This window comes from Photobacterium damselae, from assembly GCF_003026815.1.
Classification (GTDB): domain Bacteria; phylum Pseudomonadota; class Gammaproteobacteria; order Enterobacterales; family Vibrionaceae; genus Photobacterium; species Photobacterium damselae.
Window position 1 is genome coordinate 115,344 of sequence record NZ_PYOG01000002.1, and the last position, 115,343, is coordinate 230,686.

98 protein-coding genes and 1 riboswitch (2 of these 99 cut by a window edge) are annotated in these 115,343 nt (G+C 39.7%); of the genes, 61 read left to right on the forward strand and 37 right to left on the reverse strand.

The genetic code is table 11. The features are described 5' to 3' along the window. The 4 genes from CTN07_RS03440 to pabB all read right to left on the reverse strand — a co-directional run. Positions 1-1,188, reverse strand: the 5' portion of a protein-coding gene (locus CTN07_RS03440) for an L-serine ammonia-lyase (RefSeq protein WP_036763616.1). Its footprint begins 174 nt before the window's first position; the window shows 1,188 of its 1,362 coding nt (coding positions 1-1,188); the start codon lies at positions 1,186-1,188; its stop codon lies off the left edge, out of view. A gap of 236 nt (positions 1,189-1,424) precedes the next feature. After that, a complete protein-coding gene (locus CTN07_RS03445; protein WP_005298788.1) occupies positions 1,425-2,678 on the reverse strand; it encodes an aromatic amino acid transport family protein in 1,254 nt (417 codons plus the stop codon). A 190-nt stretch (positions 2,679-2,868) separates the two neighbouring features. Beyond that, positions 2,869-3,468 carry a CoA pyrophosphatase gene (locus CTN07_RS03450; RefSeq protein ID WP_005298789.1) on the reverse strand — a complete coding sequence of 200 codons (600 nt, stop codon included), beginning with the start codon at positions 3,466-3,468 and terminating at the stop codon, positions 2,869-2,871. 64 nt (positions 3,469-3,532) lie between these two features. Beyond that, entirely contained in the window at positions 3,533-4,942 is a 1,410-nt protein-coding gene (gene pabB, locus CTN07_RS03455; protein ID WP_005298790.1) for an aminodeoxychorismate synthase component I, read from the reverse strand. A gap of 162 nt (positions 4,943-5,104) precedes the next feature. Between pabB and CTN07_RS03460 the strand changes: the two genes are divergently transcribed. The 4 genes from CTN07_RS03460 to CTN07_RS03475 all read left to right on the forward strand — a co-directional run bounded on the left by CTN07_RS03460 (position 5,105) and on the right by CTN07_RS03475 (position 12,205). Next, complete coding sequence (locus CTN07_RS03460) at positions 5,105-6,622, forward strand: fumarate hydratase (protein ID WP_036763619.1); 1,518 nt, start codon at positions 5,105-5,107, stop codon at positions 6,620-6,622. A gap of 384 nt (positions 6,623-7,006) precedes the next feature. Beyond that, on the forward strand, positions 7,007-8,044 hold the full coding sequence (locus tag CTN07_RS03465) for an efflux RND transporter periplasmic adaptor subunit (RefSeq protein ID WP_036763622.1): 1,038 nt from the start codon (positions 7,007-7,009) through the stop codon (positions 8,042-8,044). A gap of 1 nt (position 8,045) precedes the next feature. After that, positions 8,046-9,140: an efflux RND transporter periplasmic adaptor subunit gene (locus CTN07_RS03470; RefSeq protein WP_005298796.1), complete on the forward strand. Its 1,095-nt coding sequence runs from the start codon at positions 8,046-8,048 to the stop codon at positions 9,138-9,140. Further along, positions 9,140-12,205, forward strand: a complete 3,066-nt coding sequence (locus CTN07_RS03475) for an efflux RND transporter permease subunit (protein WP_005298798.1) — start codon at positions 9,140-9,142, stop codon at positions 12,203-12,205. Before CTN07_RS03470 ends, CTN07_RS03475 begins: the two co-directional genes overlap by 1 nt. Before the next feature lie 140 nt (positions 12,206-12,345). Here CTN07_RS03475 and pyrC read toward each other — a convergent pair whose 3' ends face one another. Together pyrC and CTN07_RS03485 are read right to left on the reverse strand one after the other, a co-directional pair. Then, positions 12,346-13,374: a dihydroorotase gene (pyrC, locus tag CTN07_RS03480; protein WP_005298800.1), complete on the reverse strand. Its 1,029-nt coding sequence runs from the start codon at positions 13,372-13,374 to the stop codon at positions 12,346-12,348. Positions 13,375-13,508: 134 nt separating this feature from the next. Beyond that, entirely contained in the window at positions 13,509-15,512 is a 2,004-nt protein-coding gene (locus CTN07_RS03485) for a methyl-accepting chemotaxis protein (RefSeq protein WP_005298801.1), read from the reverse strand. Between the two features lie 233 nt (positions 15,513-15,745). Here CTN07_RS03485 and hinT point away from each other — a divergent pair, with 233 nt between their 5' ends. From hinT to CTN07_RS03515, 6 genes are all read left to right on the forward strand, one after another. Continuing rightward, on the forward strand, positions 15,746-16,096 hold the full coding sequence (gene hinT / locus CTN07_RS03490; RefSeq protein ID WP_005298803.1) for a purine nucleoside phosphoramidase: 351 nt from the start codon (positions 15,746-15,748) through the stop codon (positions 16,094-16,096). Between the two features lie 122 nt (positions 16,097-16,218). Beyond that, positions 16,219-16,602 carry a YcfL family putative periplasmic lipoprotein gene (locus CTN07_RS03495; protein WP_157132359.1) on the forward strand — a complete coding sequence of 128 codons (384 nt, stop codon included), beginning with the start codon at positions 16,219-16,221 and terminating at the stop codon, positions 16,600-16,602. Positions 16,603-16,680: 78 nt separating this feature from the next. Continuing rightward, on the forward strand, positions 16,681-17,340 hold the full coding sequence (gene lpoB / locus CTN07_RS03500; RefSeq protein WP_005298805.1) for a penicillin-binding protein activator LpoB: 660 nt from the start codon (positions 16,681-16,683) through the stop codon (positions 17,338-17,340). A 40-nt stretch (positions 17,341-17,380) separates the two neighbouring features. Continuing rightward, entirely contained in the window at positions 17,381-18,232 is an 852-nt protein-coding gene (locus tag CTN07_RS03505) for a phosphotransferase (RefSeq protein WP_005298807.1), read from the forward strand. A 132-nt stretch (positions 18,233-18,364) separates the two neighbouring features. Next, the gene (ycfP, locus tag CTN07_RS03510; protein WP_036763628.1) at positions 18,365-18,904 is read left to right on the forward strand and encodes an alpha/beta hydrolase YcfP; all 540 of its coding nucleotides are present in this window, start codon (positions 18,365-18,367) and stop codon (positions 18,902-18,904) included. Positions 18,905-19,102: 198 nt separating this feature from the next. Beyond that, the gene (locus CTN07_RS03515; protein ID WP_005298809.1) at positions 19,103-20,392 is read left to right on the forward strand and encodes an NAD(P)/FAD-dependent oxidoreductase; all 1,290 of its coding nucleotides are present in this window, start codon (positions 19,103-19,105) and stop codon (positions 20,390-20,392) included. 58 nt (positions 20,393-20,450) lie between these two features. Here the strand turns inward: CTN07_RS03515 and CTN07_RS03520 are convergent, their stop codons facing one another. Beyond that, the gene (locus tag CTN07_RS03520; RefSeq protein WP_005298812.1) at positions 20,451-21,110 is read right to left on the reverse strand and encodes a helix-turn-helix transcriptional regulator; all 660 of its coding nucleotides are present in this window, start codon (positions 21,108-21,110) and stop codon (positions 20,451-20,453) included. A gap of 285 nt (positions 21,111-21,395) precedes the next feature. On the opposite strand from CTN07_RS03520, the gene CTN07_RS03525 reads away from it, so the two are divergent. The 6 genes from CTN07_RS03525 (at position 21,396) to CTN07_RS03550 (ending at position 27,283) form a co-directional block, all read left to right on the forward strand. Then, on the forward strand, positions 21,396-21,755 hold the full coding sequence (locus CTN07_RS03525; protein WP_146154876.1) for a hypothetical protein: 360 nt from the start codon (positions 21,396-21,398) through the stop codon (positions 21,753-21,755). Between the two features lie 153 nt (positions 21,756-21,908). Further along, positions 21,909-22,403 (forward strand): hypothetical protein, encoded by a 495-nt coding sequence (locus tag CTN07_RS03530; protein ID WP_036763632.1) that lies wholly within the window; start codon positions 21,909-21,911, stop codon positions 22,401-22,403. 59 nt (positions 22,404-22,462) lie between these two features. Next, on the forward strand, positions 22,463-23,188 hold the full coding sequence (locus CTN07_RS03535) for a fimbrial biogenesis chaperone (protein ID WP_005298815.1): 726 nt from the start codon (positions 22,463-22,465) through the stop codon (positions 23,186-23,188). A gap of 27 nt (positions 23,189-23,215) precedes the next feature. After that, positions 23,216-23,878 carry a fimbria/pilus periplasmic chaperone gene (locus tag CTN07_RS03540; protein WP_005298817.1) on the forward strand — a complete coding sequence of 221 codons (663 nt, stop codon included), beginning with the start codon at positions 23,216-23,218 and terminating at the stop codon, positions 23,876-23,878. Between the two features lie 2 nt (positions 23,879-23,880). Then, positions 23,881-26,379 carry a fimbria/pilus outer membrane usher protein gene (locus tag CTN07_RS03545; RefSeq protein WP_005298819.1) on the forward strand — a complete coding sequence of 833 codons (2,499 nt, stop codon included), beginning with the start codon at positions 23,881-23,883 and terminating at the stop codon, positions 26,377-26,379. A gap of 13 nt (positions 26,380-26,392) precedes the next feature. After that, complete coding sequence (locus CTN07_RS03550) at positions 26,393-27,283, forward strand: hypothetical protein (protein WP_005298821.1); 891 nt, start codon at positions 26,393-26,395, stop codon at positions 27,281-27,283. Here CTN07_RS03550 and CTN07_RS03555 read toward each other — a convergent pair. The 5 genes from CTN07_RS03555 to CTN07_RS03575 all read right to left on the reverse strand — a co-directional run bounded on the left by CTN07_RS03555 (position 27,280) and on the right by CTN07_RS03575 (position 33,193). Then, positions 27,280-27,780 (reverse strand): hypothetical protein, encoded by a 501-nt coding sequence (locus CTN07_RS03555; RefSeq protein WP_036763634.1) that lies wholly within the window; start codon positions 27,778-27,780, stop codon positions 27,280-27,282. The two genes, CTN07_RS03550 and CTN07_RS03555, sit on opposite strands and share 4 nt — an antisense overlap. A gap of 176 nt (positions 27,781-27,956) precedes the next feature. Then, positions 27,957-28,430, reverse strand: a complete 474-nt coding sequence (gene bamJ, locus CTN07_RS03560; protein WP_036763637.1) for a BamJ family beta-barrel-assembly machinery protein — start codon at positions 28,428-28,430, stop codon at positions 27,957-27,959. Positions 28,431-28,486: 56 nt separating this feature from the next. Next, positions 28,487-29,038: a GNAT family N-acetyltransferase gene (locus tag CTN07_RS03565; RefSeq protein WP_005298825.1), complete on the reverse strand. Its 552-nt coding sequence runs from the start codon at positions 29,036-29,038 to the stop codon at positions 28,487-28,489. A 115-nt stretch (positions 29,039-29,153) separates the two neighbouring features. After that, the gene (mfd, locus tag CTN07_RS03570) at positions 29,154-32,612 is read right to left on the reverse strand and encodes a transcription-repair coupling factor (RefSeq protein WP_036764939.1); all 3,459 of its coding nucleotides are present in this window, start codon (positions 32,610-32,612) and stop codon (positions 29,154-29,156) included. Continuing rightward, the gene (locus CTN07_RS03575) at positions 32,612-33,193 is read right to left on the reverse strand and encodes a hypothetical protein (RefSeq protein ID WP_005298829.1); all 582 of its coding nucleotides are present in this window, start codon (positions 33,191-33,193) and stop codon (positions 32,612-32,614) included. Before CTN07_RS03575 ends, mfd begins: the two co-directional genes overlap by 1 nt. Positions 33,194-33,392: 199 nt before the next feature. Between CTN07_RS03575 and lolC the strand changes: the two genes are divergently transcribed. The 4 genes from lolC to CTN07_RS03595 all read left to right on the forward strand — a co-directional run bounded on the left by lolC (position 33,393) and on the right by CTN07_RS03595 (position 37,629). After that, positions 33,393-34,601, forward strand: a complete 1,209-nt coding sequence (gene lolC / locus CTN07_RS03580; protein ID WP_005298830.1) for a lipoprotein-releasing ABC transporter permease subunit LolC — start codon at positions 33,393-33,395, stop codon at positions 34,599-34,601. Next, positions 34,594-35,283, forward strand: coding sequence for a lipoprotein-releasing ABC transporter ATP-binding protein LolD (gene lolD / locus CTN07_RS03585; RefSeq protein WP_005298831.1), 690 nt, complete (start codon positions 34,594-34,596; stop codon positions 35,281-35,283). Before lolC ends, lolD begins: the two co-directional genes overlap by 8 nt. Further along, on the forward strand, positions 35,283-36,527 hold the full coding sequence (gene lolE, locus CTN07_RS03590; RefSeq protein ID WP_005298832.1) for a lipoprotein-releasing ABC transporter permease subunit LolE: 1,245 nt from the start codon (positions 35,283-35,285) through the stop codon (positions 36,525-36,527). The genes lolD and lolE overlap by 1 nt, the downstream gene beginning before the upstream one ends. 550 nt (positions 36,528-37,077) lie before the next feature. Then, positions 37,078-37,629 (forward strand): outer membrane beta-barrel protein, encoded by a 552-nt coding sequence (locus CTN07_RS03595; RefSeq protein ID WP_005298833.1) that lies wholly within the window; start codon positions 37,078-37,080, stop codon positions 37,627-37,629. A gap of 313 nt (positions 37,630-37,942) precedes the next feature. Here the strand turns inward: CTN07_RS03595 and CTN07_RS03600 are convergent, their stop codons facing one another. The 3 genes from CTN07_RS03600 to CTN07_RS03610 all read right to left on the reverse strand — a co-directional run bounded on the left by CTN07_RS03600 (position 37,943) and on the right by CTN07_RS03610 (position 39,930). Beyond that, a complete protein-coding gene (locus tag CTN07_RS03600; protein ID WP_005298834.1) occupies positions 37,943-38,638 on the reverse strand; it encodes a DedA family protein in 696 nt (231 codons plus the stop codon). A 45-nt stretch (positions 38,639-38,683) separates the two neighbouring features. After that, positions 38,684-38,929, reverse strand: coding sequence for a hypothetical protein (locus CTN07_RS03605; RefSeq protein WP_036763641.1), 246 nt, complete (start codon positions 38,927-38,929; stop codon positions 38,684-38,686). 440 nt (positions 38,930-39,369) lie between these two features. Then, positions 39,370-39,930: an HdeD family acid-resistance protein gene (locus CTN07_RS03610; RefSeq protein ID WP_036764941.1), complete on the reverse strand. Its 561-nt coding sequence runs from the start codon at positions 39,928-39,930 to the stop codon at positions 39,370-39,372. Positions 39,931-40,182: 252 nt separating this feature from the next. On the opposite strand from CTN07_RS03610, the gene gspS2 reads away from it, so the two are divergent. Beyond that, a complete protein-coding gene (gene gspS2 / locus CTN07_RS03615; protein ID WP_068947385.1) occupies positions 40,183-40,527 on the forward strand; it encodes a type II secretion system pilot lipoprotein GspS-beta in 345 nt (114 codons plus the stop codon). A gap of 179 nt (positions 40,528-40,706) precedes the next feature. Here the strand turns inward: gspS2 and CTN07_RS03620 are convergent, their stop codons facing one another. Beyond that, the gene (locus tag CTN07_RS03620; protein ID WP_005298837.1) at positions 40,707-41,255 is read right to left on the reverse strand and encodes a DUF2062 domain-containing protein; all 549 of its coding nucleotides are present in this window, start codon (positions 41,253-41,255) and stop codon (positions 40,707-40,709) included. A 31-nt stretch (positions 41,256-41,286) separates the two neighbouring features. Between CTN07_RS03620 and CTN07_RS03625 the strand changes: the two genes are divergently transcribed. The 5 genes from CTN07_RS03625 to kdsB all read left to right on the forward strand — a co-directional run bounded on the left by CTN07_RS03625 (position 41,287) and on the right by kdsB (position 47,442). Further along, positions 41,287-43,599, forward strand: a complete 2,313-nt coding sequence (locus CTN07_RS03625; protein WP_036763645.1) for a DNA internalization-related competence protein ComEC/Rec2 — start codon at positions 41,287-41,289, stop codon at positions 43,597-43,599. 143 nt (positions 43,600-43,742) lie between these two features. Further along, on the forward strand, positions 43,743-45,500 hold the full coding sequence (msbA, locus tag CTN07_RS03630; RefSeq protein WP_036763648.1) for a lipid A ABC transporter ATP-binding protein/permease MsbA: 1,758 nt from the start codon (positions 43,743-43,745) through the stop codon (positions 45,498-45,500). Then, positions 45,500-46,534, forward strand: a complete 1,035-nt coding sequence (gene lpxK, locus CTN07_RS03635) for a tetraacyldisaccharide 4'-kinase (RefSeq protein ID WP_005298844.1) — start codon at positions 45,500-45,502, stop codon at positions 46,532-46,534. The genes msbA and lpxK overlap by 1 nt, the downstream gene beginning before the upstream one ends. Then, positions 46,515-46,694 carry a Trm112 family protein gene (locus tag CTN07_RS03640; RefSeq protein WP_005298846.1) on the forward strand — a complete coding sequence of 60 codons (180 nt, stop codon included), beginning with the start codon at positions 46,515-46,517 and terminating at the stop codon, positions 46,692-46,694. Before lpxK ends, CTN07_RS03640 begins: the two co-directional genes overlap by 20 nt. Before the next feature lies 1 nt (position 46,695). Further along, a complete protein-coding gene (gene kdsB, locus CTN07_RS03645) occupies positions 46,696-47,442 on the forward strand; it encodes a 3-deoxy-manno-octulosonate cytidylyltransferase (protein ID WP_005298848.1) in 747 nt (248 codons plus the stop codon). Positions 47,443-47,542: 100 nt separating this feature from the next. Here the strand turns inward: kdsB and hpf are convergent, their stop codons facing one another. From hpf to elyC, 3 genes are all read right to left on the reverse strand, one after another. Beyond that, on the reverse strand, positions 47,543-47,908 hold the full coding sequence (hpf, locus tag CTN07_RS03650) for a ribosome hibernation-promoting factor, HPF/YfiA family (RefSeq protein WP_036763653.1): 366 nt from the start codon (positions 47,906-47,908) through the stop codon (positions 47,543-47,545). 337 nt (positions 47,909-48,245) lie between these two features. Continuing rightward, complete coding sequence (locus tag CTN07_RS03655) at positions 48,246-49,640, reverse strand: L-cystine transporter (RefSeq protein WP_005298851.1); 1,395 nt, start codon at positions 49,638-49,640, stop codon at positions 48,246-48,248. A 329-nt stretch (positions 49,641-49,969) separates the two neighbouring features. After that, complete coding sequence (gene elyC, locus CTN07_RS03660) at positions 49,970-50,806, reverse strand: envelope biogenesis factor ElyC (RefSeq protein WP_005298852.1); 837 nt, start codon at positions 50,804-50,806, stop codon at positions 49,970-49,972. 122 nt (positions 50,807-50,928) lie between these two features. Here elyC and cmoM point away from each other — a divergent pair, with 122 nt between their 5' ends. From cmoM to mukB, 4 genes are read left to right on the forward strand one after another with little or no spacing between them, the layout of a single operon-like run. Beyond that, complete coding sequence (cmoM, locus tag CTN07_RS03665) at positions 50,929-51,726, forward strand: tRNA uridine 5-oxyacetic acid(34) methyltransferase CmoM (RefSeq protein WP_005298854.1); 798 nt, start codon at positions 50,929-50,931, stop codon at positions 51,724-51,726. Between the two features lie 18 nt (positions 51,727-51,744). Then, positions 51,745-53,067, forward strand: a complete 1,323-nt coding sequence (gene mukF, locus CTN07_RS03670) for a chromosome partition protein MukF (protein WP_005298855.1) — start codon at positions 51,745-51,747, stop codon at positions 53,065-53,067. Further along, positions 53,048-53,797 carry a chromosome partition protein MukE gene (mukE, locus tag CTN07_RS03675; RefSeq protein WP_005298858.1) on the forward strand — a complete coding sequence of 250 codons (750 nt, stop codon included), beginning with the start codon at positions 53,048-53,050 and terminating at the stop codon, positions 53,795-53,797. The genes mukF and mukE overlap by 20 nt, the downstream gene beginning before the upstream one ends. Continuing rightward, positions 53,797-58,257, forward strand: a complete 4,461-nt coding sequence (gene mukB / locus CTN07_RS03680; RefSeq protein WP_036763656.1) for a chromosome partition protein MukB — start codon at positions 53,797-53,799, stop codon at positions 58,255-58,257. The genes mukE and mukB overlap by 1 nt, the downstream gene beginning before the upstream one ends. Positions 58,258-58,411: 154 nt before the next feature. Here the strand turns inward: mukB and CTN07_RS03685 are convergent, their stop codons facing one another. Further along, positions 58,412-59,344, reverse strand: coding sequence for a VirK/YbjX family protein (locus CTN07_RS03685; protein ID WP_005298862.1), 933 nt, complete (start codon positions 59,342-59,344; stop codon positions 58,412-58,414). A gap of 492 nt (positions 59,345-59,836) precedes the next feature. On the opposite strand from CTN07_RS03685, the gene CTN07_RS03690 reads away from it, so the two are divergent. From CTN07_RS03690 to CTN07_RS03700, 3 genes are all read left to right on the forward strand, one after another. Beyond that, positions 59,837-60,280, forward strand: coding sequence for a thermonuclease family protein (locus CTN07_RS03690; RefSeq protein ID WP_036763659.1), 444 nt, complete (start codon positions 59,837-59,839; stop codon positions 60,278-60,280). A gap of 276 nt (positions 60,281-60,556) precedes the next feature. Continuing rightward, complete coding sequence (locus CTN07_RS03695) at positions 60,557-61,105, forward strand: KwaA family protein (protein WP_005298864.1); 549 nt, start codon at positions 60,557-60,559, stop codon at positions 61,103-61,105. Positions 61,106-61,107: 2 nt separating this feature from the next. Further along, positions 61,108-61,932 carry a hypothetical protein gene (locus CTN07_RS03700; RefSeq protein ID WP_005298866.1) on the forward strand — a complete coding sequence of 275 codons (825 nt, stop codon included), beginning with the start codon at positions 61,108-61,110 and terminating at the stop codon, positions 61,930-61,932. Positions 61,933-61,966: 34 nt separating this feature from the next. Here the strand turns inward: CTN07_RS03700 and CTN07_RS03705 are convergent, their stop codons facing one another. Then, positions 61,967-62,185: a hypothetical protein gene (locus tag CTN07_RS03705; protein WP_050787752.1), complete on the reverse strand. Its 219-nt coding sequence runs from the start codon at positions 62,183-62,185 to the stop codon at positions 61,967-61,969. Between the two features lie 741 nt (positions 62,186-62,926). On the opposite strand from CTN07_RS03705, the gene CTN07_RS03710 reads away from it, so the two are divergent. From CTN07_RS03710 to CTN07_RS03725, 4 genes are all read left to right on the forward strand, one after another. Then, entirely contained in the window at positions 62,927-63,391 is a 465-nt protein-coding gene (locus CTN07_RS03710) for a GIY-YIG nuclease family protein (RefSeq protein WP_036763662.1), read from the forward strand. A gap of 50 nt (positions 63,392-63,441) precedes the next feature. After that, positions 63,442-64,461 carry a hypothetical protein gene (locus CTN07_RS03715; RefSeq protein ID WP_005298868.1) on the forward strand — a complete coding sequence of 340 codons (1,020 nt, stop codon included), beginning with the start codon at positions 63,442-63,444 and terminating at the stop codon, positions 64,459-64,461. A 182-nt stretch (positions 64,462-64,643) separates the two neighbouring features. Beyond that, the gene (locus tag CTN07_RS03720) at positions 64,644-65,501 is read left to right on the forward strand and encodes a hypothetical protein (protein ID WP_036763665.1); all 858 of its coding nucleotides are present in this window, start codon (positions 64,644-64,646) and stop codon (positions 65,499-65,501) included. A gap of 56 nt (positions 65,502-65,557) precedes the next feature. Further along, positions 65,558-65,848 carry a hypothetical protein gene (locus CTN07_RS03725; protein WP_036763667.1) on the forward strand — a complete coding sequence of 97 codons (291 nt, stop codon included), beginning with the start codon at positions 65,558-65,560 and terminating at the stop codon, positions 65,846-65,848. A 469-nt stretch (positions 65,849-66,317) separates the two neighbouring features. On the opposite strand, the gene CTN07_RS03730 is transcribed toward CTN07_RS03725, so the two are convergent. Beyond that, positions 66,318-66,569, reverse strand: a complete 252-nt coding sequence (locus tag CTN07_RS03730; RefSeq protein ID WP_005298872.1) for a hypothetical protein — start codon at positions 66,567-66,569, stop codon at positions 66,318-66,320. Between the two features lie 300 nt (positions 66,570-66,869). On the opposite strand from CTN07_RS03730, the gene pheS reads away from it, so the two are divergent. From pheS to rlmC, 7 genes are all read left to right on the forward strand, one after another. Beyond that, entirely contained in the window at positions 66,870-67,853 is a 984-nt protein-coding gene (pheS, locus tag CTN07_RS03735; protein WP_005298874.1) for a phenylalanine--tRNA ligase subunit alpha, read from the forward strand. Between the two features lie 19 nt (positions 67,854-67,872). Further along, positions 67,873-70,260 carry a phenylalanine--tRNA ligase subunit beta gene (gene pheT / locus CTN07_RS03740; RefSeq protein WP_005298876.1) on the forward strand — a complete coding sequence of 796 codons (2,388 nt, stop codon included), beginning with the start codon at positions 67,873-67,875 and terminating at the stop codon, positions 70,258-70,260. A gap of 522 nt (positions 70,261-70,782) precedes the next feature. Next, the gene (ihfA, locus tag CTN07_RS03745) at positions 70,783-71,079 is read left to right on the forward strand and encodes an integration host factor subunit alpha (RefSeq protein WP_036763671.1); all 297 of its coding nucleotides are present in this window, start codon (positions 70,783-70,785) and stop codon (positions 71,077-71,079) included. 262 nt (positions 71,080-71,341) lie between these two features. Then, positions 71,342-72,373 (forward strand): succinylglutamate desuccinylase, encoded by a 1,032-nt coding sequence (locus CTN07_RS03750; protein WP_005298880.1) that lies wholly within the window; start codon positions 71,342-71,344, stop codon positions 72,371-72,373. A gap of 83 nt (positions 72,374-72,456) precedes the next feature. Beyond that, complete coding sequence (gene btuC, locus CTN07_RS03755) at positions 72,457-73,452, forward strand: vitamin B12 ABC transporter permease BtuC (RefSeq protein ID WP_005298881.1); 996 nt, start codon at positions 72,457-72,459, stop codon at positions 73,450-73,452. Next, positions 73,452-74,213 (forward strand): vitamin B12 ABC transporter ATP-binding protein BtuD, encoded by a 762-nt coding sequence (btuD, locus tag CTN07_RS03760; RefSeq protein ID WP_036764943.1) that lies wholly within the window; start codon positions 73,452-73,454, stop codon positions 74,211-74,213. The genes btuC and btuD overlap by 1 nt, the downstream gene beginning before the upstream one ends. Before the next feature lie 98 nt (positions 74,214-74,311). After that, positions 74,312-75,451 (forward strand): 23S rRNA (uracil(747)-C(5))-methyltransferase RlmC, encoded by a 1,140-nt coding sequence (gene rlmC / locus CTN07_RS03765; protein WP_005298883.1) that lies wholly within the window; start codon positions 74,312-74,314, stop codon positions 75,449-75,451. Positions 75,452-75,504: 53 nt separating this feature from the next. On the opposite strand, the gene CTN07_RS03770 is transcribed toward rlmC, so the two are convergent. The 7 genes from CTN07_RS03770 to CTN07_RS03805 form a co-directional block, all read right to left on the reverse strand. Beyond that, positions 75,505-76,548, reverse strand: coding sequence for an FUSC family protein (locus CTN07_RS03770; RefSeq protein WP_005298884.1), 1,044 nt, complete (start codon positions 76,546-76,548; stop codon positions 75,505-75,507). A 172-nt stretch (positions 76,549-76,720) separates the two neighbouring features. Next, on the reverse strand, positions 76,721-78,379 hold the full coding sequence (locus CTN07_RS03775; RefSeq protein ID WP_005298885.1) for a putative transporter: 1,659 nt from the start codon (positions 78,377-78,379) through the stop codon (positions 76,721-76,723). A gap of 464 nt (positions 78,380-78,843) precedes the next feature. Beyond that, a complete protein-coding gene (locus CTN07_RS03780) occupies positions 78,844-79,530 on the reverse strand; it encodes a TSCPD domain-containing protein (protein WP_005298886.1) in 687 nt (228 codons plus the stop codon). Between the two features lie 28 nt (positions 79,531-79,558). Next, on the reverse strand, positions 79,559-81,709 hold the full coding sequence (locus CTN07_RS03785; protein WP_005298887.1) for an adenosylcobalamin-dependent ribonucleoside-diphosphate reductase: 2,151 nt from the start codon (positions 81,707-81,709) through the stop codon (positions 79,559-79,561). A gap of 437 nt (positions 81,710-82,146) precedes the next feature. Continuing rightward, on the reverse strand, positions 82,147-83,157 hold the full coding sequence (locus CTN07_RS03790) for a porin (protein WP_005298890.1): 1,011 nt from the start codon (positions 83,155-83,157) through the stop codon (positions 82,147-82,149). 313 nt (positions 83,158-83,470) lie between these two features. Next, positions 83,471-84,496, reverse strand: coding sequence for a porin (locus CTN07_RS03800; RefSeq protein WP_005298891.1), 1,026 nt, complete (start codon positions 84,494-84,496; stop codon positions 83,471-83,473). A 327-nt stretch (positions 84,497-84,823) separates the two neighbouring features. Beyond that, positions 84,824-85,450, reverse strand: coding sequence for a thiol:disulfide interchange protein DsbA/DsbL (locus tag CTN07_RS03805; protein WP_005298893.1), 627 nt, complete (start codon positions 85,448-85,450; stop codon positions 84,824-84,826). A 253-nt stretch (positions 85,451-85,703) separates the two neighbouring features. Between CTN07_RS03805 and yegD the strand changes: the two genes are divergently transcribed. Beyond that, positions 85,704-87,056, forward strand: coding sequence for a molecular chaperone (yegD, locus tag CTN07_RS03810; RefSeq protein ID WP_005298895.1), 1,353 nt, complete (start codon positions 85,704-85,706; stop codon positions 87,054-87,056). Positions 87,057-87,160: 104 nt separating this feature from the next. Here yegD and CTN07_RS03815 read toward each other — a convergent pair whose 3' ends face one another. After that, positions 87,161-87,469 (reverse strand): high-potential iron-sulfur protein, encoded by a 309-nt coding sequence (locus CTN07_RS03815; protein ID WP_036763678.1) that lies wholly within the window; start codon positions 87,467-87,469, stop codon positions 87,161-87,163. A gap of 272 nt (positions 87,470-87,741) precedes the next feature. Between CTN07_RS03815 and CTN07_RS03820 the strand changes: the two genes are divergently transcribed. Both CTN07_RS03820 and CTN07_RS03825 read left to right on the forward strand, forming a co-directional pair. After that, positions 87,742-88,377, forward strand: coding sequence for an HAD family hydrolase (locus tag CTN07_RS03820; RefSeq protein ID WP_005298897.1), 636 nt, complete (start codon positions 87,742-87,744; stop codon positions 88,375-88,377). A gap of 148 nt (positions 88,378-88,525) precedes the next feature. Continuing rightward, positions 88,526-88,936: a nuclear transport factor 2 family protein gene (locus tag CTN07_RS03825; RefSeq protein ID WP_036764946.1), complete on the forward strand. Its 411-nt coding sequence runs from the start codon at positions 88,526-88,528 to the stop codon at positions 88,934-88,936. 75 nt (positions 88,937-89,011) lie between these two features. Here the strand turns inward: CTN07_RS03825 and CTN07_RS03830 are convergent, their stop codons facing one another. Further along, positions 89,012-90,418 carry an alanine/glycine:cation symporter family protein gene (locus tag CTN07_RS03830; protein WP_005298899.1) on the reverse strand — a complete coding sequence of 469 codons (1,407 nt, stop codon included), beginning with the start codon at positions 90,416-90,418 and terminating at the stop codon, positions 89,012-89,014. An 80-nt stretch (positions 90,419-90,498) separates the two neighbouring features. Beyond that, a riboswitch (glycine riboswitch) is annotated at positions 90,499-90,602 on the reverse strand. A gap of 321 nt (positions 90,603-90,923) precedes the next feature. Beyond that, the gene (locus CTN07_RS03835; protein WP_005298901.1) at positions 90,924-92,234 is read right to left on the reverse strand and encodes a glycoside hydrolase family 18 protein; all 1,311 of its coding nucleotides are present in this window, start codon (positions 92,232-92,234) and stop codon (positions 90,924-90,926) included. A gap of 452 nt (positions 92,235-92,686) precedes the next feature. Here CTN07_RS03835 and CTN07_RS03840 point away from each other — a divergent pair, with 452 nt between their 5' ends. Further along, entirely contained in the window at positions 92,687-93,391 is a 705-nt protein-coding gene (locus CTN07_RS03840) for a response regulator transcription factor (RefSeq protein WP_005298903.1), read from the forward strand. Here CTN07_RS03840 and CTN07_RS03845 read toward each other — a convergent pair. Both CTN07_RS03845 and CTN07_RS03850 read right to left on the reverse strand, forming a co-directional pair. Continuing rightward, on the reverse strand, positions 93,383-96,478 hold the full coding sequence (locus tag CTN07_RS03845) for an efflux RND transporter permease subunit (protein ID WP_005298905.1): 3,096 nt from the start codon (positions 96,476-96,478) through the stop codon (positions 93,383-93,385). The genes CTN07_RS03840 and CTN07_RS03845 overlap by 9 nt on opposite strands. Continuing rightward, positions 96,471-97,562 (reverse strand): efflux RND transporter periplasmic adaptor subunit, encoded by a 1,092-nt coding sequence (locus tag CTN07_RS03850; RefSeq protein ID WP_005298907.1) that lies wholly within the window; start codon positions 97,560-97,562, stop codon positions 96,471-96,473. The genes CTN07_RS03845 and CTN07_RS03850 overlap by 8 nt, the downstream gene beginning before the upstream one ends. 164 nt (positions 97,563-97,726) lie before the next feature. Between CTN07_RS03850 and CTN07_RS03855 the strand changes: the two genes are divergently transcribed. The 4 genes from CTN07_RS03855 to CTN07_RS03870 all read left to right on the forward strand — a co-directional run bounded on the left by CTN07_RS03855 (position 97,727) and on the right by CTN07_RS03870 (position 104,306). Then, positions 97,727-98,356 carry a TetR/AcrR family transcriptional regulator gene (locus CTN07_RS03855; protein WP_005298909.1) on the forward strand — a complete coding sequence of 210 codons (630 nt, stop codon included), beginning with the start codon at positions 97,727-97,729 and terminating at the stop codon, positions 98,354-98,356. Positions 98,357-98,488: 132 nt separating this feature from the next. Continuing rightward, on the forward strand, positions 98,489-98,887 hold the full coding sequence (locus CTN07_RS03860) for a membrane protein (RefSeq protein WP_036763680.1): 399 nt from the start codon (positions 98,489-98,491) through the stop codon (positions 98,885-98,887). A gap of 200 nt (positions 98,888-99,087) precedes the next feature. Beyond that, on the forward strand, positions 99,088-99,549 hold the full coding sequence (locus CTN07_RS03865) for a hypothetical protein (RefSeq protein WP_198137215.1): 462 nt from the start codon (positions 99,088-99,090) through the stop codon (positions 99,547-99,549). 227 nt (positions 99,550-99,776) lie between these two features. Next, positions 99,777-104,306 (forward strand): SslE/AcfD family lipoprotein zinc metalloprotease, encoded by a 4,530-nt coding sequence (locus CTN07_RS03870; protein WP_005298912.1) that lies wholly within the window; start codon positions 99,777-99,779, stop codon positions 104,304-104,306. Positions 104,307-104,389: 83 nt separating this feature from the next. On the opposite strand, the gene tsgA is transcribed toward CTN07_RS03870, so the two are convergent. Beyond that, on the reverse strand, positions 104,390-105,577 hold the full coding sequence (tsgA, locus tag CTN07_RS03875) for an MFS transporter TsgA (protein WP_005298914.1): 1,188 nt from the start codon (positions 105,575-105,577) through the stop codon (positions 104,390-104,392). Positions 105,578-105,989: 412 nt separating this feature from the next. Here tsgA and cobA point away from each other — a divergent pair, with 412 nt between their 5' ends. The 7 genes from cobA to dcuC all read left to right on the forward strand — a co-directional run bounded on the left by cobA (position 105,990) and on the right by dcuC (position 112,787). Beyond that, positions 105,990-106,817 (forward strand): uroporphyrinogen-III C-methyltransferase, encoded by an 828-nt coding sequence (gene cobA, locus CTN07_RS03880; protein ID WP_005298915.1) that lies wholly within the window; start codon positions 105,990-105,992, stop codon positions 106,815-106,817. Then, positions 106,817-107,863 (forward strand): anaerobic sulfite reductase subunit AsrA, encoded by a 1,047-nt coding sequence (gene asrA / locus CTN07_RS03885; RefSeq protein WP_005298918.1) that lies wholly within the window; start codon positions 106,817-106,819, stop codon positions 107,861-107,863. The genes cobA and asrA overlap by 1 nt, the downstream gene beginning before the upstream one ends. An 8-nt stretch (positions 107,864-107,871) precedes the next feature. Next, entirely contained in the window at positions 107,872-108,705 is an 834-nt protein-coding gene (asrB, locus tag CTN07_RS03890; RefSeq protein WP_005298920.1) for an anaerobic sulfite reductase subunit AsrB, read from the forward strand. A gap of 10 nt (positions 108,706-108,715) precedes the next feature. After that, positions 108,716-109,726: a sulfite reductase subunit C gene (gene asrC, locus CTN07_RS03895; RefSeq protein ID WP_005298921.1), complete on the forward strand. Its 1,011-nt coding sequence runs from the start codon at positions 108,716-108,718 to the stop codon at positions 109,724-109,726. Between the two features lie 104 nt (positions 109,727-109,830). Further along, positions 109,831-110,298: a hypothetical protein gene (locus CTN07_RS03900; RefSeq protein ID WP_036763683.1), complete on the forward strand. Its 468-nt coding sequence runs from the start codon at positions 109,831-109,833 to the stop codon at positions 110,296-110,298. A 197-nt stretch (positions 110,299-110,495) separates the two neighbouring features. Next, complete coding sequence (locus tag CTN07_RS03905; RefSeq protein WP_005298926.1) at positions 110,496-111,125, forward strand: SH3 domain-containing protein; 630 nt, start codon at positions 110,496-110,498, stop codon at positions 111,123-111,125. A 306-nt stretch (positions 111,126-111,431) separates the two neighbouring features. Further along, the gene (dcuC, locus tag CTN07_RS03910; RefSeq protein ID WP_005298928.1) at positions 111,432-112,787 is read left to right on the forward strand and encodes a C4-dicarboxylate transporter DcuC; all 1,356 of its coding nucleotides are present in this window, start codon (positions 111,432-111,434) and stop codon (positions 112,785-112,787) included. A 149-nt stretch (positions 112,788-112,936) separates the two neighbouring features. Here the strand turns inward: dcuC and CTN07_RS03915 are convergent, their stop codons facing one another. Then, positions 112,937-113,302, reverse strand: coding sequence for a hypothetical protein (locus CTN07_RS03915; protein WP_005298931.1), 366 nt, complete (start codon positions 113,300-113,302; stop codon positions 112,937-112,939). Positions 113,303-113,406: 104 nt separating this feature from the next. Next, the gene (locus CTN07_RS03920) at positions 113,407-113,799 is read right to left on the reverse strand and encodes a COG3650 family protein (protein ID WP_036763685.1); all 393 of its coding nucleotides are present in this window, start codon (positions 113,797-113,799) and stop codon (positions 113,407-113,409) included. 224 nt (positions 113,800-114,023) lie between these two features. Between CTN07_RS03920 and CTN07_RS03925 the strand changes: the two genes are divergently transcribed. Then, a complete protein-coding gene (locus CTN07_RS03925) occupies positions 114,024-114,308 on the forward strand; it encodes a hypothetical protein (protein ID WP_036763687.1) in 285 nt (94 codons plus the stop codon). A gap of 186 nt (positions 114,309-114,494) precedes the next feature. Then, positions 114,495-115,343, forward strand: partial view of a MurR/RpiR family transcriptional regulator gene (locus CTN07_RS03930; RefSeq protein ID WP_005298932.1) — the 5' portion only. It continues 9 nt past the right edge of the window; the window shows 849 of its 858 coding nt (coding positions 1-849); the start codon lies at positions 114,495-114,497; the stop codon falls past the right edge of the window.

Sequence of the window (115,343 nt, forward strand, 5' to 3'; positions counted from 1 at the left end):
ATTACGTTCGATACATGGAACCTGTACCTGACCTGCAACAGGATCACAAGTTAGACCTAGGTTGTGCTCCATTGCAATTTCAGCAGCCATACATACTTGCTCAGGGCTTCCACCCATAAGCTCAGCAAGGCCGGCAGCGGCCATAGAACAAGCTACACCAACTTCACCCTGACAACCTACTTCGGCACCAGAGATAGAAGCATTACGCTTGTATAGGCCACCAACTGCACCAGAAGCTGCGAAGTAACGAGTGTATTCTTTAGGGCCTACTGATTGGATAAACTTATCGTAGTAAGCCAGTACCGCAGGAATGATGCCACATGCGCCGTTTGTTGGTGCAGTAACAACACGACCACCCGCTGCGTTTTCTTCGTTAACAGCAAATGCAAACATATTAACCCAGTCAACAACTGTCATTGGGTCATTGCTTAGTTTTTCTGTTGTGATTAGTTGCTGGCGAAGAGCGGCTGCACGGCGAGGTACACGTAGAGGACCAGGAAGAATACCTTCTTCAGTCATACCACGTTCCATACATTCACGCATAGTACGCCAGATGTTAGCGAAGTAAGTGCTGATTTCATCTTCAGCATTCATTGCGCGCTCGTTAGCCATCACAAGAGAGCTGATAGATAAACCGCTTTCTTTACATTGAGCTAATAGTTCTTCAGCAGTGGTGTACATGTAAGGTACTTGAACAGTTGATGACTGCTCTTTACCAAAGTTTTCTTCATCTACAATAAAACCACCACCGATAGAGTAGTATGTTTTAGTGTAAGCTTCTTCTTCACCAATCCAAGCACGAATCGTCATGCCATTTTCGTGAAGAGGAAGGTTAGTTGTGTGGAAGTTCATACCACCATCACGAGGGAATTCAACCGTATGACAATGCATACCTACAGGAAGACGCTCTGTTTCTTCAACGCGAGCAATAAAGCCAGGGATGCTATCGATGTCAACGTGTTCTGGGCTGTTACCAGCAAGACCCATAATAATTGCGATATCAGTATGGTGGCCTTTACCTGTTAGAGATAGAGAGCCATATACATCTACAGTAATCTTAGTGATGTCACGTAATTTACCCATCGCACGAAGATCGTCGATGAATTCTTTACCAGCTTTCATTGGGCCTACAGTGTGCGAACTGGAAGGACCCACACCAATTTTATAGATATCAAAAACACTGATCATGTTGATTACCTCAGTCGGGGGAAGCGATCTTGCCTCCGGCCAAGACTGTTTAGTTTTTCTCAATCTCGCCCCTTCCTTGGCGAGTAGTAAAAAGCAAAGAGCAGTAGATGATTTTTAGTTCATCCCTGCTCTTAAATTATCGTCTATTGTACGTGATTTGTCTTATAAGACTATGCGTTACTACACATTTCTGCTGATAAGTTTCTCACGTTCAGCATTATATTTTTATGCTGATTTTATAGTGCACCGTAGATTACAGAAGTAATTGACGCAATACCACAAAGAGCTGTGAAAATACGTGCAGCTGATGATGTTTTGTACTTCGCCATTGCTGGAACCTTGTACATTGCAAATACTGGCATCAAGAATAGGATTGCAGCAATCATTGGTGCACCCATTGTTTCAATCATACCTAGGATACTTGGGTTGATGATTGCAACGATCCAAGTTGTTACCACGATGAACACTAGAGAGATTTTCTCAATCTTGCTGATAGACATATCAGAGCGAGATTTAACAAGACCAACTAGACCTTCGTGAGCACCTAGGAAGTGACCAAAGTAGCTTGAAGTAATTGCAGCGAATGCAACTAGAGGACCCAGTAGAGAGATGTATGGAGATTCGTGAACGTTTGCTAGGTAAGAAAGAACAGAGATGTTTTCTGCTTTTGCTGTTGCTAGCTGCTCTGGAGTCATAGAAAGTACTACAGAGAATACGAAGAACATTACAAAGCCCATTAGCATCATTGCTGCGCCACCAGTGATCATGTCAGTTTTCTTCACTGCATCTTCACCGTATACACGACGCTGCTCTTTAGAGAACTGGCTGATAATTGGGCTGTGGTTAAATGAGAACACGATGATTGGAATAGCAAGCCAAACAACAGCAGGCATTGCAGACCAGTCTGGTGCAACAGACATCATTGAAGTGTTCCAATCAGGAATTAGGTAGATAGAAAGAATCAGTAGAACAGCAACTAGAGGGTAAACCATTGCAGAAGTTGCTTTTAGCATTAGCTCTTTACCAAATACTACACCTGCGGTCATTGCTGAAATAAGAAGACCAGATAGTAGCCAACGTGGCATTGAATCCATGCCTAGCTGGTGAACCATGAAAGAGTCTACTGTGTTTGTGATACCAACACCGTAAATCAGTACGATAGGGTAGATTGCAAAGAAGTATGCGAAGGTGATGATGTTAGCACCTGTTTTACCGAAATGTTCTTCAACAGTATCGGTGATATCTGCTTCAGGATTTTTTGCAGAAAGAACGAAACGTGCAAGACCTTTGTGTGCAAACCAAGTCATTGGCAGTGCAAGTAGCGCAAGAGCAACAAGTGGCCAGAAACCGCCAGCACCTGCTTTAATTGGAAGAAACAGAACACCAGCACCAACGGCAGTACCGAAAAGAGAAAGTGCCCAAGTAAAATCTTTGTAAGTCCATCTAGCTTTTGCAGTACCAGTTGCTGCGGTGGTAGAAGTGGTTTGCATAATGTATATATCCAAAAGTTTTGTACGGAACGGAATAGGAACGGTGCGCATTTTCTCTTTTTGTGGCACGAAAACATTGATAAAGATCTCGTTCTGTAACTGACTTGTTTTGCAATACAAATAAAAGCGATCTCGATCACACTTAATTAGTGTCTGGTATTAAAAAAACTAATTATCTTGATAATAAAATCTAATCCCAAATCTGATCTGATAATAATTTAATCATTTGTGCTGTTGCTCCCCAAATTGAATAGTGGCTGAATGGGATTGCATAAATTGTATGATATTCGCCTTTAATGAGTGATTTTTGACTTTTAATATTCACTGGATTGAGTAAAAACTTGATAGGAACCTCAAAAATTTCGGCGACCTCATTAGGATCAATTTTGACTTGATAGTTTTCCATTACTGTTGAAAAAAAGGGGGTTACTCGGTAACCACTTACTGTTTCTAATGCTGGTAAGCGACCTAAAATTTGTCCTTTTGTGCAATCAATCCCCGTTTCTTCTTTTGTCTCTCTTAAGGCTGTTGTCATCAGATCGCCGTCTTCAGGCTCAAATCGTCCACCAGGAAAGGCAATTTGACCGGGATGATGTTTTAGGTGGTGGGCTCGCTGAGTAAGAATGACTTGCCAACCTTGGGGGCGTTTCACTAAAGGAATAAGAACAGCGGCTTGTTTGAATTGGTAATTCGGTGGGAGATGTTGAGATATTCGTGCTCGATGAGAAGCATTATAATCTTGTATAAGTGGGGTTAGAACCAGTTTATTGAGTAGATGGTTTTCATTCATTGTACTGTCCTAAAAAACTAAGCATCACAGTGTACTAACCGTTACTGTGATGCTAGAAATCGAATCATGGTTGACGAGGAAGTGTTGGTAATATCTTACCTAATTTATCTAAAGTTTCTTGATATTCACTGTCTGCTTGGCTATCAAGTACTAAACCACCACCAGCCCAAGCATAAATAGTATTATTTTCAGCAACTAATGTTCGGATAGTAATACTTGTATCCATATTCCCACAGCGACTGATATAACCAATACTGCCACAATAGACGCTACGGCGGTGAGGTTCTAGCTCTTCAATAATCTCCATTGCTCGGACCTTTGGCGCGCCAGTAATTGAGCCTCCAGGAAAACAGGCTCGCAGAAGATCGGTTGCCTGATATTGATCATCCAAAGTACCTGTCACTGTGCTTACAAGGTGATGAACCGCGGGAAAACTCTCTACGGCAAAGAGATGAGGCACTTCTACTGACCCTGGTTTGGCGACTCGGCCAATATCATTACGAAGCAGATCGACAATCATGACATTTTCAGCCTGATCTTTTGTCGATTGCTGTAACTCAACAGCCAGCGCTTTATCTTGCACAACATCGTGATGACGAGGTCGAGTACCTTTAATCGGCTTAGTTTCTATTGCTTTTTGCTTTAACTGAAGAAAACGCTCTGGTGATACAGAAATAATGGCACCTGACTCTGTACGAATAAAACTGGAGAAAGGGGCACCGTTTTTTTGCTCTAAATGACAATAAGCTTGCCACTCATCACCTTGATATTGTGCTGAGAAACGTTGTGCTAAGTTAATTTGATAACAATCTCCCGATAAGATGTATTCGCGGACTTTGTTAAATTTGTTGCAATAAACCTCTTTGGTCATGTTGGATGACCAGTCAGTTGTTAACATAAAATCATCAGAATGTTGTGGCTTGTTTTTATTGTGCTGCAATTGCGCTTGATCTCTTTGCTGTTCTAGCCACTCAAATCGTTGACTATCTCGAGGGGAAATCAAGAAGGCTTTTTGTTCTTTGTGATCGGCAATTAATGCCCAATCATAGATACCAACAGCCATATCCGGTTGATGGATATCATGCTGAGCAATGGACGGAATAGACTCAACCTGTCGACCCAAGTCATAACTGAAATAACCGACGGCACCACCAACAAATGGAATATCTGGAATTCCTTTAATATCAGGGGTTAGTTGCTGTTTTAGTTGCTCTAAAACTGTAAAAGGATCGTCAGTGGTGACTTTTTCGTCGCCATTTGAAAACTTAATACAAGTTGTGTCATTTTGTGTCTGTAAAGTGGCTAAAGGATCTGCAACTAAAATATCAAAACGATTATCTGGATGATCGTCTGCTGCAGAGCGTAATATCATGGCCCACGGTTGACCCGCTAGAGGCTCGAACCAGGACTGTGTTACATTTTTGTGATAATCAATTGCTTGAACCACTAATTGAGGATGAGATTTACAAATCATTTTCTTTTTTGTGACAGGGGTTTGATTAGGAAATAGCGCAAAATTTGTTGTAAGAGTATCATAGCCCGAGTTCGACGCCCAAGGACGAGATTAAAAACACAATACCCTACAATGGAAGAAAGTCGGGGCGCCATGGAATGATAATAATCAAAAGAGGCAATTATGACCGTCATCTGCAAAGAGGATGTAATTAGCAGTGTCGCTGATGCATTACAATACATCTCTTACTACCATCCACTTGATTTTGTGCAAGCTTTAGAAAAAGCGTACCACAGAGAACAGAGCCAAGCAGCGAAAGATGCTATTGCCCAGATTTTGATTAACTCTCGTATGTCGGCAGAGGGACATCGACCTATTTGCCAAGATACCGGCATTGTAACTTGCTTTGTTAAAATTGGTATGAATGTTCAGTGGGACAGTGATTTGACCGTGCAAGAGATGATTGATGAAGGGGTACGTCAAGCTTATACCAATCCATTAAATCCTCTTCGTGCTTCTGTCGTTGCTGATCCCGCGGGCAGCCGTAAAAATACTCGAGATAATGCTCCTGCTGTAGTGCATATCGATATGGTTGCTGGTGATAAAGTTGATATTCAAATTGCAGCCAAAGGCGGCGGTTCTGAAAATAAAACCAAAATGGTCATGCTAAATCCATCAGATGATATTGCTGATTGGGTTGAAAAAACGGTTCCTCTAATGGGAGCTGGTTGGTGTCCTCCTGGCATGATCGGTATTGGCGTTGGCGGCACAGCAGAAAAAGCCGCAGTATTGGCTAAAGAATCGTTAATGGAAGCCATTGATATTCATGAGCTAAAAGAACGCGGAGCCCAAAATGCAGAAGAAGAACTCCGTTTAGATATCTATGAGCGTGTCAATCGCTTAGGTATTGGCGCTCAGGGCCTTGGTGGTTTAACCACAGTTCTTGATGTGAAAATTAAATCTGCTCCAACACATGCAGCATCAAAACCTGTCTGTATGATCCCTAACTGTGCAGCCACTCGACATGTACATTTCACATTAGATGGAACAGGTCCTGCAGAATTAACGCCACCTAAGTTAGAAGATTGGCCTGAAGTTACTTGGGAAGTTGGAGACTCAGTTCGTCGTGTTAACCTTGACTCTGTAACTAAAGAAGATGTTTTGCAGTGGAAATCGGGCGAGACTATTCTTCTTTCTGGTAAGATTCTAACCGGCCGAGATGCGGCTCATAAACGTATCCAGGATATGCTTGCGAAAGGGGAAGGCTTACCTGATGGTGTCGACTTTAATGGGCGTTTTATCTACTACGTTGGTCCAGTTGATGCTGTAGGTGATGAAGTTGTCGGTCCTGCAGGTCCAACAACATCAACTCGTATGGATAAATTCACGGATATGATGTTAGGTGAAACGGGTCTTATGGGTATGATCGGTAAAGCCGAACGTGGTCCAGCGGCTATCGAATCAATTAAACAACATAAAGCCGTCTATTTAATGGCTGTAGGTGGTGCGGCTTATTTGGTTGCAAAAGCCATTAAGAAAGCTCGTGTTGTTGCATTTGAAGAGCTGGGTATGGAAGCTATCTACGAGTTTGAAGTCGAAGATATGCCAGTCACTGTTGCTGTAGACTCAGAAGGTGTCAATGCACACCAAACCGGTCCTGATACATGGCGGATCAAAATTGCAGAAATGCAAAACTCATAATGAAAATTGATTTATAGTAAATAAAAGGAGCTTATATGCTCCTTTTTTGTTTATAAACATAAGGTTATATGGATATAAAATTCTGTTTTTATGAGTTTTGAGTTTTTTGTTGATAAAAAATCATGAAACTTTCCCTTCATAACAACCTATTTTCTGATTAGCACTGAATAACTTTCATCTGCTATCGCTTTCCCATTTTGTGATTGATAACCTCCGGTTTTATTTGTGTTGTCTTATATTTATGTGATTTGTTTGTTTTTTGTGATCAATAATGGTGTATATTGTTGATTGTGTGGGTTTTAAATGGATTATGTTTGTCATTTATCTGTTTTCGATACTACAACTAAACAAGGAAAGACAAATCATAGGGATTGGAGAGTGTTTATGGGGCATCGAATGTCGGTCACCTTACTGTCATGTATGGTGTTAGCCGGATGTGGTGAAAAGGCAAAGGAAATTCCCGAGCCAGAATCGCGCCCAGTCAAGTTATTATCAGTATCTATCGGGGACAATCAAAGTTTTCGAACATTTCCGGCTACTGTGGCTGCGGGAGATAAAGCGGTATTAGCGTTTCGTGTTCCGGGACAGTTACAACATGTTTTTGCTCATCCTGGTGATGTCGTAAAACGTGGACAGAAGTTAGCTCAGTTAAATGTTGATGAGTTATCACTGCAAGTCCGCCAGGCGAAAGCCAACTATCAACTTAAAAAAGTTCAATTTGATCGAAATGCCCAGCTTCGTAAAACCAACGTGGTTTCAGAGCTGGATTTTGATGCTTCTAAATCGGCCTTAAAACAAGCAAAGGCAACGTTAGATAAAGCCAAAGCTAATTTAGCCTATGCAACGTTGAAAGCGCCTTACAATGGCAATGTCTCTTTATCATTGGTTGAAAATTATGAATATGTGGGGGCAAAGCAACCTGTTATGCATATTCAAAGTGCAGGCCTTATCAATGTGACTTTTCAGCTCCCAGATCATCTGCTAACCCGCTTTCAGTCGACTACTGATGACATTACGCCAGCAGTGACGTTTGATACCATTAAAGACCAAACCTATCAGGCCAAATTTAAAGAAATTGATACAGAGTCAGATCCCAAAACATCCAGTTATAAAGTGACGTTATATATGGATCGCCCTGAAGGGAAAAATATTTTGCCGGGAATGTCAGGACAGGTTCGCCTGGCCATTCCAAAAGGTGAATCTGGCTCTGTACCTAAACGAGCTCTTATGACTGAGGGCGATGAGGTTTATGTCTGGCATATTGATGAACAAGGTTTGGCTCATAAAGTTAAAGTTCAACTGGATGAGCAGCAACACATTATATCTGGTTTAAATGATGGTGACCAAATTGCAACATCGGGTGTGAAAGAGTTGCAAGAGGGGCAAAAAGTACGCCCATGGATTAAAGAGCGAGGTTTATAAAATGAAAAAATATACCGCTATCGCTTGTGGGATTTTACTTGCATTAGGCTTGCAAGGATGTGAAAAAACCAGTGTTGAAGAGCGTTCGCAAATTCGACCTGTCTCTATTGCAACAGTTAGTTTAACAGAGCAAGCACCACAACTTACCTTTCCTGCTGTTGCTGCCGCTGCTGATAAATCCAGCTTGTCGTTCCGTATTTCTGGCGAGGTCGCTCGTATACTGGTTCGCCCTAGTGATTTCGTAAAAAAAGGGCAGTTACTTGCCACGCTTGAGCCAACAGATTTCAAGATTGAGGTTGATGATAAGCAGGCGAAATATAATGTGATTAATAGCCAATATCAACGTTCAGCCAAGCTGGTGGCAAAGGGCTATTTAGCGCAGTCGCAATTTGATGAATTAAAAGCGCAACGTAGTATTGCTAAAGCAAATTTAGATATTGCCAAGCTAAATCTCTCTTTTACGCAGTTAAGAGCACCTTTTGATGGGGTTATTTCCCGTGTGCCCGTTGAACAGTTTGAGAGTGTGCAGATCGGGCAGCAGGTAATGAATATTCATAGTACCAAAATGGTTGATATCGATCTGCAAGCACCCGATATGATTTATTCACAAAACAGCGCGTTAGAAATTAATAATTCAAAACCTGATGCGCGAGTAATTTTGCCGGATGGATCAGAATATAAAGCCAGCTTAAAAGAATTTACTACTGAACCTGATCCTGGATCAGGCGCCTTTCTGGTGACATTAACTATGCCGATGCCAAAAGATAAATTCATTCTTGATGGTATGGCTGTTGAAGTGAAAGCTGACGCGCAAAAACTTAATGTGTACCGCCAAGGTGAACCCGTTGTTCCTCTATCTGCTGTGTTTAATGAAGATGGGGATAGTTTAGATATGGCGCAAAAATACGTTTGGGTTGTATCAAATGAAAACACGGTAGAAAAGCGAGTCGTCGTAACAGATAAGGTAGTGCCTCAGGGGGTTCGGTTGGTATCTGGTGTTAAACCTAACGAAAAAATTGTTGTCGCTGGTGGGAACCGTTTGCGAGATGGCGATAAGGTTCGGATTGTGAATAACGAAAATAAGGAGGCTGAATAATGAAGCAAGATATTGCCGCTTATTTTATTCGCAATAAAGTGGTGAGCTGGATGGTTGCGCTGATCTTCTTGATTGGCGGTACCATGTCTTTCTTTGGCTTAGGGCGCTTGGAAGATCCTGCTTTTACCATTAAAGATGCGATGATTGTGACCTCTTATGCCGGTGCAACACCGATGCAAGTCGAAGAAGAGGTCACATATCCCATAGAGAAAGCGATTCAGCAGCTCAGTTATGTTGATGAAGTTAATTCGATTTCCAGTCGTGGACTATCTCAGATAACGGTGACCATGAAAAATAATTATGGTCCTGATGATTTACCCCAAATATGGGATGAACTTCGTCGTAAAGTTAATGATTTAAAACCCACTTTGCCACCCGGTGTGAGTGAACCAAAAGTTATTGATGATTTTGGTGATGTTTACGGTATTTTGCTGGCCATTACTGGTGATGGTTACACTTATAAAGAGCTCAGTGATTACGTTGATTATCTACGACGAGAGGTTGAACTTGTCGATGGCGTTGGAAAAGTATCGGTAACCGGTACTCAGCAAGAGCAGGTCTTTATTGAGATCTCGATGCGTCGCTTAAGTAATTTAGGTATTTCACCGCAGACGATTTACAACACATTAGCTACCCAGAACTTGGTATCGAGTGCAGGGGCTGTTCGTATCGGGGATGAGTATATTCGAGTTCATCCAACCGGTGAGTTTAAGGATGTAAACGAACTTGGCAATTTGATCATCACTGAAAAAGGCGCCGAAGGGTTGATTTATCTGCGAGATGTAGCAGAGATCAAACGTGGGTTTAAAGAAATTCCTGATAACTTAATCAGCTTTAACGGTAAGCAAGCTCTTAATGTGGGGATCTCCTTTGTTTCTGGTGTTAACGTTGTCGAAGTTGGGAAAAAGGTTGAGCAACGTCTTGCCGAGTTAAAAGAGCAACAGCCTGTAGGTATTGATATTGATACCGTATATAGCCAGCCAACGGAAGTTGATAAGTCGGTTAGTGGGTTTGTACTTAGCTTAGGTGAATCGGTTGCCATTGTTATTATTGTGCTGCTGTTCTTTATGGGGTTACGTTCAGGGCTTTTAATCGGTTTAATTTTGCTGTTAACCGTATTAGGCACCTTTGTCTTCATGAAGTGGCTTGCAATCGATTTACAACGAATTTCTCTTGGCGCCTTAGTTATCGCACTCGGTATGCTGGTGGATAATGCCATTGTGGTGGTAGAAGGTATTTTGATCGGGATGCAAAAAGGCCGGACTCGAATGCAGGCTGCCTCTGACATTGTTACCCAAACCAAATGGCCTCTACTTGGTGCAACCATGATTGCGGTTATGGCTTTTGCTCCAATTGGTTTATCGCAAGACTCAACAGGTGAGTATTGTCGAACACTCTTTACTGTGCTCCTGATCTCCTTAATGTTGAGTTGGTTTACTGCGATCTCATTAACGCCGTTTTTTGCTGATCTTTTCTTTAAGAATGTAAAGCAAGATCCTAATGCTGAAGAAGTTGATCCTTATGCTGGTAAGATCTTTGTCTGGTATCGAGCATTCCTAGAGTTTTGTATGCGCCGCGCTTGGTTAACGGTGATTACTCTCGTACTAATGCTAGGTGCAAGCTTATATGGCTTTACACTATTGAAGCAGTCGTTTTTCCCGGCCTCAACCACACCGATGTTTATGGTCGATATCTGGTTACCAGAAGGTACAGATATTCGTGCAACTAACCAGACATTGGAACAGCTTGAAAAAGTGGTTGAGAAAGAGCAAGGGGTTGAGTATGTAAGTTCTAGCGCGGGTAAAGGCTCGCAACGTTTCATGCTGACCTATACCCCAGAAAAGAGCTATGCCGCTTATGGTGAATTAATCGTTCGGGTGAAAAGTTTTGATGATGTGATTCCTGTAATGCGTAAATTTAGTGCCGTACTGGATAAAGACCACCCTAAACTCGAATATAAACTTAAGCAGGTAATGCTTGGTCCATCATCTGGGTCAAAAATTGAAGCTCGTCTTGTCGGTCCCGATCCAACGGTATTACGAGGGTTAGGTAAGCAAGTTGTTGATATCATGAATGCTGATCCTGGGGCATTTAATATTCGACATGATTGGCGTGAACGCACCAAAGTTATTGAGCCAATCTTTAATGAGAGCCAAGCTCGTCGTTACGGTATCACAAAGCAAGACGTGGACGATCTGTTCCAAATGGCTTTCTCTGGTATGGCGGTAGGTTTATATCGTGATGGTACTAATTTGATGCCGATTGTGGCTCGTTTGCCAGAAGAAGAGCGTGTTGATGTTAGTACGATTGAAGGGATTAAAATTTGGAGTCCGGCAATTCAAGGATTTATTCCTCTTCAGCAGGTGATCCTTGGTGTTAATGTTCGTTGGGAAGATCCTTTAGTTGTTCGTAAAGATCGTAAGCGCGTATTAACTGTTATGGCAGATCCTGATCCATTAGGTGATGAAACGGCGGCCTCTGTGCAAGCTCGTATGCAGTCCAAAATTGAATCAATTGAGTTTCCTGCCGGTTATGCACTGGAATGGGGGGGAGAATATGAGTCTTCGGCAGATGCTAAAGCGTCACTGTTCCAAACAATGCCGATGGGTTACCTCTGTATGTTCCTTATTACCATTTTACTGTTTAACAAGGTAAAAGAAGCGTTAATTGTCTGGGCAACGGTACCTCTTGCAGTGATAGGGGTGACATTAGGTCTTCTGTTACTTAATACGCCGTTTGGTTTTATGGCGCTACTTGGTTTCTTAAGTCTATCCGGTATGTTGGTGAAAAATGGTATTGTACTGCTAGACCAAATTGAACTTGAAATCTCAAGCGGTAAGGAGAAATACCAGGCCATTGTTGATGCAGCGGTAAGTCGTGTTCGTCCAGTTTGTATGGCGGCCATTACCACTATCTTAGGTATGATCCCATTGCTACCTGATGTGTTCTTTAAACCTATGGCAGTAACCATCATGTTTGGTTTAGGCTTTGCAACCATACTGACATTAGTGGTTGTTCCTGTGTTATATCGCATGTTCCATCATGTTCGATTACCGAGCGAGTAAACCGCTTAATCATGGTTTAAGTTCTAGCTAAAACAGAGTGAAATGTTATTGAAAAAAGCGCCTTGATAGTAATACCAAGGCGCTTTTATTATTTAATCTGTTGTGGCTTATCTAACTAATCTGGATAGATTAAGTGGTGATTAAAGCACTTTCCAACTCATCATTTCACCAGCTCGGATTGGCACAACCACATCGTTACCAAAAGACATCTCTTCTGGCACAGGCCAACCCTCTTTGGTTAATGTAATGGTGTCACTGTTACGTGGTAAACCATAAAAGTCTGCGCCATTAAAACTTGCAAAGGCTTCTAGCTTATCAAGGGCATTTGCTTGCTCAAATACTTCAGCATACAACTCAATTGCAGCATGAGCGGTGTAAGAACCTGCACAGCCACAAGCCGCTTCTTTGCGTCCTTTAGCATGTGGTGCTGTATCTGTACCTAAGAAGAACTTAGGATTTCCACTGGTTGCTGCGGCGATAAGTGCTTCTTGGTGACTATTACGTTTTAAGATTGGCAAGCAGTAGAAATGAGGACGAATACCACCCACAAGCATGTGATTACGGTTAAATAGGAGATGGTGAGCGGTAATGGTCGCACCAACATTACTGCCCGCATTTAACACAAATTCAACGGCTTCTTTGGTTGTAATATGTTCGAGCACAATTTTTAGTGTAGGGAATGCATCAACAATAGGGCCTAATACTGTCTCTAAAAATGTTTTCTCTCGATCAAAAATATCAATGTGATTATGAGTGACCTCACCATGGATGAGTAGAGGCATTCCGACTTCTTGCATCGCTTCAATCGCGGGGCGCACTTTATCAATAGAAGTGACACCTGAATCCGAGTTGGTTGTGGCACCAGCAGGATATAATTTTGCTGCGTAAATATGACCAGACTCTTTTGCTTTGTAGATCTCATCGGCAGTTGTATTGTCGGTAAGATAAATGGTCATTAAAGGAGAGAAGGTTGGCGTTGGGTGATTTGCCAAAATGCGGTCACGGTAGGAAAGGGCAGATTCGGTATCGATAACAGGAGGAATGAGGTTTGGCATTACAATCGCTCGGCCCATATATCGACTGATATCTCGGACTGTATCTGGAAGTACATCACCATCACGTAAATGTACATGCCAATCATCTGGACGGGTAATTGTTATCGTAGTCATGTCTGTTTCCCTTCAAAAAATTTGCCCGATTCTAAGAGTTCAAATATCGATTGTAAAGACGAAACAAGCAGCAAAGAGTGCATTTGTTGAATATTAACGCAATCGTTTGCTGCTCAATGGTTTTTACTGGGCGTTTAGAGGGTAAAGCGAGTCACCAGTTGTTGCTGGGTTTGGGCTAAGCTCTCTAATTGATGGCTTGATAACGAAATATCTGTCATTGCTTGGCTGTTTGAGTCGGCAATTAAGCTAATATCTTCTAAGTTTCGCGCAATATCACTGGTAGTGCAGCGTTGCTCTTCAGCGGCTTGAGCAATTTGGCTACTCATTTGGCTAATTTCAATAACTAATGCTTGAATCTCTTCCATAGCACTATTGGCATCAGAAGCTTGCTCAATATTATTGTTCATCTCAGATACACAAGCTTGCATCATAGTGGTTGCCTGATTTGAGCTTTGTTGTAGAGAGTGAATCATAGTTTCTATTTCAGTGGTTGATTCAGTTGTTCGCTTGGCTAGAACTCTGACTTCATCTGCTACAACCGCAAATCCTCGACCTTGTTCTCCTGCTTGTGCGGCTTCAATGGCAGCATTCAGTGCTAATAAGTTGGTTTGATCGGCAATATTACGAATAACATCTAAAATAGAGCCAATATTATTGCTCATTGATTTTAGTTGTTGTACGGCTTGCACCGATTCATCTAAGCGAGCAGAGAGTTCATGGGCGCTATGAATATTCTGACTCATCACATCGCGTCCAGTTATTGAAGCGTTTTCAACATCATGTACTTTTTGCTGGGTATGTTGGGCACTCATTGTCACTTCAGCAACGGACTGCTCCATTTCCGTCATAGCGGTTGCAACAGATGCTGTTTGCTGACGCTGTTCATTGAGTTTTTGTTGGGCTTGCTCAGTTAAATGATGATTTTGTATCGATACGTTCGTTAAGCTATCTGATGCTTCATTGATTTTACCTAAAATATCTTGAAGATTATTCGCAACCGTATTTACAAACTGACTTAATTGATTGAATTCATGATATTTACTGTTGGGAATTCGTTGTGTCATATTGCCATCAGCTAGGGCTTGTAGGGTATTAAGTGTTGCTCTTAGTGGTTGACGAACACTGTGGGCTAAACGCCAGCCAATAAAGATCGCAAACAGTATAACAACAGTTCCTAACAGTAATGCACGGTAAAGGCCTTGCTGATAAACCGTATCTGCATTAGAGATAGATTGGTTCATTAAATGCGAGGCTTTTTGATCAAACTGCAGAAGCAATGCCATGGCTTGATCAATTTGTTGAGCCAAAGTAGCAATATTAGTGTAGAGACGATCTTTGGCCGTAATGTATTCAAAATGCTGATCTAAAACTCCTCCAGACCGGCCAATATCTTGGATATATTGTTCAACGTCTTTATCAAAGATAGGTTTCAGATCAGGAAGCTGAGTTGTAATACCTCGATAGGCAAAACCAAGGTGGTTGACACTTTTTCGATTGGCTTTCACGGCTTGATCAATTGCAGCAATATTTTCACTGGCAAGAGCATCAGAGGTAACGGTTTCTGTCTCGGACAGCTTCTCAAAATAATTTTTTGCCAGCATTTTTACCGAGAAATTTTGCTGTTTCGCTACTTCATCTTTGATTCCACTATTTAACTTAGCATGTAGACGCTGAAAACGACGAGTTGATTGCTGGCGCTCGGTCTGTGCCAATAATTGAGTTCGATAGTTGTTCATTGCTATTTCAGCCTCTTGGAAATAGCTCTGTTGTAATTGGAATAGTTGTTCCATGTTGGACGCTAAATCTGGGTGGCGAATAATGATATCGGCTAACTGCTGTTGAGCATGTAAATAATCTTGTTCTGCTTGCTTAAAATTATGTTGGTATTGGGACATAGCAGAGATATCTTGGCTTGTCAGAAAATCCTTAAAGACTTTATCTGCTGCCAATAAAGATACACTGGTGTGGTTGGAGGCTGATACCAAAGGTAAAGCATTTGCCGCAAGTGTATTTAGCTGACTGTGTATTTTATTGCTGCCACTAAGCAGTAAGATCACGGTGAATATCAATAAGGCCACCATCACCGCGAAACTGAAATACATACGATGAATAACGGATGGAAGGCGATGCGTTTTCATAATTTCCCTGTATTTATAAAACCATGGTTATATATCGGGGAAATGTCTAATGTCTTAATCAGAACTTACGCTGATTAGAGGAGTAAAGAGGAAAAGTTAGAGCCATACGACAAAAAATAGTCTAAAGATTAACTAAATAGGTGATAAAAGAGTTTAAAACACCGTTCTTTATTGCTCTATAATCTTGAGTAGCGCATACTTTTTAAAAATCCAATTATGATATGGAGTGTGTCATGGTAGAAGAAACTATTTTTAGTAAGATTATCCGTCGCGAAATCCCAGCTGATATTGTTTATCAAGATGAACTAGTAACAGCATTTCGTGATATTAACCCTCGTGCGCCAAGTCACGTATTGATCATTCCAAATAAACTGATCCCAACGGTTAATCAGGTTCAAGTTGAAGATGAAATTATGATGGGCCGTATGTTTACGGTTGCGCGTAAAATCGCTGAGCAAGAAGGTATTGCTGAAGATGGTTATCGCCTGATTGTGAATTGTAATCCTCATGGTGGTCAGGAAGTGTATCATATTCATATGCACTTACTTGGTGGTCGTCCATTAGGTCCAATGTTGTTAGGCTAAGCTAAAGCTTAATACGCTAATAAAAACTGGTTAATGCTTTTTTGACCAGTTTTGCTATACCCAAGTGCCTTTAATCTGCACAGCGTATGGGTATATGGATGTTATTTGATGTGAGGTTAAAGGTGAGAGCGACTCTCTTATTGCTTTGTTCTTTATTTTTATCAGCATGTTCTGGTTCTCAAACTGGGTTGTCGTTGGCATCTAGTGATAATCATTTGGTAATTAGCGATCCATTTTTAGCCAGTAGTTTGTCTGTAGATGGACAGAAACAAGACATCTCTAACGGCGTTATGCATATTGTTGTGCCAGTTAAGAACTTAACTAACATGACGCTGAAATTAGAATATCAATTTTATTGGTATAATCAGCAAGGGTTAGAACTGAATGACAGTTTAGCTTGGCAAGCTTTGACTGTTAATGCGGGTAAAGTAGCAACGATTTCAGGTACTGCGCCATCAGCCGATGCTATTCAATATCGAATTGGCATTCGTCAGTTAAACCCATAAATCTTCTTTATGATTCAAAGGCTTGTGGTTTTATATCAAGCTAATGCGTTTTAAATGATAACAATTAAAGGTAGCTCAATGAAAAAACATCTTGTCGCAGCTGTAGGTATGTCTGCATTGCTATTGGGTGGCTGTGCTCAGCAAGTTGATTATGGCAATATTTCTGATGTTTGGAATAAGCCTGAAACGAATGTACCTGCGAAGCCTCAACCTAAGCCTGATACTACAACGCCAGTAAATCCTCAGCCTAAGCCTCAACCACCACAGCAGAAAACAGATTTAAATGAGGTGGCAGAAAACCTGACTGAAAATATGTTGGCATCTGCGGCGGTTAAAAAAATCACTTCGGGCGCAGAGCCTGTGCTTTTTGTTAGTTCGATGCAGAATAAAACAACGAGTCATGTAAACAGTAAGCAATTGTTAAATACCGTAAAAGAGACGGTAGACGATTCAGGTAAATTTGCTTCTGTTGATAGCTCTCGTGTTAAAGAAGTGCGCCAGCAACTGAACTTTAGCAGTGATGATCAACTTGTAAACCAAAGTACAGCAATTCAGTTTGGTAACATGGTCGGTGCTCAATATATGCTGTATGGAAATGTGTCAAATACCAACAAACAAGTAGATGGACAATCAATGCCATTTTACCGAATGACAATGCGTTTGATGGATTTAAAGTCAGGCCTGATTGAATGGTCTGATAAGGCTGATGCACCAAATACAAACCCACAAGGCTGGTAAACTCAAGTGGTAAAAATAGGGGTAATGAGGTTCTATTATTGTGGCAAATAAGCAGTTTATTAATGGTTTTGATGCTGACATTATCCCTAATTTTCAGATTACATCGGCAATACCGTTATCTGGTGGTTTAACTAACCGTTGTTGGAAGCTGACCGGATATTATCAAGGTCGATTACTCACTGCTGTTTGGCGCCCCGTCTCAGCAATCAGCCAAGCTTTTTTAGTCGATCGTCAGCAGGAGTTTTTGACTCTTCAGCAGCTAAGCGCATCTCTTGCTCCATTACCTATTTACTGTAATAACCAAGGTCTACTCGTAGAATGGTTAGAAGGAAAAGAAGCGGGTAAAGAGACCTCAGATAGTGAGATCCTTGAACTGCTGGTTCAGATTCATCAGCAACCTCTCCCGCAAACAACACTTGATCTTAAGCAGCGTTGTCAATATTACTGGGATCAGATCCCTGTAGAACTTCATTCTCACCGTTTATTACAACTGCATTCTTGGTTTGCCCATTCCGTAATCCCAGAGTCTAAACAATTGGCATGTTGTCATTGTGATTTAGGACGTTATAACTTAATTAGAAAGGGGTCACGACTAAAGGTTATCGATTGGGAGTATGCCGCAGCAGGGGATGCTTTATTAGATTTAGCCTTAACGATTTTGGCCAATGATATGTCGATTGAAAGGGCTGTTACTCAATATTGCCAGCTCACAAAAAGTGAGTTCAACGTTATTTTAACTCAGGTGAACACATATCTGCCTTGGGGAATGTGGCTAGCCATTTTGTGGTATTACATTGGATATGAACAGTGGCAAGACAGTGAGTACCTTAATGCTGCGTTAGCATTACAACAAGAACTCATTCAGAGGTTAAGATTGGCTGACGATACTTAAGTTTGAGTAAGATTAAAGTCATGTTGCTTTTATTTTGCCAACAGCGTCATAGTTTTGTATGTAACTCTTTCAATGTGGTTAAAACCTGATAGATTAAAATCTTAGGATGATACTAAAGCGAAAGGGGAAACAATGATTATTTATTTACACGGCTTTGATTCAACAAGTCCTGGTAATCATGAAAAGGTCTTACAACTGCAGTTTATCGACCCTGATGTACGCTTTGTTAGTTATAGTACGTTACATCCCAAGCATGATATGCAGCATCTTCTTAAAGAAGTACATAAACTCATCGAACAGTCGGATGATGAAAATCCTCTAATTTGTGGGGTGGGGCTGGGCGCTTTTTGGTCTGAACGTATTGGCTTTTTGTGCGGCATCAAGCAGGTAATGTTCAACCCAAACCTTAACCCTCAAGAGAATATGGAAGGAAGAATAGATAGGCCAGAGGAATATGCTGATATTGCGACAAAATGTGTTACAGATTTTCGTAAAAAAAATTCAGGTAAATGTATTTGTATACTTTCAACTAACGACGAAGTATTAGATAATCAGCAAACAAAAGATGCCCTAGACGATTACTATGAAATAGTCTGGGATGAGACACAAAGTCATAAATTTAAAAAGATCTCACAGCATCTACAAACAATAAAAGCGTTTAAACAAGCATAATCCATCATTACCTCCTACATCCCCAGACGGATCACCGATCCGTCTGTCTAATGTCCCTACACCGTTTACAGTACTCGATTGAACAGGCATTTGCTGCTTATCTTTACCAGATGGTTGTTCAATAAGGTATATAGCCAAGTATAAGTCAGTCAAAGCATAAAAATTAAACCAAATTAAGATACAAAATAAGAGGAAGATATGACACGAATTATCGTTGTTGGTGGTGGCGCTGGTGGTTTAGAGCTTGCGACCAAGTTAGGTCGAACTTTAGGCCGTAAGCGTCGTGCCCAGATCACACTTGTAGATAGAAAAGCAAGCCATCTATGGAAACCTCTTTTGCACGAAGTTGCTACTGGTTCTATGGACGCAGGAGTTGATGCAATCAGCTACCGTGCACACGCTAAAAATCACTCTTTTGATTTCCAAATGGGTAGCTTACAGGCTGTTGATCGCGAAGCTAAGAAGATCACATTAGCTGCGCTGTATAACAAGCAAAATGAACTGCTAATGCCTGAACGTGAACTCGAATACGATATTTTGGTGCTAGCAATTGGTTCGATTTCGAACGATTTTAATACTCCTGGTGTACGAGAAAACTGTATTTTCCTCGATAGTCCAGAGCAGGCGCATCGTTTCCGTACACAAATGAATAACCAGTTTTTAAAGCTGCACGCAAACAAAGATCAGCAAACAGTGGATATTGCGATTGTTGGTGCTGGTGCAACGGGTGTTGAATTATCTGCTGAGCTTCATAACGCAGTAAAAGAGCTGCAGAATTATGGTTTTGGTGATTTAGATAGCTCCCGTCTAAATGTGAATTTGGTGGAAGCGGGTGAGCGAATTCTTCCTGCTCTTCCTCCTCGAATTTCACAGGCAGCACACAGTGAGTTGACTAAATTAGGAGTACATGTTCGTACTGCGACTATGGTGAATAAAGCCGATGAGACGGGTTTAACAACCAAAGATGGTGAACATATTCCTGCGCAAATTATGGTGTGGGCTGCTGGTATTAAAGTGCCTGACTTTATGAAAGATATCGCAGGGCTAGAAACCAACCGAATCAACCAACTTGTGGTAAAACCAACGCTACAAACAACGCGTGATGACGATATTTTTGTTATTGGTGATCTTGCATCTTGCCAACAAGAAGACGGCTCATTTGTTCCTCCTCGTGCTCAAGCGGCACACCAAATGGCAAGTCGTTGTTTCTCTAATATTGTTGCTAAGTTAAATGATCGCACGCTTAAGCCTTATGTTTACAAAGATCATGGTTCTCTTGTTTCACTTAGTCGTTTCTCTACGGTCGGTAGTTTGATGGGGAATTTAACTAAGGGCTCAATGATGGTAGAAGGACGCATTGCTCGTGTCGTTTATATCTCGCTGTATCGAATGCATCAAATGGCGCTTCATGGGGTATTTAAAACAGGTCTTATGATGCTAGTCAGTCGAATTAACCGCGTATTACGTCCAAATCTAAAATTACACTAAGTCCTTTAAAGCCTTAAGATTTTAAGCCACGCAGAGTCATGTTTGCGTGGCTTTTTTGCTATAACATACTTTCAGGTCGAAGCTGCTTAACTTTAAAAATAGCCTCTTTTCGACATTTGACATCTATTTTTTTATACAGGTTATATATATGAGACTTAACGGTTGTTTCTGCAACAAATAATGTTTCAGCAATCTCTATATTGGTTTTTCCTTCTGTTAACAAGCCTAGAATTTGCTTTTCTCGCCGCGTCAATAAAGGCTGAGTTGGTAATAACCGTGTATCATTGCTCGGTTTATGATTTCGATAGTAATCAAGCATTTGCTCTAGAGTCTGTCTTGGGAGCCATAATCCATGCTCTATCACAACAGCGATACTTTTTATCAAATGTTCTATCGGCGAATCCTTTGACAGTATTCCTTTGACTTTAGGCCAAGATAGTAGAGTGTCTGTTGTAATATCTGTATCAATATTGAAAATTAGGATGGGTGTTTCAGAGTCTTTGGATTCCAGTAATTTATTAATATTTTCGTTTATTGAAATTGCATGATGATCAATGATAATAAGATCGTAAGATGACGTTTTAAAATCATAATTAAAATTGGATATATTCCTAAATGAAATATTATTGAGTCTATTGTTGTTAATTTGATTAATGATTAACTCGGTATTCATAGTTTTTAAGCCAATCAATAATAGATTAAATTTTTTTTGACTCATAGATTATCCTTATATGATTTTATCCAAACGAAAATATTATAGTGATAAAAGATAAATTGAGTATAGATTAAATCTAATACTTTTCTAAATTTATAGATAATAAATACTACTTGTATTCATACTTTTTTATTTTAGTAAGGGACTAGATTAATAGCATCTGAATGATATTGGCTTATTGTGATGCGATATTTCTGGCTATTTCTATTTTTTTTATCAACGGTTTCTAGTGCGTCTCCAACTAAATTAACATTAGATTTAGTTGGCGTCATACCTGAAGTATGCACAATGAAATTTCAAGATAATCAGACAGTTGAACTCTCATCTGGAAAACCTCGATTGATTAATTTTGAAGTAAACTGTAATAGTCCTTTGAGTATGTCTGTTCAGTCTGACTTTGGTGGAATTAGACACAAAGAATATCATAATGAAGTGGTTCCCTATCAGTTAGGAATTGATATGGCTGGAGTGAATTATTTAAATATGACAAGTCATAAAATACAAAACAAGGTTCATATAGAATTTGGTGGTGATATTAATTTAAAGCAGCAAGGTAGCGTTAATATTGCTTTATTAAGACCTATGGTATGGGCTGGAAATTATGAAGATACTTTATTTATAGATGTGTATCCAAATAGTTTTAAATGAAATTAGTGTCTATTTTTAAATACAATTTTAGAAATAGGTTCTTTAAAGATTAAAGAGCTTACGTGTCATGGGAATAGTTGTGACATAAATGAGATCGGCCTGCTGTAACAGGCCGGAAAAAACCGAAACACATGGAATGAAACGGAGTTTACAATGAAAAAGTTTAGCTTAAGTGTAATTGCAATGACAACTTTATTTTCTGCTGGTATGGCACAAGCGGGTGATGTGAAACTAAATGGTCATGTTGCACCTGTTTGTGAAATAAGCGGATTAACCAGCGCTATAGTCGATTTTGGTGATGTATCAACAGCTCAAAAAACAGGTTCAGTATCTGGTCTAACATTCAAATGTAATGATTATGATGGAGCTACTGTGACCATGATCAGCGCAGAAGGTGGTTTAGAATCTGATGATGCTGAAGATGTTGCCTTATCATATGACGCCGTTCTTACTATTGGTAATAATGTGAATACGTTTAATGCTCCAGGTGGCTTTAATACCAATAATTACACTGAAACATACTCTCTATCAGGCTCAGCGACTTTAGCTGCTGGAATTGCTGGTCAAATTGAACTGACGACAACTGCTGCGGCACCATGGTCTGGTGGTTATTCCGACACATTAACTGTAGCAATTACCGCACAATAATCATCGAAAAGGTGCAGTAGCAGAATATTTGTATACTGCACCGATTTTAAGGGATAAGTATGGATAGGATATCAAAGATAATTAACATTGCTTTTATGATACTTATTAGTATGAGCCAACATGCTTATGCTTTTAAAGTACAGCCTATGGTTAGTGAGTTAGCTCCTATTGGAAGTGACTCGCAGCTGGTGATGAGGGTAGATAATGTTGATAAAAAGCCGCTTACAATAGAAGTCATTCCTTTTGAGCTGAAGATTGATTCTCAAGGGCAAGAAACCTTAGTCCCTGCTGATGACGAGTTTTTAGCTGTTCCAGTGACTGCGGTTATTCAACCGGGACGTTCACAATCTGTTATGGTGAAATATGTTGGTGATCCTAGTATTGTCCAATCAAAAGCTTATCGTATTTCGTTCCGTCAAGTGCCAATTCAACTCTCTGAACAAGAGAAAGGACAGCTAGGTCTATCTGTTCATATTAATACTTTAGTGAATGTGGCTCCTAAGAATAGTCAAAGTAAGTTAGCCGTTTCAGATATACAGTCTCAAGGCCAATTATGGCAAATGAAACTGACAAATAGTGGTAATAAATATGCTCGATTAAGTGAGACGACTTGGAAGGTTATCGATTCAAAAGGAAAACAACACAATCTTAATAAACAAAGTGTCGCGAAATTATCGGATAGTAATATCGTTCTACCAAAGTCAAATTTGATTATAACCATACCTAAGAAAAATGAATTTCAAAATAAGCCCAAAGCTATAGAGATTAAAACTGTGGCACAATAAATATTGATGAAAATAAGGATGCATATAATGAAAATGTTTTTATTATTTTTTGCTCTTTTTTCATCTTATGTGCTTGGTCTAGAAATATCTCCAATGGTCCAAGAGTGGAATCTATCAGAATCTCAGAGAAATAAGATGATTTCTCTCTATAATGACTCTAATCAACGAGTAGCGATTGAGGTGATTCCTTCCAATATTAACCAAGATAAGAATGATATTAATCATAAACTACAAGTATTTCCCCCTGCTTTTCTTATTGAGCCAGGTAAAAGGCAGAATGTGATGCTAGTTTGGAGTGATAATACGGTTTTAAAATCATCTCTGAGTTATTTTGTCTCATTTATACAGCACCCAACAGCTAAAGATAGTGATGCTGGGATTCAGATTCGAATCCGATACAATGCTGTTGTTCATATTACATCAAATAATTTGCTTGATTCGGTAAATGTCGTGAGTGTAGAAAATACAACGACAGGATTAAAGGCAGAAATTATTAATAGTGGTAATAAATACACAAGACTAGAAGACTATCAGATATCGTTAATTGATCTGCAAGGTAAGGCATTTACTGTTACTTCTAGCCAGATATCACCAAACTCATTATTTTTGTACCCACAACAAAAAAAATCACTTTTTATTGATACATCAGGAAGAAAAGTACGCTCAATAGAACTTATCAAGGACGATTAGTTATGCGAATACTGATTAGTATATATATTCTCCTTTGCCTGTTAGTTCTTCCTGCTGGGGCCGCAAAATTTAACCCTACATCACAACCGCTGGAGTTACAGACACTATTAACCATGAATGGTCATGCATTAGGTTCGGTATTAATTACTATCGATACCGATGATTCTATCTCGTTGGACAGTAAACAGACCCTTGAATTGTTATCACAATCTCTCAGTGGCGATATTATCAATCAGCTAAAGGGTGAGAGTAAGCAAGGTAGATTGACTCCTGATGACTTTAAACGTAAGGGCGTTGAGCTGGTATTTAATCCTGAATTGTTTGAAATGCAGTTAACGATGCAAAAAGCTCAGCAAAAAGAGCATGCATTATCAGCAATCATGAAGCAACCAAATAGAAAATATCAAGCGGATGCGAAATTAAGTGGTTATCTGAATTCAAGAGCTGCTTTGGTACATGATGAATATAAAAATCAGCAGGCATCCGATTCAAATATTACTCAGTATTATCAATTTGAAACGGGCGTTCGCTGGAAGAAGAACTTTTTAACTTCAGAGTTTACTTTAGATGACGAAGATGGCGGCAATTGGCAATTTAAGCGTATAGGTACTCGATTAAGTCGAGATTTTGCTGATTCTGCGACAAGAATTACTCTTGGCGATTTTTATCAGACTAGCGTGGGGTTCCAAGATAGCACGGATATTATCGGGTTATCGATTAGCCGTGATTATTCAGATATTCCAACTCGAAACGTTCGTCCAACAGCCAGTCAGCGTTTTACTTTACAAAGAACCTCTAATGTAGATGTGAAAGTCGATGGTATTATTGTGAATCGACTTACCTTAGCCCCTGGTTCTTATAATTTGCAAGATATTCCGCTGGCTGCTGGTAATAATAATGTTGAGCTTGTTATTAGTGATAATTATGGCAATAGTGAGACGTTGAACTTCAATATCGCGACTGGGCGTGATTTATTAAAAGAAGGGGAATTTGAATACAGCTTAGGCTTTGGTGTACCAGGTAACTTATCAAATCAAGGTATGGAATATGAAAATCAACACCGGGTTATCAGTGGATTTTATGAATATGGCTTAAACCCTTGGTTAACTTTAGGAGTCAATGGGCAATGGTTAATCTCCCGAGACTCAAATAAAAAAACAGATATTCAACAATTAGGTCAACGAACATTAGTTGCAACGTCAATTGGTACATTTGAAACGAATGTCGCATACAGTGATCATGACTATTATCATAGTGGTTGGGCCGCGAGTATTGGCTTTGATGCTGAGTTTCCAGCGAGGGATCAATTTAATCCTTCATTGAGTATTAAATATGAGTATTTTTCTCCTAATTTTGTAGGAATCAATGACGTCACATCTGATGCTGAAACATATGAGTCAAATGGCTCGTTGGATTTTTCGGCGCTACAATCGGATCAACATGCCGTTACTCTGTACTTTGATAGTAATATTACCTCGACCTTAAGAGGATCATTATCTGGGGTCTATAGCTATTCTTATGATAATGATTATCGCTGGTCTATCAGTTCTGGATTATCAGCACCATTATTTTCAACAGCCGCTACATGGAATGTGACGGCTACTTATCAATATGAAAAGCGAACTGATGATGATCTGTCACTTCAGGCCATTGTCAGTTGGCCGCTAGGATATACAGGCCGCTGGATATCGAATTACAACAGCTATAATCAGCAAGCACAAAGTGAGTTGTCGTATCAGAAGAACTTGGGAAATACGGGAGGGATCTCAACATTTATTGGTGTCGAAAATAGCAAAGATACAGATGCTGCTATTGATGCTGGATTCTATTATACCGGTAATCGATTTGAGTTTAATGCCGATCATACAACCCGCTATGTTGACTTATCTGATACCGATCGAAGTCATGTTTCACGAGTTGAATTAGCCACAAGTGTTGCGTTTGCTGATGGCCAATGGGCGGTTGGTAGGCCGGTTAATGAAAGCTTTGCCATTATAAAGTCACATGCCAACCTCAAAGAACACTATATTGAAATCCAGCCTAATGATGATACAGCAAGGGTCAATAGTGATAATTTAGGCGCTATGTTGATACCCGATCTTGTCGCGTACAGTGAGCAGCAGATTAATTATGATGTTGAAGATCTCCCTCCGGGATACTCTTTAGGTGAAGGATCTTTTGCTTTGTATCCTGAAAATGGCTCTGGTTATGCGCTTACCATAGGTAGTGATGATGTTATTACGGTAATGGGGGCTTTTGAGAATCCCAATAAACAGCCTTTAAGTCTTGCTGTTGGTTCGGCAACTTTACGTAATAATACCCAGTATGTTCCCATTGAATTTTTCACAAATCGCAATGGTAAGTTTGCTATCTCTGGGTTACGAGAAGGACATTACAGTATTCGTTTTGCTAAACATAATTTGTATTACGATTTACACATCAAAGAAAATAGCCCGTTGCTAATAAACCTTGGCACGATCAGTTTAAATAAACAAAATTAAGTGGGGAGGGACTATGAACCTCTGTCTTAGAAATACTCTTATTATAATACTATGTTTATTTTCATCATTTACGATAGCTGACTGTAATGCCCAGCTTAGAGCGATAACGTATTCTAGTGGTGGGGATCAGTATCAAGTTTTCGGTCAACACGTTAATGGGCTAACGCAACAATATTCATTAATTATTGAGGGTGGCGATCAGCGTTCATGCCCTCTGTTTTTGGTTATTGAACCTGCTGTATTTCCATGGGCTTTAATAAATCATGACAATAAACGGTTAGAATTTGATTTAGAGTTCAAACACAATCAAGTTCGTCAAGATAGTTCAAAAGTCATTGTAGATTTCTCGGGTGAAAATGAACGGATATCAACTCAGTTTTCTATCCGCTATCCAGCCGATCAAGTCGTCGCCTCTGGACAATATCAAGGGAGGCTAAAGTTTACCTTAACGGCAAATCCACATGAATTAAACCAGTACTATGATAAAGAAGAGTTAACACTGCAAGTTGCCGTGGTAAATACAATGAAGCTGAGTTTATACGGTATAGCGGGGCAATATTATCGTTGGGACTTAGGAGACTTAACACAATCTGGTATTCGTACGAATGCGCCTAATTTGTACATTCAATCAACCGAGGACTTTTATGTAGAAGTTTCTTCGCTAAACAAAGGTAATCTCCGGCATCATTCGGGGCAAAGTAAATGGGATATACCGTATCAGTTATTAATTAACTCTAAGGTAATGAATTTACATCAGGTATCGAGTAAGCAGGGCTATCGGTTGCAACCAGATGGTATAAAAATACCAATTGAAGTGGAAGTTCCATCAGTTACCCAACAACGAGCAGGGGAATACCGCGATAGCGTGGAAATTATGATAACACCAACATTGGGCAGTTATTAATCACTGACTAAACGACATTCTTGTTCTGTTGGGTGAGTGCGTATGAAGCGAGCTTGGTCAATATTGGCCTTGATACCACAATAAAACTCACGGCAAGCACCTCCAATATCACTAAGTGAAATATCATCTTGAGTGACATTAATTTCTAATTCGCAATTAGGTGCTTCTTCTCTTACTTCTGGGGTTGGAAGGTAGCGAATGGTATCGCCAACCCAAATGCCAGAGCCTTCCATTGCGCAAACGTGGGAATTAGTAGCAAATAATACTAATGAAAACTGAACAGTATGATTGGGGCCTTGAGTTAGGCTTAGGCAGTCAGATGCTTGCTCAGTTGACCATTGCTTAGTGTCTGATTGATAAGTTTGGATTTCATGGGCAGCATAATAATGGCGATATAAGTTTGGATCTTGCTCTAAGGAAGAAGATGCTTGAATTTGAGTTGTTGTTAATAACCCAACAGAGAAAAGAATAAGGGATTGGTGAGATAAGCACTTCATAATAGTCCTTTAAAATGGCTGCATACCTAAGTCTTATTTATAGAATTTCGCACATTAAAGTGACTTAGGCATATATCTCAATTGTATTGATTAGATTGCTGTTTACTTAAAAATTAGCTGCTTAATTCTAAAAGTTGTGAACTCATACAAAAAAGCAGCTGGTCGAGTTGGGTTAATTAGTTAATTTTAAACAACTCTACGTCAAAAATTAGCGTTGAACCTGGTTTGATAATACCAGCGCTGTTATTACCATAGGCTAAATTTGCAGGGATGAATAAACGTACTTTTTCGCCTTCAACCATATATTGCAAACCTTCAGTCCATCCTTTAATCACTCGGTTTAACGGGAATGAAATTTTCTCGCCACGGTCAACAGAGCTATCAAATACTGTCCCATCGATCAAAGTACCATGGTAATGCACAGTAACAGTGTCCGTTGGCTTCGGATGCACAGTGCCAGTACCTGGTTGTAGCACTAAATATTGCAAACCTGACTCTGTTGTAATTACGCCAGGTTTTGTTTTGTTTTCCGCTAAGAATGCTTCACCTTGTTTAATATTCTCCGCTGCCAGTTGTTTATTGGTGTATGAACGATACAGAAAAAATGCAACCAGAACGGCAAGTAGAATTGCAAGAACCATTTTAGACACTGAGGTTTCCTTACTAAAAGACACACAAATTAATAGGGCGTTATGTTACCACACTCTTATTCAACATCTTGTGGAATGATAGAGTAGACATAACCTGGATTTGGAATATCGTTAACTAACACACGATTTCGCGAGATCGCTTCAAATTGAGCACCACACGCCAGTGCGGTCTGTTGGCTTGGGATATTGTCCATATGAGTGACAATCTCAAGACGAGTAAGAGATAAATCTTCAAAACCAAAATGGATGATCGCTTGGCATGCTTCTTTAGCAATTCCTTGATGATGATAGCTAGAATGGATCCAATAGCCTAAGTTGGCGGAATTAAATAATGGCTGTAAACAGGTGAGTGCCACAGCCCCTAAGAGTTCGTCGCTGCGTTTATCAAATACGGCAAATTCATAGCCAGTATTGGTTTGCCAAGCAACAGAACTATTCGCAATCCACTCTTTGGCATCATCTTGGGTGAAATTGTAGTCACACCACTCTAACCAGGGTGATAGCTCGGCCATGGAATCATAAAGCGCTTGTAGAAAAGGAAACAGATCAACATCTTTAAATGGTCGGAGATAGAGACGTTCGGTTTCAAGGGTAAAATGTTGAGTCATCTTGTTGTCCACTAATGAGGCAAGATAGAAATTAAGAGTCTGCATTAAAATAAAGTATAACGAAGGAAGAACAGCATGAAAGCCACCGAAGTTGTTCGATGGCCTTTACGATTGACTAGGCAGCTTGAGATAGTTGATCGACAAGATCATTAACAAACTTGATACGTTTTTGACGATCACTGTCGGTTAAGAAGATCTTAAGCTTTGTTGGTCCTTCCATTCGATAATATTGTGGCTGGGTTTGCAGTAAGTTAACCAAAATTGCAGGGTTAATATTGGCATCTTGGCTAAATTCGAAGTACCCACCTTTTTCGCCCGCTTCAATTTTGCGAATCCCAATTTTAGCGGCTTTCAACTTAATTTGATTTAATGCTAATAAGTTTTTGGTCGCTTCTGGTAATAGACCAAAGCGGTCGATCAGCTCAACTCGAATTTCATCAAGTTCGGTTTGATCTTTGGCGCTGGCAATACGTTTGTACATGGACAAGCGCGTATTGATGTCGGGCATAAAATCATCAGGTAGAAGAGCAGGCATTCTCAACTCAACTTCTGTTTGCTCTTTAAGCAGATCATCAAGAGAAGGCTCTTTACCTTCTTTTAATGCATCAACGGCTTGCTCTAGCATTTCCATAAACAGCGTAAAGCCAACGGATTGAATTTGTCCGCTTTGTTCATCGCCTAATAATTCACCGGCACCACGAATTTCTAGATCATGAGTTGCCAAAGTAAACCCTGCACCTAAATCTTCAAGTGAGGCAATGGCTTCTAAACGTTTCACGGCATCTTTAGTCATACGCTTAGGATGAGGTGTGAGTAAGTAAGCATAAGCCTGATGGTGAGAGCGACCAACACGGCCTCGTAACTGGTGTAATTGAGCCAAACCTAAGTTATCAGCACGATCCATAATAATGGTGTTAGCGGTTGGAACATCAATCCCTGTTTCAATGATGGTTGTACAAACTAACACGTTAAATCGTTGGTGATAAAAATCACTCATAATGCGCTCAAGTTCTCGTTCGCGCATTTGGCCGTGAGCAAAAGTGATTCGAGCTTCAGGTACTAGCTTACTGATATCTTCTACGGTTTTTTCAATGGTATCGACTTCGTTATGTAGGAAGTAAACCTGACCACCACGATTAATTTCACGTAAAATTGCTTCACGAACGATGGCATCATCTTTCTCTCGAACAAAGGTCTTGATAGCTAATCGGCGAGCAGGCGGGGTGGCAATAATAGAAAGATCGCGCATCCCACTCATAGCCATATTAAGAGTTCGAGGAATTGGTGTAGCAGTCAGTGTTAGAATATCAACGTTTGCTCGAATAGCTTTGATCTTCTCTTTTTGACGGACACCAAAGCGGTGCTCTTCATCTACAATTAACAGACCCAAATCATGATATTTAACGGTGCTATTAAGCAGTTTATGAGTACCGATTAAGATATCAATCTTGCCTTCTTCAACATCGGCTAAAATCTGTTTTTGTTCTTTCGCTGTTTTAAAGCGAGATAACACTTCAACTCGAATTGGCGTATTAGCAAAGCGGTCTCGGAAGTTTTCGAAGTGCTGCTGGGCCAACAGTGTTGTTGGTACGAGGACTGTAACTTGTTTGTTGTTATCAACAGCAACAAATGCAGCTCGCATCGCGACTTCGGTTTTACCAAAGCCAACATCACCACAAACTAAACGATCCATGACCTTTGTTTGACACATATCAGACAACACCATATTAATTGCCAGTGCTTGGTCATGGGTTTCTTCAAATGGGAATCCTGTACAGAAATCGGCATAGGCTTCACGATCGAGCTTAAATTTAAAGCCAGGTTTAAGTTCACGCTTGGCATAGACATCCAACAATTCTGCTGCAACATCTCGTACTTTTTCTGCAGCCTTCTTACGCGCTTTGGCCCATGCTTCACCGCCTAATTTGTGTATTGGCGCTGTTTCTTCGGCACCGCCAGAATAGCGACTGATTAAATGAAGAGAGGCAACGGGCACATATAGTTTGGCACTGTTTTGGTATTCCAACGTTACGTATTCGGTTGTAATACCGCCAGCTTCTAACGTTTGCAAGCCTTTATAACGACCGATACCGTGCTCAATATGAACAACGGGTTGGTCAATTTGCAATTCTGCTAAGTTACGAATGATGGTATCTGCGTTAACGGTTGTTCGCTTTTCTTCTCGACGACGACGCTGAGTAACACGCTCACCAAGAAGATCACTTTCACAGATAAAGGCAACATGAGGGTCGCTCAGTAAAAAGCCATTTTCAGCAGCACCAATAACCATGGTGTAATTTGATGGGCTTTCAACTGCTTCTGTTAAGTTGGCACAGACCATTGGTCGTAATTTGATTCGAGCCAGAAGATCGAGTAATGCTTCTCGACGACCTTCAGAGGCAACAGAAAAAATGACTTTACCTGTAAACTGTTCAGTAAAGCGGCGCAGTTCTGCTAATGGCTCTTTTAGCTGATGATTAATCGTTAACTCTGGCAGTTTAGTCAGGGCTGGATTGAAGCGATCCGCTTTATCAATATCGACACTCTCTTGCTGAACGCGCACTCTTGGCAACTGTTTAAAGCCAATGTGCATCTCATCTTTGGTTAACCAGAGCTCTTTAGGCTCAAGAAGAGGGCGGAGTGGATCGACTCGGCGTTGATCGTAGCGATAATCAGCATCAGCTAAGAATTGATCAACGGCAGGCTCAAGCTCACCTAATGTCACAAGCAATGTTTGTTGGGGTAAATAATCAAACAAGCTTTCGGTATGATCAAAAAATAGAGGTTGCCAGTATTCGATACCCGCAGGCCATGTTTTTTTACTGACTTGTTGATAAATCGACTCAGGTTCTCGGCGCGCCTCAAAACGTTCACGCCAACGTACACGGAAGCTTTCTACCGCCAGATCATCGGTTGGAAATTCATGAGCTGGCAGTAAATTAATATGCTCAATTTCACCCGTAGAACGTTGATTTTCAGGATCGAACTCACGAATGGAATCTACTTCATCATCAAAAAAATCAATGCGATAAGGGTGATTACTACCCATTGGATATAGATCGAGTAGAGAGCCTCGACTAGCGTATTCACCATGCTCAATAACTTGATCCACATGACGATACCCGGATGCCTCTAACTGTAGGCGTAATTTCTCTAAAGAGAGGCGATCACCTTTTTTGACGATGAGAGCATGCTGGTGGAGGTATTCTCGCGGCGTTAATCGTTGCAGCAGCGTACTAATGGGTACGAGCAGTACTCCAGACTCTTGTGTTGGTAGTTGATATAGTCGAGCTAAGCGATCCGAGATGATATCTTGATGAGGGGAAAAGTTGTCATAAGGCAGCGTTTCCCAATCAGGAAAAATAGTGACATCAGTATGGGTAAACTGGCTAATCTCTGGTTGTAGTCTGACTGCTGTTTGGCTATCTGGCACCACAGCAAGTATGGGACCGTTATGGTTAGCCGCTAATTCAGCAATCGATAATGCAAGTGCAGCACCAGATAGGTTGCCAACATAGCTACTTTCTCCCGCTTTTTTCGGAAGAGGAATTGAGAGTATTGTATTTTGTTTCATCATTCTTTTATCGTATTTGAGCGTTGTTGAGCACGTTGACGTAGTAGTTTTTGCTGTTGATGTAACGCAGCTCGAATCAGTAAATCTTTATCTTCTTCTTGGAGGCGAACATAGCGTAATTCAACCTCAAATTGATTATTTGCTAAAAGTTCGCAGCGGCTGACTTGGGCATAACTGTAGATAGCTGCTGGTGGGTAGTCTAAGAAGAGTGTGGTTTGAACATATTGGTTTACTGCAAGCGGTTGGGTTGCAATATAGTTTAATTTGCTTGCACCAAATGACGTTGTATAAAAACGGTGTTTGGCATCATCTTGTTGCGATAAAACGTAAGAGAGCAGTAGGTTAATTTTGCTGTTTTGCGCGAATAGGTATTGGACAATCGCGGCATTTTCATCTTGTGAAATACCTTTTAGTAACCGTTCTGCTTGCTCTTCTTGTTCTGAGCACTCACTGGCAACACGAAACAGTGGAGGAATTTCCTTCACAAAGGTTTGATGGTCGGGCAAGGTTACCCCGTCCTCAAGAGGGTATACATTAATTTTTAAATCATAATGTACGGAAAAATACTCATCCTGATTCATTTTATGCCTTTAAACTAATAACTCAGATTCAAGTCTAATTAAGGATTATTGCCTAGGCTTATGCAAGCCGCAAGTCTAGAACCCAAGTTGGCAGTAATTAGTTCCTGTTTTTACATTAGTTTTACCTCTTTGCATGGTATTCCATAACTCGAACAGGTATTCTAGAGCTATTCATTTAAGGGAGTGATTTCACTAGGTTATGTTTCATCCAGTCTCTTTTTTTATAGGGTTACGCTATTTAAGAGGTCGCTCAGGCGATCGCTTTAGTCGTTTCGTCTCCTATATGTCTACTGCCGGTATTACTATTGGTGTTATGGCTCTTGTTACTGTTTTATCAGTGATGAATGGTTTTGAAGATCAACTGAAAAGCCGTATTTTAGGGGTATTACCACAGGCTGTAATTACCGATGCGAGTGGTCGTATGCTTGAGAGTGATAGCGCTCCAGCCGTACTGACTCAAATGGATCACGTAACTAAGGTTGTTCCAATTACCCGAGGTGAGGTCGTCATTCAGAGTGCTCAGTCGATTTCGGCGGGAACCATGTTGGGGATTGATCCTAATAAATATGAAGTTATCGCCGATCATATGGTTCTTGGCGCTCTCGATAAATTAACACCTAATAGTTTTAATGTTGTTATTGGTCAAGCGTTAGCTGTTCAATTAGGGGTTCGAGTAGGCGATCAAATCCGATTAATGGTTACGAGTGTCAGTCAATATACTCCTTTAGGTCGAATTCCAAGCCAACGTAAATTTACCGTGGTGGGGATTTACGATACGGGCTCAAACGTTGATGAAGAGCTGGTGTACACCAATATTCAGGATGCAGGTCGTTTATTGCACTTTAAATCGGATCAAATGAGTGGTTGGCGTCTGTATCTTGATGATCCTTTTGTTGTAACTGAATTAGAACAGCAACCTTTACCTAACCATTGGCAATGGACCGATTGGCGAGCTCAACGTGGCGAGTTATTCCAAGCCGTTAAAATGGAAAAGAATATGATGGGATTAATGCTGGGTCTTATCATCGGAGTTGCTGCATTTAATATTATCTCTGCACTGATTATGGTGGTGATGGAGAAACAGTCTGAGGTTGCGATTTTAAAAACCCAAGGTATGACTAACCATCAGATCCTAGCCATTTTCATGGTTCAGGGGTCGAGTAGTGGGGTAATTGGTGCTGTGTTTGGCGGCATTCTAGGTACATTATTCTCTGTTAATTTAAATACGGTGATGTCGATAATTGGCGTTCGTCTTTCAGCCATTGGTGGCTCTTTACCTGTTGTTATTGAGCCTGTTCAGATCATCATTGTTATAATTGGCGCTATTTTATTAAGTTTACTTGCAACGGTATTCCCATCATACCGAGCTGCATCTGTTCGTCCTGCTGAGGCACTACGTTATGAATAATTCATTATTACATTGTCATCACCTGCGTAAGGTGTATCAAGAGGCTCAGCTTGAGACTGAAGTATTAAAAGAAGTTGAATTTTCAATTGAAGACAGTGAGTTAGTCGCTATTGTTGGCTCTTCAGGTTCAGGCAAAAGTACCCTGTTGCATATTTTAGGGGCATTGGATGAGCCAACTGATGGTGAGGTCTTCTTTAAAGGGACTCGGTTAGATACATTAAGTGCGAATAAACAAGCTAAATTACGTAATAAACAGATTGGCTTTGTGTATCAATTTCATCACTTATTATCCGATTTTACTGCAACAGAAAATGTGGCAATGCCATTGTTGATTGGTGGGGTGAGCGTTGCAGAGGCCCGTCAGCGTGCTCATGACATGTTAGAATTAGTGGGCCTTAAACACCGTTTAGAACATCGTCCATCGGAACTCAGTGGTGGTGAACGTCAACGTGTTGCTATTGCAAGAGCATTGGTGAATAAACCGGCTATTGTTTTGGCCGATGAGCCAACGGGTAACTTAGATCATAAAACTGCAGTCGAGATTTATGATTTGATGCGTAAACTCAATCAAGAGTCGGGAACAGCTTTCTTGGTCGTGACGCATGACAAAGAGTTGGCAAGCAAACTTGACCGTTGTATGCATATGAAAGATGGTGTGTTAACACAAGTTGAGGCTGTGTAATGTTTCGACCTTTATCTCTCTATATAGGTAGCCGATTTAGCCGAGCGAAGAAACGAAATCGGATGGTATCGTTTATTTCAATGTCATCAACCATTGGTATTGCGGTTGGTGTTGCCGTCATTATTCTTGGCTTATCTGCGATGAATGGTTTTGAACGAGAGTTACAAAATCGAGTTCTTGCGGTCATTCCTCATGGTGAATTAGAAGCAGTTAAGCCACCATTGCAAGATTGGCAACCTATTATTAAACGCGTTGAACAGAGCCCGTTAGTGACAGGTGCTGCACCTTATGTGCAGTTCACTGCTTTGTTAGAAAAAGGGGCAAAACTTAAGGCGGTTGGAATACGAGGTGTTGATCCAAAAGATGAAACTAAGGTTAGTGCTTTACCTAAGTTTGTTCTTGATAATGCTTGGTCGAATTTTAAAGCCGGTCATAAAGAGATCATCATTGGTCAAGGTATTGCTAATAAACTGAAGGTGAAACGAGGCGATTGGCTAACGGCCATGATTCCAAGCGCGGATCCTGATGCAAAACTTAAAGCTCCCCATCGTATTCGTCTCCAAGTTGCGGGAATTTTAGCGCTCGGTGGCCAAATAGATCACACCTTGGCGATTGTACCGTTACAAGATGCTCAGCAGTATTTGGATATGGGAGATGGCGTATCGGGTATCTCTTTGAATGTGACCGATGTTTTAAATGCACAGCACATTGTAAAAGAGGTAGGGTATACGCTGCCTGTTTATGTCTATTTGAAAAGCTGGACTCAGAAATTTGGTTATCTATACCGAGATATTCAGATGGTTCGCACTATTATGTACCTAGTGATGGTGCTGGTAATTGGTGTGGCCTGTTTTAATATTGTATCGACTTTGATGATGGCTGTTAAAGATCGTTCTGCTGATATTGCGATTTTACGTACCATGGGGGCGCAAGATCGTCTCATTAAATCGATTTTTGTTTGGCATGGACTAATGTCGGGTGTAGTGGGTAGCTTAATTGGGGCGGTTGTCGGGTCACTTTTGGCGATAAACTTAACGGCTATTGTCAAAGTCATTGAAAAACTAGTTGGTCATCGTTTTCTTTCTGGTGATATCTACTTTGTTGACTTCTTGCCGACGCAGCTATCTATCCATGATGTCATTTTGGTTTCGATAACGGCTATTTTGCTTAGTTTAGTTGCAACGTGGTATCCAGCAAGACGAGCCAGTCGATTACATCCTGCTCAAGTACTGAGTGCTAAATAGCACCAGTTGAAAAACGGATGTTATAGAACTTATTAAAGCTCTCATTAGGTGGGAGCTTTTTTATTATTTATTTTTTGATAAACGTATTAGATTTAACCAAACAAGTAGATCCTTTCAATAAAAAGTGTCTTTTTTACATAAAATATCTGCGAGATTTGTGAAAATTAGCTGCTGCTTTAAACAGTTATTTTATTTACCAACCATAATAAAAAATAAAGTAATTTCAGAAGTTACATATTGCAAATACTATGCTGTTTTATTCAGCGCATATCGTGTTGTAAATTAATTAATGTCACGTAAATGTCAGAAATTTCTTAAATTCATCATTTAGATGCCTTTTTTGAAAATAAATTATGAATATTGTTCATTTGAACAAAAACTGAACAGGAAAGGGTTCACAACTGCGAAAAGTCGTGCTAATTTACGCTTCGAATTTCAGACAAGTGAACTAAAAGACAAATAGATTATGAACTATAGATTGTCTTGTGCTATTCATAATGGGTAGCTTATTGGCTTGTCTCTACTTATATAATGGAATTTAGGAATTACAATGAAAAAGAATGCACTAAGCCTTCTAGTGGCTCTAGCAGTTATTGCTCCAGTTGCAGCTCAAGCAGCAGTTCAACTACCAGCAGGTACTCAGGAACTAGGTATCCAGGGTAACGCTAAACTAGGTAGCGGTTGGGATCTAAACCTAAACGGTTCTTACGGTACTTTCGTTAAAGATAACTGGGAAGTGGGTGGTACTGCTTCTGTACGTGCACAAGATGCAAATGATGCAATCAGTGGTAAACTAGGTGTATTCACAGAGTACAACTTCGTTAACTCTACTAACTGGGTTCCTTACGTTGGTGCAGCAACTGAGCTTGCTGGTTTAAGCTACGACAACAATAATGGTGCATCTGGTGATCTAGGTGAGAGTGGTGATTCTTGGGCTCTTAACATCAAACTAGCGGCTGGTGTTAAATACTTCATCAACCCTAACGTTGCTCTAACAGCTGAAGCGAACTACAACATCGCAACTGACGATATCGACTTCTCTGGCGACAAAGCTAAAGATAGCCTAACTAACATCGTATTCGGTACTCGTTTCTACTTCTAATTTGAAGTTATTCGAATCCTATATTAAACCCGTCGCAAGGCGGGTTTTTTTTGTATCAGAAACCAATGCGAGGAGAGCTATTTTTCTGGTTCAATAAATAGAGGGTAATTAAGGATAAGATGGCGGTTTGATGGTTGAGATGGGCTAAAATAGATACTTCAAAATACCTCAAGTCTTTAGGTTCGAATTCAACTTTGAAGAGCTCATCTTTCTAACTAAAATTTGCCTTTAGACTCGGTTCTGTTAGTTCTATTAAAAGAAAAAGGCTACCGAAGCAGCCTTAACATAATATATACAACCTGTACGATATTACTTACTTAATAGATTGTTCTACTTGAGTTTGATTCATTTCTGCATTACGTTTTTTTCGGCGTAATAACCAACCTGCTAATACACTGCAAACGGCAACCGCTAAAGTAATCAAAGGGGCAACCATCAAAATAATCGTAACAACATGAGCTACTTTTTCTGGTAAGAATTTCAATGAATAACCAAAACCAGTCAGTAGACCAACCCACGCGGTTGCACTTACCCATGTGAATCGATAAAAATGCGTTTTGCTCTTGACTCGCAGACCCATCATAAGTGGTAGTAATGGACGTACAACAGGGATAAAACGAGCTACAAATAACGCTACTAAACCATGTCGCATCAATAAGCTATCAACAGTTTGCATCCGGTGTGGTGGAACCATCTTAACCCAACGCTGAACTTTAGGTAGATGATCTAACCAACGTCCTTGTAGGTAAGCTAGCCAGCTACCAGTTGCAGACGCTGCTACTAGTAAAATGAATATTACTTTATAGTCAATAATACCCATCGCACCTAATGTGCCAGAAAGTATAACAATGCTGTCACATGGAAGAGGAGCTGCCGGTAAAAATGCACTTTCAAGCCAAATGACGAATGTAACGCAGAAGTAGATCATTAAGATACTTTCTGGATTTTTTAGCGCAACAAAATCTTGATGCCACAGTGCTGTGAATATGGATAGAAATGAATCTAGCATCAAAGTTTCCTTAAAATTAGAGTTATAAATTTAAAAACAACAAGCTTATGAAACGAATGGCTCTCTACGGCTGTGGCCAAATCGAAATTGTAAATTACTGATTCGCCAGCCATTAAGCACAAATGGAGGGTTGATATGGCTAATTACGCGTTGTTGAGCAAGTTTGGCGACAAAAATCTTATGCTCAAAGTAATTTCGAACCAAATCAAAAGAGGAAACTCTATCTGGATTGTCGGTTGATGGCTCTATATCTGGTTTTGATTCATTACGAACAAACCGAGAATTTGGCACATATTGTACTTTATCATCATTGTGAATGTTTGAATTCAGACTTACTTCATAGCGGTACAAACCTATATTTTTAGGCTGACTAAGCTCGACCGTAACTGAAGACAGTAACAGCGAACAAGTAATGAAGAGAAATGAAGTAAATCTACACAATTTAACGACTCAATATGAGTAATCTACCGACTCCGAACATTTTATTGCTAATAGATTTGATATGCAAAGGCTATATCAGCAAAAATAACGAAGATAGCCTATTAAGTATAAAAACCTTAGATTTCAGGCTGGATAGAGAAAAAATCATTGAATCTGAAATTGATTATGCTCTTTATGTATTAGGGTTGTCATAAGGTAATGTTAGGTAGGGCGATAGCTGAGGTTATGGCGAAGTAAGGAAGCAAGGGAGCATTAGAAGCTCCCTTTGATATTTAAAGATATTTAAATAACTACTGGATTTTATTTGCTTGTTTTTTCAGTTGTGAGCCTAGGAAAATAAAGCTAAAGCCTTCAAATAGTAATGAAACACCAATAAAGATACCTAGTAGAGAAAGAGAGAACTGAGGATCATCAAGCAAGGTAAAGAAATAAATACCAATAGCAGTTGAAATAATACCGCTAAGAACAATCCACTTACCACCTGGTAGGGCACGGTTTGTTAAACCAAATACTACACGAGTACCACCGTTGAAGATCATGGTCACAACCATCAACATTGTGATAGTAACCAATCCTGCTAATGGCTTGAATAAGATAAATAGACCACCAACGATATAAAGGACTGCAGCTAGAACGTACCAAAGTTTAACGTTCCACTGTTTAATACTGAAGGTATGGTAAGCCTGAACTAGACCACTAAATAAGAAGGTTGCACCGATGATTGTGGTAATTGTTACACCAGCAACAACGGGTAAACTGATCGCACATAAACCCGCGATACTAATTAGAATGCCAACAATAAAGAACCATTTCCATCCTTTAGAGAGCATTGAGTGCATTGGACTTTCCATATAAACCTCTAATTTATTAAGCTGTTTTGTATTATAGATGATGACATTAACGGTAAAGTTTTTTGTCTTGGTTAACAATAATAATACAGCGTTAAATTTGAAATGTAAGGTTTGTATACCAGATAAATACAGATTTGCGGACATAGCGTGCTAGGTCATATTTTTATCGTACTGCATAACTTTATGATTTCAAATTGGTTCATAAAAGGTACACTGATTTTAATGATATTGATAAACAGGTTGGAAGGTGGAATGAAAAAGTCCTTGGTATTTATGAGTCTGGTTGCTCTCGCTCTAACTGGTTGTAGCTCGGAGCCATCAATAAATCTCAATAACTTGGCACAACAGAGGGCTGAGCTTATTCGCCAAGAATTACCTTACTTAGCGCAGCAGGGAATGGTTATTAAAGATGTTTATGCAAAAGGCCCTCGCGTAGTCATGACGTTTGCAGATATGAGGTTGGAGAGAGAAAGAAATGAATTTGTGAACTCATTTTGCCAAGTTCCCGGTATTGCAAAACTGTTAGATGTTGGGCTGCAATATGAGTTCAAAAACTTAGATGGAACATCTCGTATTCTAACGGAAGACGACTGCTAAGTGAGATTCAATTCAAATGAGTAGAGAAAGGCTTTGAAAGATGGTGAACAGTAATTTGTTGTAATTCACAACTTAGCTCGTCTTTTATTCATTGTTAACCCATCTATCTTAACCTCGCACTATCTCTTGCGAGGTTTTTTTATGCGTGTTTGTGTAGTGGTACATTGATAGGTTCAAGTTTATTTTGGGATGTAAGTACTCTTCTTAGTCAGTGTTGATAAACGAAATTTACGTTTATTCCAGCTTCTAACAACCGAATAGCGCCATAGCCCTCGAATACCAAAATAACCGAGCAGTGCGCATGTTACGCTGCAGATGAAACACCCCAGTAGAAATGGAGGTCCGATTTGACTCATTTGGTGGAGCAAAAACTCCCAAGACAATTCAAAATGAAAAGGCAAATGGGGGGTATTCATCACCCAAGCCCCAATTTTATAGGCTCCATAAAACAAAACAGGCATAGTGATTGGGTTACTGACCCAAACCAAAGCAACGGAAAGAGGCAAATTTACACCAAACAAAATAGCCAATCCTGCCGCCATAATCATCTGACTTGGCAATGGAACAAAAGCCATAAACAAGCCAACAGCAAAAGCTCCCGATGCCGAACGGCGATTCAAACACCACAAATTAGGGTTATACAAGACATTACCAAATATGCGCAGGGCTTTTTGGCGTTTAATTGTCTCGTGGTTAGGCAAATAACGTTTGATAATTTGTCGAGGCATTTTGGCTCTTTCTTGTCTTAAGTCACGACCGATGTTTTTATTTTGTACTGCAGTCGTGTTTGGTATTTTGTCGCTACATATATGGGATGTATTACCCAATATGCAGTGGCTTATTTTGGTGTCCTTCGTAACAACGAGTATTGCGCTTATCTTTCGTTATTATTGGCTACTATGGTTTACATTAAGTGCATCATGGGCACTTTTATATGCTCATCAATATATGAATGAGCTAGAAAGTATTCCACAAAAACGCAGTCATCATACCATAGAAGTTAGAGTAAATTCGCTGATAAATCGTAACATTTCGTCAGATTCTATAGAGGTCTCCCCAACAATAAATACGCTGTCATCTTATGTTTTACCCTCTACTTTTAAGCTTAGTTGGGATCAATCATCTTGGGTAAAGCAAGGGCAAAAATGGCAGATTCCCGTTCAGTTTTCCCGTCCTTATGGCATGCTAAATGAAGCTGGTTTTGATAGTGAAGTACACGCCGTAGGTAAGGGGATTACCCGTAAAGGCCGAGTAATTTATCAAGCCGACAATCTCCCCATGATGCTAGATTCTTCAGTTACTTATCGTCAGCAGTTCTTCGATTATATTTCATCCTATCTGGTAGACCTAAAGCATCATGCTTATCTATACGCTCTGACTTTTGGTTATCGAAATGGATTAACGGCAGATGACTGGTTGATATTACGTGATAGTGGTTTAGCTCATTTGATGGCCATCTCTGGGTTACATATAGGGCTCGCTATGTTGTGGGGATGGGGGATTGGATGGTTCCTCCGTTCACTTTTGCCACAAAATCAGAAATTTCTTTGGCTACCTTTAACCTGTGGTTTTAGTTTTGCTCTTGCTTATGCCTGGCTCGCCGGTTTCTCCTTACCAACTCAACGAGCTTTATTGATGTGTTTGATTGCTGGGGGGCTGCTGTATGCAAGGCGAACGTGGCTTAGTTGGCAGATTTTTTTAGTGACATTAACGTTATGTTTAGTGTGGAATCCGTTATCGAGTTACGCCTCAGGCTTTTGGCTCTCTTTCTCGGCTGTTTGGATTTTGTTTGCCTCCAGAGTATTTTCAGGGAAATCATTATCATCACCCAAAACGGCTCGTCACTCGAAGTTTAGTCACAAAGCTAAATCTAATGCAGTGGAATTAGTAAAACTGCAATTTGTGTTACTTATCTTTATGCTACCGCTACAGTGGCACTGGTTTGGTGGTATGTCTATTTGGGCACCTATTATCAATTTCATCGCAGTCCCATGGGTGAGTATGGTAACGGTTCCTCTACTGTTTTTGGCTATATTAACATCATGGTGGTTGCCAGCTTCTCTACTGATATGGCAACTTGCTGATTGGTCGCTGTTGCCTGTTCTTTATATAGCATCATGGGCCAAAGGTGGATGGTGGTTATTTTCAGAGAATACTTATTGGATTTTATGTGGCGCTATTGTGTGGGGGATAAGTTTGTACCTTTTACCTCTTCGCCAATTTATCGGTGGGCACATATCAATTTTTGTTCTTTTATGTCTTTTTTATTGGAATTTGAATAATCGTTCACCAGCTATGGGGTGGAAAGTTCATATGTTGGATGTTGGGCATGGACTTGCGATATTAATCGAAAAAAATCAACAAGCGTGGTTATACGATACAGGAAGCCAGTGGAAAGACAGCAGTATTGCTCGAAGAGTGATTGCCCCTGTATTAGCAAAAAAGGGGATAGGGCAATTGGATGGTTTTATTATTAGCCATAGTGATAATGATCATGCAGGAGGAACCGATCATATTGTTGCAGATTTTAATCCTGTTAAGCGCCGCTCCAGTGATAACCGGTCTGGTTTTTCTGTTTGTAAACAAGGCGAAAGTTGGTTGTGGCAAGGATTAAAATTTGAAGTCCTATGGCCGCCAGTTATCAGGGATTACGCATCTAACCCCTATTCTTGTGTGATTAGTATTCGAGAATCTGGACGAAAACTCAGTCAAACTCAAATATTACTAACTGGTGATATTGACGATGTGGTGGAGTTACTTTTGGCTAAAGCTTATCCTCAACTAACAACGGAAGTACTTGTTGTTCCGCATCATGGTAGTGCGACCTCATCAACCTATACTTGGTTAGATAAATTACAACCCTCTTACGCATTGGCTTCAATAAATCTCTATAACCCTTGGCGGTTACCTTCTCAACGCATCAAAGAACGGTATGAGCAACGAAATATTGTTTGGCTTACCACTGCAAATGAAGGGCAAATTAGTGTTCAGTTTGTGGATAATCAAATTAAGTTACAGCGTTACCGTCAGGATGTGGCGACCGAGTGGTTTCGCTGGCAACGAGATAAATAGCTAGTAACCCGAGTTTTAAACCTAGATTGTCTAGACATTGACCTGTCCTACCTATATCTCCCTGATAGAGAAGAACACATTTTGTTATACAGTCATTTAGAGGGTAGAATAGAGGTAATTGTCTTATTGAAATATGGGTTTCCATGACAAATATTACAGAGAAATCTACTGTCGATACGTATAAACGACTGTGGCCATACATCAGTGTTTATAAGCTTGGATTAACAGTAGCTGTTGTTGCCTTAATTATTAATGCGCTAGGCGACACTCTTATGTTATCAATGATCAAACCTCTTCTTGATGAGAGCTTTGGTGGATTTGATAAGCTTGACACCGATTTTCTTACCATGATGCCAATTTATCTTATTGGTTTAATGATCGTACGTGGCTTAAGTGGTTTTGTCTCTACGTACTGCTTATCTTGGGTATCGGGTAACGTTGTGATGAACTTACGTCGTCGTTTGTTTAATCATTTTATGAAGATGCCTGTTTTTTTCTTCGATCAAGAAGCTTCCGGTGCGTTGTTGTCTCGTATTACGTACGATTCAGAACAAGTTGCTTCCGCCACCAGTAGCGCTTTGGTTAGCATGGTGCGTGAAGGTGCCTCGATTATTGGTTTGATGGCGCTAATGTTCTGGAACAGTTGGCAGCTTTCCGCCATTCTTTTGGTTATTGCACCTGTGGTTGCGATCAGTATTCGTATTGTTTCGAAGCGTTTCCGTAAAATTTCTCGCAATATGCAAGATGCAATGGGATCGGTTACCTCTTCAGCAGAACAAATGCTTAAAGGTCACAAAGTTGTACTGAGTTATGGTGGCCAAGAAGTAGAGAGGCAGCGTTTTGATCAGGTGAGTAACTTGATGCGTCGCCAAACAATGAAATTGGTTTCTGCTCAAGCGATTGCGAACCCAGTAATTCAGCTTATTGCTTCGTTAGCTCTTGTTGTTGTTTTAGTACTTGCAAACTCAGAGTCATTACGTGCCGAATTAACCCCAGGTACTTTTGCTGTGGTATTTGGTGCTATGTTTGGTTTGATGCGCCCGCTAAAAGCACTGACTAACGTGACCTCTCAGTTCCAACGTGGTATGGCTGCTTGCCATACGCTGTTTGAACTTATGGATTTAGAAACTGAGAAAGATAATGGTACACATCAAGTTGATACTGTTCGTGGTGATGTTTCAGTTAAGAATGTGACCTTTACTTATCCAACAAAAGATACACCAGCACTGCGCAATGTGAGTTTTGAGCTTCCCGCCGGTAAGACTATCGCACTGGTTGGTCGTTCTGGTTCTGGTAAGAGTACCATTGCTAACTTAATGACGCGTTTTTACGATATTGATAGTGGCGAAATCCAATTAGACGGTATTAATATTTGTGATTACGAACTGTTTAATTTACGTGAACATGTAGCCGTTGTTTCTCAAAATGTGCATCTGTTTAATGATACGATTGCCAATAACATCGCTTATGCAAGTGGTGATAAGTACAGCCGAGAAGATATTGAACGAGCAGCAACTCTTGCCCATGCCATGGACTTTGTTAAAGATATGGATAATGGGTTAGATACGGTTATCGGTGAAAATGGCGTTAGCCTATCTGGCGGTCAACGTCAACGTATTGCCATTGCTCGTGCATTATTACGTAATGCTCCAATTCTTATTCTTGATGAGGCGACATCAGCCCTTGATACGGAATCAGAGCGTGCTATTCAAGCAGCATTGGATGAATTGCAAAAAGATCGTACCGCATTAGTTATTGCCCACCGATTATCAACTATCGAGAAAGCAGATCAGATCTTAGTGGTTGATGAAGGTGAAATTATTGAACGCGGTACTCATGATGAGCTCATTGCTCTTGATGGTGCTTACGCTCAACTTCATCGCATTCAATTTGGTGAGTAATGGCAAACTTAATTGAAAAGCTTTGGTTTCAGCATCCTCCTAAAGGGGGGATGCTGTTTCTTTATGGGGTAACTTGGCCTATTTTCTTCCCGTTAAGTAAGCTGTTTGGTTACATAGCAAAAAAACGCAGGGAAGAGTACCGCTCGGGTAAAAAACAAGCTTATCGAGCTCCAGTACCTGTTGTGGTTGTCGGTAATATTACCGCAGGTGGTAATGGTAAAACGCCAGTAGTGGTTTGGCTGGTGGAACAACTACAAGCTCGCGGTTACAAACCAGGCGTTGTATCACGAGGTTACGGAGGTAAAGCACCGTATTATCCTTATTTGGTAAACAGTGATACTCCTGCATCGATTGTAGGTGATGAGCCTGTTTTGATTCAGCGTCGAACTCAAGCGCCTGTTGCAGTTGCTCCCAAAAGAGCTGAAGCAGTAAAACTATTGATAGAGCAAGGTGTTGATATCATTATTACGGATGACGGTCTACAGCACTATGCGTTAGAGCGTGATCTCGAATTGGTTGTTATTGATGGCCAACGTCGATTTGGTAATGAACAACTGATCCCTTTAGGTCCGCTTCGTGAACCGTGTTTGCGTCTTAATGAAGTCGATTTCTTAATTTGTAATGGTGGTAAGCCTCAGGCTAACGAAGCCGCTATGAGCTTAAAGCCGGCGCCATTAATCAATATGAAGACAGGATTGCGATGTGATGTTTCGCAATTGTCTGACGTGGTTGCAATGGCTGGAATTGGTCATCCACCACGATTTTTTAATACATTATCTGCGTTGGGGGTCACCCCAATTAAGTGCCAGCCATTTGCTGATCATCAAGCCATGGTTGAAGATGAATTAGTACAACTTGCCCAACACGGGCAGCACCTAGTAATGACTGAAAAAGACGCGGTGAAATGCCACGGATTTGCTCGAGACAATTGGTGGTATCTGCCTGTAGATGCCGAGATTGATTCGGAACATGCGACAGCCATTATTAATCAGATCATTGAGGTAAAGGAAAAGTATGGATCACCGTCTGCTTGAAATTGTAGCTTGTCCAGTTTGTAACGGAAAACTGAACTACGATAAAGATAAGAATGAACTGGTTTGTAAATTTGATCGCTTAGCGTATCCCATTAGTGATGGAATTCCGGTATTACTTGAACCAGAAGCTCGCACATTAAGCCCTGAAGAGGTGAACTAATATGTCGTTCACGGTTATTATTCCAGCGCGATACCAGTCTACTCGCTTACCTGGTAAACCTTTAGCTGATATTGGTGGTAAGCCGATGGTTCAGTGGGTTTACGAGCAAGCTTGTAAGTCAGGGGCTGATAAAGTGATTGTGGCAACAGATGATCAGCGTGTTTTTGATGCTGTTCAAGCCTTTGGCGGTGAAGTGTGTATGACCCGTAGCGATCATCAGTCAGGTACTGAGCGTTTAGCTGAAGTGGTCGAGAAATACAACTTAGCTGATGATCATATTGTCGTTAATGTTCAAGGTGATGAACCGTTAATTCCTGATACGATCATTCGCCAAGTTGCAGATAATTTAGCTCATAAAAATGCACCAATGGCGACGTTAGCGGTTGAAATTGATCATGAAGATGAAGTCTTTAATCCAAATGCTGTGAAAGTCGTAACGGATAAAGACGGTTATGCGATGTACTTTAGTCGCGCTTCCATTCCTTGGGATCGTGATCACTTCGCTCAACAACCAGCTCAGATTCATCATAATTTACTGCGTCATATTGGTATTTACGCATATCGTGCAGGCTTTATTAATACCTATATTAATTGGCAGCCAACTGCTTTAGAACAAATTGAAGCATTAGAGCAGTTACGTGTTCTTTGGTATGGCGAAAAAATTCATGTTGATGTCGCAATTGATGCTCCGCCAGCTGGAGTCGATACGCCTGAAGATTTAGAAAAAGTTCGTGCATTAATTAGCTAACAGTTTAATTATTTAGAACAATAAAAAACCGAGTGAGATTATTAATTTCACTCGGTTTTTTTGACTGCGACAGATTTATTTCCAACAATAAATCAGAAAATTACTTATCTGCTACGGCTTCTTGTTCTAACTCATCAGCAATCAGTTTTGCTTTTTGTTTTTCAGCATGATCTGCCATATGAGACATAGGCTTCTCTTTATTTTTAATTAGCTGACGTTCAAGACGAGCAAATGCTTCATTTAATGCTTCAATTAATTCTTTACTATCAGCAGATGCATCAATTTGACCTAGATTTGAACGAGTAGCAATTTCAACATGAAAGTTCTTTTCTGGTTCAAGTTTCATGAAAACATCTTTGCTATGAAAATTAATACTAAATTTATCAAGTTTCATAAATGCTTTGTGAATATGCTCTTCAAGATAATCAGGAAGTTCAAAGTTACGTGCTGTAATTTTAATAGTCATTTTACTCACCATCTCTTATTTATTCTCTATGGTATGTGCTATTTAAGATGAACTTGTTTGAGATGACTTTATGTGATCTAAATCATAAAATTAAATTGTAACTAATTTGTTGATAAATAAGGTTTCTTGCTCTATTTGTAAGCGAATTTAATATTTACTTAATCATGATTCTCAATATTGATATAAAAAACATAGAAATCAGATGATGTTTGTATTCGTTAAGTTTGATTTATGTATTTATTTTGTATTACTCAATTTTAGTAATCAATGATCTCAAATTATAAAAAAACCGCTATAAGTGGATATAGCGGTTTGATTTATTAATCTGATGTGATTGTTATGCTAGATGGGTTGGCGACGAATCAGTCTCTTCATCTTGTTGAAATACCTTCTCATCATATTGGCCTAATAATCGAGAGGTAATTGTTCCTGCTGTCATTGAGCCACTTACATTAATTGCGGTACGTCCCATATCAATTAAAGGCTCAATTGAAATTAATAGACCAGCTAAGGCAACAGGCATATTAAGTGTTGATAATACAATCAGAGCCGCAAATGTTGCACCACCACCAACACCTGCAATACCAAATGAACTCACGGTGACTACGGCAATAAGCGTTAGCATAAAGCTAGGGTCGAGAGGATTAATACCTACTGTAGGTGCAATCATTACCGCTAACATTGCAGGGTAAAGGCCCGCACAACCATTTTGGCCCATTGTTGCACCAAACGATGCTGAAAAGTTCGCTACACCATCACTATTGCCCAATTGTTTTACTTGCGTCTCAATATTTAGAGGAATGGTTCCTGCGCTAGAACGAGACGTGAAAGCAAATGTTAGTACAGGAAGTATCTTCTTAATATAACGAATTGGGTTTACACCAACAGAGCTAACCAAGACGAGGTGCATAACCAAAATTAACGCTAACCCCACATAAGATGCAGCAACAAAGCTAATTAAGTTTAAGATATCGTGATAGTTAGAGCCTGCAACAACTTTACTCATAAGAGCCAAAACACCATATGGCGTTAAGTTCAGAACCATACGAACTAGAGCACGAACTACTTCTTGTACAACATGAATAAATTTCTCAAAACTTGCACCCAGTTCTGGTTGAGTACGGATAACCGTTAAACCAGCAACGCCGATAAAGGCTGAGAAAATAACAACGGCGATAGTTGATGTTGGACGAGCACCTGCTAAATCAGCAAATGGATTACTCGGGAAGAAAGAGATCACCATATCAGCAAAAGATAAGCTTTCAACAGATGTTAGACGTGTTTGTAGAGCTTCACCACGAGCGATCTCACGAGCACCTTGAACAATACTATCAGCAGATAAGCCAAATAAATGAGTAACTAAAATACCGATTAATGCTGATGCTGCTGTTGTTGCTAACAAAATACCAATAGAAAGACCTGAAATTTTACCTAAAGATCCTGAGTCTTTCACTTTGATGATAGCGCCAATAATCGAAACCATGATGAGTGGCATAATGATCATTTTTAGTAAGCTAACGTAGCCTGCACCCACAATATTAACGTAGTTAAGGGTTTGGTTAATCGCTTCTGAACCGCTACCGTAAACAAATTGTAAACAAGCACCGAAGATAACACCCAAACCTAAACTGATAAATACACGACGAGACAGTGTTTTTTCAGCTCGTTGTTGTTGGTATAGCAGCGCAATGAGAAGCGCAAAAATAATTAAGTTTACGATGGGATAGATCATAGTGCCGACCTTAGTATTTTGTGTCTGAATTTAGGCATCCTACTTCAGAAATGTTGGCGATTATCTTGATTCTGAGTGGGAATTTTCTCTGTAATTTGTATGCATCATAAGAGGGGGATCACAAAAAACGGTAGTCTTTTTAATACTTTTAGATATAAGAAAAAGCTATTCCATATATCTAAAAGTTATTAAAAACAGGTGGGAAGAAAATATTTCTCTTTGTCTTTCTCAAAACAGAAAAAGTAGTAATTATAAAAAAGCCAATATGGAAAATACGCATATTGGCTTTACATTATTGCAACATCAGTTTTGCTGCGGTGGGCGCTTAATTATTGAGCGGTTTTGCTGTCTTGTTCGAGATCGTGAACATCAGATACAGCGGATTGTGGTTTTTCAACGTGCTCTTGAACTAAGGCATCACGAAGACGCTGCCAAATTTGTCCCATTCGTTCATGCCAGTATCGTTCCGACTGTTCTAAATATTTAGAGCTTGGTGCATAGCGGACCCATGGTTGCTCAATTTTATTACTGGCCAAAAAGTTTGTTGGTGCTGGGATTGGGTTTAACCCAGCTTGATGGAATTCGTATAAGGCGCGTGACATATGGCTAGCTGATGTTACTAACACCAGATTCTTATCACCGACAACAGAGGCCGCTTGAAACGCCTCTTCCCACGTATCCTTGGCCGTTTCGAGTAGTAATATGTCCGCTTTATTAACATCTAATGCTAAGGCAACTTTTGCCATCATACGAGCATGACTAATATCTGAACCGCCGCCATAACCCGATAAAATGAGTTTTGAGCCAGGATACATACGATAAATACGAATACCTTCAACTAAACGCATTAATGCAGCGCGCGATAATTGCGAAGTAATAGGAAACGCATTGTCAATAACATGACCTGCACCTAACACCATAACGTAGTTAACTGGCGTAGAATGCGGTATAAAGGGAGCATTCTGCTTCTCTAAGGGACGCAGTAAACTGGTGGATATTGGCTGAAAGGAGAGCAGTAAAATTCCTAACAGTGACGCAGTAATAAATCCTCCAGCGAGCCCCTTACGACGGGTAAACCAAAGTAGATATAAGCCAATAAAGCCGATTATAAGTAGGGCTGGTAGTGGCATTAATAGTGTGGAAAGCAATTTTTTGAGTTCAAACATGAAAGAGTAGTCCGAAAATTCAGCAATTGAGCTTTAAATAGCATCACAAGCCTTTATTCCTTGAGCGCTTGTGAGAAAATAAAAGACATTTTTTATAATCGCTATCATAACGTAAAGCAGACGTGATCAAAGACCGAAATTTTGATGATTTAGCGCAAAAATTTGCGAAAAATATATATGGGACTGCCAAAGGCGAAATTCGACAAACCGTCGTTTGGCAGGATATTGAACAGATCTTAGCAGAGCTTAAGAGCGAAACGCCACTACAAGTGTTGGATGCTGGAGGTGGTTTAGGTCAGTTGTCGCAGCGCATCGCCGAGTTGGGTCATCATGTTACTTTATGTGATCTTTCTAGCGAAATGCTGAATTTAGCCGAGCAAGAAATTGCTAAAAATGGTTTGCTTGAGCAATATCGTTTAGTTCATTGTCCAGTACAAGAGGTTGGACAATTTATAGAGCAACCTGTTGATCTGATTCTTTTTCATGCAGTAATGGAGTGGTTAGTTGATCCAATTAGCGCTTTGAGCGGTTTATTGGAACAAATCAAGCCTGGCGGTGTCATTTCAGTCATGTTTTATAACTACCATGGGTTACTGTTTAAGAACCTTATCTGTGGCAATTTAACGCATATCGAAGAAGGTATGCCGCATCGTAAGCGATTTAAGCTTCAGCCACAAAAAGGGATCAGACCAGAGGAAGTTTATCAATGCCTTGAAGATGCTGGTTTAGAAATTATGGGGAAAACGGGTGTTCGTACTTTCCATGATTATATGCAAAAGCATCGTTTAGGTGATTATACATTTGAACAAGTTCTTGATATGGAACAGAAACTGTGTCGTCAAGAACCGTATTTATCTCTAGGTCGTTATATACATGTCTATGCGCGTAAGCCTAGCGATAACGATTTAGTGGAAGCATAACAGCAATAAGGACAACGGATGAGTGAAGTTACCCAGACCGTTCCTGAGTTGGTACATTGGGTTAAGCAAAATGAATTTGCGATTAACCTCCCAACTGAGCGGCTGGCGTTCTTGTTGGCGATTGCTGTCTTAAGCGGTGATCGCTTCGATGAAGAACTAGGGGAAGGAGAACTGATCGATGCATTCCGCATAGTTAGTGATCTATTTGGACAAACCAAAGAAACTCTAGCCTTTCGTGCCAATAACGCCATAAATGAGCTGGTGCGTCAGCGTTTAATTTCGCGCTTTACCAGTGAAATCACCGATGGAGCAAGCATATATCGCTTAAGTCCATTGGCATTGGGTATTACTGATTATTATGTTCGTCAGCGTGAATATTCGACCTTGAAACTGTCTATTCAGTTAGCCATGGTTGCTGATGAAATTAATAAAGCAGCAAAATCAGCCCAAGAAGATGGTGATATCAAACATTGGCGTCAAAATGTCTATGCCGTGTTGAAATTCTCAGTTGCTGAAATTTTTGACCGTATTGATTTAAATCAGCGCACCATGGATGAGCATCAGCAGCAAGTGAAACTCGATATTGCTGAGCTATTGAATAAAGACTGGCGTGCGGCAATTTCAAGTTGTGAAACGTTACTTGATGAGACATCAGAAACGCTTCGTGAACTTCAAGATACGTTGCAAGCGGCGGGAGATCAGCTCCAGACTCAATTGTTAATCATTCAAGAATCGACTCAAGGTCGTGAAGAACTGGATTTTGTTGATGGGATGATTTTTATCCTACAAATGAAACTGGATCGAATTATTAGCTGGGGTCAGCAAGCGATTGATCTCTGGATTGGCTATGACCGTCATGTGCACAAATTTATTCGTACCGCGATTGATATGGATAAAAACCGTGCCTTTAGTCAGCGCCTACGCCAATCTGTGACGGACTATTTTGATAATCCATGGCTACTTACTTACGCCGATGCAGATCGCCTTGTCGATATGCGAGATGAGGCTTTGATACTGCGTGATGATGAAGTCACAGGTATTGTCCCTGGTGAGTTAGAGTTTGAAGAACTGGATCTGGTTAATGATGAATTAGCTGATCGTGTTGCTGAAATGCTCAGTGCGCACAAAGCAACGGGTGCTCCAATTAATTTAAGTGCGCTACTTAAAGACTACTTAACACAGCATCCGCTAGCTTATCATTTTGATCTTGCACGCATTGTTATCGATCAGGCGGTACGAATGGGTTATTCAGAAGATGATTTCAATGCCATTCAGCCAGATTGGGAAGCCATTAATGACTACGGAGCCAAGGTACAAGCCAATGTCATCAACAAATATTGAAGAATTTATGCCTGAAAAGTTGGCAAAAGCAATTGCTAACCCACTTTTCCCTGCACTAGATAATGCGCTTCGCTCTGGTCGACATATTTCAAGTGAAGATCTGGATAATCACGCATATCTTATTGAGTTTGAAACAGAACTTTCAATGTTCTATAAGCGATATAATGCTGAACTTGTCCGTGCACCGGAAGGGTTCTTATATCTACGTCCACGTTCAACATCATTGATTGGTCGTTCAGTTTTGTCTGAAATTGATATGTTGGTGGGTAAAGTACTGTGTTTCTTGTATCTGAGCCCAGAGCGCTTAGCTCACGAAGGTATTTTTACGAACCAAGAGCTGTTTGATGAATTAGTCTCATTGGCTGATGAACAAAAGCTAATGAAGCTGGTAACAAACCGCGCAACAGGTTCAGATCTTGATCGTGAAAAACTGTACGACAAAGTAAAAACATCTCTTCGTCGACTACGTCGTATCGGTATGTTGATTCCTATTGGCGAAAACGGCAAGTTCCGTATCAGTGAAGCGGTATTCCGTTTTGGTGCTGATGTACGTACTGGTGATGATATCCGTGAAGCGCAATTACGTCTAATTCGTGATGGCGAAGCGGTTGTCCATCAACAAGAGCCAAGCCAGTCAAGTTTACTGGATGATCAAGATATGACAGATGAGGCTGATAACGGTCAGCAGCAACTCGATATGTCGACTGAGGAGCAGGAGAGTAACATTTAATGGAACGCGGTAAGTACAAATCGCTCACCATGGTCAACTGGAACGGCTTCTTTGCGCGTACTTTTGATATCGATAATTTGGTGACAACACTTTCTGGTGGTAATGGTGCGGGTAAGTCTACGACTATGGCGGCCTTTATTACCTCTTTGATCCCCGATCAAAGTTTACTTCATTTCCGAAATACAACCGAAGCGGGCAGTGCAACAGCCTCTCGCGATAAAGGTTTGCACGGTAAGTTAAAGCCAGGTGCCTGTTATTCGGCATTGGATGTCGTAAACTCAAAAAATCAACGTTTGATCTTTGCCGTTAAGCTACAGCAAGTTGCTGGACGTGATAAGAAAGTTGATATTAAGCCGTTCTTAATTCAAGGCTTACCATCACATATCAAACCAACTGAAGTCTTGATTGAAACGGTTTCTGAGAACCAAGCACGTGTTCGCCAGATCAATGAAGTGAAAGACAAAGTTGCTGAGTTTGAAGGTGTTCAGTTTAAAACATTTAATTCAGTAACCGACTATCATGCGCAGATGTTTGAATTGGGTGTTCTACCTAAGAAACTGCGCAATAGCCAAGATCGCTCTAAGTTCTATCGCTTAATTGAAGCCTCATTATATGGTGGTATTTCAAGTGCGATCACTCGTTCATTGCGTGATTATCTGTTGCCTCATAACTCAGGTGTTAAGAAAGCGTTCCAAGATATGGAAGCAGCATTGCGTGAAAACCGCATGACACTTGAAGCAATTAAGATCACTCAAAGCGACCGTGATTTATTTAAGCATTTGATCACAGAAGCAACAAATTATGTTGCAGCTGATTATATGCGCCATGCTAATGAGCGTCAGAAAAAATTAGAAACCACATTAAATCTTCGTCGTGAAATGATGGGTTCTCGTCAAACGCTAATCGATCAACAGACAACACTGAACAATATGAGCTCAGAGTTGGGTGAGTTGAGCGATAATGAGCAAGCTCTTGAGCAAGATTATCAAGCAGCGTCGGATCATTTGCAGTTAGTGCAAACAGCCGTACGTCAACAAGAGAAAATTGAACGTTACCGTGAAGATTTAGAAGAGCTAAATGAGCGTCTTGAAGAGCAAGTTATGGTGGTGGAAGAAGCCGCTGAACAACTTGCTATGGCAGAAGAACAAGCTCAGCTAACAGAAGAAGAAGTTGATAGCTTAAAAACTCAGCTTGCAGATTATCAACAAGCTCTTGATATGCAGCAAACTCGTGCTTTGCAATATCAACAAGCGATTCAGGCGTTAGAGAAAGCGCGTGATTTATCAGGTGATCATCAATTATTACCTGATCAAGCACCACCATATCTGCAACAACTAACGCAAGAACAAGATAAGCAGACAACAGCATTACTTGCGCTTAAACATAAACTGGATATGTCATCTGCGGCAGCACAACAGTTTGATAAAGGTTTGGCGATTGTTACCACGATTGCTGGTGCAGTTGAGCGAACTAATGCCGGTGTTAAAGCTCGTGAGTTGTTAGCAAAAGCCCGTGAGTTACGCTCAGTAGTGGAACGTGGTGAACAGCTAAAATCACAATATCGTGATCTTGAACGTAGTGTTCGTAATCAACAGCAAGCGACAGAACAAGCTCAAGCTTACCAAAAGAAATTCATGGTTGTGCTGGATGGTGAAATGGCGCTGGCTCAAGAACAAGAGCGTCATGAAGCGACACTTAAGAGTCTAGAGCAAGATCAAGCTGCATTGGTTGAGCAACGTAATGAATTGCGCCATCAAGAACAGCAGCTGTCGGCAAAAATTACCGAATTAGAAGCGAAGGCTCCTGCATGGATTGCCGCGTCTGATGCATTAGAAAGACTTGCAGAGCAGTCAGAAGCAGAACTTGATAGCAGCCAGGCTGTTATGGAAGCGATGCAAAAAACGCTAGATTCAGAGCGCACAGCAAGCAGCAATCGTGATCAACTGGCTGCACGTAAACAGCAACTTGATAACGATATTGAGCGTTTAGCCCAGCCTGGCGGTAGCGATGATTCACGTTTACGTGCACTTGCAGATACGTTAGGCGGTACTATGCTGTCTGAAATCTATGACGATATCACTATTGATGATGCGCCATATTTCAGTGCGATGTACGGTCCGGCTCGTCACGCGATTGTTGTTCCAGATCTACAAGGTATTAAAGATAAGCTGATTGCTCTTGATGACTGTCCAGATGATCTTTATATCATTGAAGGTGATGCTGATGCCTTTGACGATAGTGGCTTTGATGTAGATGAGTTAGAAGATGCTGTTTGTGTTCATCTTAACGATCGTCAACTGCGTTATTCTCGTTTCCCTAAAGTACCATTATTTGGTCGAGCGGCGCGTGAGCAGCGTTTAGAGACACTACGTGAAGAGCGTGATCAGGTTGTTGAAGATCATGCTAAAGCGTCATTTGATTCACAAAAACTTCAGCGTTTGTACCAGAGCTTCAATAGCTTTGTAGCAACACATATGGCGGTTGCATTCTTACCAGATCCTGAAGTTGAGTTAAAATCTGCGCGTGAGCAACGCAATCAAGCTACACGTCAACTTGCAGATTCTCAAGCTCAAGAGCAGCAACAGCGTTCACAATTGGCTGCTGCTCGCGAAGGTTTAGCGTTACTCGGTAAATTGTCCCCTGTGGCTAATTTATTAGAAGACGACACCATTAAGCCTCGTTTTGCAGAGGTTGAGCAGCAACTTTCTCAGATGGATGAAGCCTTTATCTATCTAGAGCGTCACGGCAAATCTTTATCTGAGCTGGAAAACCTAGTCTCGGCATTAGATGCTGACCCTGAGCAGTTTGATGCACTTCAAGCCAGTTATGCTCAAGCCGATCAGAAGTTACAAGATCTAAAAGCATTGATCTTTGCTATTGCAGATTTAGCTGAACGTCGTCACTACTTTAGCTATGCCGATTCTGTTGATCTTCTGAACAAGAGCTCTGAGCTAAATGAACAGCTAAAACTGAAGCTTGCTGCTGCTGAAAAAGAGCGTAACCGTAACCGCGAAAGCTTAAAACAGACGCGTTCTCAGATGAACCAATATAATCAACTATTGGCATCATTAAAGAGTTCGCATCAAGCTAAACTGGAAACCGTGCAAGAGTTTGAACGTGAACTGCATGAGTTAGGTGTTCGTGCGGATGTGGAAGCTGAAGAACGTGCACGTATTCGCCGTGATGAGCTTAATGAACGACTACACAGTTCTCGTAACCGTCGCAGTCAGCTTGAGAAATCCATCACCTCGATTGAACTTGAAATGAAGTCTTTGGCTAAGCGTTTACGCAAAGTGGGTAAAGACTATCAAGACGTACGTAAGTTAGTCGTTCAAGCGAAAGCGGGATGGTGTTCTGTTCTACGTCTAGCGCGTGAAAGTGATGTTCAACGCCGTCTGCATCGTCGTGAAATGGCTTATATGTCAGCTGATGAGCTGCGTTCACTATCCGATAAAGCGTTAGGTGCACTACGTCTTGCTGTTTCTGATAATGAAGAGTTGCGAGATGCACTGCGAGCGTCAGAAGATGTTTCTCGTCCAGAGCGTAAAGTTCTATTCTATATCGCTGTTTATCAACATCTGCGTGAGCGTATTCGTCACGATATTATTCGTACCGATGATCCGGTTGAAGCGATTGAAGAGATGGAAGTGGAACTGGCGCGTTTAACCGATGAGTTAACAGCCCGTGAACAGCGTCTAGCGATCAGTTCTGACTCTGTTGCTAATATTATTCGTAAGACGATTCAACGTGAACAAAATCGTATTCGTATGCTAAACCAAGGCCTACAGAATATTTACTTTGGTCAGGTTAATGGCGTTCGCTTGAATGTGAAAGTACGTGAAACACACGAAGCACTTCTTGCGGGTCTATGTGAACAAAAAGATCAACACAATGATCTGTTTGGAAATCAGCGTTTGTCGTTCTCAGAAGCGATGGCAAAACTGTTCCAGCGTTTAAATCCACATATCGATACAGGACAGCGTTCACCTCAAACATTAGGTGAAGAGCTACTTGATTACCGTAACTACCTTGAGCTTAGCATTGAGGTTAATCGTGGTACTGATGGTTGGCTACAAGCAGAATCTGGTGCGCTATCAACGGGTGAAGCCATTGGTACGGGTCAGGCAATTCTATTGATGGTTGTTCAAAGCTGGGAAGAAGAGTCTCGTCGCTTACGTGGTAAGGATATTATTCCTTGTCGACTACTGTTCTTGGATGAGGCTGCGCGATTGGATGGTAAGTCTATTGCGACCTTGTTTGAACTGTGTGAGCGTCTTGATATGCAGTTATTGATCGCGGCACCTGAAAATATCAGTCCAGAGAAGGGTACAACCTACAAGCTGGTTCGTAAGATCTTTAAAGATCGCGAGCACGTGCATGTTGTTGGTTTACGTGGCTTTGGTAATGAACCTAAGAGTCAAGATAAGGTTCAAACATTACTTGATTTAGATCCGGCATAACCTAAGGTTTTATCGTTTTTAAATTAATAAGTTAAATAATAAAAGGTCAGCGAAAATGCTGACCTTTTTTATACCTTCTATATATCCAAATTGATTTTAAGCTGGTGGAATCATAGTAGATAGTATTTAGTTATTATCTCAATAAATAGAATAATTACTTTTTGAGAGGGGTTAAGTTCTGGCAAAAGCTTTGCTCTAATTCATCTAGCCAAGCATAACGTTTGGTATAGAGCTTTCTCTTATTACGATTTAATTGACTCAGGTCTTTTCGTTCTGGCTGAGTTGGAACAAGATAAAAGCTCTTATCAATTTGAATTGCTCCATATTCCTGCCAATAAGCATCGTAATCAAAAGTAACAATACTACTGCGTTTTCGACCGATATAACGCCATGACTTATAAATATGACCTTGATTACTAATACCATATATGTGAGTAACGTTAAGACATCGGGCAAGCATTAAAGCAAACTCTAAAATCAAAGCCTTAGGGCGTAATCCATGACAACTCTTAGTAAGACTTTTAATGACTTGCTGACGATTTTCGATGCCTTCATTAGGCCCCTGAATAACGCCAATATACATAGTTCGATAGGGTGTCGTTTCAAAGTTTACGGTGGTTGCGTAAACTCGATTCCCTTCGCTATCGAGTAACGATAATCCTAAAGAACCTTCTCGCTGCTGACCTCGATTAATAAACAGACGATAAATATTTTCTTCTTGATCAGTCACTTCAGCAAGTTGGTAGCCATCAGCGGTAAAAATAGCAGGGAGTGCATCGGCATGGAAATTATGTTGTAGAAACTGGAAATGTTGTTGAACCGAACTCACCCGACGCTGAGTGTTCCATTTTGCGCAGATATAGGATTTAAATGGCTTTTTTATGATTTTTGGGTGAATTGATAAAACAGGTGATAGTGTTTCATTATCAAACGTTTGAAGCAGATTCTTAATGGTTTTTTGGTGCATTAATCCCCAGAATTTAAAACGTACATCTTGGCGTACTTTTTTAAATCCAGTGCTATCTGCATGGAGATTTTGTGACAAAATACAAAGCTGTTTATAAGTAGAAGAATGAAGAGATGACATGGCTTATTTATAATGAATTAATAAGCTCTATTCTATAACTTAAGAGAATAAAAACTCTGTCACGACTATGTATCAAGATGTATAGGTGGGAGACAAAATGTACCCTGTACCTAACACGTTAATATTTAAGTTTATGTGGATTAACTGAAAGAAAGCTCTGTTGTTATATGGTTTGTTGTTTTTTCTTCGATAGAGATTGAATAGGGTGATGTTAGCAAACTTATTTTTGCCCCATTATTGACTAGACTTTTTACTCATTCACACCCTGTTCACGGTTTTTTGCAATACTAAAAGTTATCGATTCTTCCCATGCTGTTGGCTGTTAATCCCCGAGATGTAATACGGGGTGAAAGGTAAATGGTGCTTAGATAGAAAAGTTAGGCTCAGTTACATGCTTTATTTGTTGTGGCTCTAAATTACTCTCCTTATAGATTTTTTCATAGCAACCAATCAATTAAAGTTATCTTGATAATCTTCTTAAGAGTTCATGATATGAAATATTTGATGTATGCCCTTATTTTACTCTCATCTTTTAACAGTTTCGCATCAGATGATGAGATCTTTACAGCAACAGTATTGAAGTTTGAGCATCCTAATATTTTAAAAGTTGATATTCCAAGCTTTCCTGATGTTACAGGTCGAGGGGTTTATGTAACGCTTTTAGGTTTTGATTCACCATCAATACACGGTGAATGCGATGAAGAAAAGCTTTTAGCTATGAAAGCACTTATCTATATCAATAGTCGCTTAAAGAAAATTCCTGCACGCATAGCCCTCACAAATATGCGTAGAGGTAAATACTTTGTTTATCATGCTGATGTTCTTATCGATGGTTCTTCTTTAGGTGAAGAGTTAGTTATTTTGGGTTATGCCAAGAGAATTGCTAAACATCAACTGGGTAAAACTATTAAACGTATTGATTGGTGTGATACGTGATTGAATTTTCTTTTATATTAATATTATTTCTATTTGTAACCATTTGTTGCATTGTGTACTTTCAGTGTATACACAGCTAGGTATGTATGAATTAATGCACATCATTGTCTATTTTCTATATAAAATGACTTATTGTCTATACGTATAATTATGCATCATGTCTATTAATTACATTAAAAGTAAGACATAATTATTCAAGTATTTCGGTAGTAATAAATGAGTATTTAGGGTAAAAATGCTACATATAAAGGACAGTATCACCAAACAGGAAAATTTATGGCTGTTTTTTTTCGTTTACTTTTAACATTTAGCTCGTTACTGCTGTCTTTCTCTGTTTATTTAGTGGCATCAGATTATAAGATTAAAATATTTAGTTATACTTTTAATTTTTTACAATCTATTTCGACTTATTTTTTCATCGTTATTGTTTTCAGTGTTATAACATTATTTATAGCTAGGTTTATTCATGATTTAGATTTCCCAGTTGATTCTTTTGAATCCATTGAAATAGCAAACGATTCATTTCTACCTAGTTATCTTGGTTATTTCTTTGTGGCTTTGAGTGCTGCATCTTATGATAAACCAATAAATTTACATTCTTTTTTGTATGTTTTTTTTATAATGGCGATATTTATTTATTGTTCAAGAATATCTTTTTTTAACCCTATATTTTTATTATTTGGTTATAACTTTTTCTACGTCACAACGAAAAATGGCGTAAAAATTATACTTATAACAAAAAAGACGATAAAAGATCCTTTAAGATTTACTTCAGGAAAAGTAAAAAAAATAAATGAGTATACTTACCTCGATATGGAAAAATAATAATGAGCTTACTTTTAGTTAAACCCGGTCACAGCCGAGGTCGTTCTTTACCTCTTCATTTGGCAATTAGCCATAATGCAGAAATATATACAATTCAAGACTTAACAGATTGTATTGCTTATACTCCTACTCATAAATTAGATGATGGTGAATGGTTTTTTATTGATAACTTCAATACAACAAATTTCAAAGATGAATTTATTGATGTTCAAACCGTTGTTCCTGCTGACTATGTTCAGTTATCTCCTAACCATTTTTCTTCTGCAAAATATTTATGTGTTAAAGAAGGTGACTTTAAATATTATCAGAAGCTTGTAACATCTAATTATGTAAGAAAAAAGTTCTTCAATGTTAATGATGCTTCATTTATTCCAAATGGTAATATTATTACTTTAAATGATGTACCAGATGCTGTTTATCAAATTAGTACTAATAAACTGTTCTTTAAGGATTTGTCACGTATTAGTGTAATTTTTACTGGTATTGATAGCTTATATCGTGAAGCAACTGATCATGAAGTTATAAGTTTCTTACAAGATGATCTTATTCATGTTGATAATCCTGCTAATTTTAAAGTAGGTATTCCTAATAGGAAGAAAATTGCTTTAGCTCATGAAAAGCTTGCAAGTTTTGGAGTAAATGATAGAGCAGTTATTACTAATTATATACAGTCTTATTATCCTGAAATCACATATGCCAATAATAAATTTATTATTGATGATGAGATTAAGCTTAAAAACTTTATCTATGGCGTTGAACAACGTTTTTATACAACTCTTGTAGGTAATGAGCGACGCGTTGCAAGCTCAGTTCTAACTCTTAATTAAAGCCCCAAATGGGGCTTTTATGATATTTATTCTTTTATTTTATTAATGTTTTTAATAATCTTGCAATTCTAATTATTTCTCTCTGAATATTACGATCATTTTTTGAGCCTATTTCTATAAGTGCAAAACCCGTTAATATTTGCTCAGGCGTTAATACAACACCTCTTTCATTGGTTAAATAGCCTTTTTTAACTGCCCACCCTTTCCAATTTGAATCTAGCGCTGACAATTCTAGCCCTTTATGAAGTTTCATTAGTCTACGACACTCTGGCGGTATCGGTTTCCAGAATCCCACCGAGTGACTGTTCTCACACTTTTAAAACATAGTTCAGCCGTATCTTTTTTTGATAATCCACATTGAAATTTACGGAAATAATAGTTTTTAGTCATTTCCCTAGCCATAACGCCATATATCCTTATTTGTGATTAATGATAATGTCGTCATTAATAGTATCTAATTTACGATATCCGATATAATTCAATAAGTTACATTTAACATAAAAGCAGCAAAGTGCGCACTGTACAGTACGAAGGCGTATTAACTGGCAATATTTGCCTTATAAAAAGTTATTCATGAATTGCTAATGTTCGATTTTCCGAAACTAATAATTGTCCAACAACGAGCTAACTCAGAAATGACATTCCATGGCTAGTTAAAATTGTCCAAAACATGTTAGATCAAATACTCATTCATAACTTATTAATGTGATTTTGGTTTAGTTTTACTTGTTGTGTATATAAACAGTCACCATAAAAATGGTGATTTTATCGCTACTAATTGAAAATTAAATGATTTAAATTTCGTTTTGTATTGAATAAGACTGATAAATACATTTCGTAGTTTCACATCCTATCTAAAGCGTTCGGTATAAAAAGTGCTATTAACTTCATAATATATAAAGATTATATCGAGTATGATAAGGATATTTTATGAGTATATTATTGAGCGAAAGTAAGAATATTTATAATACCCTGTTAGGGCTACAAGGAAATTATGGCACTGTATTTTATTATCGAAAACGAAGACTTAATTAACCAGCGGATTAAAATCGGAATTAGCAAAGATCCAATTAAACGTCTAAAAGCTTTGCAAACGGGGAATTCGAGACGACTTGCATTAATGGGCTGGATTGACAGTGGTACTGATCGTGAGCTTGAAACACAACTACATCAGAAGCACAAAGATCAACGTGTAATTGGGGAGTGGTTTGAAATAAACCATGAAATTGTACTCGACTTATTAAAAGCACATAGTCACTGTAGTTACATTGCAAAACAATCTAGCGCAGGTGAATTGATAGGTTATGACAGGCATGGGATCCCCGAATATGAAGATACGTGGGAATGGGGGACACTCGATAATTCAGACTATTGCCCAGAGTGCGGTAGTAGTCTAGGGCTTAGTTACAATGAAAACTATGGCGGTGAGCGCTGTTTAAAGTGTGGTTTCACCGTGTAGTTGCTGCAGCCCTAACAGGGCTTTAAGCATCATTTTTATATCGAGGAATCATGTTAGATTTATTTACACCAATTGCTAAAGATGAAAAGCAACATCCCTTGTTCAAAATGATGCTGCAAGAGCAGTTCAAGCCAGAACGAGATGTTCTCACATCTTGGGCGCAAGGTTTCAAGGATCGAGATGGGAAGTTTACTTATGAATTTCAAACGACTTTTGAATCATCTATGTGGGAGCTTTATCTGTATGCATTTTTAAAAGATCTTGGTGCTCAAACTGATTTTTCTCATCATGCGCCAGATTTTGTAACTAAATTGGATAGGCATATCACGCTTGAAGCTACTATTGCAGCCCCGCCTCAAGGCGAAGAAGCACCCGTAGGGCATACACAATTGTTTGCTCAGATGGACTTTGCTGAGTTCAACCAGCAATCAGCAATCAGGATTTCTAATAGCTTATCGTCCAAAATTAAGAAGTTCAGGACCAGCTACTCTGATTTGCCGCATGTTAAAAACAAACCCTATGTAATTGGCTTAGCTTCCTTTGACCGACCATTTTCCCATTTTGCGGTTAATCGCGGAATTATAGCTGTTTTATATGGGTTGTATGTGGATGAGGAAACGACTATCGCAATGGGGGCTAATGAGTTGATTAAGTATCCTGTTGAGGCAGTAGTTAAAAACGAAAATGCATCAATTCCTGTAGGTCTGTTTACCTCAGATGAGTACAAAGATGTAAGTGCAGTAATTTATAGCTCGTTAGCCACTTGGGGAAAAATTCGAGCACTTGCTGATAACCCTGACGCAATGAGTGTATACCACACATTTCACTTACCCAAAGGCGACAGCATTATGCCAGAAATTCGTAATACAATTAAAGCTGAGTATAAGGAAGAAATCGCTGATGGCTTACATATACTCCATAACCCTTTTGCAGAGTATCCACTTGATGTTAATACGTTCAATCATGCTCGAGTTGCTCAGTACTTTTTTGACCCTGAGAAAGGAATCAACGTTATCGCTCCCGATGACTTTCTGCTACTCAGGCAGCTAAACAGCTTCGTAACTCGATGACGTTCACCAAACTGTTTAAAAGTGATTCACAACGCGTGTCATTATTACTATGCGGCAGCTTAGGTATTGCGTCGCTCACACCTTAACAGGGTGTTAACTCTCAAAGGAAACTTATGTACGTAGCATCATCAATATCTAGTATCTGGAATTTTCATCGAGAGAATATATCTTGTGAGGGAGTAATGAAAAGATACGCTCTTCTCTATGATCACGTGATTTTTAATCGCCGAGGTGTAGGCATTGGGCCGGGAGAAATGGCGAGCAGCTTAGGTGAGTGTGTATCGATGCTAATTAACTCAGGGGAGACGTTATCAGATAGGAAGTCACTTGGTAAAAATAAAGCATTCTGTAATATTTTTGTAGATTGCTGGGATTTAGTTAGTGATGTGAACCAATTTGAATCAGATGTTCATACAGTTGTTGATGAGTCAGTAAATAATAGAATTGGTGACTTCTGTCATCAAGAAATTCGCCGCATAAATGGTTTGGATGATGATTCATACGCATATAACATTGATGACGTCAAAGAGTTGTACGGTGATTTGAGTACGGATTTAGGTATCAATCAATTGCTATTGAGAGAAGGGGTTGAACTAGTTCCAAGTTATGCTCCAATAGTCGGTAGGGCGCTTTCAAATGAATATTCACATCAAGGTATTGAATGCCATAATTTATTCAATAGTGATATATTGGTTCCTGATTTCGATGCTTTATCTTGGGACGAAATCATTGATCTGAGAAGTGATAAATATATTCATGCTTTTCGAAAGGTTGTATTTGATTTAGCTCGATCAAATCCTGATGTTAATGAAGCATTAGTGAATAAGGTTCAATCTGATCTTTGGAAGCTTGTTTCTGAATCAAAACCTAATATTTTAAAAACATTTCTTACGGGTTTCTTGGGTAACTTACCATCTCCTACGATATTGAATCCTATAGGGATAGGTTCTTTAATAAAAGATACTTACAAAGAAAATAAACTAAATAATAATTATGGGCACGTGTTCTTTATACAGGGGATTCGCGGTTCAGAGAGTTAATAAGGCAATCAAACGGGCCTGTAACGCTTATTGCGGTTCAACTCCGAGGTAATTCAGTGAAGACTATCGATTTTAAAATGTGGCAGTTACGTGAAAAACCAACTATTAAGAAGCAGATAAAACGTTGGTTTAAATTGCAGGAAGGAGCGCCAACCCTTTGGAAAGATTGGGATTTTGAATCCGAAGGAATTAAGCTGCTTTTTAGAAACTATACCAATGACATTAGTGAGCCTTGTTTAACTATCGCTAGCGTATATTTGGAGGATGAGCTTCAGAATCAAGGTGTGCTGAAGTCATTACTAAAACTATGTGTCCGAAAAATCCCCTTGGAACATTATTGCGTTTGAAGATATTGGAAATGCATATCTAATGGGCTTTTGTATAAAGTATGGTTTCAAGCCTGTTAGTTCTCGCTATCCATCTTCATTCTTCATCAACAAGAGCCAACTATGTCGATTTAGTGTAGATAAATTCAATTATTGATGCATTTTTATGGCACTACCAACCATATAACAAAGCATTTAAGAGTGATTCTCAACGCTTGGCATTTTTCATTCTATCGTTGAGTTCAGTTTTTATGGTGGTCTGGTTGCGTTTCGTGGGCACGTTGCTCACACCTTAATGCGGCGTTATCCCTACTTTTCCTAATACTTAACAGCCTAGATAGAACGAACTATCAATCTTCTACCCAGAAAAATCTCACCTCTACACCCACACATAAAAACGAAATTTAATTTAGGCAGCGATAGATACTAAAAAGCCCTACGTTGAGCGAAAAGTAGGGCTTATGAAATCATTTATGACTGATATCGTAAATTATGCGGTTGCTTTTTGCATCGCTTGTTTACGAACAGCTTTTTGGCGGTTAAATACCATAAGACCAAGCAAGCCAATAAACATGGCATTAAAGACTAGGTAGAAACCTACATGGATAATATTAACGTGGTTCATCACAAAAACTGGTAGTGAAGAGGTTAAACCTACGTTACCCATAACTAATAAGATTGCGCATAACACTGCAGCAAATGTACTCATTTTAATTAATGCTGCGACATCTTTGTTTTGCATTTTACTAACTCCCAAATTCAAGCAAGTGGGTAATTTACCGCTAAATGCCGCATTTGAAAATAGAAAAAAGTGCAAAATTGAATGGTAAAAAATGAGTAGTAAAAGGTTCGGCCTCATTCAAAGTTCGCAAAATTTAATTTGGGTCTGGGATCTTATGGGTTAAAAGCGTTTTTTTTTCGTTCAAATCTGCGGTTTTAGTACGATTCAATTTGGATTTAGACTCAGCTTTCATTACTATGTATCGTTATGCGATTTTTATATCTCCCTAATGGACGCCACGAATAGGTGGATGAGGAAACGATGCAACATCTAGACGAGATTATTGCCAACGCAACGGCAGCTATTGAGCAGGCTGATTCATTAGTCGCTCTGGACGAAGTCCGCGTACAGTTTTTAGGTAAAAAAGGCGAGCTAACCCTTCAGCTTCAAAGCCTAGGTAAGCTACCACCTGAAGAACGCCGTACTGCAGGTCAGGAAATTAACAAAGCTAAGCAAGTTGTTCAAACTCTGCTTGTTGAGCGCAAAGATGCTCTTCAACGTGCAGAGCTTGAAGCAAAACTTGCAGCAGAAACTATCGATGTTTCACTACCAGGTCGTCGTATCGAGAATGGTGGTATTCACCCTGTAACTCGTACTATCGAACGTATTGAGAGCTTCTTTGGTGAGCTAGGCTTTACAACAGAAGCTGGTCCTGAGATTGAAGATGCATTCCACAACTTCGATGCGCTAAACATTGCAGAAGATCACCCTGCACGTACGGACCACGATACATTCTTCTTTAACCCAGAATTGATGCTTCGTACACATACATCTGGTGTTCAGATCCGTACTATGGAGCAAAATCAGCCACCACTACGCTTTATTGCTCCTGGCCGTGTATACCGTAACGACTACGACCAAACACATACTCCAATGTTCCATCAGGTTGAAGGTATGTTGGTAGACGAAAACGTGAACTTTGCTCAGCTAAAAGGCATCATTCACGATTTCCTATGTAACTTCTTCGAAGAAGATCTAGAAATCCGTTTCCGTCCTTCTTACTTCCCATTTACTGAGCCTTCAGCTGAAGTTGACGTAAAAGGTAAGAATGGCAAATGGTTAGAAGTTCTAGGTTGTGGCATGGTTCACCCTAATGTACTTCGTTCTGTAAACATCGATCCTGAAAAATACTCAGGCTTTGCATTTGGTATGGGCGTTGAGCGTCTAACTATGCTTCGTTACGGTGTTAACGATCTACGTGCATTCTTTGAGAACGATCTTCGTTTTCTTAAACAGTTCAAGTAAGCATTAGGGGCTAGAAACTATGAAATTTTCTGAATCTTGGCTACGTGAGTGGGTTAATCCTGCAGTAAACAGCGAAGAGCTAGCTCACCAGATCACAATGGCTGGTTTGGAAGTAGATAGCGTTGATCCTGTGGCTGGTGTATTCACTGGCGTTAAAATTGGTCACGTTGTTGAATGTGGTCAGCACCCAGATGCTGACAAACTTCGCGTTACTAAAGTTGATATCGGTGCAGAAGAACTGCTTGATATCGTTTGTGGTGCGCCAAACTGTCGTCAAGGCCTAAAAGTAGCAGTTGCTACAGTAGGTGCTGTACTTCCTGGTGATTTCAAAATCAAGAAAGCGAAGCTACGCGGCCAGCCATCTCACGGTATGCTATGTTCATTCTCTGAGCTAGGTATTGATGTTGAATCTAACGGCATCATGGAACTACCAGAAGACGTTGTTCTTGGTATGGATTTCCGTGAATACCTAGCACTTAACGATGTGACTATCGATGTAGACCTAACGGCTAACCGTTCTGACTGTCTAAGCATTGCTGGTCTAGCTCGTGAAGTTGGTGTTCTAAACCGTGCTGAAGTAACAGCTCCTGAGTTTAACGTTGTTGAGCCAACTGCTGCTGATACCATTGCTATCGATGTTAAAGCGCCAGCTGCGTGTCCTCGTTACCTAGGTCGTGTTGTTCGTAATGTTAATGTTGCAGCTGCAACGCCATTATGGATGCAAGAAAAACTGCGTCGTTGTGGTATTCGTTCAATCGATCCAGTTGTTGATGTGACTAACTATGTGATGCTTGAGCTAGGTCAGCCAATGCATGCATTCGATCTTGCTAAGATCGACGGTGGCATCGTTGTTCGTATGGCAGAGCAGGGCGAAAAACTGACTCTTCTAGACGGCACTGAAGCAGAGCTTAATAGCGATACTTTAGTGATTGCAGACCAAGCTAAAGCACTTGCAATTGCAGGTATCTTCGGTGGTGAGCAATCTGGCGTAACAGCTGAAACAAAAGATGTGTTGCTTGAGTGTGCATTCTTTGCACCTGACGCGATTCGCGGTCGTGCTCGTAGCTATGGTCTACACACTGATTCTTCTCACCGTTTTGAGCGTGGTGTTGACGCAACGCTTCAAATCAAAGCAATGGAGCGCGCAACAGCACTTCTAGCTGAGATTTGTGGTGGTGAAGTAGCGCCTATCGTAGAAGCTGAATCTGAAGCTGATCTACCGAAAGCAAAAACAATTGAGCTACGTCGCACAAAACTTGATGCGCTATTAGGTCATGAGATTGCTTCTGAAGAAGTGGTTGAGATCCTAACTCGTCTTGGTTGTGATGTTGAAACAACAGACGCAGGCTGGAAAGCAGTTGCTCCTGCATGGCGTTTTGACCTTGCAATCGAAGAAGATTTGGTGGAAGAAGTTGGTCGTATCTACGGTTACAACAATATTCCAAACCAATCTCCTGTTGCTGCGCTAAGCATGAATACGCACAAAGAAGCAAATCTGCCGCTTAAGCGTGTACGTGATCTTCTAGTTGACCGTGGCTACCACGAAGCGATTACTTATAGCTTTGTTGAACCACAGCAGCAAAAACTGATTGCACCCGAAATCGAACCATTGATTCTGCCTTTCCCAATTTCAGCGGAAATGTCAGCAATGCGTGTAAGCCTATGGACTGGTCTACTAAATACGGTTGTATTTAACCAGAAACGTCAGCAACCACGCGTGCGTTTATTTGAATCAGGTCTTCGCTTTATTCCTGAAGAGTCAGCAGAAAACGGTATGCGTCAAGAGATGATGCTTGCTGGTATTATTGCTGGTACTCGCAGTGAAGAGCACTGGGATATTGCAACTAACACCGTTGATTTCTTCGATCTTAAAGGTGATCTAGAAGCAGTACTTGAGCTAACAGCAAACGAAGCGGCATTTAGCTTTGTACCTGCTAAGCACCCAGCACTACACCCAGGTCAAACAGCAGCAATCGTTGTTGATGGCAAAGAAGTTGGTTTCATCGGTACAGTTCACCCAGAGCTTGAGCGCAAGTTTGGTCTAAACGGTCGTACTGTAATGTTTGAAATCGAGTGGGATGCTATCAATACTCGTATGCTTCCTGAAGCGGTTGCTATTTCTAAGTTCCCTGCGAACCGTCGTGATATCGCAGTAGTAGTGGATGACGCTGTATCTGCTGGTGCAGTTGTTGAAGCATGTCGTGCAAACGGTGGCGAGCTACTAAAAGATGTGAACCTATTTGACGTATACCGCGGTAAAGGCGTTGAAGAAGGTAAGAAGAGCCTTGCAATTGCATTGACACTTCAATCTGCTGAGCGCACGTTAGAAGAAGCTGATATTTCTGGCGCAGTAGAAAGTATCGTAGCTGTTCTTTCAGAGCAGTTTGGTGCTTCGCTTCGCGATTAATACATGGATAAAGCGTTGGGTTAGCCAACGATTTATTCTTATACAAAGTTCTGTTTAAGTCTTTGTTTTCATAAAGCAGTCCATCGGACTGCTTTTTTTTTGAGCTATCTCTGGTTTTTTTTAAATTTTTTTATCTAAGATTAACTTATTGATTATTACTATTATATTGGATGATTAATCTAGATGTTGTGGTTATATTGGATTAATAATCTATAAATGGTGTCTTTTATGCCTTTGTTTGCTTATGTATACCCTAAGGGATAAAGCGAAAATATCAATGATTTGACAGTTAGCTAACGTAAAAAAGTTGGCGGAAATCAGCAAGTTGGCTTAAACTTGTCTTTGAGTTAAGCTCGAGTGAATCAATGTCGTCCCGATGCGTATTGATTCTATGATGTATCACACTCGAATTAACAATAAAGATTCGTCGTGTTTTACCCGGTTACTTTGTGTAGCTTAAATGCACAATAATAGCATTAGGGTATAACGTGTTCATTCAACATAGTCTTGAGGGAGTTATCTATGGCGCTCACAAAAGCCGATTTGGCTGAGAACCTGTTTGAGAATGTTGGATTAAGCAAACGGGACGCCAAGGATACGGTGGAAGTCTTCTTTGAAGAAGTTCGTAAGGCTCTAGAAAATGGTGAGCAAGTTAAATTATCAGGTTTTGGTAACTTTGATTTGCGAGACAAAAACGAGAGACCTGGTCGTAATCCTAAAACCGGGGAAGATATTCCGATTACAGCTCGTCGCGTTGTAACATTCCGTCCTGGTCAAAAACTAAAAGCTCGTGTAGAAAAGCTAGAAGTTAAAAAGTAATTTCAAGTAGTTTTTCAATAACGAAAGCAAAGCCCAAGTAGATTAAGTTGTTCTACTTGGGTTTTTTATTATCTATGTTCTGCTCTGTGACACAGTTAGAACATAAAATAATAGGAATTAACACTTTCGTCACGTATGGTGTTTTAACCATACCTAAGTCATTACTGAGGCATCATTACGGAGATTGTTCACTAAAAAATGTCTTGATGTCTTCGGGTATAAAAATAATAAGTCAGCACAATTGTAAATGGGAGAAAGTATCATGACATATACAGATTGGGTTCAAAGAGGTCAGTGGTTAGCCGCGACTTGTGATATGTCCTTACCGTTTACTCAAGAAGAGTGGACCTTACCATCTGGTATCTTATGCCGTTCTTTAGATCGTGGTATTTTAGAGTTCAATCCACCACAATTACCCGCTCAAACTAAAGATATTATTTTGTCATCGGGTGTTCATGGTAATGAAACCTCTCCAATTGAATTATTAGACCGTTTAGTCCGCGATATTATGGCTGGACGATTGGAGTTATCACATCGTTTATTGGTGATGATTGCTCATCCAACTGCCATCAATAATCAGACTCGATTTATTGAAGAGAACCTTAACCGTTTATTTCAAGTGAAAAACGAACCAAGAAATCTAGAGTGTGATATTGCTAATAATCTGCAAGATATTGTCTCTAATTTTTATGGTCGTTCAACGGCTGTTGCACCTGAACGTTGGCATTTAGATCTACATTGTGCAATCCGAAAATCTCAACATTACCGTTTTGCTTTGAGTCCATTTACAGATAAGCCGACACGTAGTGCTTCTCTATTCTCGTTTATTCAACAAGCAAACTTGGATGCGGTTTTATTATCAAATCGACCATCATCAACATTCAGTTGGCACAGCGCAGAATATTTTGGGGCGCAGGCTTTAACGATTGAACTTGGTCAAGTTGCACCACTTGGTAGAAATGATTTAACTCAGCTAGATGATTTTGATCGGGCAATGCGATTATTAGTATCAGAGCCTCAATTAGTTGAAACCAAGTGGGATAGTAATAAAACGCCTGTTTATCGTGTGAATCGAACTCTCATAAAGCAAAGTTCTGATTTCTTCTTTTTATTTCCAACTGATGTTCCTAATTTTACTTTCTTTGATGAAGGCGAGCACATTGGTGGTGATGGAGAAACTCAATTTTATATCGAGCAAGGTGGCGAAGCGATTGTGTTTCCAAACCCAGATGTTGCTATTGGTCAACGCGCAGTATTGCTAGTAAAACCAACAAGCATCGAAGAAATCCTCTAATCACCGAATATTAAGATGCATGATACTTTCTATTTATAATGAGAGCGGTTATTGTTGTAGCTCTTATTTGAGATATCAACATCATGCAACTTAATCATCTAATTCAAAAGCAAAATGCACGCTGGCGATGGGCCTTTATCGGAGCGGGCGTTTTGTTGCTTCTTATTTGTCTCTTTTCCCTCGCGGTAGGGGAAATTTGGATTATTCCATGGTCGCCAGAGAGTGATTTAGCGAAACAGTTACTGTTAGAACTTCGTCTTCCGCGCTTAATTGCTGCAATATCGATTGGAGCCGCATTAGCTGTTAGTGGTGCGGTACTTCAAGTATTGCTAGCGAACCCTTTAGCTGAACCTGGCGTATTAGGTATCTCTGGGGGAGCAAGTTTGGCTTTAGTGGTACTAATGTTTGTTTTACCCGTTGTACCTTCGCCATGGATTTCTATGTTGACTGCAATGGTGGGTGCGTTGCTGTTTACGTTTATCTTAGTCATGCTTTCTCGACAAAGGAAAGTGACAACAACTCGCTTATTACTCATAGGTGTTGCTCTTGGTATTTTATCGGGAGCGGTGGTGACATGGTCGTTCTATTTCAGTGATGATCTTTCTATGCGCCAATTGATGTATTGGTTAATGGGAAGTGTTGCGGGAGTGAGTTGGCAGCAATTGATACTGCTGGTGCTATTATTGCCAATGATTGTTTGGTTATGTACCCAAGGTCGTCAGCTCGACATTCTCATGTTGGGTGAATTACAAGCCAAACAGTTGGGATTGGATATTACTAAGCTGCGATGGAAATTGATTCTGGCGATTTCATTGCTAGTTGGGATCTCGGTTGCTTTAGGTGGGGTTATTGGCTTTGTTGGTTTGGTGATTCCACATATCTTACGTTTGGCCTTAGGGACAGATAACCGTTTCTTAGTACCACTTTCTGCTCTGTGTGGTGGGTTGTTGTTAGCGTTCGCTGATACTTTATCGCGCATTGTATTACCCGCTGCCGATTTGCCTGTTGGAGTGGTAACCACAACGTTAGGCGCGCCGATATTTATTTGGATGTTACTGTCACAGGCGGAGACAAAATGATGCTACTTCACGCGAAAAATTTAGCACTACCGCCTAGGCTACTACCCATGTCTTTTTCCATTAAAGGAGGGGATATTGTTCATTTAATCGGTCCTAACGGCAGCGGAAAAAGTACCGTAATGTCGTTATTATCAGGGCTAGAAATTGGACAGGGTGATGTATTTCTAGATGAATGCTCAGTAGCTCAATTAGATTTAACTTCTTTAGCTCATATTCGCAGTTATTTAACTCAACAAGATAAGCCTGCGTTTGCTATGCGGGTCTACCAATATATGAGCTTAACTATTGCGATGTTTGCCGATCTTACTGATAAACAGGTGAATACCGCCGTTGATGAAATAGCAAACAAGCTTAATATCTCCGATAAGCTGACCCGTAATATTCAGTCTTTATCTGGAGGCGAATGGCAGCGCGTTCGAATTGCAACTGCACTGCTTCAAGTCGACTCTCGAATTAATCCAGATGCGAAATTATTGCTTTTAGATGAGCCCGCAGCAGCTCTGGATGTGGGACAAGAAGCGGCGTTATATCGTATTTTACGCCAAGTGGCTGATCAAGGTATTGCGGTTGTGGTGGCTAACCACGATCTAAATCGTACGCTACGAGAAGCTGATACTGTGTTAGTTCTTAAAAACGGTTCTTGTGTAGCGAAAGGCGCACCAAAGCAAGTTATGACCGAATCTTTACTGCATCGTGTGTTTCAGACCCCCATTAAGAGAATTGTACATCAGGGCCAAGATTGCTTGCTCTTTATGGAATAGCGCTAGGTTTGTGATAACATAGCGCACCTTTATCTAAATCAACGATTCATGTCCTGACATATTATCGTTATTGTTGTTATTTGATTGATTCTCGCCTTATGCATTGTTCACTGTCTGCTTCAAATTTATGTCGTTCTTGTCCTCTATCTTCATTGAGTTATGACCAGCAAATTGAGAAAAAAGATCAGGGTTTGCGTTCACTATTAGCACCTTGTCAGCCTCAACATTGGTTAGAACCAGTGCGAAGTGCGACTCAAGGCTATCGCAATAAAGCCAAAATGGTCGTATTGGGGGCAGCTCATGAACCATGTCTTGGTGCGGTGGCGGTTGTTGATGAAGACAATAAACCGATCAGTTTACGAGCATGTCCTCTCTATCCGCAAGATATGCAAGATTTATTGGCAGCACTGGAGCAATGGATTCGAACATCTGGGATCCCTCCGTACAATGTGAATAAGAAAAAAGGCGAGCTTAAGTTTATTTTACTGACTCGTAGCCATAAAGCGGGTGAGTTTATGATTCGTTTTGTGTTGCGCAGTCATAATGCTATGCCTCGAATTGAAGCGAATCTTGAACGATTGATGACAGCTTTTCCGGCCATTAAAGTCGTATCGGTAAATATCCAGCCTGTACATATGGCTCGGTTAGAAGGTGATGAAGAGATCTTTTTAACTCAAGCACAGCATCTTGATGAGCAGCTTAATGACGTTCCTCTGGTTATACGCCCAAAAAGCTTTTTTCAGACCAATCCAGATGTTGCTGCAAAATTATATGCAACTGCTCGCCAGTGGGTTCGTGAGATAAAACCAAGCGCTATGTGGGATCTATTCTGCGGCGTTGGTGGTTTTGCATTGCATTGTGTAAGCCCTGAAACTGATGTTACAGGTATCGAGATTGAACCAGAAGCGATTGCCAGTGCTCAACGTTCGGCACAGGCAATGGGGATTACAAATCTGGATTTTGCCGCTCTTGATTCGACGGGATTTTCGATGGAGCACGATACTGCGCCTGAGTTGGTGCTGGTAAATCCACCTCGTCGTGGTATTGGTGAGCAACTGTGTCAACAATTAAGTTACTTTGCACCAAAGCATATTATCTATTCAAGTTGTAACCCTGAAACTTTAGCAATTGATATTCAACGCTTAGAGGGATACGAGCTTGAGAAAGTGCAGTGGTTTGATATGTTCCCTCATACCGATCATGCTGAAGTGCTAGTATTGCTCAGCCATAAAGAATAAATACGACTCATAAAAGAGCCCCAGTTTACCGAGATAAACTGGGGCTTTGTTATTTATTGAATCTCATCATGATATTGAAACAGTTTTGCCAGTGTATGTGTGAGTTTGGAAAACTGTCTTGCTAACTCTCGGTTTAACCAAAGATAGCCAAAATAACTGATATCACTGGTGTCATCTTGCTCGTGGTGCTCTCGATTTGGTAATAAATGCAACAGCTTAATTTCATCTTTGTGAATGGGTGTGACATTTTTATCGATAACTTGTCGGCTAAGTCGTTCAAAGCGTCGTGCGAGTTGTTCTTTGGCCTGAGTTAATCCTGGCATATCACTGATTTTTTCTTGTCCCGATTGCGTATCCCAACGTGTACTGACCAATGTTTCTAGCATGGTATAAATACGTTTTTCAATCAGTAAAGCGTTAGTAATAACTTGTTTATTTGGCCCTGACTCTTTTAATGCATGGGGAAGCAGAGCTTGTTGTTGATCGATAAGTTTAGCCAGATCTGTGGTACTGATTGGGTTAAATGTGCTCATCGATAATTCTTGGTTGTGTTGATGATAATACTGACTGCTTTGATCCATAAATTGGCTAACCAAATCTAAAAAATGGTTCGTTGCGCGGGAAGGGAAAACATACAAACTGCAAATAAGAGCGGTCATACCTGCCCATAGTACGTTTATAGTGCGCCACATCGCAGCATGAAAATCTTCAGGCCCGCCACCAGCTACAATTGCAATTGTGATCGCGGTTACTAAAGCGGCGTAAGAGTATTTTTCTTGCGTGTAATACATTGCCGCTAAGATAAACGCGAGAAACATAAAGTGATGCATCCAGCTAAATTGCACCGGGATCAAATAGAGTGATAAACCCAGCAGTGCGCCAAGCATGGTTCCCCATATACGTTGTTTTGCTTTTGATAACACGCCACCAATAAATGGCATAGAACCCATAACAGTGACCGCAGTAATGAGGGCCCAAGTACCATAAGGGATATCAAAAATTCGGGTAATAGACAAAATGAGACTGAAGGTCACAAATACCCGTAAAATATACAAAAAGCGATAATATCGGATAGCAAAACGTTCGTAGTAGTTCATGGAAGTTAGACTTATGTGGACAACCAGTCATCGGGATTGAACTGGCCTGTTTTAATCATCCTACAAATAATAGCATGATTTAGATCACATATTTAAGGCAAGAATGTAAGATTGATTGAATAGAATAAAAAAGCAAGCCACCCAAATGAGGAAGTGTGGTGGCTTGCAATGGTTACATCGCCCAAAGAAGCAGAGCGAGTAACTGTGGGGATATTATGCGTAAACACATAACAAGAGGGTAAACCGTGGCGTAAGACAATGCTGCAGCACCACTGGTTGGGTGAAGTCCATTTGCAAAAGCTAACGCGGGTGGATCGGTCATGGAACCTGCTAGCATACCGCAAATGGTTAGGTAATTAAGTCCACCAAACATTCGTGCAACGATTGCTGTAATCATTAGAGGTAAGAAGGTAATAAGAATCCCGTAGCCCATCCAACTTAAGCCATCACCATTGACTAAAGTATCAACAAAGCCTCCGCCTGATTTTAATCCCACCACCGCTAAGAAAAGAACAATACCAATTTCACGTAACGCTAAGTTCGCACTAGGTGGCATAAACCAGTACAGCTTACCTATGCTACCGATTCGAGCCAAAATAAGAGCAACAATGAGGGGACCTCCGGCTAAACCAAGTTTGATTGCTGCTGGAAAACCGGGTAGATAGAGTGGGATAGAACCGAGTAATACCCCTAAACCGATGCCGATAAAGACAGGCAGCATTTGGACTTGTTGTAACTTTTGATGCGCATTACCCACCAGCCCACTTACGGCTTCAATGGCTTCTTGGCGTCCGACCAGATTTAAAATATCACCAAACTGTAATGATGTTTGGCTCGTTGGTACAAGTTCAACGCCAGCTCGGTTTAAGCGAGAAACCACAACATCGTATTTCTCCTTTAATTCCAGATCGCGGATTTTTTTACCCAATACAATTTCATTGGTAACCACTAAACGCTGGACTCGAAGATCTGTACCTCGGGTTGAAAGTGATGTATCGACTTCTTCACCAATCACTAAGCGGGCTTTATCCAGCGCTTTAGGATTACCGACAAGGTGTAATAAATCGTTGGTTTCTATGCGTGTGTTAGGTTTTGGAATATAGAGTTGGCTGCCTCTTTTAAGACGGGAGCAGACAATTGATCCTTCAGTAAGTGCTGGAACTTGGCTTAAAGTAAGTCCATTAAGATTTGGGTTTTTAACCGCAACATTGATGGTGTGAAGGCTCTCTGTTTTCTTACCATTATTGCTATCATATTCATCAGCTTCATGGTCAACATTGACTTTAAACAATAAGCGTACCAGCCACATAGTTAGCAAAATACCGCAAATACCAAAAGGATAAGCAACTGCATAGCCCATACCCGTTAAATCAAGCATGGATTCATTTGCACCTAATTCAGACAATATCTGCTGTCCGGCACCTAATGATGGGGTATTGGTTACCGCTCCTGAATAGACACCTAAAATAACAGGAAGAGGTACATCGAAGAATTGATGAAGTAAAATTGCGACTAAACAGCCAATAACAACGATGAGAGCGGCAAAACCATTTAGTTTTAAGCCGGAGCTACGTAGAGAAGCAAAAAAGCCAGGGCCGACCTGAATACCGATGGTATAAACAAATAAGATCAAGCCAAACTCTTGGATAAAATGCAGCGTATGGGCATCAAGAGCAATACCCCAAGCATCGGTATAATGACCAACAATGATCCCACCAAATAATACGCCACCAATACCTAAACCAACACCACGGATCCGCCAGTTACCCATCCATAGTCCCAGCACTGCTACCAGCGCAAGTATGCTGATAGAGAGCGCAATGTCACTCATAAAGAGCCTCCTAATTTTCCATAAAATCCATTTAGTGGTACCAGCATAATTGCCGACCCTAGGTAACGCTGAGTTTGGGGGTAGGGGGACTCAGTAAGAACTGATTTCGCAATGGTACGAAAGGAGTGGTTAGGGAGTAGTTCTACCTAGCGGATAGAGTTTGTTGTTATTGTTTATTTTTCTATCTGGTTCTGTCTTGATCCAAAATGCCGTCATTGGCTCTCTTGCCCAAACAGTGTTACGCAAACATACACCTATAAATACGCCAAATAAATTCGTGGGTTAAGTCTCATTTTTACAAAGTGTGCACTGAGTTGAAAAAGCAACTGTAACGCTTATGAGTATGTATGTGTGATGTAGGTCTCTTGTTTGCAATTTGTTACAAGTAAATCGTCGATACAAAAAAGCCCACCAGAATTGATGGGCTAGAAGTAATTTAAGCTACAGCGTACAAGATTAGATCATTAACCGCACTTTGAGTCACCACAGTTAAGGCAGGTTTGGCAGCCATCTTTAACGACCACAGCTTTGGCATGACACTTATAACAAAGGGTTGCACTTGGTGGAAAATTGCTATCAGCATGTTCTTGCTCGTTACTGACTGAGTTACCGCTCAGCTCTGCTTTTTTTGCATCAATAAATGCTTGTTGATGTTGATCTAACTCAGGCTTATTGATCATGCCGATTTCAATCAAATGCATTTCAATGATATTGCCAATTTCAGCAATCAAAGATGGAACGTACTTACCCTGATTCCAATAGCCACCCCTAGGATCAAAGACAGATCGCAACTCTTCGACTAAAAACGTACAGTCACCACCTTTACGAAAAACAGCCGACATAATACGGGTTAACGCCACAATCCATTGATAATGTTCTAAGCTTTTAGAATTAATAAACACCTCAAATGGGCGACGTATTTCGTGCTCGGTTCCCTCATTAAGGACGACATCATTAATTGTGATAAATAGAGAGTGCTCTGAAATATGCTCTGGTGTTTTAAGCTTATAAGTTGCACCAACTAATTTTTCAGGGCGAGGCATAGATTCATGCATCTGCTCTAAAGGTGCGGTCTCTTCTTGAATTGGTGTTCCTTCAACGTGGTTTTTGACTTTAAAACCCACAATATTTTGTTCAATTTTTCTAACCATAATTTTGTACCTAGAATCGGAGTGCTGACTAGAACTTACCGTAGTAACCTTCTTTTAATGCATCGTATAAATTGGCTGCGGTATGGATTTCACCGTCGTACTCAATCTGTTCATTGCCTTTTGCTTCAAAGGTAGAACCATCTGCCAGCGTAAAGACATAAGTCGTATTTTCGAGGTCTTTCTCTTTAACCAAAACGCCTTGGAATACTTCTGGGTTAAAACGAAATGTCGTGCAGCCTTTTAGCCCCTTGTCATAGGCGTCCATATAGATATCTTTAAAGCTTTCAAAAGCAAAGTTTGTTGGAACATTGGCAGTTTTCGAGATTGAAGAGTCTATCCAGCGTTGTGCCGCTGCTTGAACTTCCACATGTTGACTTGGCGTAATATCGTCAGCTGTGATGAAATAGTCCGGTAACATGGCGTCAGGCTCGGTACTGTAAGGCATCGCTTTATCGTTGATGAGTTCTCGATAAGCTAATAATTCATAGCTATAAACATCAACACTTTCTTTGGTTTTCTTTCCTGCCACGATAACATTTCGGGTGTAGTGATGAGCAAAGCTTGGCTCAATACCATTGCTCGCATTATTGGCAAGAGAAAGCGAAATGGTACCCGTTGGAGCGATGGAACTATGGTGAGTAAAGCGAGCGCCAGTTTCCATTAACTGAGTAACTAGCTCAGGTTCAACTTCTGCCAATTGCTGCATGTAACGACTGTACTTGGCATGCAGAATACGGCCTTTAACTTTATCACCTAACTCATATCCATCATCATGCATTTCTGGGCGTTGGCGTAACATCTTTGCGGTTACTTCAAACTCTTGTTCCATAATAGGTGCGGAACCTTTTTCTTTGGCCAGTTCAAGAGCTTGTTGCCAACCCACTACTGCTAATTCGAGAGCAACTTGTTCGGTAAAAGCAACAGATGCTGCACTACCATATTGGTGTCTTAGCATTGTTAACGTTGAACCCAAACCGAGAAAACCCATGCCATGACGACGTTTATTTTCAATTTCATGGCGCTGTTTTTCTAATGGGAGATGATTGATTTCAACAACGTTATCGAGCATTCGAGTGAAAATGGCCACCACTTTACGAAACTCTTTCCAGTCAAATTCAGCTTGTTCGGTAAAAGGATAGCGAACAAATTTGGTCAGATTAACCGAGCCTAGTAAGCAAGCACCATAAGGCGGAAGAGGTTGTTCACCACAAGGGTTGGTCGCTCGAATGTCTTCACAGAACCAGTTATTGTTCATTTGATTGACTTTATCGATCAAAATAAAGCCCGGCTCTGCATAATCGTAAGTGGACGTCATAATGATATTCCACAAATTACGAGCAGGTAGAGTGCGGTAAATCTTACAAGCTACTTGGCCTAAATCATTTTCAATCAGATCAGTTGTTGTTGGCCAGTCTGCCCAAACCATGGTTTCATCATTATCAACGTCAATACCATCTTGTGCGATTTCTTTCGCGGTCATTGGGAAGATTAACTGCCATGATAGGTCTTGTTTAACTGCTTCAATAAATTCTTCGGTAATCAGTAATGAGAGATTGAATTGGCGCAATCGTCCATCTTCACGCTTAGCTCGAATAAATTCAATAATATCTGGGTGTCGAACATCCATGGTTCCCATTTGTGCACCACGACGACCGCCTGCCGATGAGACGGTAAAACACATTTTGTCGTAGATATCCATAAAGGAAAGTGGGCCCGATGTGTATGCACCAGCACCAGAGACAAAAGCCCCTCGTGGACGTAAGGTCGAAAAATCATAACCAATACCACAGCCCGCTTTCAGTGTAAGCCCTGCTTCATGCACCTTAGCTAAAATATCATCCATGGAATCTTCGATGATCCCAGATACTGTGCAGTTAATGGTTGATGTTGCAGGTTTATGCTCAAAAGCTCCTGCATTAGAAGTAATTCTGCCTGCGGGAATGGCACCATTGCGAAGCGCCCAAAGAAATTCTTGATACCAATGTTGTTGTAGTTTGGGTTTCTCAAGGGCTGATAGGGCTTTCGCTACCCGTTTGAAAGTATCGTCTAAGGTGAGATCAATAGCATCGCCATACTTGGATTTCAGTCGATATTTACTGTTCCAAATTTCAATAGAAGTTGGCTGGAATGGGATAGTTTGCTTGGCAGTTGTATCCGCTGCGAGGGAGCTTTTCGCCATAAGATAACACCTTTGAATACGTTGATAAGGCAACGAGGTTAAGAGATTGACGTGCCATAGTGTAGTGTTCAAATTATCCAAATTAAGTAACACATTGAGATATTTTGATGAACTGTGATCTTATCGATCCTGTATTGGCAACGCATTTGATCAAACCACTCTAAACTATGATCTTCAAGTCTTGACAATGTGACTAAACCCTTATCCTTCAATAAGTCTAGTTGAGGATTTATGGTAAACAGGAAGGTAAAAGTGCTTAGTTGGTGTAAAACAGCGATGAACGTGTTGAGAACTAATCTCATCTATATCGAGGGTTTGAGTACAAAAATAGTGGATTAAATTATTCTTAACAGGAATGAATATAAGGAAAGTTAAATAAAATACCAGCCAAATCATAGGGGAATTTGACTGGTATTGTTGGATCTTATTTGGTTGGATTAGAAGCTATAACGGACACCTAGCATCAGTTCGTCGTCGGTGTTGTCACCAATGTAATCAGCAGAGGTATAACCTGATGCAACATCTACTAAATTAAATTTATAGCTTGCATAAGCTGCAAAATTTCCCATATAGCGGGCATATTCAATACCAATAAATTCTATGTCTAGCAGAACGTAATCATCAGCAGAATATTTGTTATAGGATATATCAACCATATTGTCGCCAAAGGTGTAATTGGCGAAGGCATCAATGGCGTAGAAGTCAGAATCAGCTATTTTACCGCCTTGATACATTGCCGCACCATAGAAACCATCAAAGCTGTATTTCGCCGCTATAAAGTAAGTATCTGAATCATGCTTTAGATTCGGATTGGTTTTCCAACTGTAAGTTTGATCGCTGGCTGAATAACCTACACCGACACCTAGGTTATTTACTTCATAGGCCAGAGCGACGCCATAACCGTCACTTTGAGAGTCTGAGTTAAAGTTTCCATCGGCTTGGAATGTAATTCCTTCTGGGGTAGTGATGGCATAACGAATGACATTTTTAGCTCGGTCGGCAGAAGCAACGGTGTATTCGTTGGTATAACCACTGTAGGTTTCTGCCATATCAGTCCAATCTGTTAAATAAGTAACAGCGTTGTTTTGGTGGCCGTAGTACAGGTTACCCATACTGGTTTCTGCTCCGACATACATATGACGAGTATTAATATCAACTTCGTCATCAGAGGCAGGATCGGTTTGCTCTGTTAATTCAAACTCATAGCGACCTACAAATGAAATATCTTGGTTATATTCTTGCTTACCTTGCACATTAAGACGTACGCGAGACATATCTTCATATGTACTACTGTTTGATGAGGTTTTATTGGCATCAGAGAAGTTTGCTCGTCCTTCTACTCGTCCACCAATTTCAAAATCTGTGTTGCTGTCCTTGTATACTGTTGCTGCCGATACAGGAAATGCGATACTGGATGCCACTGCTAATGTGATGAATTTAATATTCATTTAGAATTCCTTTTTTGTGTCTATTATCCTGTGAAGTACCGCATGCACTGTCCAAATAGGGATTAAGATGCATATCTCCACCTAATAAATGTAGTCACTAAAGGGATAAATAAATAATTAAGCTCAACGCAAATAATTGCTTTTGTGCTGAATGTATAAAAACAGTGAACAAAAATGGTATGAAGGGAAAAAAGAGCTAAACTCAATGATTAAAATAAAAAAAGGGCACCTAGCAAGTAGGTGCCAAAGAGATGTGACTTTCGCCTCAATCAACAATGAACAGGAGTTTAGGATAAAAAAGAAGTCGGTAAGTTTAGAAGTTGTAGCGAGCTAAAAGGGCAACTTGATCTGCGCCGTTATTGGCTCCATTTTGATCTTTATTCGTTACGCCTAACTTATATTCGGCTGAAAAGACCATGTTCCCAGGAGTCCATGCCGCTCCAACCAAACCATATGAATAACGTGCAGAAGAGTTATCGTCAGCCAAATGGTTATAACCACCATAAACTTGGTATAAACCACCTTCTGCTAAATAAGCTGCAACCAATTCATAACCATAGGCTTTTTTCGCTACGTCAGTCAGGTTACCGTTAATATTGGTATGGTTACGATATTGGCCGTATTGCCCCGCTAAGTAGAACATATCTGAATCGTATTTTGCGCCAAGAGTCCATGTTTTATCATCGGATTCCTGATGGTATTTTGTGAGGTTATAGGCACCACCAAAGCTAAGCCCTAAACCAAGATCATAAGATAGAGCACCCTGCAAACCATAACGACGTTCACCTTCTGATGAACCATCTTCAAATTGGTACTGTGCCGCGACGTTTAAGCCGTTAAAAGAGTTACGATAAGAAATGGCATCATCCGCACGACCTGTACCAGAACCACCGTGGCCATCTCGACCATCGTAGGTGCCCGATGCTTCGCCGCCATAGATCCAAAATACATCAGTCCAGCCAGTGATATCGTAATAAGTCGACCACTGTTTACCCACAGTAATGAGGCCTGCATCTTGATTTGCGAAATAGAGGTTACCTAAACGGTTAGAGAATTCTTGTTTTCCGCTAGAAAGTGCATCATATCCCCATTCCGCTTTTGCCCCTGCTAGCCAGTTTTGCGTCATTCGATGTTCAAAGCCGAAGTTAATTCGAGAACTGGCATTTTCAAGTTCTGTTGTACTGCTCGTATCTTTAGTGCTTTCTGTGTATTGCGCTTTTACTGCTAAGCGTCCGCCAATGGTGACTTTACTATCACCATCTTGATACACGGTAGCGGCTTGAGCTGAAGTGGCTATGCATGCAGCACTGATGCTAAGTGCAAGAATTTTTTTCATCATTGTATGAGTCCTTAAAATTGTGTTTTCACTGCTTGTGTTTGTTTTGTGGACTCATTAAAGCGATAAAATATCTGTAATATTAGTCAAACGTCATCAAGTGTTATGAATGTGAAGTTACATTTTGCAATCAATATAAAATATTAATAATCAATTGGTTAATATTGGTTTGATACATTTGAACATAGTTACAATCAGCCTCAAAAAAGGCAAAGAAATAAGAAACGAATTTGTTATGAGAGTTTGTGTCGAACTGTATATTCTTATTACAAGAAAAAGCCCCGCATAGTGAATGCAGGGCTTTGATCGATTTGGATAGAGCGGGATTGGTTATTTAGCTTCTAGATACTTAATGGTATTTGCTAAATCTTGTAAGCTCTTGTGTGCTGGCGTATTGACTAGGTATTTACCATTAACGATAAAGGTTGGAACCGATGTGATATTAGCCGCCTCAATGATTTTCTGTGCCTGATCCATTTTACTAAACACTTCTTCTTGCTGTGTTTGAGTTAATTGGTATGGACTGTTCATTTTGTATTGTGCAAACAGGTTGTTTAACATCTCTTTGCGCTTGTCCATAGGGGTATCTTTTGGTGTATCTTGAGTATAAGCAAACAATTGTTCAGTCAGCTTATCACTTGGTTCACCATTTGGAGATTGAATCGCTGCAGCGTAGTAGACAAAAGCGGCAAGTTGAGCACTTTCATTAAAGGTTACATGTACACTGCGGATATCTTTCACACCAGCCAGTTTTTTAATTTCAGGCAGCATGGTTTCCATACTACGGCAGTGGCCACAAGATAAAGAAAATACTTCATAGACACCTTGCATATCACTGATTGGTTTAGCAATAGTCATGTATTGATCGCCATCTTTAGGTGTGTTTGAGTCAGAACAACCTGTCAGTGCGAGCGCTAGAAATAGGAAACTGAAAAAAGAACGAAGGATTAATTTCATAATATTGTCTTTCTGCTAATGGATATACCTAAACTTTTGATAAATGTCAGCTTAGGTATAGCCGTTACAAAGTGGGCACAATGTACCTTGGTTTTTAAGAAAACTGTAGTCATTTTAGAGCACTATCTTAAGTAATGGTTCCTGAATCTTATCAATACATTAAATATCAATCACAAATTACACAATTGCTCTCTCTATTTGTCCTGAAATCCGTTACAATCCGCCGCTTTTATTAATGGCGGAGCTTATAGCTATGTTTATTGGATTCGATTACGGAACAGCGAATTGTTCTGTAGCGGTAATGGAAAATGGTCAACCGAAACTACTACCGTTAGAACAAGATAATCCTTATATACCTTCTACATTAGCTGCGCCAACCCGTGAAGCTGTCTCTGAGTATCTCTATCGTTTTATGGGGGTTAAGCCGTTAGATTCAGTGGGTGAGCAAGTATTGCGTCGCGCCGTTGCGTTTAATCGTGAAGAAGACATTATAGTAGAGCAGGGTGACTTACTGTTTGGTCAAGCGGCATTAGATAGCTATTTAGCCGATCCTGAAGAGACCTATTACGTTAAATCACCTAAGTCTTTTTTAGGAGCGAATGGCCTGCGTGATGTGCAGATCAGTTTCTTTGAAGATCTTGTTTGTGCCATGATGAAAAATATTAAGTTGCAGGCAGAGCTATCAATGCAACAAGATATTGTGAATACGGTTATCGGTCGCCCGGTAAACTTCCAAGGAACGGGTGGTGAGAGTGCTAACCTCCAAGCTGAAAAAATATTACTTCAAGCTGCAAAACGCGCAGGGTTTAAAGAGGTTGAATTTCAATTTGAGCCTGTTGCCGCAGGTCTAGAATATGAAAGCTCACTAACCGAAGATAAAACGGTACTGGTAGTTGATATTGGTGGTGGTACTACTGACTGTTCACTTATCCAAATGGGGCCAACATGGCGTCAGCAAGCAGACCGTAGCGCGAGTTTATTGGCCCACAGTGGACAACGAATTGGTGGAAACGATCTAGATATCTATTTGGCGTTTAAACAACTCATGCCTCAGTTTGGCTATGGTTCAAAGACCTTGCGAGGAATCGAGATGCCATTAAGTCAATTTTGGAATCCGATTGCGATCAATAACGTAGCCGCTCAAACGGAATTTTATTCTAACGCTAATTTACGAGCCCTGGATCAATTGCGCCGAGATGCTCAAGAGCCTGAAAAGTTACAACGTCTCATCCATGTTTATCATGAAACTTTAGGCTATCAACTTGTGCGACGAGCAGAAGAGGCAAAAATTGCTTTGTCTGAGCAGCAAGCGTATCAAGTTCATATGCAGATTTTAGCTGATCAGTTCCAGATTGATATTAATCAGCAGCAGCTAGCTGAAGCAATTGATGTTCCAAAAGAGAAGATGCGAGAACTGGTTGTTGAGGCACTGGCTCAAGCTGATACCCAACCTGATGTTATCTTTATGACCGGGGGTACCGCTCGTTCACCGATTTTACGTCAGTGTATTGAGCAGCAGTTGCCAAATATTCCTATTGTTAGTGGTAGTTATTTTGGTTCGGTGACGTCGGGTCTTGCGCGTTGGGCCGATCACTGCTTTAAATAGAAATGCCTAACTTATTCTCTCAGGATCTTGCATTTTGGGGTTATTGAGAGTTTTCATATAGAAAAGAGAGCAATAAAGGCTCTCTTTTCTATTACTGGTAACGGTTATGCTGGTTTGGGCGCATATGCAGAACACCATCCATTAGCATTAACTAACTTACCTGGGAAAATCGCACAGGGACGCCACTCATCTCCATCCTTTCCTTGTATTAGGGCACAGTTGGCACATATTTGCCCATCAACGGTAGATTTATCCACATATTTAAGCGCTTTTGCTTGAGGATCTTCAGGTGAGACATGAGGAATTTCTTCTGCCGATACGGGTTGAAGTAGAATTTTTCCACCGACTGTCATACCTATCACACTGCCTAAACCCAGTTTGAGAAACTGCCTACGGTTTGGTTCTTTCTTCATCTGTAATCATCCTTATTACGATATTGCTTTTTGCATCCAAGTTATTTAATGCTACTTGGATTTTTATATTCGATTCCGCTCTTTAATTATTAGCTTATTTCATCGTGAGTGCATAATTAAAGAGGAGGGAAGTTAAAAAGTGTCACAGGATCGCAAAGCCGAAGATTAATTGAAGTCTGATTGTTTAGGGAGCTATCTAGATCACAGTATTTTATTGCTAACTTATTGAGAATACACCGATTAAAAGTTCTACCGAACAAAGAAGGCAATTCATGAAGTTATTTATTTTAGATATTGATGGTTTATTGATCGATGAAGATCAATTTGATCGCGAGTGCTACATTAAAGCTATCAATCAAGAGCTCAATATTCAGGTGACGGCAGATGAATTATGCAAACTAAATGTAACGGATGCGAGTGCTCTTGACCATTTTATTGAATGTTATCAGATCAAAGAGAGCCGCTCTGTATTACATCGCCAAGTCGAGAAGACTTATTACCAGCTATTGCGCCAAGCACTGATTGAACGAAATTATTCAGATCAAGATAAAGCAAAGGTGCATAATTTATTTTCTGAACTAAAAGCTCGTAAGGATTTACATTTAGCTGTTGTTTCCAGTCATTGGGGGTCGATTGCAAAACTTAAGTTATGGGCGATGGGGATTGAATTAAACCGATTAACCTTTGCTTCTGCATCTGATGCTCTACATTTTGTTGACGTTGTGGCATTAGCATCATTTCGAGCAAAACAAGATGCAGGTGAACTGTTTGCTGAGCGTTTACTCATCAGTGATGCTGAAGCGGCGTGCAAAATTGCCAAAGAGTTAAAAGATACTTGGTTATCTTATGAACAAGCAGCGGCTCTTGATATCAATATCGCCTATGTTCGTGAATATGAGATGGCCTAATTATTGATGTAATGAAAGGTTTCTGTCAAAGCTGATTTTAGTTACAGATCTTGAGTATGATTTTGGTTAGGCTAGTTTTATTAAGATAATCATCTATAACTAATAATAAGCCAATTAGATGATTTTAATAAAACTGGCTGAGGTTATTATGAATAAAGAGTTATGGATCAAACAGTGGTTTTTTGAAGTGCTAGCTAAAGTAGATAGCTCGCAACTACAAGAGATGGCTACTGATCCGTTTATCTTTCATATGGCTGGTGGACGTAAATACCAGGTCACACATCAAGAATATTTGTCTTTTTTAGCCATGTGGCATCAGCGTTTTAAAAACGTACAATTTCAATTAACTCATATGTTATCTGATGATAATAAATTGATGGCATCTTACCAATGTCATGCAACATACCATGGTGGCTGGCTACGTATTCCTGGTAAAAATCAGGCCGTCCATATGACTGGGATGATGTTGTTTAAATTAGAAAATGGCATGATGACGGAGTGTTGGATGGAAGACAGTAACTTTGATCTTTATCAGCAATTAACTCATTATCTCGACTAGATATTTCAATTACTTAGATACAAAAATGCCTCACTATAATAGACAATAGTGAGGCATTTCTTTTATCTAAACAACTTACATTGCTTGTGCTGCTTGCTGTTTTTCTTGTTCACGCTCTGCTTTTAATTGGGCAAAGAATGTTTGGCTTTCAGCAATAATGACATGGCGTAAACATACCAGACCAATAAGGTTTGGAATTGCCATAAGGCCGTTAACGATGTCAGCAATAATCCAAATCATATCTAGCTTCATGAATGCACCAGCTGCGATAAGGACTAAGAAAAATAGTTTATATGGCAGAATAGCTTTTACACCAAATAGGTAAGCTACACAGCGTTCGCCGTAGTAGTTCCAGCCTAAAATAGTAGTAAACGCAAAGAACATCAAACCAATTGATACCATTAATGGACCGTAGTAGTCAGAGTTCAGACCCATAGAGAAGGCATGGGTAGTCATGGTTGCACCTGCAAGATCAGTTTGCCACGCGCCTGTTACCACTAAGGTTAAACCTGTCATCGTACAGATAATGATGGTGTCAAAGAACGTACCTGTCATTGAAACAAGACCTTGACGAACGCTCGATTCTGTTTGGGCGGCAGCTGCTGCAATAGGTGCGCTACCTAAACCTGATTCGTTAGAAAATACACCACGAGCAATACCTGATTGAATCGCAAGCATAATACCAGCACCTAGGAAACCACCTGTTGCGGCATGACCTGTAAATGCAGACTCAATAACTAGACTAACGGCTTCTGGTAGATGAGAAACGTTAGTACCAAGTACAATTAGGCAAGCAATAATGTAAAAGCCAGCCATAAGCGGAACAACTTTACTTGCTACGCTTGAAATAGATTGAATACCACCAAGCGTTACCATTGCAACTAACACAGTTAAAATAACAACGGTAATTTCTTTTGGTACTGAAAATGAAATTTGAGCCGCTTCTACAATCGCATTTGCTTGTGGAAAGGTACCAATACCAAAACAAGCAACACCAATGGCAAAAAGGGCAAACAGTTTTGCTAACCATTTGCTACCGACACCTTTATCTAGGTAGTACATTGGTCCACCTAGCATTTGGCCGTTAGCATCTTGTTCACGGTATTTTACCGCCAATAGACATTCAGCATATTTTGTTGCCATACCAAATAAAGCAGCAAGCCACATCCAAAACAGTGCGCCAGGACCACCTAATTTGATAGCGGTTGCAACGCCAACAATATTACCTGTACCAATAGTGGCAGATAGGGCAGTACATAGGGCTGCAAAGCTGGAAACATCACCTTCGCCTTGGGCGTCTTTATCTTTTTTACCACCGAATACGTAGCGTAAAGCCAGTGGTAAATAGCGGATCTGGATAAATCCTAAGCGAAAAGTAAGATACATACCCGTACCAACCAATAAGATCAGTAGTGGTGGACCCCAAACAAGGTTATCAAATGCTTTTAAAAAACTAAAAATTGTGTCGTGTAGCGGATTCATCATCCCTCCTTTAAACATCAAAGGAAGAGATAAAAAACAACAGAAATAGTTGGTTACAGAAAGAAATTCTGGCTGTTGATCTTATCTCCTCTGTCCTTTTGCCTGAGAGTTTCACTAAACAGATTATGCTGTTTAACTTGCTCCTTCGGCGCTCGATTTAACGAGTCTCTCCAGAGGCTCCTCCAACAACAGTCCATACCCTTATTCAATAGAACTAGGGTGCCTGAAAGATTTACACACGAGTATTTTCATGAAAAAAATAGGCTCGGTTGCTTACTTCTTCGGCGGGCGTTTATGGCTTTCATTAGTTTGAAAGTCCTCGCCGCTCTCCTGCTGTCTTCATCGGAACTCAAATTACGGCAGCAATATTAGGGGATAAAAATGTGATTGTCAGCAAAAAAATGAGGTATTTTTTAAAAAATTTTTTTGAATAAAAAAAGCGCTACAAACATGGAAAGCGCTTTTTTCATAAATGGAAATATCGGTGGTAAGAATAAATACTGTATTATCGATTTAATTCTGTCGATATTAGCTCAATAAGTTGATTATCTTTATCTGCAGTAATCTCCCAAGTGAAAATACCACCAAGTCGATTTTGTTTGACATAATCAGTTTTTGCTTTGATTGAACGCTGATCATCAAAAGTAATAAATTCTTTTTTTGTGGGATGATAAAGTACGGCGGCTTGAGCCTGTTCATCATAATAGTACTGATAGCCAAGTTTAGGATTATTGAGCAGATGAGTGGCAATATCTTGATAGGTGAAATAGCCCGGATCATCAAGATCTGATCCTTTTTTTAAGCCGCTTTGACTCGTCAATCCCTCTAGTGTGTTTGGAGTGAAATCCTCAACTTGTTGCCAACCTCGGCCATAAAATGGAACGCCGACAATGATTTGTTGATGTGATACACCTCGCTGTAACAATGCATTGACTTGCTGATCGACTGAGACCTGATTTGGGGTTTTGTTCGTTGCAAATAAATTAGCATGGTGGCCAACGATATTTTCCCAACCGCCGAGAAAATCATAACTCATTAAGAATATGTGATCTAAATACTGAGCGACTTGTGGCCAGTCAATATTGTTAATATTCTTATTACTTGCACTCACTGCCGCAGAAAGCTCGTATTGTCGATGATGTTTCAGAGATAGAGTTTCTAAACCATGATCTAATTCTTTAAGTAAGGCTGTAAACCCTATTTTTTCTTGGTCAAGATTATCTTTGCCTTTACCTGATAACCCATTTCCTCCGGGATATTCCCAATCAAGTTGAATACCACCAAAAAATGGATAACGTTCTAGTAAGTCTATGGCGCTCACAACGAAGTTCTTACGATAGGTTGGATTAATTACAACGGTATGAAAAGGCTCTGATAGGGTCCAACCGCCAAAACTGGGTAAAACAACCAACTCTGGATCTGCTTTAACTAGCGCACTTAATTGACCAAAATTTCCTTTGTATCTCACTTTGTAGTCTGTTTTGCCTGGGAGCTGTTTTTGTAATGCGGCAAAGTTATCAACAATAACGGCTGTTCCGGTTGGTTTTCCTCGGCATTGCTGAGCCATTATTTTCTGAATATTAGCTGGAGAAGCTGAGTGAGGTCCACAAACGCCCAAAAAAGCATAAATAACATGAGTTAATTTGTCTGTAGGAATTGATCCTGCTGAGTAACTTTTTCTTGGATTATAAACTTTCCAATCTGGGTAGTAGGCCGCTATGACAGGTTTTGTCGTTTGTATTTCTTCAGCCTGAACAACAGATGAAAACAATATGGTTGAAAGAAGAGTGAGTACTACAGGCTTTACTTGATTCATACTATTTTGAGTTGAAAAGAGAATTATAAGGTTATTTTAACGTTCATTTTTTATCATAGGATCATCAAGAAATTAGAGGTTGATGAGGTTCACAGACTTATTTCTCTTCTATTAAAAATGGGTTGAATTGGTAAAAATTTACAAAATAAAAATAATAAAACGCCTAATTTTTAGACCGATTAATTATGATAAGTAAGTTTTGAAATAATATTTTGCTATAAAAATGGCGCTTTATATATGCAATAAAATATTATGAATATTGTTTATTCTATTGATTTAATTGAAGTCTTATTGATGAGACTCTTTTATCTATTCAAATAGTAAGATCTTCAATGAATTGGCAAAAATAAACATTCACTCACAAAATTATCTATAGGCTAAAAAGGAATTATTTAATCATAAGTAATGGGATTCTCACAATGGCAGATGGGTAGACTTAAATAGGTGACGATGTGATTTGGGTTAACTGTACGCATAGCGATAAACACTGTGAAGCAAAAGAAAACTTACGGCAGCTACACAATTTTAAAGATGTTTCGCCTTTTGAGTTACTTGCTTCTATGACGGGTAAAGAATTGGTATTTTTGGAGATCAAAGATTCTTCTTCTGATGGATTTACGTTATTAAAAGCGATACGTAACCGTTATCCATCTACCAAAGTGATTGTGGTATACCATAAGTTAGATTCTGAATTAGCATTAAACGTGTTAAGAGCAGGGGGAGAAGATATTCTACCTGCGAGTTCTAATCGTCAGCAGTTAGAGTCTTGTTTTACTCGGTTGCACACTCATGATGTAGAAGATGAAATAACTCAAGATATCAGTGAGAGAGAAGAGCCGCTACGACCAGCTCTTAAGATTATTGATGAAAATCTTAGCTCACCTTTGCGGGAAGAAGATTTAGCTGCTGCTTGTCACTATTCTCCAACCTACTTTTCACGCCTCTTTCACAGTGTTATGGGGGTAACCCTCAAACAGTATATTATTAAAAAACGGTTAGATATGGCTTGTGGTCTTCTTAGTGCAGACAAAGAAAAGATTGCAGTTATTGCTCTGACAACCGGATTTAAGGATGTGTCGTACTTCTCCCGGGTGTTTAAAAAGCATCTTGGTTGCTCCCCAGGAGAATTTCGTACTCGAAAACAACGGTTAACTTAGCGCCTTTTTGTTAATGGTAAGTTTTCGATGCTTCACTAAGATACAGTACATAGCTGGGACAAAATAAAATGATAAGAGGGTGGTGAGCAGCGTCCCCCCAGCAATCGCAACGGCAAACGGTGGCCAAAATCCACCTCCAGCCAGTATCAGAGGAAGAAAGCCTCCTACAGTCGTTATTGTGGTAGAGGTGATGTGGCGAGTGCAACTCATTGTGCCTGAAACTACTGCTGTAATATTTCCCTCTCTTGCTGCTGGGTCGGCTTTAAATTCCGATAGAATGACGATAGCGGCGTTAATGGCTAAACCGATCAAACCGAGCAGGGCAATAATGACGGTAAAACCAAATGGATATTGAAAAACCCATACCGACAGCAAGCCAAGACCTGCTGCAAGAGCACTAACCGCAAAAATAATCATGCTGAGTCTAAATGAGTTAAATGACACGACGACCACCATAATCATTAAGGTAATAACTAAGGATAGGTTAGCCAGAAGGTTATTGACTGATTCATCTCGTTCTGCAGATTCACCTCCAATATCAATTTTATAACCAACAGGTAATGTTTTTTGGTATTGGCTTAACTCCTGCTCTATCTGATTCAAAACCGTTTGTGGCAATACATCTGCAATTAAATACCCTTCAATAGTATTTACTCGGTTACCATTTCTTCGTGTAATTGCACCAAGGCTTGGCTCCAATTGTAAATCGGCAATGGCGGATAATGGTAACCCAATGGCTTGATTTACATTGGTTATTGGCAACAAAAGATTATTTAAATGACTGAGATTTTCTCTTTGGCTATCAGCAACCCGAACTCGAATTGGAATCTCTTCTTGTCCTTGGATAACGCTACCATTATTTTGTCCAATTAAGGTTGCTTGTAGCAGTTTCGCAACTTGTGTTAAAGATAAACCACTTAGCTGACTGGCTTCTTCATTGACCGAGACAGCCACTTTTGGCAATCCAAATTGCAACGTTGATCGAGTCTCTGTTATGGCTGGATGTTTAGCTAAAATTAAGCGTAATTGATCACCAATTTGCTTAAGTTGGTTGAGATCGTTTCCTTGGACGCGAAGCTCGATTGGAGCATTGAAAGGGGGGCCTTGCTCCAGCTTTCTGACCAATATTTGCGCTTGGGGATAATCGATAGGTAATTGTTGCTGCAACGTTTTAATCATGCGATTAGCCGCGTTAAAGTCAGATGCGGTCACCATGGCTTGAGCAAAATTGTTCGCTCCTTTTTGCATTCCTACCATATTGTAGTAAAACGAAGGTACATTGCCTCCTACCACCCACTGGACTTGTTCAATATCTGAGTATTGATGCAATGTACTATCCAGTTGTTGAACAAATTCTTGGGTATGATAAATACTGCTTTGAGGTGATAGATACACTTGTATTTCAAACATATCTCGATCTGACGGTGGAAAAAATTGCTCAGTCAGTTGTGATGCCCCTACAAACCCTAATAACGGTAACAGAAGACTGAGTAGAACCGTTTTGAGTGGATGATTAACACTCCATACCAATGTTTTTTCAAAACGGCAACTCAGCGAAGGTAAGGTGATCCCGGTATGGTACCAAGCAGAAGAGGGTTCTTTTTTAGGTAAGAATCGACCGGCAAGGCCTGCGACAATGGTGTGGGCAATAAGATAAGAACCAGCAAGAGAAAACGATACGGTGAGCGCGATAGCACCAACAAATTCTCCTGCAGCTCCTGGCATTAAAATGATCGGCATAAAGGCTAAAATGGTAGTTAACGTTGAGCCGAGCAGGGGTAACCAAAGATGGCGCCGAGCCTTATAAGCAGATTCTATTTTCTTCGCCCCTAAATGACGGTAATGAGCAATGGTATCAACCATCACAATAGCATTATCGACCATAATTCCTAACGCAACAATTAAACCTGTTACCGACATTTGGTTAATAGGAATATTGGTGTATTTCATTAGCGCAAGGGTTAATAAACTGGTTAATGGTAGAGACAGCGCGACAATAAAAGCTGAACGAGCACCAAGAGTAAGTAGTAATACAAATAAAATAATAATAAAACCGAGCAGTAGATTACCCATAAGTTCTGATAGTCGTTGTTGGGTATAACCTTGTTGCTCAAAGAGGACTTTAGCTTTGATATTATGTGGTAATTGTTGCTGAAATTGCTCGATTATTTGATGCGCTTTCTTACTCCATTGATCGACTCTTAACTGAGGTTGCATTCGAGCGGCAATGATTATGTTGGGTTGCAACTTATTATGGTTCTGAGTTAACGCGATTTCATCCATTGGGTAAGACGGTTGATGGGTGACAGTTGCAATATCTCTTAGTCGAATAACATGACCATTAGAATCAACCAGAACAGGAACCTGCTTAACGCGATCTAGAGAATCTAAGCTATCGGAGACTTCTATTGTAAAGTTAGCGGATGGGCTGATCAGTCTACCGGCTGCATTTTTTGCATCTGCGTTAGCTATAGCCTCAGATAGAGTTGCTGCTGAACGTTTGAGGCTAGTGGCAATAGTGGGGTCGATAGAGACTAATATTTCTTCGTCAATTAAACCATATTCATCCACGAACTCCGTTCCAGATAAATTACGTAAACGATGGCTAAGTTCTTTTGCATAGCGTCTAAGTGTGACCAGATTGATTTCGCTTTCATGATCCCAACTAAGAGCTACGATCATGGTAAAAGCATAACTGTGATCGCTATCTAACTCCGGAGATAATGTCCCTGCGGGCAGTTGAGGTTCGATGTCGGTTAACTTATCTCGAACCAATGACCAAACGGGTTCTGAATCTAAGATTGTATCTTGTAATTCGATGCTTACAACCGAAATACCGGGGCGAGAGGTTGAAGTTATAAGTGCGATTTCATCGAGTTGGCGTAACTGGTTTTCAATCTTTTCTGTGACTAAAGACTCCACACGCTCTGTAGTTGCTCCGGGCAGTACTGTTGTAATAGTCGCATTACGGTTACGAATAATGGGATCTTCTGCTCTTGGTAACGACATTAGTGCAGAGATTCCACTCACAATAATAATGGCAATAAAAAGGGTTAATAAGCGGCTGTTCGCCAGAATCTTATTCATTATTTTTACCCTTTGGCTGCAATGCTGTTTCAACCTCTTGGCCTGCAACAACGCGATGTAAACCATCCGCTACAATCTGCTCGTGGGGGTGAATCGCTCCTGTAATATAGGCGTCAGTACCATTAGCAAAAATCACTTTGACGGTACGCCGCTCTAAAATTTGATGATTTTTGTCAGACTTTGGCACAATTGCCATAACGGTCCAGACGCCACGCAGCCCTTCAGTTAACGCAGTAAGAGGGATCCAATACCCATTTTGTTGCTGGTGATCTTGGTATGTTAGATAGGCTAACTCTCCTGTTAGAAGAGGCGCTTGAAGAGCAAAGCGAAGCTCGACAGTACGAGAGTTAAGGTCAATACTCGCTCCTGGGTTTAATAATTGAGCCGGGTAGAGCTTGTTATTGATACGTATTTGCCAGCTAGGTTGGTTTAAAATCTGCGTCATATATTTCGCAGGAACCCCGATGTGAGCTTCGGTTAGATCATTTGCAAGCAAGGTAAAAGTGGGGGTTCCAATATTAATAACATCACCTTGAGAGACAAAACGTTCACTAATTTTGCCATTATAAGGCGCTCGAATTGTGGATTTGGTCAGTTTTAACTGGTTGGCTGCTAAGGTTGCATGTAATTGACTCAAATTGGCTAGCAAGGCTTTTCGTTGGCTTTGAAGCGAGTCAATTTCTGACGCAGCGCTAAATCCTTTCGCTTGTAAAGTTTGCTGTCGAGCTAAATTAGTATTAATAAGATCTAATTGCGCCTGAAACTGTTGCTGCTGAGCGAATAGTTGCTGCTTTTCTGTTTGTAACAGGTCGGTATCGAGTTCGAGAAGTGGTGTGCCTGCCGTAACATTTCTTCCTACATCTACTAAGATACGTTTTACTTTACCGTTTAGCTCCGAGCCTAAACTTGTTTGCTGTTTTGCTTGAATGAATCCAACAAACTCTCGTGGAATTTGGTAACTGGTTTGAGGCTCTAGTTGAAGGCCGTTAATGAGTAAAGGGGATTTTAGTTCAGATGCGAATGCCACATTTTGTAACATAACGCTGCATACGAGCCATAGATGAATATATAAACGGTAATACATCGTAGGTGTTATTCCTTACGTGGCAAAAGAAGTATATAAGAAAGTGTTACTTGAGTTGAAAATTAATCCAACAAAACTAGACTGTCCAGTTTGATTGTATTAAAAATTGTGACAGTGAGTAAAAATTAGATCTTGATTAGAATTTTAGGAAAATGGCGCTGAGAATGAGTACGAAAAAAGTGTTAACCCCTCGAAGTCAAAGAAAGCGAGAACAAATTTTAGCTGCGGCCAGTGAGCTATTTATGTCACAGGGTTATATGACTTCAATGGACTTAATTGCCGAACAAGCTGGCGTATCAAAACAAACAGTTTATAGCCATTTCAAAACGAAAGATGATTTGTTTGATACGTGTATACGAGCTAAATGTGTCGCTGCTGAGTTTACTGAAACCGCGCTAGATCACTCATTACCGATTCGTGAATTTTTGTGTCAGTTTGCCTATCGATTTCAAGCTATGTTGCTCAGTACTGAAGCGGTTCTTATGTTTCGTACCGCCATCAGTCAAATTGATAATCATCCTGATTTAGCTAAAACGTATTTGGCTGCAGGCCCAGAAGCAACGGTTATTTTGTTAGTTCAGTTTCTTGAATTAAAACAGCAACAGGGAATTATTGCTATTCCTGAGAACATGACGCTTGAGCAGGCGGCAATGCAATTACTGTTAATGTGGCATGGTAAAGCGGTGTACTGGCGTTATTTAGGTCAAGAGACGCAAGAGCTTGAAACAGAACTTCATCATTATTTAGATGCTTGTGTTGATCTGTTTTTAGCAGGGTATCAAGTTGATAATTAATTTTATTTATTGCGGTTCTAAAGAAGAGTAATTAGCCAAAAGTTCTAAAAGTCGTTTTAATTAACCCATATCAACGCAGCAGCGAAATAAGGATTTCCAGTTGTTGCCATACTATTTATATGGGTAACAAGAATGAATAAAATTTATTTGGGTTTAATTGCTGTTGGAACGTTATTCCTTGTTGGATGTTCAGGACACGGCGCATTATCTTATAACGATCAACCTGTTGTAATGAATCTTGATGATAATTACGAATTAGCTTTAAGTAAATGTAAAATATTTGCAGATCAAGCGACTGGTAATAAAGAGGCTGGTCGTAAAACCGGCGTTGTTTTAGGACTTGGTATGGGTGCTCTAGCTGGTGGCCTCTCTGATGAAGGTGTTGTAAAAGGTGCTGCTTTAGGGGGGACTAGCGGGTTCATTGCAGGGGACCTTGCTGGACGAAGTAAAGATTTAGATGATGCTCAGTATGTGCTCCGTAAGTGCCTAGAAAATAAAGGTTATACTGTTCTTGATAAGCGAGATTCCTAGCTTTATTTACTGTTACTGCAGAATTGAAATATATTAATTTAATTCCAAAACTCCAATGAACCATCACTTTAATTTTCTTTGTATCCCCCCGTTTCAAATTGAAGCGGGTTTTTTTTATCTATTCAATTTGTAGAGTGCGTTTCAAAAATTGAGTGAATCCGTTATCCTTGCCACTTCCTTAATTACTCAGTTTATTAAATATGAAACAAAGCCATCATCACTTGAATAAAAAATCACCTAAAGGCGATCACAAAGGTCAATTTGGTATGTCTGAAACTCGCTTTTGGATCCAGCGCCTAGGTAAGACGTTTATTCGTGCACTACACATTCTTGGTATTGCAGGAATGAGTGGTGGAGTCTTTTATGGTGTTGATAAATCGCTATGGTTACATTGGTGGGTTTTAGCTATGGTAACGGGAGTTATTATGGTTGGCTTTGAAATCATCAGTTCTCGATTATGGTTGATCCAACTTAAGGGCGTATTAACTTATGTAAAACTAGGCTTATTGGGATTATTTGTTATCTTACCTCAAGATAAGGCTGCTCTTTATATCATTGTTTTATTACTTTCAGTGATTATTGCTCATGGTCCAGCAGGATTACGTCACTATTCTATTTGGCATAGAAAGCGTATCGATGATAAAAGAAAGTTTAATGGTTGATAATATTTAAGCTCGGTGAGTTATTGAATTTATTGAGCTTTAGTCAATCTATTGGCGGAGGATAAATTTGTACATAGAATAAATATATTGTCATTAAAGTATGAAATTTAATAATTTGACTATATTTTATCGATAGTTATATATTGAATTATTTGACAATTGCTTGCCTAATTAATTGGAAATATAAGAAAGGGGAACAATACATTTTATTATAAGAAAAGTCATTTATGCATTTAAAACTCCTTTCTCTTGCAATTACTGCCGCTTTATTGACGGGCTGTAATGGTGATAGTAATAGTCAAAATACTGATTTACCGCTAACGCCTTTAGATCCATCAATACCAGTAAAACCTGAACAACCACTTATACCGCTAGAGCCTTCAATACCTGTTGAGCCTGAAATTCCTGAGCCACCAGTTGAGCCAGAATTACCAGAACCGCCAACGGAGCCGGATACCATTCCACCATCAGTACTTGATCCTGCAATAAAGATCCATAAAGGTGGTCTGCAACTATCGGGTAAACAATTAGTGGGTGATATTAGTTGTAATGGTCAAGAACTAGCCTTAAACGGCCAATTTACCTTTAAAGATGGGGATGACATCCGATGTAATTTCGGGTCAATAGAACTATTTTCTCAGCAGGCACCTCAACCTCGCTCACTCCATAGTGATGCTCAGAAGGTTATTCACTTTGATATTGAACATTTTCTCCACGATGGAGCTGTTGATAATACGGTTCAAGTTCTCAATAAAATTGATACTTGTAAAAGTGATAACAATAAGGTGTGTTTAGATGTTATTAATAGTTATGACATTGCGACACTTTATAATTCTACCGATACAGAGGCTGTTAAAGAGTTTATCAATCCATCTTCAGAGCAAGTAACAGAAGAGGTAGATAAAGCTCCGAGTTCTCATGTCGATGTAACGTTAAAACCGGAAGTCACTCCAGGCACCTCAACCGATCTTAACAGTCAATTTGTGTCTGCTTCGGCAGAGTCTGCATATCAATATAAGCCTTCCGTTGACAATCAAGAAATTACAGTAGCAAAATTGCTTGACGCAAAAGGTCTACCTATTGCTGGTGTTCACTATTATACGCCGTCATCACGCGGGGTAACGGACAGTCAGGGGCAAATTGAATATATTTGGGGTGAAGAGATCACCTTTGGTATTGATACTTTTACTTTTGGCTCTGTGAAAGGAAATCAGCTTAGCTACCAATTAACCGATGTGACTGAAAATAGTCTTGTAAAACAAAATATTGATAGCTTAATTGAACGATACTCTAAAAATTTGCACGATCATCGTGAATTTGATACTAAAGTTCACCAAATTTTTGCTTTGTATCCGAACGCTATTAATGAAATTATTAATATTTCTCTGCCTAATGGCGCCAAAATTGAAGGAACTAACTTTCATGTTCCTAATGAGTTTGAATACCAATTTGACTCTGGTTTAGCAAAAGAGATTGATGAACAATTAAAACAACCCAAATCACTCTGGGCTAAGCAAACTAAAATAGTGAAAGCTCATGGCTCCAATATAAATGCAACATTACATCAGATATATTCAGGTGTTCAGCAATTTCATGTATTCCATGATGTTGGTTCATACTACGGGGCTTCTGGTTTTGCTCGTTTAATGCGAAATCTTAATATTTCTAATACGGCATTTCCCATTTTAATGCCTCGTATGGACAGTAACTATTGGTTACCATTTGGAAAAGAGCAAGCATGGACTCGAGAATTTAAGCCGCATATCGTAGATGCAACTACCATAGATGCCGATTCAAAGGTAACAATGCTGAGACCACCGAAAGTTTCAGAAGATAATGCGACTTTTAACTTACCAGGTATTTCTACCGGTCAAATAGGTAAGGGTAGTATTGTCTTTATGGGAAGCGGACATTATCCAATAGTTCTATCTTGTCCAGATAGTTATTGGGGGAATAAGTCTCTTTCAATTAAAGATCAGCAGTGTACATATAGTATTAATAATAACATTGTCGATCCAACCACTGACCGTCAATTTGATAATGGTAGTATGCAGCGCTTCTTTAAGAATCTGTTTACATGGCTTGAACCAAGTTATCAAAATGGACAAAACGCCATTAATGTGGCGACAAATATTGAATTAGCACCTAAATTTGATCATGGCCATCAAAGCTGGTTACCAAAATATGAGTTCTTCATTAATAAGAGCTATAACGTTAGTTTAGAGCGTATTACTTCTGGTAATTTTTCTGGAATTAATCCTGAAACAACACCAATATTGTTGCTTCAGTCTTATGAAATAGGCGCTTTTGGTGATGGTACAACAACCAAGAATATCTCTGATTTATCACAGCCTAAATTGACAGTAAATGACGTTAATGATCTTATTCAATATGTGAATGCTGGTGGTCATATTGTCTTTTTTGATGCGATAGAACAAGTGAATCCAGAGCCGATTGCGAAACTAGCAGATATGGCAGGTGTTTCACTTGGTGGGGCTAATGTCGCACAAGCTAAAACAACGCAAGCATATTGTGGTTCAAGTTATTACTGTCATGGTAGTGGCGTTAAGCCTAATGTGCACGCAGTTACTGAGCATGACTTAGTTGTTTATGAACGTTTTGAAACACTTAACGATGATGCATCTAAGATTGTAATTAATAGTGATGGTACTATTACATGGCCAGCCCCAAATAAGATGCCTAAATTGGAAGTGGCGAAATATACTACGCCATATATGCCACTAACGATCGATGGTATTCCACAAGAACGTTTTGCATTCTTTCAAGTCAAATCTGAAGATGAAAAACGTGCGGCTATTCATGAGTTACAAGTCGCATTTCCTGGCGTAAAAGTTTGCCAAGATGACTATGAGTTTGAAGTCAATTGTATCGAATTCCGAAAAGGTCATGGAATTCCATCGTTTGGTAATTATCAGCGTGCTAACTATGAACGCTATTCAATCTCACCTAAAGTTATCGACTCTATGGTTGAAGCGGCTAATTTAGGGACCAACCTAACTAAACTGTATCAGCATGAATTGTATTATCGAACTCGTGGTGAGCAAGGGCATCGCTTATCTTTAACTGAATTAAATCAGACTTATGATAACACCTCTGTTTGGATGTGGAATGACGAGCCGTATCGATATGATAATTCAGTTGAGGACGAACTTGGGTTTAAAACAGCAGTTGATTACCTAAACTGTTATACCAATAATCAACACCAAGGTGGTATTGAGTGCTCCGTTGATAAACAGCAAGCTTTAATTAAGTATGGCTTTTTACATAAAAATGGTGAGTTAAATCCAAGCTACCCATTAAATTATCAGGAAAAACCATTAACTCGTATTATGCTTGGTCGTTCTTATTGGGATCTTGATATCAAAGTTGATACGACTCAATACCCAGGTCGTCCAGCATTTACGAATGGCACTCAAACAGTCACTGTTTCTACATTAAACAATGCCGTTACAGGTACTGTAAATAATATGCAGTCGACAGGACTTTGGGCTCATCAGCATCAACAAGTTCAAGTAAGTGGTGGTGTACCTGCAACGATTACTGTCTCTTTGATTGATGACTTAACGGGGTTAGAGCAGCATGAAGTCGCTTTAAATCGACCTCCTCGAGTGCAAAAAAGCTTTAATTATGATGGTTCAAATTTAAGCTTTCGTGTTCCTTATGGCGGTTTAATTTATATCAAACCTCATTCAAATATAGAGGGTACAGCTGAATTTAGTTTTAGTGGTGTTGCGACTGCAGCATTTTGGAAAGATAACCAATGGATGTATGGTAAAGCAAGTGATGTACCTTTAGCTGAAATCGATACTGGCCATGTAATCTATACAACGCCTGTTGAGAACATTGAACAGCAAGATATACAAATTTTTGTAGATGAGATGAATAAATTTGCCAATAGTGCAAGTGACTTTTATGGTCGAGATGAAGTTGTCTCAGTAGGTAAGCATCGACGCTTTACTTATCAAGATCTAGCTGATCACCGTCATCGATTTGTTAATGATATCCAAATTAGTATTGGTGCTGCTCATTCAGGGTATCCAGTTCAAAGCACGACATACAATAAGGGTAATAAGATCCCAACTACACCAACTAATGATTGGCTTTTGTGGCATGAAATAGGTCATAACTTAGCTTCTGCTCCCTTCTCTATGACTGGAGGGACAGAAGTAACCAATAATATATTGGCATTATACATGCAGGAACAGCGCCCAGAACCTAATAATAAAATGAGTCGAGTTGAGAGTGATATCCAAAAGATGCCATTACTCTTTAGTCGATATAATAAACATGTATGGAGTAACGGTGATGCTGGTATTCGTTTGGTGATGTTTGCTCAGTTAAAACTTTGGGCTGAGAATCATTTCCGTATTGATAACTGGTATAGCGAAAAGGACTTACTAACTATCTATAATCAAGATCAGGGGTGGAATATGTTTAAGCTTATGCACCGTAAATCACGAGGCGATAGTATTGGTGATCAGGGTATTAACTACTGCTCATCTTCTGATACAGGATTAAGTGGCGGTGACTTATTGATGGTGTGTAGTTCATATGTATCGGGCTTTGATTTATCAAACTTCTATACATTGTGGAATCCATCAGAAAGCATGAATATTTTACCTAATGGTGACAAACTTTACTCGGGTGGAATTACATCTAAGGGATATCAAGTATTAAATCAGATCCCGAATTTAAAACAGCCAGAGACTTCTCCTGAGTCTATCACTCACTTGTAAAATAGTTACTTCAGCATAAACAAAAAGCCATCGCATAATTAAGTGCGATGGCTTCTTTGTTTTAACGGAACTAACGGTAAAAGTTAAGCCGCGTCTGCGTGTCCGTGAATACGGTGTTTAGTCACAAAACCGACAAGGAAACACATTAGGAATACAACCGCGTATAGTCCGTTTGCTGTCATCAGTGCAGCGTGAGTGCCAAAGCTTTCAACAATAGGGCTGGTAACAACGAAAGTTAACATTGTACCAATGGTGCCGCACAGTAGAATAAAGTTAACTAACTTAGGTGAAGCCGCTTTTGTCTGCTGTGAACCTAGAGTAATAATTGAAGTGTAAATAGCACTACTAAAGAAGCCTAATGCTGAAATAACGTAAAGCAGTGTCTTCGCATCAGTATCGGTATTAAACCAGTACATCAGTAGAGTCGCTAGGGCAGAAAGCACCATCACAAAGCGCTGAAGATCAAACTTCTTAAGCAGCACACTGAAGATCCACATACCGATCATATATGCTCCCCAGAAGTAACTTACAAGCTGACCTGCATCAGTGATTGTCATTCCTAACTGTTTGGTCGCGTATTCTGGAATCCAAGAAACAAAACCAAGTTGACCTAGAATGTAACAAAGTGCAGCAATGGATAAGAATAATACGCCCACACCCCATTTTTCTTTCTCTGGAGCCGCTTGTTGCTCATCTTCTTTTTTACCTAACTCAGGGAAAGTAGAAATTAGAGCTAGAATAAAGATAGCAAGATAGATCACGCCAATTGCAGCGTATACCCAGTACCATTCAAGATGATGGGCAAGTACGGCAGTTGAAATTACAGGGAAAATCATACCCGCCATACTGAAGAATGAATCAGTAAAGAGTAGGCGAGAACCGCGTTGCTTACCCTCATAAATATGGGTGATCAAATAAGTACCGATAGACATAGTGATACCACTTACGACACCGAGTACAAACATACAGCCAGAGAATAATGCAAGATTATGACCAAACATCAAACCAAGAATGGCAAGTACCATTAGGCCAAAGCCAAACATTAGCTGACGTTTAAGCGGAACAATTTCCATCAACCAAACATTCAGGAAGATTGAAATTAAAATACCAGTATTTAAAAAGGTGAAGGTATTACTCATGCTTGATATTGGTAAGTCGAAATACTTAGCAATATCACCCATCACGATACCTGTGACGATGATTAGTGAGCCCGTTAGCGCATATGATAAAAAACTAATCCATGTCAGGAGGTTGCGATTTTTGTTTGTCATGGCAAATCCTGAATATAAGGTCTTAATAGAAATAATGTGATGCGAATCCTACCAATTCATATTACATTTAATTGTGATTACTCTCACAAAAAATAACTAGGAAATGAAAAATTATTCTAAAATGGAATTAACTAATTCAGGTTTTATTCAGTATTATTTTAAAATGTGTTTATTTTGTGATTTGCATCACTAATTGTTATGGTGTTATGCATTTTGATTAGTATTGCCTTATTCCTAAATCTAAATAATAAATTTTCATTATAGAGATAAGATTACTTTATTTCGTTTGATATAGGTCAATTAAATAAAACGGTTAAATTTTCCTAAATACCTATTAAGTAATTAGTGAATAGTTATCTAAATAAAATGACATTACTCTTTATATAAGATTAGTGCTTAGGTAGCGTTTGTTATGTCAATCAACCCAAATAGTCATAATGTTAAGTCTATTTTTTCCAGAAAAGAAAGAGGATTTGTCCATTTAGTTGGCGCTGGTCCAGGAGATCCTGATTTATTGACAATTAGGGCTTTTCAAATAATAAAAAATGCGACGGTTATTGTTTACGATAATTTGGTATCAAGAGAAATACTGCAATTAGTCCCTAATGAGGTTCAATTAATTAAGGTTGGCAAAAAGTATAACTGTGTATCAACATCGCAATGCGAGATTAATGAGCTATTAGTAACACTTGCCAATCAAGGTCATATCGTTTGTCGTCTTAAAGGCGGCGATCCTTTTATTTTCGGTCGAGGAAGTGAAGAAGCATTAGTACTCGAACGACAAGGGATCTCATACGATGTCGTTCCCGGAATTACAGCTGCAATAGGTTGCGGTGCTTACAGTGGGATTCCTTTAACACACAGAGGAATATCGCGTGGGGTGACTATGATTACAGCTCATGGAGGGGATGATAGCTACCAAATTGAGTGGGATGCGTTAACTCATTTGGATCATACTCTTATTTTTTATATGGGCTTACATAAGGTTGAATGGATTACTCAATGCTTAATAAATCATGGGATGGATTTTAATACTCCGATTGCGATTGTTAGTCAGGGGACGACAAACCAGCATCACCATATTATTGCAACGCTTAAAACAATATCAGAAAAACTCTACCAAGTATCCATTAAAAGTCCATCCATTATTATTGTTGGAGAGGTTGTTAATCTGGCTGAATTAATAAACTGGTATGGAATAAAAAAAGAAAATAATATTCACTATGAAGGTGTGATGTAATGTCTAAGTATTTAAATAATACAGAATTGGAACGATTGATATCGGAGCTTAAATGCTCATATCAAATAATGGCTCCAACGTATGAACATTTTGGTGGTCGATTTGCACATACAGATAACTTAATTTACAAAAATATTCATTCAGCGTCAGAGATTGTGTGGTATGAGAAGTCACATTTTTCCGCAAAAGAGATTATCTTTCCTATTACTCAAACCCTGTTTCATTTTCATGGCGATATGATCATTGAACCAGAGCATACAGCCAAGCCAACAATTGTATTTCTTCGCGCTTGCGATATTCATGCATTAGAACGACTTGACTATATGTTCTTAGAAAATGGTGGTAATCGAGATATCTATTATCAAACTCTACGAGATAAACTTAAGCTGATATTAATTGAATGTGAACACAGCTTTGATTCTTGTTTTTGTGTATCGATGGGGACAAACGAAACAGATAATTATGCGGCTGCTATACGTGTCAGTACTGACGGAGCAGTAATTCAAGTTAAAGATGAAACACTAATCCCTTTTTTTGCTGAGCTTGGGTCAGATAGAGAATATGAGCCTAAGTTTGTGCAAGAAAATCAGATTAAAGTTCGCTTACCGGATCAAGTTTGTTCTGATCCTCAGAAAATCCGTCAAATATTACAAAATGATCCCAGTTGGGCTGAGTATGATCGCCGTTGTATAGGCTGTGGTCGATGCACAACTTCTTGTCCAACCTGTAGTTGCTACAGTGTTTTCGATTTTGCTTATGATGAAAATCCTACATACGGTGAGCGTCGTCGACAACATGCTAGTTGTATGGTTGGTGATTTTACTGCTATTGCTGGTGGCCACTCTTTTCGAGATAAAACGGGCGAAAGATTACGTTTTAGAGCATTGCATAAAGTGAATGACTATAAAGCTCGCCAAGGAACTCACCATATGTGTGTGGGATGTGGTCGTTGTATCGATCGCTGTCCTCAATATATCTCTTTTACCCGAATTATTAATCGCATGACTGATATTGTAGAAAATGCGATTAAATCAGAGCAGCAATAGGAGTTTCTATGTGTCAGCATGATTCAACCCACCAATGTAACTGCGGACGTCATAACAACACCTTGTTGCCAAAGGCGTACAAAATTTTAGAGATCACCCGTTATACAGATGCAGAATGGAACTTTCGAGTCGAAAAAGATTTTCCAGCTCGTTTAGGGCAATTTGTTGAAGTATCACTGCCAATGTATGGCGAAGCTCCTATTTCCGTCTCTGACTGTGGTGAAGACTATATTGATTTACTGATCCGAAAGGTGGGTAAAGTCACCAATAAACTGTTTGAACTCAATGTCGGTGACTGCGTTTGGATGCGCGGTGTTCACGGTAATGGATATCCTATTAATGATTACAACGGAAAACATCTTATCGTTATTGCTGGTGGTACAGGTGTTGCTCCTGTTAAAGGTTTAATCCAGCACTTTAGTGAACAACCTGAACTACTTTCTGGTATGGATGCGATTCTGGGCTTTCGTAATCAAAATGCAGTGTTATATCGTCAATGTATGCCGTTATGGCGAGATAATATCAACCTAATCACTACATTGGATGAAGGGGAGGCGAATAATGACTTCTGTATTGGCCGAGTTACTGATTACTTTGAACAGTTAGATCTTTCTCAATTAGAGAATACTCAAGCCATAGTGGTTGGCCCACCAATTATGATCAAGTTTGCAGTTCAAGCGCTATTAAATAAAGGCCTTAAAAAAGAGCAAATTTGGGTCGACTACGAACGCAAGATGGCATGCGCTGTGGGTAAATGTGGACATTGTCGAATTGGTGATAAGTACGTCTGTGTTGATGGCCCCGTATTTCGTTTTGACCAAGCTGAGTATTTAGTAGATTGAGGATTAGATGATGGATCTCGATGTAGATATTATTAAGACACGAGCAAATGGTGATTATCGTCTGTCTAAAGTTCGTGGCGAGTGCATGATAAGTGTTCGTATTCCGGGTGGTATCATGCCTGCTCATTTATTATCGGTAGCTCAATATATAGCTCAAGAGTTTGGTAATGGCATTATCCATTTAACCACTCGTCAGAAGCTCGCAATGCCTGGAATAAAATATCAAGATATCGATAAGGTGAACAAAGCCTTAGAGCCTTTCTTGCAAGAGATTACTGTTGAGCAATGTGGTATTGATGTTGAAGATACTCAAGCTGGGTACAAGAGTATTGCTGGTCGTAACATTGTGGCTTGTCAGGGCAGTCGAATCTGTCAAAAAGCAAATACGGACACTACAGGTCTTGCTCTACGGTTAGAGCATCATATTTACCCTCAGCCTTATCATCTCAAGATTGTATTAGCAGGTTGTCCTAACGATTGTGCTAAAGCCAATATGGCTGATTTTGGGGTACTAGGTGTGGCAAAAATGCACTTTAATGCTGAACGTTGTATTGGCTGTGGTGCATGTGTTCGTGCTTGTGAACACCATGCGGTTGGATGTTTATCTCTTAAAAACGGGAAGGCAATAAAAGAAGAGAGCAAATGTATTGGCTGTGGTGAATGCGTATTAGCCTGTCCAACATTGGCTTGGCAACGTGACCCAAAACAACTCTATATGGTGAAATTAGGGGGACGTACTTCAAAGAAAACGCCTCGTACCGGTAAGATGTTTTTAAACTGGGTTACAGAAGATGTACTTCATCAAGTGATTGAAAACCTTTTGGGATTTGAAAAAGAGATGCTTGAAGGTAAGCCTGTATATTTACATATGGGACATCTTATTGACCGAGCAGGCTACCATAAATTTAAAGAGCGTGTACTTAGAAACGTTGAGCTTAATCCTGAAGCTCAAGTGGCAGAGCGTATTTATTGGGTTGAAGATGAATACGTTGCAAATATGCATGTGAGATCTGCAAATTAATAAATAGTAAACAGAAATAAGAGGGGGGAATTTTCTCCCCTCATTAAAGAGATATTTGAACAAATTTAATATCTTAGCTTTGTTTGGATTTTGGTATAACAATTATGAAAGCACTAGTAGATACAACCTATTCTTTATCAAACGCAGTTAATGATAATTCACACTTTGAGTTAGTTGATGCTGATCATCAAGATATTTCAATACTTTCGGTTTTAAGTTGTATTGAAATCGATCCATTAATTCCAGAAAAACTCTCTTTGTATGCTTATCATCAACTTCAGCAGGCTGATATTATTTTATTTTCATCAGAGATCCCTGAATCACTAGATAATTTAATTGGGGATTCTGCTATTGATTATCAATTAAATATTTTTGATTTTGATGCAAAAGAAAAAGTGAAAGAAGTTAAGAGTTGTATTGTAGAAGGTCAAAAAGTGGTATGGCTTATTGATGTTAAAGAGCGTTTTAGTTTTGCGTTTACTCAAATTGAACAGTCTCTTAAACAACTGCAAATTGGCTATGAAAAAGTATTATTAGGTAAGATCTATCATTGTACATCTGAACATTTTTAGACATATCATCAAAGTAGGTCGATACCTTATTCGATATTCATAGGTCTAATCTGATTAAACTAAGATTTCAATATTGCCTCTCGTCAGACTCAATAACTTGGATGATGATAAAGCATGCTTTATGATTTTTAAGTATGACTTCTGTAGCCAAGTTTAAATCTAATTTTTATCAGTAGTAGTCCATGCGGGAGGATCGTATGAAAAAGGGTGTTGTATTTACTTTGGCAGGCGCTGCAGCTCTAGTTGCAAGTTCTTTAGTTTGGGCTGCCAACAATAATGATGTTGGTAATATTACCATTTATTCACAACCTAATGCTCAGTCAAAAGTCATTGAAAAAATCAATGGCGATGCTCCTTTAATGACTATTTTCATCGATAAAGATTGGTCTAAAGTCGGTGATCCATCAAATGGTCAGACCGGATGGGTTAAAAACAGTGATATGCAAAATGCTACTAAATCGGTAGCAGCAAAAAGTAACCAAACCACAAAGACAACAAAAACTGACGATGGTGTGCAAACGGTAACCAAAGGGGTTGTTCAAACACAATACGGCCCTATGCATTATGAAATTACCCAGTTCCAAGGAAAATCTGCGCCTAATAATAAAGAAGCTAAAGCATTCTTTAATAAGATGCAGAAAATGCAAATTGATATGAATAACGCATTTGCAAACTCATGGGGTGATATGGACAGTATGCAAGCTAACATGATGAAAATGATGGGTGAGCAGCAACATATCATGATGCAGATGGATCAACCAACAAAACCAGCCGTGAAGACGGGTCAACCTAAAGCAGTTTCATCTGCAACATCAGAAACTAAATAACCTTCTTTCTCCCAAAAGCTCTTTGATATTCATCACAATATTGAGGGGCTTTTGCTGCATCTCCTAAAAAGTTAGTAGCATTTTTAATCCCTCCTTTAGATTAATAAATAATCAATTGTAAGTAAGTTATTACAACTAATTTGGGAAGATGTTTTTTCCCATAGAGCGGAATGTTTTTTCCCATTATTGATTTATTGATGGGCTTCATAGATATGTATAGTGCTTATTATTAAGGGCTGTTATCTCTTTTTAATTGGTTAATATGACAACTGTTTGCTGGATTAATCACTACATGGAGTACTGATTGTGATTACCGTATTTAGTTTGATTGTTATCTTTTTAGTGGGCACATTGATCTATAAGAAGTTCAATCCCCAAACGACGTTGTTTATTGGTGGTATCGTTATGATGTCCGCCGCAATAATATTTAATATTGGCACGCCACTGCCTGAGGGGGCATCAAGTGGTAATAGCTGGCTAGATATTTTTACTTTTATTAAAAACACAACAGCAAAAACCGTTGGATCACTAGGTCTGATCATTATGGCTGTGGGTGGTTTTGCTAAATATATGGATCATATTGGCGCTTCACGAGCGTTAGTGAATATTGCTATAAAACCATTAGGATATTTTAAAGCACCGTATTTTGTGATGGCTCTGGGTTATATCATGGGTCAGATCTTAAACGTGTTTATTCCAAGTGCTTCTGGCCTTGGTTTGCTGCTAATGGTAACGCTATATCCAATTCTGGTTCGTCTTGGTGTTAGTAAGATGTCGGCGGTTGCGGTTATTGCAACTTCAGCCTGTTTGGATTTAGGTCCTGCATCAGGTAACGTAAATCTTGCAGCAAAAACGGCTGATATGCCAGTGACTGAGTACTTTGTTAATTACCAAATGCCAGTTGCTATTGCGACCATGATTACCATTGCCGTATTGCATTTCTTTGTGCAACAGTGGTTTGATAAGAAAGGATTAGTTCAAGCAGAAAATAATGATATCCAAGTTGAAGATGAATTGGCGAATCCACCATCATGGTACGCATTTTTACCTATCATTCCGCTTGGTTTAATCATGATTCTAAGTCCTTTAGCGATCGAGAGTGTGAAGATCGATGTAGTGACGGCCATGTTTATATCGATTGCTGTTGCGATGATTTGTGAAGGATTCCGTCAAGGTGCTAAAGCGGTCTTTAATGACATTATTGTTTACTTTGATAGCATGGGTCGTCAGTTTGCTCGCGTAGTAACTCTAGTTATTGCCGGCCAAGTTTTTGCTCATGGTATGAAGGTGATTGGTCTACTGGATACAGTAATTGATGCTGCGGTTCATGCTTCTTTATCTCCAGCAATCATGATTATCCTGATGGTTGTTATTATTACCTTTGCTGCTATTTTGATGGGCTCTGGTAATGCACCGTTCTTCTCTTTTGCCGCAATGGTGCCAGAAATTGCAGGTAAAGTAGGAATTAACTCAATCATTATGTTAATGCCTATGCAGTTGGCGTCGGGTATTGCTCGTTCAATGTCTCCGATTACCGGGGCGATTGTTGCCGTAGCTGGTGTGGCAGAAGTTTCACCTTTTGAGCTAGTTAAACGAACTGCAATTCCAATGATTGGTGCGCTTATTGTATCAACGGCGGTTTCTTTGATTATTGGTTTATAATCCGTTTAAATCCAAATAACTTTGTATTTTGAAGATGTTTGGATAGAGAAAATAAAAAGCGAGCAGGAGAGTATCTCTTGCTCGCTTTTCTATATTCAAATTAAAGAAGTATACCTGTGTGTTATAGGTGGTGACCTATCAATCAGATATTAAGCTTGTTCAAGCATCTGTTGGCCAAGTTCTTTAACAATATAAGCGGCATCTTGCGCTGTCGTGTTGATCTTTTTAATCAATAGCTCGGCTTTTTCTTCATCGTTTGCCAGTGCTGATTTTACTTTATCAACCATTGCTTTAGACATTGTGACTTTTTGCTTACAATCGTTGTAGAGTGCAGACACAACGTTAGCATCCAGTTCACCACCTTTAGTGAACAGCTCGCCAGCAATTTTGTATACAGTATGAAATTGATTTGCCGAATCTTTTTGCTCTGCTTTTGCTTCTTTTGACCAGTCCTCAGACCAACCTTGAAAAATCGCTGCAACATGTGGATTTGGTGTTATCTTGATTTTTTGCATGTGGATTCCTTTGAACTTTAACCAAGCTAGTGTAATTCAGGCTCTAAATAGAGTGAAGAATTACCCTTAATTTTGGTTAATAGTGACGAATTTTTATTCAAATATTACAATGGCGCTTTGCATTGCGTAGGAACCGATGCATGCGTCTCTTGCACCGCTAAGATCTTGATTGCTCCATCATAATCGGCAGCAAATCCTGTTGTAACCTGAGGCTCTACTTCTACTTTAATTTTGACATAGATAGGTTGATAGGGTTCTTCTTGTTCTGCTTGAAGTTTTGATGCTTCTTCTATCAATGGCTTTAGAACAGATTCTTGTCCTTCTACCCAGTAGTATTTATCTGTATTACAAGGTTGAAAACTATGAACCTCATGCCCCCAAGTGTATACACCTTCCATTGTTTCTATTTCACCAACATATGGTTTGCTAGAGCAAGCCGATAATAAAAGAGCCAATAAAAGGGAGACAGTCTTAATGCAAGATCGCGTGGTTAACATGAAGTGATTCCAAACAAAATAATAATATTAATAATAACAGTAAGTAAAAAATATTCCTATTAGGAAACTAAAGGCAATATTTTACTTGTCAATTTACTGAGTTCACAAATTTTCCCTAAATAAAATCGATTTGAACATATTTAATGAGAAACACCTTGCTTTTTCGAAAATAACATCATACTGTGATTATAACCAGTAGCCCTATTGGACTTGGAGGTAAGCATATGATTAGCGTGAACTTCGAACTGGCAAAAAGTGCTTATGCAAAGGTTCTCAAATACCCATATGGTGGAGAACTCGAAGCCCATGAGTACCTTTCATTAAGGGTATTTCGTTATGATCTCGCACGAGCGGGAATGCCCATTGATAAATCATTTGATTTGCGATTAAAAGCGGCAGGTTATCGAACCATAGTAACAAAACCTGCTCAGGCTCATCGTCCTCTACCTAGCTGTGTTTTAGAACAAATGAGTGATAGTTGGAAACAAGCACATGGCTATCTCAATTAAATATCAACGAGGCCTATCATGTTTTGGTAGGCCATTTTCATTTGTCTCTGAATTTATTGACGTCATTTAATTGTGCTTCTTGTCTGATGATCACAATTTGGTGATGGGAAAAAGGGATTCTCTTGTAGTTTGTATTGTGTAGTGGAAAAATTTCCCAAAATGGATAAGTTCTGGGAAACCACTACCATGAATAAACAGGATTTTATTGACGCAATAAATCACTTCCAATCCATGACAGATGCTGAGCAGCGGATCTCTCAGTATTTTATGGCGAATTATAGCGTATTACCTTTCGCAAAAATTGATGAACTGTGTAAACAGATTGGCGTGGGCAAAGCAACATTAGGGCGTTTTTTGCAACGTTTGGGCTTTGTTGGCTTTATCGATTTTAAAAAACAGGTGACAGCTGAACTTACCCATACATTAACGACACCTATTGAACGTTATGAAACGGATAACGGCGATTTAGGGTCTAGTGAAAATAATTTATTAGCACAACATCATACTGAAGTGCTCAGTAATTTAGATAAAACCTTTCATAATATTACCGATGAGCAGTTTGAATCTGCTCTTGAGTTAATGCGCCAACCAAAAGGTAAGCTCTATGTAATGGGGAGTGCCTCATCAGAAGCACTAGCAACATACTTCTATTTGTTGGCTCGTTATCTGCGGCGTGAGGTCATCCTTATTGAAGCAGATATTTCTAAACTTCCTCACCAATTGGTGGATGTTGGCAAAGACGATATTCTTTTTGCGATCTCATACCATCGATATTCCAGCGTGACTGTTCGCCTTGTTAAATGGTTTCATCAACATGGTGGTTCAATCATCATCATGACCGATCAGGCCGTAAATCCTTTTGCAGCCTATAGTGACATTCAGTTTGTTGTCGAAAGTGCCGGTAATGGTTTTTTCAATAATCGAACGGCTGGTTTTGCTGTTATCGAAGGATTGATAAAAGGTCTTTCGATTCATAAAGAAAAAGAAAATCGTTTCCAAAGAATAGAAGGGTTATTTGAAGAGTTTAGTTTCTTT

Excerpts from the sequence above, each read along its gene's own strand:
- CTN07_RS03865 (WP_198137215.1), top strand. The coding sequence starts at position 99,088 with ATGAAACAAAGCCATCATCACTTGAATAAAAAATCACCTAAAGGCGAT.
- CTN07_RS03515 (WP_005298809.1), top strand. The coding sequence starts at position 19,103 with ATGACACGAATTATCGTTGTTGGTGGTGGCGCTGGTGGTTTAGAGCTT.
- lpxK (WP_005298844.1), top strand. The coding sequence starts at position 45,500 with ATGGCAAACTTAATTGAAAAGCTTTGGTTTCAGCATCCTCCTAAAGGG.
- CTN07_RS03805 (WP_005298893.1), bottom strand. The coding sequence starts at position 85,450 with ATGAAATTAATCCTTCGTTCTTTTTTCAGTTTCCTATTTCTAGCGCTC.
- lolD (WP_005298831.1), top strand. The coding sequence starts at position 34,594 with ATGAATAATTCATTATTACATTGTCATCACCTGCGTAAGGTGTATCAA.
- rlmC (WP_005298883.1), top strand. The coding sequence starts at position 74,312 with ATGCATTGTTCACTGTCTGCTTCAAATTTATGTCGTTCTTGTCCTCTA.
- CTN07_RS03445 (WP_005298788.1), bottom strand. The coding sequence starts at position 2,678 with ATGCAAACCACTTCTACCACCGCAGCAACTGGTACTGCAAAAGCTAGA.
- mukF (WP_005298855.1), top strand. The coding sequence starts at position 51,745 with ATGAGTGAAGTTACCCAGACCGTTCCTGAGTTGGTACATTGGGTTAAG.
- lolC (WP_005298830.1), top strand. The coding sequence starts at position 33,393 with ATGTTTCATCCAGTCTCTTTTTTTATAGGGTTACGCTATTTAAGAGGT.
- CTN07_RS03900 (WP_036763683.1), top strand. The coding sequence starts at position 109,831 with ATGAAAGCACTAGTAGATACAACCTATTCTTTATCAAACGCAGTTAAT.
- CTN07_RS03690 (WP_036763659.1), top strand. The coding sequence starts at position 59,837 with ATGAAATATTTGATGTATGCCCTTATTTTACTCTCATCTTTTAACAGT.
- CTN07_RS03475 (WP_005298798.1), top strand. The coding sequence starts at position 9,140 with ATGAAGCAAGATATTGCCGCTTATTTTATTCGCAATAAAGTGGTGAGC.
- CTN07_RS03550 (WP_005298821.1), top strand. The coding sequence starts at position 26,393 with ATGAACCTCTGTCTTAGAAATACTCTTATTATAATACTATGTTTATTT.
- asrB (WP_005298920.1), top strand. The coding sequence starts at position 107,872 with ATGTGTCAGCATGATTCAACCCACCAATGTAACTGCGGACGTCATAAC.
- CTN07_RS03535 (WP_005298815.1), top strand. The coding sequence starts at position 22,463 with ATGGATAGGATATCAAAGATAATTAACATTGCTTTTATGATACTTATT.
- CTN07_RS03625 (WP_036763645.1), top strand. The coding sequence starts at position 41,287 with ATGTTTTTATTTTGTACTGCAGTCGTGTTTGGTATTTTGTCGCTACAT.
- yegD (WP_005298895.1), top strand. The coding sequence starts at position 85,704 with ATGTTTATTGGATTCGATTACGGAACAGCGAATTGTTCTGTAGCGGTA.
- CTN07_RS03450 (WP_005298789.1), bottom strand. The coding sequence starts at position 3,468 with ATGAATGAAAACCATCTACTCAATAAACTGGTTCTAACCCCACTTATA.
- asrC (WP_005298921.1), top strand. The coding sequence starts at position 108,716 with ATGGATCTCGATGTAGATATTATTAAGACACGAGCAAATGGTGATTAT.
- CTN07_RS03470 (WP_005298796.1), top strand. The coding sequence starts at position 8,046 with ATGAAAAAATATACCGCTATCGCTTGTGGGATTTTACTTGCATTAGGC.
- CTN07_RS03575 (WP_005298829.1), bottom strand. The coding sequence starts at position 33,193 with ATGAATCAGGATGAGTATTTTTCCGTACATTATGATTTAAAAATTAAT.
- CTN07_RS03800 (WP_005298891.1), bottom strand. The coding sequence starts at position 84,496 with ATGATGAAAAAAATTCTTGCACTTAGCATCAGTGCTGCATGCATAGCC.
- mukB (WP_036763656.1), top strand. The coding sequence starts at position 53,797 with ATGGAACGCGGTAAGTACAAATCGCTCACCATGGTCAACTGGAACGGC.
- mukE (WP_005298858.1), top strand. The coding sequence starts at position 53,048 with ATGTCATCAACAAATATTGAAGAATTTATGCCTGAAAAGTTGGCAAAA.
- mfd (WP_036764939.1), bottom strand. The coding sequence starts at position 32,612 with ATGAAACAAAATACAATACTCTCAATTCCTCTTCCGAAAAAAGCGGGA.
- CTN07_RS03845 (WP_005298905.1), bottom strand. The coding sequence starts at position 96,478 with ATGAATAAGATTCTGGCGAACAGCCGCTTATTAACCCTTTTTATTGCC.
- CTN07_RS03700 (WP_005298866.1), top strand. The coding sequence starts at position 61,108 with ATGAGCTTACTTTTAGTTAAACCCGGTCACAGCCGAGGTCGTTCTTTA.
- CTN07_RS03530 (WP_036763632.1), top strand. The coding sequence starts at position 21,909 with ATGAAAAAGTTTAGCTTAAGTGTAATTGCAATGACAACTTTATTTTCT.
- CTN07_RS03610 (WP_036764941.1), bottom strand. The coding sequence starts at position 39,930 with ATGGAAAGTCCAATGCACTCAATGCTCTCTAAAGGATGGAAATGGTTC.
- CTN07_RS03520 (WP_005298812.1), bottom strand. The coding sequence starts at position 21,110 with ATGAGTCAAAAAAAATTTAATCTATTATTGATTGGCTTAAAAACTATG.
- elyC (WP_005298852.1), bottom strand. The coding sequence starts at position 50,806 with ATGTTTGAACTCAAAAAATTGCTTTCCACACTATTAATGCCACTACCA.
- CTN07_RS03825 (WP_036764946.1), top strand. The coding sequence starts at position 88,526 with ATGAATAAAGAGTTATGGATCAAACAGTGGTTTTTTGAAGTGCTAGCT.
- hinT (WP_005298803.1), top strand. The coding sequence starts at position 15,746 with ATGGTAGAAGAAACTATTTTTAGTAAGATTATCCGTCGCGAAATCCCA.
- ycfP (WP_036763628.1), top strand. The coding sequence starts at position 18,365 with ATGATTATTTATTTACACGGCTTTGATTCAACAAGTCCTGGTAATCAT.
- CTN07_RS03695 (WP_005298864.1), top strand. The coding sequence starts at position 60,557 with ATGGCTGTTTTTTTTCGTTTACTTTTAACATTTAGCTCGTTACTGCTG.
- CTN07_RS03545 (WP_005298819.1), top strand. The coding sequence starts at position 23,881 with ATGCGAATACTGATTAGTATATATATTCTCCTTTGCCTGTTAGTTCTT.
- msbA (WP_036763648.1), top strand. The coding sequence starts at position 43,743 with ATGACAAATATTACAGAGAAATCTACTGTCGATACGTATAAACGACTG.
- CTN07_RS03855 (WP_005298909.1), top strand. The coding sequence starts at position 97,727 with ATGAGTACGAAAAAAGTGTTAACCCCTCGAAGTCAAAGAAAGCGAGAA.
- CTN07_RS03915 (WP_005298931.1), bottom strand. The coding sequence starts at position 113,302 with ATGCAAAAAATCAAGATAACACCAAATCCACATGTTGCAGCGATTTTT.
- ihfA (WP_036763671.1), top strand. The coding sequence starts at position 70,783 with ATGGCGCTCACAAAAGCCGATTTGGCTGAGAACCTGTTTGAGAATGTT.
- CTN07_RS03860 (WP_036763680.1), top strand. The coding sequence starts at position 98,489 with ATGAATAAAATTTATTTGGGTTTAATTGCTGTTGGAACGTTATTCCTT.
- CTN07_RS03620 (WP_005298837.1), bottom strand. The coding sequence starts at position 41,255 with ATGCCTCGACAAATTATCAAACGTTATTTGCCTAACCACGAGACAATT.
- CTN07_RS03775 (WP_005298885.1), bottom strand. The coding sequence starts at position 78,379 with ATGAGTGACATTGCGCTCTCTATCAGCATACTTGCGCTGGTAGCAGTG.
- CTN07_RS03540 (WP_005298817.1), top strand. The coding sequence starts at position 23,216 with ATGAAAATGTTTTTATTATTTTTTGCTCTTTTTTCATCTTATGTGCTT.
- CTN07_RS03655 (WP_005298851.1), bottom strand. The coding sequence starts at position 49,640 with ATGATCTATCCCATCGTAAACTTAATTATTTTTGCGCTTCTCATTGCG.
- kdsB (WP_005298848.1), top strand. The coding sequence starts at position 46,696 with ATGTCGTTCACGGTTATTATTCCAGCGCGATACCAGTCTACTCGCTTA.
- CTN07_RS03770 (WP_005298884.1), bottom strand. The coding sequence starts at position 76,548 with ATGAACTACTACGAACGTTTTGCTATCCGATATTATCGCTTTTTGTAT.
- CTN07_RS03565 (WP_005298825.1), bottom strand. The coding sequence starts at position 29,038 with ATGACTCAACATTTTACCCTTGAAACCGAACGTCTCTATCTCCGACCA.
- cobA (WP_005298915.1), top strand. The coding sequence starts at position 105,990 with ATGTCAATCAACCCAAATAGTCATAATGTTAAGTCTATTTTTTCCAGA.
- lpoB (WP_005298805.1), top strand. The coding sequence starts at position 16,681 with ATGAAAAAACATCTTGTCGCAGCTGTAGGTATGTCTGCATTGCTATTG.
- tsgA (WP_005298914.1), bottom strand. The coding sequence starts at position 105,577 with ATGACAAACAAAAATCGCAACCTCCTGACATGGATTAGTTTTTTATCA.
- CTN07_RS03705 (WP_050787752.1), bottom strand. The coding sequence starts at position 62,185 with ATGAAACTTCATAAAGGGCTAGAATTGTCAGCGCTAGATTCAAATTGG.
- lolE (WP_005298832.1), top strand. The coding sequence starts at position 35,283 with ATGTTTCGACCTTTATCTCTCTATATAGGTAGCCGATTTAGCCGAGCG.
- CTN07_RS03595 (WP_005298833.1), top strand. The coding sequence starts at position 37,078 with ATGAAAAAGAATGCACTAAGCCTTCTAGTGGCTCTAGCAGTTATTGCT.
- asrA (WP_005298918.1), top strand. The coding sequence starts at position 106,817 with ATGTCTAAGTATTTAAATAATACAGAATTGGAACGATTGATATCGGAG.
- CTN07_RS03920 (WP_036763685.1), bottom strand. The coding sequence starts at position 113,799 with ATGTTAACCACGCGATCTTGCATTAAGACTGTCTCCCTTTTATTGGCT.
- CTN07_RS03555 (WP_036763634.1), bottom strand. The coding sequence starts at position 27,780 with ATGAAGTGCTTATCTCACCAATCCCTTATTCTTTTCTCTGTTGGGTTA.
- CTN07_RS03870 (WP_005298912.1), top strand. The coding sequence starts at position 99,777 with ATGCATTTAAAACTCCTTTCTCTTGCAATTACTGCCGCTTTATTGACG.
- CTN07_RS03905 (WP_005298926.1), top strand. The coding sequence starts at position 110,496 with ATGAAAAAGGGTGTTGTATTTACTTTGGCAGGCGCTGCAGCTCTAGTT.
- CTN07_RS03710 (WP_036763662.1), top strand. The coding sequence starts at position 62,927 with ATGGCACTGTATTTTATTATCGAAAACGAAGACTTAATTAACCAGCGG.
- CTN07_RS03640 (WP_005298846.1), top strand. The coding sequence starts at position 46,515 with ATGGATCACCGTCTGCTTGAAATTGTAGCTTGTCCAGTTTGTAACGGA.
- pheT (WP_005298876.1), top strand. The coding sequence starts at position 67,873 with ATGAAATTTTCTGAATCTTGGCTACGTGAGTGGGTTAATCCTGCAGTA.
- CTN07_RS03790 (WP_005298890.1), bottom strand. The coding sequence starts at position 83,157 with ATGAATATTAAATTCATCACATTAGCAGTGGCATCCAGTATCGCATTT.
- btuD (WP_036764943.1), top strand. The coding sequence starts at position 73,452 with ATGCTACTTCACGCGAAAAATTTAGCACTACCGCCTAGGCTACTACCC.
- CTN07_RS03750 (WP_005298880.1), top strand. The coding sequence starts at position 71,342 with ATGACATATACAGATTGGGTTCAAAGAGGTCAGTGGTTAGCCGCGACT.
- CTN07_RS03730 (WP_005298872.1), bottom strand. The coding sequence starts at position 66,569 with ATGCAAAACAAAGATGTCGCAGCATTAATTAAAATGAGTACATTTGCT.
- CTN07_RS03835 (WP_005298901.1), bottom strand. The coding sequence starts at position 92,234 with ATGAATCAAGTAAAGCCTGTAGTACTCACTCTTCTTTCAACCATATTG.
- gspS2 (WP_068947385.1), top strand. The coding sequence starts at position 40,183 with ATGAAAAAGTCCTTGGTATTTATGAGTCTGGTTGCTCTCGCTCTAACT.
- pyrC (WP_005298800.1), bottom strand. The coding sequence starts at position 13,374 with ATGACTACGATAACAATTACCCGTCCAGATGATTGGCATGTACATTTA.
- CTN07_RS03925 (WP_036763687.1), top strand. The coding sequence starts at position 114,024 with ATGATTAGCGTGAACTTCGAACTGGCAAAAAGTGCTTATGCAAAGGTT.
- CTN07_RS03820 (WP_005298897.1), top strand. The coding sequence starts at position 87,742 with ATGAAGTTATTTATTTTAGATATTGATGGTTTATTGATCGATGAAGAT.
- CTN07_RS03715 (WP_005298868.1), top strand. The coding sequence starts at position 63,442 with ATGTTAGATTTATTTACACCAATTGCTAAAGATGAAAAGCAACATCCC.
- pabB (WP_005298790.1), bottom strand. The coding sequence starts at position 4,942 with ATGATTTGTAAATCTCATCCTCAATTAGTGGTTCAAGCAATTGATTAT.
- CTN07_RS03850 (WP_005298907.1), bottom strand. The coding sequence starts at position 97,562 with ATGTATTACCGTTTATATATTCATCTATGGCTCGTATGCAGCGTTATG.
- btuC (WP_005298881.1), top strand. The coding sequence starts at position 72,457 with ATGCAACTTAATCATCTAATTCAAAAGCAAAATGCACGCTGGCGATGG.
- CTN07_RS03525 (WP_146154876.1), top strand. The coding sequence starts at position 21,396 with ATGAAATTTCAAGATAATCAGACAGTTGAACTCTCATCTGGAAAACCT.
- CTN07_RS03785 (WP_005298887.1), bottom strand. The coding sequence starts at position 81,709 with ATGGCGAAAAGCTCCCTCGCAGCGGATACAACTGCCAAGCAAACTATC.
- CTN07_RS03460 (WP_036763619.1), top strand. The coding sequence starts at position 5,105 with ATGACCGTCATCTGCAAAGAGGATGTAATTAGCAGTGTCGCTGATGCA.
- CTN07_RS03720 (WP_036763665.1), top strand. The coding sequence starts at position 64,644 with ATGAAAAGATACGCTCTTCTCTATGATCACGTGATTTTTAATCGCCGA.
- CTN07_RS03780 (WP_005298886.1), bottom strand. The coding sequence starts at position 79,530 with ATGGTTAGAAAAATTGAACAAAATATTGTGGGTTTTAAAGTCAAAAAC.
- pheS (WP_005298874.1), top strand. The coding sequence starts at position 66,870 with ATGCAACATCTAGACGAGATTATTGCCAACGCAACGGCAGCTATTGAG.
- CTN07_RS03815 (WP_036763678.1), bottom strand. The coding sequence starts at position 87,469 with ATGAAGAAAGAACCAAACCGTAGGCAGTTTCTCAAACTGGGTTTAGGC.
- CTN07_RS03485 (WP_005298801.1), bottom strand. The coding sequence starts at position 15,512 with ATGAAAACGCATCGCCTTCCATCCGTTATTCATCGTATGTATTTCAGT.
- CTN07_RS03685 (WP_005298862.1), bottom strand. The coding sequence starts at position 59,344 with ATGTCATCTCTTCATTCTTCTACTTATAAACAGCTTTGTATTTTGTCA.
- CTN07_RS03830 (WP_005298899.1), bottom strand. The coding sequence starts at position 90,418 with ATGAATCCGCTACACGACACAATTTTTAGTTTTTTAAAAGCATTTGAT.
- CTN07_RS03465 (WP_036763622.1), top strand. The coding sequence starts at position 7,007 with ATGGGGCATCGAATGTCGGTCACCTTACTGTCATGTATGGTGTTAGCC.
- hpf (WP_036763653.1), bottom strand. The coding sequence starts at position 47,908 with ATGACTATTAAAATTACAGCACGTAACTTTGAACTTCCTGATTATCTT.
- CTN07_RS03600 (WP_005298834.1), bottom strand. The coding sequence starts at position 38,638 with ATGCTAGATTCATTTCTATCCATATTCACAGCACTGTGGCATCAAGAT.